Origin of the sequence: Gramella jeungdoensis (genome assembly GCF_023805255.1) — a bacterium.
GTDB classification, from domain to species: domain Bacteria; phylum Bacteroidota; class Bacteroidia; order Flavobacteriales; family Flavobacteriaceae; genus Christiangramia; species Christiangramia jeungdoensis.
This window is the reverse complement of sequence record NZ_JAMSCK010000001.1, coordinates 1-115,343: the sequence shown is the minus strand read 5'-3', so window position 1 is coordinate 115,343 and position 115,343 is coordinate 1. Positions and strand designations below refer to the sequence as shown.

Sequence of the window (115,343 nt, the reverse complement as noted above, 5' to 3'; positions counted from 1 at the left end):
CATTTTTTAGGTTAAATAAGAACTTCATCTTGCCCGCTTAAATTTTCCAGATGAAAAATCAATCCCTACATACATTCCATATCCCCGTAATGGGAATTGCCTACACCATAGACACCCCTATAAAAGTTGCCAGTTTTGGAATCACTTCAGCTCTATCTATTGTTGAAGATAATCTTATAGAGGTCATGAGAAAGGTATATTATAAAAAGAATAATGAGACTTATACTCCCATTACAACTCGTGAAAAGGATTACAGGGCAAGAAGAATCACCGATTATCTAAACCTTGTAAACAGAAATGTAAAAAAACGCCTGGAAGAACTACGCAACTCTTCCTTTGAGGCCGGCTCAGATCTAGTGAAATATTTTGAAATGTTACCAAATGAAAACGATCTGAAGAAAAAATATCTGGAGTTTATGAACGCAGAAGAACCTGAAAAGAAAAGATCAATTGAAGGTGAGCTGAGAAAGGAAGTAAAGGCCGGGGCAATTGAAGTGAATATAATGACAAAAGTTGACAGGGAAATCCAGGATAAAAGCGGCAACCCAATTCCTAATCATTCTGATGCTCTTACAGCTCTAAAGGGATACGCACAAAGCGACCTGGAAGATTCAGCCGTGATATTCTCTGCCGGAATGAATCCCAGGTTATTCAATTACCTGGAGAGTTTCAGGGAATTTGACGCTCAGGCATGGGGTAAATTCAAAAAGAGAATCGCTTTGAAGGTCAGTGATTTTCGTTCGGCCCTGATCCAGGGAAAATATCTGGCAAAAAAAGGGATCTGGGTAAGCGAATTCAGGATAGAATCCGGTCTCAACTGTGGAGGACATGCATTTGCCACCCAGGGCGTCCTTATGGGACCCATCCTGGAGGAATTCAAGGCCAGAAAAAAGGAATTACAGGAAAGTCTTTTTGAAATATATAACAAATCAGTTGCGGCGTTAGGACTGAAAAGCTTTGATAAACCTCATCCAATAAAAATCACTGCTCAGGGAGGGATTGGCACTTATGAAGAAGACCAGTTTCTCCACAATTATTACCAGGTGGATAGCACGGGATGGGGTACACCATTTTTGTTATGCCCGGAGGCAACTACTGTAGAAGATGATACTTTTAAGGTGCTTCAAAATTCCACAGATGAAGACGTGGTACTAAGTGAGAGCAGTCCATTAGGAGTAAGTTTCAATTATCTCAAAGGAACCAGTTCAGAAAAAGAAAGACTGAAGCGAATAGCCGAAAATAAGCCAGGAAGCAGCTGCCCTGAAAAATATCTAGTCTCAAACACAGAATTCACAAAAAAGCCTATATGTACAGCTTCAACGAAATATCAGGAACTAAAACTGGCACAACTGGAGTCAGCTGAGCTAACAACTGCCAGACGTGAAAAACTTAAAAAGGAGGTTCTGGAAAAAGAATGTTTATGTATTGGCTTGAGCAATGCGGCACCTTTACAATACAACGAGAAATTCGTAAAAAATCAAAAAGCAGTTACTATTTGTCCGGGCCCTAATATTGCTAATTTCACAAAAAAGGTAAGCCTCCAGGAAATGGCAGGACATATTTACGGCTGGGGAAATATCATAAACAGGAAGGACCGCCCAAATATGTTCGCCAAAGAACTGGAATTATATGTTGATTATATCAAAAAGCAGGTAACCGACATGGTTACTCCAGATCCAAAAACAGTTAAAGGATATCATAGATTTTGTGACAATCTACTGGAAGGAATCAAGTATTACAGGGAACTTTTAACGGAACATTATTTTTCCAATGCTGAACAGTTCCGCAGAATACTTTTAAACTCCGAGGGAGAAATATCCCAGTTAAAAGAACAGTTGGTCTAAGCTCTGTTTAAATCAAAAAAGAATCCATATCTGCCTTTCGGGCAGATATGGCTATTTACTTACATCCTTTCAGGAACCTCAATTCCTAAGAGTTTAAATCCAGATTTGATCACATTAGCAACCAGTTGCGATAATTGTACCCTGAAAACTTTTTCCTGCTCATCTTCCACACCAAGAATTGGTACATTTTGATAAAAGGAATTGAAGGATTTCACCAATTCATACACATAGTTGGCGATAAGTGCCGGAGAATGGTTTTCGGCAGCGAGACCAATAGTCTCTGGATAAAGCTGAAGGGTTTTGATAAGTTCCTTTTCCTTTTCGTGGAAGCCATAATCCTTGGAAAGCTCGGCTGAATAATCAAAATCGGCTTTTCTCAAGATAGACTGAATCCGGGCATAGGTATATTGGATAAACGGCCCGGTATTCCCCTGAAAATCTACCGATTCTTCAGGATTGAAAAGAATCCTTTTTCTCGGATCTACTTTCAGGATATAATATTTAAGAGCTCCAAGCCCTATTATTCGGTAGAGCTCTTCTTTTTCGGCTTCGGAATAACCGTCAAGTTTTCCGAGCTCTTCCGAAATATCTTTTGCGGTTGCCGCCATTTCTTTTATAAGATCATCGGCATCAACCACAGTACCTTCACGGCTTTTCATTTTTCCAGACGGAAGGTCCACCATTCCGTAACTAAGGTGATAAAGGGCATCGGCCCAGTCATAACCAAGCTTTTTCAGAATAAGGAACAACACCTTAAAGTGATAATCCTGCTCATTACCTACTACGTAGACCAACTGATTGATGTCAAAATCTCTGAAACGTTGTATTGCAGTCCCTATATCCTGAGTCATGTAGACCGCGGTTCCATCGCTTCTAAGAACGATCTTTTCATCAAGCCCCTCATCGCTAAGATCTATCCATACACTGCCATCTTCTTTTTTATAAAAAACACCATCTTCCAGTCCTTTTAGCACCTCATCTTTTCCCAGGAGATAGGTTTGACTTTCATAATAATTCTTATCGAAATCAACTCCCAGGGCCTTGTATGTTTTATCAAAACCATCATAAACCCACTGGTTCATGGTTTCCCAAAGCTTTACTACTTCAGGATCATTTGCCTCCCATTTCCTGAGCATCTCCTGTGCCTCAACAAAGATGGGAGCCTGAGCTTTTGCTTCATCCTCACTTTTTCCTTCTTCCTTTAGCTGTGCAATTTCCTTTTTATACTCCTGATCGAATTTCACATAATAATTTCCAACCAGTTTATCTCCTTTTAAACCTGCAGATTCAGGAGTTTCTCCATCTCCAAATTTCTGCCAGGCCACCATGGATTTACAGATATGGATACCACGATCGTTGATCACCTGAACTTTGTACACCTGGTTCCCCGCAGCTTTCAGTATCTCCGAAACCGAATATCCCAAAAGGTTATTTCTGATATGTCCCAGATGTAAAGGTTTATTTGTGTTGGGCGAAGAATATTCTACCATGATCCCGCTGGCATCAGATTGCGGCAATAGAATTCCGAAGTCCTCGCGATCTTTAACCTCATTAAAGAAGTTCACATAGTGATCGTCACTTATCACGATATTAAGAAAGCCCTGTATCACATTAAACCCGGCTACTCCCTCTACCTCTTCTTCAAGGTATTTTCCTATATTTTCAGCTAACTGGGCAGGATTCGTCTTTACCTGCTTAAGCATAGGAAAGACCACCAGGGTAATATCCCCTTCAAAATCCTTACGCGTAGGCTGAAATTCGATATTTTCAGGTTCCACTTCATAATGTTTCCTGACCGCTTCTTTTACCTTTGATGCAAGAATTTGTTCAATATTCATTTCCTATACTTTTTTTTGACGTATTTCAATTTAATAAGTGCGCAAAGATAAAAAGAAATGAAGTTTCAAAGGGCCGCCTTTGTACCCAAATCCTTATATTTAGAAAAAAAGAAATGCTGCTGAATATTTCCTATAACCGTCCCGCTGTTTCCGACAGGATAAACAAGGAAGTTGGAAAACCATTTACTCTATTTGAAAGGATTAAACTCAAAGGCACTGGTTCACCTAAACTACAGATCACTTCGGCAAGTATCGATATCCACAATTTGTTAATCCTGGATAACAATTCAAATGTTTGCAATGTGGAAATGAGGAATAACGGAATAATTGTGATGTTCCGGTCGCTGCTGGAAACCTACGCCCTGGTGATTCCATACTTCAAATTAAATCTATACAAGGGAAAGGCCGAGGAATACAGCATTTATATAGATCATTATTTCATCAAGGTAAAAGCCGACAAACCCGGAATCCATAAATTCTTTAGAAAGATCATCGACTATAAATCAGACAATGCTCCTACGCAAATAGAAGATCTTTAATAAGCTTATGAAGCTGTTTAACTAATTTCTGCGATTAAAGGCCAGTCCACCCACCAGGGAAAGTATCCCAAAAACGATCATCGCATAAGACTGAGTATTATCACCCTGTGCTTCGACCTGCAGAGGCCCTGCATCTATCGAAAATTCGGGTGTCACCAGAGTATAGATCCCATATCCAACAAGTCCTATCCCTATGATCAGAAGTACGAATTTGAGTACGTTATTCATTTAATAAAGTTTTATTAATCCAGAGTGAAAGTAGTAATTAAATTTCTAATTTGATGATTAAATCCATCGAATGCGAATTTTACTTACCGGCGCCAATGGCTATATAGGCATGAGGCTTTTACCACAATTGCTGGAACAGGGCCATGATTTGGTATGCGCGGTTCGCAACAGGAACAGGTTCACCTCCATCGATAAATTAAAGAAAAATGTTGAGATCGTTGAAATAGACTTTTTAGAAGATTCCTCGCCCCCTGAAGCCATTAAAAATATAGATGTAGCCTACTATCTTATACATTCCATGACAGCAACCACGAAAGACTTCGATAAGCAAGAAGCTCGGGCAGCTGAAAACTTTAATAAAATGATAGCTGAAACTTCGGTGAACCAGGTCATCTATCTAAGTGGAATCATCAATGAAGAAAAACTTTCAAAACATTTAAAATCGCGAAAAAGAGTTGAAGAGATCCTCTATAAAGGTGATTTCAATCTAACTGTACTTAGAGCTGCAATTATTGTTGGTTCGGGAAGTTCTTCCTTTGAAATCATTAGGGATCTCTGCGAAAAACTCCCTTTTATGATCACCCCAAAATGGGTAAATACAAGATGTCAGCCCATCGCAATAAGAGATATCATTAAATATCTAACGGGAGTGATTGGCCGGAAGGAATGCTATAATGAATCTTTCGATGTGGGAGGACCAGATATTCTCACTTACCAGGAAATGATGGAAAAGTATGCCGAAGTGAGAGGCCTGAAAATACTGATAGCAGGAGTTCCGGTAATGTCTCCAAAACTAAGCTCTTACTGGTTATATTTTGTAACCTCAACTTCATACCGATTAGCCCAGAATCTTGTTGACAGCATGTCGGTAGAAGTTATCACGAAAGATACCAGGCTTCAGGAAATGCTGAAAATAGAACCAATTCATTACAAGGAAGCCATCAAACTGGCATTCTATAAAATTGAACAAAACGAAGTGATCTCCAGCTGGAAGGATTCGCTCAGCAGCGGGCGATTCAGAAAAGAGCTCAATAAATATATTCAGATCCCAAAGTATGGATGCCTGCAGGATAAGAAATCGGTTAAAATCGAAAACCCGGATGAAGTCCTGGCTCGCATTTGGGCGATAGGCGGATTAACAGGATGGTACTATGGAAACTGGCTTTGGAAAGTTAGAGGTTACCTCGATAAGCTGGCAGGCGGCGTAGGCCTTAGACGAGGAAGAACCAATCCAAACAAAATTAATGCTGGGGACTCACTGGATTTCTGGAGGGTCTTAATGGCCGACAAACAGGAACGAAGACTATTACTATTTGCCGAAATGAAGGTGCCTGGGGAAGCCTGGCTGGAATTTAAGATAGACGAAGAGAACGTACTTCATCAAAATGCAACTTTCAGACCCAAAGGCCTGTTAGGTCGCACGTACTGGTACTCCATGTACCCATTCCATTATTTTATCTTTGAAGGAATGATCAACAGAATTGCTAAGGGCAATAAAAAGAAGTAGCTTTAAGCAAATAAGAACGGTAGCTTGAAATCAAAATTCAATATTCTTATTAAGAACCAGGTCTTTTTGACCTCTGCGATCATCTTAATACTCAGCTCCTTTTTTATCTTCTGGTTTACCGGTTTTTTCTACGACCTAATTGAAACCACATCCCTTTGGGTAAGAGAATATTTTGGAACTTTTTACCTGTGGCTGGGCCTGGGATGTGTAATATTTTTACTAATACTGGCATTCTCAAAATTCGGAAAGATAAGACTGGGGAATTCTCCACCCGAATTTGATAGACTATCATGGATAGCTATGCTTTATAGTGCGGGCATGGGAGCCGGAATTTTACTAAGAGCAGTGCAGGAACCGGTTTTTATGCTGTTGAATCCTCCCATAGAAACTGAACAAACCGCAGAAATCATTTCCCTGGAATACACATTTTACCAGTGGGGTTTTACAGCATGGGCCTTTTATGGCATTTTCGCTGTTATTATAGGTTATTCAATATTTGTGGAAAAAGCAGATGTCAGGCTAAGTTCTGGTTTCAATGAATTTCGAAAAAATAAATTTCTGCCTTCTGCAATAGATATACTTACAATCCTGACCACAGTTATTGGGCTGGTTGCAGCTATAGGATTGGGAACTACTCAGATTGAGGGAGGTTTGAGCCACCTGGAATCACGTGAACCCGGCTCTCTTTTACCCAACCTCTTTCTTGTTTTCCTCATCTGTTCCCTTGCTTTTATCTCGGCGTGGATTGGAGTACACAAGGGAATTAAAAGGATCTCCAACTGGAATATCTATATCGCATTGATCCTTATGATCTTTGTTTTTATTACCGGGGATATCTCCGGCATTTTAGGCAACTTCTTTAATTCATTTTATCATTACCTGATAGATTTTATCCCTTTAAGCCTAGCAATTGGAAAATTTGATCCGGGAATAAAATTCCTTACTGACTGGACCTATTATTACTGGGCTTTCTGGCTTGCCTGGGCCCCCTTTACCGGAATCTTCATCGCCCGTATCTCCCGGGGTCGTAGCTTAAGAGAGATGATTCTGGGCGTGCTGTTAATTCCATCTATTGGAAGCTTCTTCTGGTTTAGTGTTTTTGGGACTTCAGCTTTTGATATTATTGAAGGATTGGACAGCTATAACAATGAATTTGGAAATGTTTTCACTTCTATGTTCGTTTTCTTTGAAACGTATCCTGTTTCCATATTCACAAGTTTCACAGTAATACTCTTACTGATAAGTTTTCTGGTGACATCGGTTGATTCAGCCATCTTTGTACTTAGTATGTTCACTGATAATGGCCGGCAGGAACCTAAAAAAAAATACCGCCTTGCCTGGGCGGTACTTATACTTTTATTTTGTGAAGCCATTATCGTGCTTGGCCAGGTAAAGCCAGATTCTAACGTACTAACAGCCATGCAGAAATTTCTAATCATCACCTCCCTTCCGTTCGCATTTTTAAGCGTGATAATTATTATACTTTTCAGCCTAAAACTTTTCCGAAAAACTGGTTAAGCTTTTGGAAGGAATACTTCGGCCATCATACATCTGGCACTTCCACCTCCACAGGTCTCTATAGTCTGTATCTCAGAACTAAGAATTTCACAATGTTTTTCTATTCTGCTAACCTGATCTTGAGTAAGACTTCGATGCGCACGTGCACTCATAACCAGATATTTTTTGCCCATTCCCTGAACCTGCAACATATTACCGGCAAACTCATGCATTTGCTCTTCGGTGATGGATATTATCTCCTTTCCATCCTGTTTTAAATGCTTTATAACATTTTTTCGCTCTTTCTTGTCATCAATGGTATCCAGGCAGATCACCGCGAATTCTTCGCCCAGACACATCATCACATTGGTGTGATAAATAGCCAAGCGTTTATCTCCAACACTTTGATAAGCATTAAAGATCACAGGAGTATATTCAAAATCCTCGCAGAATTCTATAAGCAGGTCTTCATCAGCCCTTGGAGAAATTGCACAGTATGCTTTATGATTAACTCTGTCAAGGATAAGACTTCCCGTTCCTTCCAGAAAAATATCATCTTCTTCAGCTGAAGTATAATCAACGATATCGGTGATCTTGAATCCAGCTTCTTCAAGCCTTGCGAAGTATTCCAGTCGGCGCTCTTTCCTTCTGTTTTCAGCAAACATGGGATATAGAGCTATCTGACCGTCCTGATGGAACGAAACCCAGTTATTCGGAAAAATAGAATCGGGAGTGTTGTCTTCAAGAACATCATCCACCACGATCACATTCACACCTACAGATCTCAGTTTTGCGACAAATTTATCAAACTCCTTTGCGGCCAGAGCATTAATGTCATCGCCTTCCACGTCTTTCTGAAAATAGTTATTTACCGCTGTCTGCTCATTCATTCTGAAAGCAACGGGTCTAACCATCAATATAGTATCAGTAATCTGCTTCATCTTTCTTCTTTTTAATCTCTTATAAGCGGTAATGTTGAACACCTCAACAAGCCTTCCTGTTTTGCTATTTCAGCATATGGCACTTCTTCTACAGTAATTCCCTGTTCCCTTAACCAGGCGTTCAACCTGGTGAAGTTCTCTTCTGAAATTACCACATCTTCAGAAATAGAGAAAATATTAGAATTCATATCATACATTTCATCCCTGGTTATCTCATATACATTTTCCTTTCCGAAGAAATTTACAAGCCATTTGTACTCTTCTTCAATAAGAAACCCTTCTTTATAGATGATCGCCTTATTTTTCCCCACCGGCTGAAAACAACAATCCAGGTGAAGGGCGTTATCTTTAGCAACGGTATTGGACTTTTTTAAACTGAATGACACCACCTTCTTCTCTGGAAACATATTCTGAAGAGCTTCCACGGCCTGTATGTTGGTTCTGGCCGTAATAAAATCCTTATAATCCTTTCCTTTATAGGTTCCAACAAATATATAATCCCCCATCGGCATCACATCCCCTCCTTCTATATGGGCCTCTTCGGGAAGGCTAATTATATTATCAGGATCAATCTGGTCTAAAACATCATGTATAGCCTCGATCTCTTGATCCCGATCCGGTAAAATATTAGATTTTATAAATTTATCCTCTATTACAAAAGCTATATCCCTTGTAAAGATCTGATTGTAATCTTTGATCACATCAGGCCTGAATACTTTAACATCATATTTTTTAAAAACTTCGGCAACCGCTCCTATCTCCTTCACCATATCTTCTTCTTTTGGATAGGTGCCAGCCATGATATGTTCCCTGGATTTAGGGTCATAGGCTTCCTCCAGCGAAGGTACAGGCCCGTTACTTTCGGCGGTCCCCAAAACCACTGCTCTTAGCCTGGAGGTTTCATTGTTTATATGCAATTTCATTGCTTAAAATTTTGGCAAATATAGAAAAAGCTTCATACTGTGATGAAGCTTTTTATTTAGTTCATTTCAAAGAAAAACCAGGATCTATCGGCTTCCCAGAGGTTTAAATTCCCTGTGATTCTCACCGATGTAGATCTGACGTGGACGACCAATAGGTTCTTTTCTTAACCTCATCTCCCTCCACTGCGCGATCCAACCTGGAAGTCTACCTAGGGCAAACATTACCGTGAACATTTCCACTGGTATTCCAAGAGCACGGTAAATGATACCAGAATAGAAATCTACGTTTGGATAAAGTTTCCTTTTAACAAAATAATCATCTTCAAGAGCTTGTTTTTCAAGGCCTTTTGCAATATCCAACACAGGGTCTTCTACTCCAAGCTGCCCAAGCACTTCATCTGCAGACTTCTTGATGATCTTTGCACGAGGGTCAAAATTCTTATATACACGGTGGCCAAAGCCCATTAAACGGAAAGGATCTTCTTTATCTTTAGCTTTTTCCATAAACTTTGCGGTATCACCACCATCTTCTTTGATTCTTTCAAGCATTTCGATCACCGCTTGGTTAGCTCCACCGTGAAGGGGCCCCCAAAGCGCTGAAATACCTGCGGAAATCGAAGCAAATAGACCAGCATGAGAAGAACCTACCATTCTTACGGTAGAAGTTGAACAGTTCTGCTCATGATCGGCATGAAGAATCAGTAATTTATCCAATGCATCTATAACAGCTTTATCAACACTGTAGGTCCTGTTTGGTTTTTCAAACATCATCTTATGAAGGTTCTCTACATATCCTAGAGACTCATCGCCATAATTCAAAGGAAGACTGTTCTTCTTTCTCAGCGTCCAGGCCGCCAGTACAGGAAACTTACCGAGGATCTTAACGATCGCCTTATACATATCTTCTTCTGAGGAAACATCTACCGATGAAGGGTTGAACGCTATCAACGCACTTGTTAGAGAAGAAAGTACGCCCATTGGGTGGGCTGACTTTGGGAAGCCATCAAGTATCTTCTTCATCTCTTCATCTACATGAGACTGCTCCTTAATATCGTTAGTGAACTTTTCAAGCTGTTCCTTATTAGGAAGCTCTCCAAAGATCAAAAGATATGCGACTTCCAGAAAATCAGCCTTTTCAGCCAGATCTTCTATGGTATAGCCTCTATATCTTAGGACACCTTTTTCTCCGTCTAAAAATGTGATAGCACTCTCACAACTTCCAGTATTCTTATATCCGGGGTCCAACGTGATAAGCCCTGCTTCTCCACGTAATTTTTTGATATCTACCCCTATTTCATTTTCGGTTCCCACGGTAACAGGAAACTCATATTTCTTTCCGTCAAATTCGAGTGTTGCTGTTTTAGACATATTATATTATCTTCTGGTTTGGATTAATTTTTAATGATTGCTAAATTACGAAATTTACTGTTAAAATAATTTTAAGCAGAGTAACGAAATTTCAGAAATACCAGCATTTTCTTCCGTTTTCGTGAATTTTAGTTTCAGTTCACCAAAAAAGCGATGCGTGTTTTAATAAGAAATGCCTTAATATGAAAAAAATACCCGGAATACTTTAGATTATCTTATGGGAAATTGGGTGAAAATCCTTAAAATCAGCACTTATATAGTGTGATCCACCTTGTATAACTCTTTGTAATACTGATCTACAGATTTCTCCCATGTGAAACGTTGCCTTTTGGCATTGGCACATATTTTTTTCCAGGTTTTCTGATCGTTAAAGAAAAGGTCTACCGTTTCGTTGAATACCTTTACGAAATCAGATTCTTTATCTTCAATGGTTTTCCCGTCAAAGCTAAAACCTGTCTTCATGTGCTTAACCGTATCCTTTAATCCGCCGGTATGATGCACGAGGCATGGCTGACCTTTTCTCATCGCAAGCATCTGGCTAATTCCACAAGGTTCAAACTGACTTGGCATTAGGTAAAGATTCGCCTCCTGATAAAGCATATCGATAATGCTTTCAGACTGGGCATTGATAAAAATAAGGTTCTTATGATGATAACTGGCCTCTCTGAATATCACTTCATATTCCGGCGCTCCGGTTCCAAGTAAAATATATACACCATTCACCTCTGCCAGTTTTTCCATCAATTTTGGTAAAATCTCCGGATTGTGTTTGAAATAAAAGAATTTCTGTTCAGTTAACCTGGCGACGCTGGTACATATGAAATCTGGTTTATGTTCCTGAAATCTGGTAAGCTTTTCCCCTGTATGGGCCAGATAATGTGCTTTGTAATCCTTTTTCTCTTCCTGAAGCCACCTGAACAATCTTCTTATACACTGCCGAAATAATATGCCCTTTTCAACCATATTGATATTGGCATAATTTGCTCCGTTCAGGATTCCAAACAGGCGATTCTCCTTACTGGCCGTTTTAAGATCTTCTTCCAGTCCTTCACCCCCGATGAAATGAGGCGGATTACTGGGTTTCTGAATATCTTCCTGATAAGACGGGGAAACCGTATGCACAGCATCAGCAAGACGAATCCCTACAGCCATCAGATTAATACAATCAGGATATCGATAGTCGTACAATTTCTCCCGGTCATATTCTACATCCGGAAAAAAAGCATCTATAGAGGAGTAATTATTTTCAAATGGTCGTATACCCTGGATCGCGAGGTTATGAATTGAGTAAACGAAACGTATATCTTTCAGAACCTCAAATCTTTGGTGAAATTCCCGCAAAAACAACAATATACTGGTATGCCAGTCATGGAGATGAACAATATCAATCTTCTCAAAAACATTTTCCCTTATCGCCGCGGCAACCGCCGTACAAAAAAGTGAAAAAACATTAGCATCAGTGAAGAAAGGCTGGTCGGGATCATTGAAATAAATATGAGCAATATCACCAGCTTTGATATCGGGATGATGAACCACATAATGTTTAATTCCTTCAATTTCCTTTTTACCTGGCACTTCGTAGATCTCGGCACTTTGAGGTGTTCCACGAAAGACAAAATTAACTTCAGCAATCCTGGTTCCAGATAAATGTAATCTTGAATAGGCAGGAGTGATCACCGAAACACGATCACCCTTGGCGGCAATTTGTCTGGGCACATCACGTACCACGTCTCCCATCCCTCCGGCTTTACAGCGAGGGATAGCATCGTTCTCAGCAGCGACGAAAAGAAAATTAGTTTTCAAAAGTAAAGGTTGGTTGTTTTTCGGAATTTAAGGATTAAGCCCTAGCTCGCACATTTTATTTCATTAAATGATTGTTAATATAATATATATTGAAGTAAATATTAAATAAAAAAGCCCCTTCTTTAGAAGAGGCTTCTTACAAATAAAGTGAAATCCTTATTTTATTTTGAATGCCTTATCCTGTGGATAATATGCAACATCTCCCAATTCTTCCTCAATTCTTATCAATTGATTGTACTTAGCCATACGATCACTACGTGAAGCAGAACCCGTCTTAATCTGCCCGGTATTCAATGCGACAGCAAGATCGGCTATGGTATTATCTTCAGTTTCTCCAGAACGGTGAGACATTACCGAAGTATAACCAGCATTATGTGCCATGTTCACAGCAGCAATGGTTTCGGTTAATGTACCGATCTGGTTCACCTTGATCAGGATTGAATTCGCAATATTTTCTTTAATTCCTCTTCCAAGACGCTCTACGTTAGTTACAAAAAGATCGTCACCAACTAACTGCACTTTATCTCCGATCTTTTCGGTTACGGCTTTCCAACCTTCCCAATCATTTTCATCCATCCCATCTTCTATAGAGATAATTGGATATTTAGAAGCAAGTTCTGCAAGATATTCAGCCTGCTCCTCGCTAGTTCTTACTTTTCCTTTATCACCCTCAAATTTGGTGTAGTCGTATTTACCATCAACAAAGAATTCAGCTGCAGCACAGTCTAGTGCGATCATCACATCTTGTCCAGGCTTATAACCAGCTTTTTCTATTGCTTTCAAAATGGTATCAAGGGCATCCTCCGTTCCATCAAGTGTAGGTGCGAATCCACCTTCATCACCAACAGCTGTGCTAAGACCTCGATCGTGAAGTACCTTTTTAAGGTTATGGAAAATTTCAGTTCCCATCTTTAATGCGTGGGAAAAACTTTCAGCCATTACCGGCATGATCATAAATTCCTGGAACGCGATAGGCGCATCACTATGAGAACCTCCATTAATGATGTTCATCATAGGCACCGGAAGCGTATTGGCGCTTACTCCTCCTACATATCTGTAAAGAGGCATATTCAATTCATTGGCTGCTGCCTTGGCAACTGCTAAAGAAACACCAAGAATAGCATTAGCTCCAAGCTTTGATTTATTTGGAGTACCGTCAAGGTCTCTCATCGTCTGGTCTATCAGATTCTGTTCAAAAACAGAATATCCAAGCAACTTTTGTGCAATTTCGCCATTTACATTCTCAACTGCCTTTGCCACACCTTTACCCATAAAATCATCACCTCCATCACGAAGCTCTACTGCTTCATGTTCTCCAGTGGAAGCTCCTGAAGGAACTGCCGCACGTCCCATAATTCCATTTTCGGTAATTACATCAACCTCTACTGTTGGGTTTCCTCTTGAGTCAAAAATCTGACGGGCATGAATATCTAAAATAGCACTCATAATCTTTTTTTGTTAGTTAATTGAATAAGCTGCAAGATACAAAGACACCTATTAAAAAGCGAGTAAACATGGTAGTTTTAAAGCAATTATAACAGGAATTTCAATTCAAACGTTTTCGCTTTGAAAGAAATGCAAGTATTTCTTGAAAATGGAAATTATATCTGCATAAACGCAAATTCAATATGACCACCCGAAAGTTCTTTTTTTTATAAATCAAAAATGGCTACTGTGCGACCAGCCATCCTAACTGTAATCCGAATAAAGGGGTAAAATAAGAGGTAACCTCATTAAACCCTACCCCCAGTCCAAGATTGAGATTCAGCTTGAACCCACTATTATAAACTCTTTGCAAGCCCCAGGCGGGGCCAACAAATCCACCATAATCACTGGCATATTTAAGATCACCGATTAATGGATCACCACTAGTGATAGAAGCAACTCCGGCTATATAATTCGCACTGTTTTCTGAGATCTTCAGTCCTTTATCGCCCCGTTTATTAAAATTATAATAATATCGATACTGAGCTTCAAAGCCCGGAAAAAAACCGTAGGCTTCTCCTGAATAAGTAGACTTATGATAAGCAAAACCAACGCCCAGGTTCATATCAATACTTGAATTTGGAGAAACCGCCAGTTCATATTCGGCCGAAGGAGCCAGAATGTTTAAAGAAAACTGACTGTTTGTGGTTTCCTGGGAAAAACCATTACAACCCAATAAAAGTAAAATCGCAAAGAGAAAATTCTTCATTTTTATTGGATTTAAAATAATTTATATCCTAAAATTAAATTAATACTGTTGTAATTACTTCTCCATTCAATATTGTAATTGCTTTTTTCAAACTTATCTCCTTTTACGGTATTCGCTAGATATCTAACTTCAAAATCAAGCCTATCGTAAATTGCATATCCAAAGCCCGCGGCATACCCCATTGTGAAGTTTAAATTTTCCAGTACCGGATCCATATTTCTTCCAGTGTTTGCAAACTTAATCTCCGAATTAACTGGAAAATCGAGGTTAACCCCTAGGTTCGCAAATAATTTGGAGTTTTGTGATAAAAACAAATAATATCTTAAAGCAGCTAAGGTGTTTATTGAATTATAGTTGACACTAAAATCAGCTTCATAATCACCATTTAATCTTGCATCATCACTAAACGTTCGGTATGTGGGCTCTACGATCGCAGACCATTTTCGCTTATTGAAATTAAAATTATATTCCAATTCTACTCCAAATCTTAAATCTAATCCGTTATAATCCGTTCCATTGGCAATAAGCCCCTTTTCTACATCCAATGAACCCTGTCCTATACCAACTTTTACACTTAAATAAAGGTCTCCAGATTTTGACTTATCCATCTTCAGTTCATATTCTGCATTTTTACATTCATTATAGTCTATGAAAAATGTCACCAGTTCTTTCTCCTTATATCTTAGAGAAGCAATTCTATTGGAATTATTCTCACAAGAGAAGTTATTTATTAGTTGTTGCTGGAAACGATTATTAGTAGCTAATCCTCCATCAACCATATATTGTTTATAGATTAATGGTTCCACACCAGAATCATTGATTTGATAAAAGAACCTTTGAACATTATTCCTCCTAAAACTTAATAAAGAAGTTTCACCTTCAACCAAATACCTTAGAAAAACAACTTGTTCTTCAAATTCCGGCGCTCTTTGCAAGGATATTTCATTTACGTCCCTGGACGATACGTCCATTTGGACTTTAAATTTTTTAAAGTGATATGTTCCAACAGAAACCTCTCTTAATTCATTTAAAGGAATGGACCTTGAATCTGCATTACTACTTGATTTAACGGAGATTTCAGAAGGTATAAAGTTCCAGTCCACATTTTTTATTAATTCATCGACTCTTTTTCCGTTATTGAATATATAATAGCCTTGTTCATATTCAATTTGTGCGAAACCGGAAAAACAGATTAGGAAGATTGCAGCAACCAATAACTTATTCATAAATAGACTTGTTAAAAAACTGCTAAATTACATTTAATGCCGAGTAACGCAAACATATTTTATCTCTAACAGTAACAAAAAAAGCCAGGAGAAAACTCCTGGCTTTTTATTACAAATTTCAAAGGGCCTATGCCTTTGCCGACTTTATTCTATCAATGAACTCATCAAAAAGATAGCTGGCATCGTGAGGTCCCGGACTTGCTTCAGGATGATACTGCACGGAGAATACGTTTTTATGCTTCATAGCGAGTCCGCCCACTGTTCCATCATTCAAACAGATATGAGTTACCTCTACATCAGGATGAGCTTCAGTTTGCTCCTTATCTACCGAGAATCCGTGGTTTTGGGATGTGATCTCTCCTTTTCCACTCACCATATTCTTCACGGGATGGTTGATCCCTCTATGACCGTGGTGCATTTTATAAGTTTTGATTCCATTCGCTATGGCTATGATCTGGTGACCAAGGCATATTCCAAAAAGGGGATGATCGTTTTCGATGATCGTTTTGGTCACATTAATGGCACTATCCAGTGGCTGGGGATCCCCAGGACCATTTGAAAGAAAGTATCCATCTGGGTTCCATTCTTTCATCTCCTCGTATGTTGCATCGTACGGAAAAACTTTAATATATGCATCCCTTTCAGCCAGGTTGCGAAGAATGTTCTTTTTAATCCCTACATCCAAAGCTGCGATCTTATAAGTCGCATTTTCATTTCCAAAGTAGTATGGCTCCTTTGCTGAAACTTTTGAAGCCAACTCCAAACCATTCATATCAGGTACATCGGCCAGCTGCTTCTTGAGACCTTCAATATTATTAACATCGGTAGAAATGATCGCATTCATCGCACCATTTTCCCTGATGTAGGTTACAAGTGCCCGTGTATCAACATCAGAAATAGCAAAAATATTGCTTTCTTCCAGAAACTCCTCAAGGGATTTATCGGCAGCAGGACGGGACATAGTATAACTAAAGTTTTTACAAATAAGTCCGGCAATCTTAGCCTTATCTGACTCATTCTCCTCTTCATTAGTTCCATAATTCCCAATATGGGCATTGGTAGTCACCATTAACTGACCAAAATAAGAAGGATCTGTGAAAATCTCCTGGTAACCCGTCATCCCGGTATTGAAACAAACTTCCCCGGCTGCATTGCCTTCTTTGTTTCCAACTGCTTTTCCGTAGAAGATCGTCCCATCTTCCAATAAAATAATCGCTTTTCTTTTAGCCTGATATTTCATAGTTGTGTTTAATTGCTGTGGCTGTAAAATTAATTATCAATAGGGTATAAAAAAAGGATAAACTCTTAAAGCTTATCCTTTTAAAATTTAGATCGTAAAAAGAATCATATTTAATCTTCTTTTTTATCATCCTTTTTTTCTTCGGCCTTTTGCTCTTCAGCTTTAGGCTCTTCTTTTTTAGTCTCTTTTGCTGCAGCTTCTTTCGGTTGTGCAGTAGTTTCAGAATCTGAAGATTTCTTCTTACCTGCACGACGAGTAGATTTTTTCTTCTTAGGCTTATCTACACCATAAGTTTCATTGTAATCTACAAGCTCGATCATTGCCATTTCAGCGGCATCTCCAAGACGGCTACCAAGTTTGATAACTCTAGTATATCCTCCCGGACGATCTCCAACCTTAGGAGCTACTTCACGAAACAGCTCACTTACTGCTTCTTTACTACGAAGTTTGCTAAATACGATACGCCTGTTGTGAGTAGTATCTTCTTTAGATTTTGTTACTAAAGGCTCTACAAATACCTTAAGAGCTTTTGCTTTAGCAACCGTAGTATTAATACGTTTATGCTCAATTAGGGAACAAGCCATGTTTGCAAGCATAGCCCTGCGGTGTGCAGTCTTTCTACCTAAATGATTTCCTTTTTTTCCGTGTCTCATGACATTTTTTATTTCATCATCTTGCTACGACCCACTCTGGGGAGCAAATTATGACGGGATTTATATTGAACTATATACCGCGTGTTTTCGCGATCAATCTAGTCTTTATCTAATTTATATTTTGAAAGATCCATTCCAAAGTTAAGACCTTTGTTGCTTACAAGTTCCTCAAGCTCGGTAAGAGATTTTTTACCGAAGTTTCTGAACTTCATCAAGTCGTTCTTGTTATAAGAAACAAGGTCACCAAGAGTATCAACTTCAGCTGCCTTCAAACAGTTAAGAGCTCTCACTGAAAGATCAAGATCTACCAGTTTGGTCTTAAGCAATTGTCTCATGTGAAGTGATTCTTCATCATAAGTCTCAGTTTGAGCGATCTCATCAGCCTCTAGAGTGATTCTCTCATCAGAGAATAACATAAAGTGGTGGATAAGGGTTTTAGCAGCCTCGGTCAAAGCATCTTTTGGATGAATAGATCCGTCACTGATTATTTCAAATACGAGTTTTTCATAGTCAGTCTTCTGCTCCACACGATAGTTCTCGATGCTATACTTCACATTTTTGATTGGAGTATAGATAGAATCGGTGAAAATCGTACCTAAAGGAGCATTGGCTTTCTTGTTTTCTTCCGCCGGAACGTAACCTCTACCTTTTTCGATGGTAATTTCCATGTTCAGGCTCACTTTCTTATCCATATTACAGATCACCTGATCTGGATTAAGGATCTGAAATCCTGAGATGAATTTCTGGAAGTGACCGGCAGTTAGTTGCTCTTCTCCTGAAACTGAAATGGTAACCGACTCATTATCGATCTCATCTATTTGTCTCTTGAACCTGATCTGTTTCAGGTTAAGGATAATTTCAGTTACGTCTTCCACCACTCCAGCGATGGTCGAGAATTCGTGATCTACACCCTCAATACGAACCGAAGTGATCGCGAAACCTTCCAGAGAAGATAAAAGCACTCGTCTTAAAGCGTTACCAACGGTTAATCCATAGCCGGGTTCCAAAGGGCGAAATTCGAATTTCCCCTCGAAATCGGTTGAATCAATCATTATAACTTTATCGGGCTTCTGAAAATTTAGTATTGCCATATTTCGACTTCTGTGTGAATTATTATTTCGAATATAATTCGACTATAAATTGTTCGTTAATGTTTTCAGGAATCTGGACTCTTCCAGGTACTGAAACGAAAGTTCCTTCTTTCTTTTCTGAATTCCAGGAGATCCACTCGTAAACACTGCTGTTATTTGATAAAGACTCCTGAATCACAGCAAGTGATTTAGATTTTTCTCTTACGCCAACTACGTCGTTAGGCTTAAGATGATAAGATGGAATGTTAACCAATTCCCCGTTCACGGTAATGTGACGGTGTCCCACAAGCTGACGTGCAGCTCTTCTTGACGGTGCAATACCCATACGGTATACAACGTTATCTAGACGGGATTCACAAAGCTGAAGAAGCACCTCACCGGTAATACCCTGAGCACGGGTAGCTTTTTCAAACATATTGCGGAATTGACGCTCAAGGATACCATAAGTATACTTGGCTTTTTGCTTCTCCATTAACTGGATAGCATATTCTGATTTCTTTCCACGACGACGGTTGTTACCGTGCTGTCCTGGAGGATAGTTTCTTTTTTCGAAAGATTTGTCGTCTCCAAAAATAGCCTCACCAAACTTACGGGCTATTTTAGTTTTTGGACCAGTATATCTTGCCATTACTATTGTTGTTTTAGAAAGGGATTATGAATTAAGGCATTAGTCCTTCGATAATCTAATTCCTCTCCTAATTATTAAAATTGATTAAACTCTACGTCTCTTAGGTGGACGACAACCGTTGTGTGGAAGCGGAGTAATATCGATGATCTCTGTCACTTCTATACCACTGTTGTGGATAGATCTAATAGCAGATTCTCTTCCGTTTCCAGGACCTTTTACGTATACCTTTACTTTACGCAGACCAGCTTCGTGAGCTACTTTTGAAGCATCTTCAGCAGCAAGCTGCGCAGCGTAAGGAGTATTTTTCTTAGATCCTCTAAAGCCCATCTTTCCTGCAGATGACCATGCTACAACATCTCCCTTTTTATTGGTAAGGGAAATAATGATGTTGTTGAAAGAAGCAGTCACGTGAGCTTCACCGTTTGCTTCAACGGTTACTTTACGTTTCTTCTGAGTTTTAGCTTTTGGATTTGCTTTCTTTGCCATACTACTTACTATTTAGTTGCTTTTTTCTTGTTAGCAACTGTTTTTCTTCTTCCTTTTCTGGTTCTGGAGTTGTTTTTGGTTCTTTGACCTCTTAAAGGAAGTCCCGCTCTGTGACGGATTCCTCTATAGCATCCGATATCCATCAAACGCTTAATACTCATTTGAACCTCAGTACGTAATTCTCCTTCGATTGTATATTGACCTACCGCTTCACGAATGCGACCAATTTCATCATCGTCCCAGTCTGAAACTTTTTTACTTTCGTCAACTTTGGCCTGAGCAAGTATTTCCTGAGCCCTGCTTTTGCCAATTCCGAAGATATAGGTCAACGCTATAACTCCTCGCTTTTGTTTAGGTATATCAACCCCTGCAATTCTTGCCATAATTAGCCTTGTCTTTGTTTAAATCTAGGATTCTTTTTGTTAATTACGTAAAGGCGCCCTTTTCTGCGTACAATCTTGCAGTCGGCACTTCTCTTTTTTATTGATGCTCTTACTTTCATCTTATCTGTTTTTTATTCACAGGCAGGTAAATACCATTCCGTGAAATTCTAAGCCATCATAAATTTTTCAGAGTGCAAAAGTATAAAAAATTTATAAAAGCCTGAAAATTACTTTTTAGTATCTGTAAGTTATTCGAGCCTTAGTTAAATCGTAAGGACTCATTTCCAGTTTTACCTTATCACCAGGAAGCAATTTTATATAGTGCATACGCATCTTCCCGGAGATATGGGCAGTCACTACGTGACCATTCTCCAATTCTACACGAAACATCGCATTAGATAATGCTTCAATGATAGTTCCGTCTTGTTCAATTGGTGGTTGTTTTGCCATAATTAAGCTACTGCTTTTCTGTTTTTACCTGTTTTCATTAATCCGTCATAGTGTCTATTCAACAAGTAAGAATTCACCTGTTGCATAGTATCTATTGCAACTCCAACCATAATTAAAAGCGAGGTACCTCCAAAGAATAACGCCCAGTTCTGTTGTACACCCAACAGTTGTACCACGATCGCAGGGAACACTGCAATAATGGCCAGGAATACAGATCCCGGAAGCGTGATTTGAGACATAATGCGATCCAGGTATTCGGCAGTTTCGGTTCCAGGACGAATGCCAGGAATAAACCCACCGCTTCTCTTTAGATCGTCAGCCATTTTATTTGTTGGAACTGTGATCGCAGTATAGAAATATGTAAATACAATGATCAATAATGCGAACACCAGATTATACCAAAATCCGAAAATATTCTGAAATGCAGCGGTTACTCCCTGAGCCGTATCAGAATCAGAAAGTCCTGCAAGAGCTACCGGTATGAACATTATCGCCTGAGCGAAAATGATCGGCATTACTCCTGATGCATTCAGTTTTAACGGAATATATTGTCTTGATCCGAAAACATTCTTTTCATATCCGCCTGAGGCAGATCTTCTGGCATATTGAACCGGAATCTGACGCACCGCCATTACCAGCATAACTGAAGCCATAATGATAGCGAACCAGATAACTAATTCGATAAGTATCATTACAAGACCACCATTCGATTCAAATACTCTTGAAGCGAATTCCTGGATAAAGGCTTGCGGCAATGTAGCTATGATACCCACCATAATCAACAATGAAATACCGTTACCAATACCTTTATCTGTGATCTTTTCACCCAGCCACATCGCGAAAATAGTACCCGTTGTAAGGATAATCACCGATGAAACCACGAAAGTGATGTTATCACCTAACATGAAAGCTTCTGACGGCAAGGTCGCGAACAGGTTGTAAATATAACCTGGCCCCTGTACAAGAGTAATCGCAATCGTTAACCAACGTGTGATCTGGTTTATCTTCTTACGCCCACTTTCTCCTTCCTTCTGTAATTTCTGAAGGTATGGGATCGCTATCCCCATCAACTGCACCACAATAGATGCAGAGATATAAGGCATAATTCCCAAAGCAAATACTGATGCATTAGAGAATGCTCCACCCGTAAAGGCGTTAAGCAGCCCTAAAAGACCGCTATCAGTTTGAGATGCCAGGTTTGAAAGCTGAGCAGCATCGATTCCCGGCAGTACTACCTGCGCACCGAAACGATATACCAAAAGCAAACCGAGGGTAACTAAAATTCGGTTTTTTAGCTCCTCGATTTTCCAAATATTTTTAATCGTATTGATGAATTTCATTTGATTATCTATTATAAAGTAACAACTTCACCTCCGGCAGCTTCGATAGCTTCTTTCGCTGAGGCCGTAAATTTATGAACAGATACTTTCAACTTTGCCTTTAATTCACCTCTACCTAATATCTTAACAAGCTCGTTTCTTCCAGCCAGACCGTTCTCTACAAGAACATCCATATCTACTGTATCCTTAATTCTTCCTTCATCAACTAGAGTTTGAAGAGTATCAAGGTTGATTCCCTGATAAACTTTACGGTTTCTGTTGGTGAATCCAAATTTAGGAACTCGTCTTTGAAGTGGCATTTGCCCACCTTCAAAACCGATCTTCTTGGAATATCCAGAACGTGACTTGGCACCTTTATGTCCTCTGGTGGCAGTTCCTCCTTTTCCGGAACCTTCACCGCGTCCTATACGCTTGCTATTTTTCTTAACTGAACCTTCTGCAGGTTTTAAGTTACTTAAATCCATGAGAGACTTATTATTTTGATTCCTCTACAGAAACCAGGTGTTTAACTTTATTTACCATACCAAGGATGTTTGGCGTATCAGCATGCTCAACCGTTTGTCCCATTTTCTTAAGACCTAAAGCCTCAAGAATACGTTTTTGGTTCTGAGTTCGGTTGATGGCACTTTTTACTTTTGTAACTTTTATCTTTCCCATCTTATTCCTTGATTTATCCTTTAAATACTTTTTCCAGAGAAATACCTCTTTGTTTTGCAACAGTTTCAGCACTTCTTAACTGTAGTAAAGCATCAAAGGTTGCTTTTACAACATTATGAGGGTTAGAAGACCCCTGGTTCTTAGAAAGTACATCATGTACTCCTACAGATTCCAATACCGCACGAATCGCACCACCGGCAATAATCCCGGTACCGGCAGCTGCTGGAAGAAGCATTACTCTCGCTCCACCATACTTACCTTTTTGCTCGTGTGGTAAAGTCCCTTTATGCAAAGGAATTCTTACCAGATTTTTCTTAGCATCTTCTACAGCCTTGGAGATTGCGTCAGCAACTTCCTTGGATTTACCAAGTCCGTGACCCACAACTCCGTTTTCATCTCCTACTACTACAATAGCAGAGAATCCAAAGGCTCTACCTCCTTTTGTAACCTTAGTAACACGTTGTACTCCTACCAGACGGTCTTTCAATTCCAGACCTCCCGGCTTTACATGTTCTACGTTTTTATAGTCTTGATACATATTTTCTAGAATTTTAGTCCTCCTTCGCGAGCACCTTCTGCTAATGATTTAACTCTTCCGTGATACAGATAACCACCTCTGTCAAAAGAAATAGTATCTATTCCGGCTTTCTTCGCTTTTTCTGCAATGGCTTTTCCAACCAGTACAGCCTGCTCTTTCTTATCCTTAGAAGCAGAAGCGATATCTTTATCTCTTGAAGAAGCTGATGCTAAGGTTTTCCCTTCAACGTCATCGATAATCTGAGCGTAGATCTCTTTATTACTTCTAAAAACAGATAATCTAGGACGACTTTCAGTTCCAACGATATCCTTACGGATACGTCTTCTGATTTTATTTCTTCTATCTTGTTTTGACACTGCCATAACTATACTTTATTAAGCTGATTTACCTGCTTTTCTTCTCAACTGCTCTCCAACGAACTTGATACCTTTTCCTTTGTAAGGCTCAGGTTTTCTGAAAGAACGAATCTTGGCAGCAACCTGACCAACAAGTTGCTTATCGTGAGAAGTAAGTTTCACAACAGGGTTCTTACCTTTTTCTGAGACAGTCTCCACTTTAATTTCAGGAGCCAAATCTATCACAATATTATGAGAATATCCAACAGCAAGATCCAGTTTATTCCCCTGGTTGCTCGCACGGTATCCTACTCCAACCAATTCAAGTTGCTTTGTGAATCCGTTAGTTACTCCTTCAATCATATTGTTAACTAATGCACGGTAAAGACCATGCTTAGCTTTCTGGTCACTCTTCTCAGAAGAACGCTCGAAGGAAATCTCATTATCTTCGATCTTAACATCGATGTCTTTAACTTCCTGCTTAAGTTCTCCCAATTTTCCTTTTACCGTTACAATACCATCTTTGTAATCTACTGTTACGCCGTCTGGAATTGTAACTGGGCTTTTACCTATTCTTGACATTTCTTTAGTCTTTTAAGTATTAGTATACGTAACAAAGTACCTCTCCACCAACGTTCTCAGCCTTAGCCTGCTTACCTGTCATCACTCCGTGAGAAGTTGAAACGATGGCAACACCAAGCCCATTAAGAATTCTTGGGATATCGTTGGCTCCGGCATACTTACGTAGACCAGGTTTACTTATTCTCTGGATTTTCTTGATTACGGGCTCTTTAGTTAATTTATCATACTTAAGAGCGATTTTGATGGTTCCCTGAGCGGTACTGTCATCAAACTTGTAACTAAGAATGTATCCCTGATCGAATAATATCTTAGTGATCTCTTTCTTAACATTAGAAGCAGGGATCTCCACTACACGGTGATTAGCCGCGTTAGCGTTCCTGATTCTTGTTAGATAATCTGCAATAGGATCTGTATTCATTTATATTAATTTGCGGATGTGGTTTTCATCATTGAACCTTCATCCAATTTATAATTTTACCAGCTAGCTTTCTTAACTCCTGGAATTAACCCTTGATTGGCCATCTCTCTGAACATAACACGAGATATTCCAAATTGTCTCATATACCCTTTAGGTCTTCCGGTAAGTTTACAGCGATTGTGTAGACGTACAGGAGAAGAGTTTTTAGGTAATTTCTGTAGAGCCTCCCAGTCACCAGCTTCTTTAAGCTCCTGACGTTTCTTGGCGTACTTCTTTACCAGTTTTTGTCTCTTTACCTCACGGGCTTTCATTGATTCTTTAGCCATAATTAATTCTTTTTAAAAGGTAATCCTAGTTCGGTTAACAACGCTTTAGCTTCTTTATCGGTATCAGCAGTAGTAACGAAAGTGATATCCATACCAGCGATTCTGTTCACTGCATCAATATCGATCTCAGGGAAGATGATCTGCTCAGTCACCCCAAGGTTATAGTTACCTCTACCATCAAATCCGTTAGATTTGATTCCGTTAAAATCACGTACACGCGGTAAAGCGGTAGTTATCAATCTATCTAAGAATTCATACATCTTATATCCACGTAAAGTAACTTTAGCACCAATTGGCATTCCTTTACGAAGCTTAAACGATGCAACGTCTTTCTTGGAAATGGTAGCAACTGCTTTTTGACCACTAATAGCTGTTAATTCATCTATAGCGTGATCGATAAGCTTTTTATCGGCTACCGCACCACCAACGCCACGGCTGATGACGATTTTCTCAAGTTTTGGCACCTCCATTACGTTGGAGTAGCTGAATTCTTCGGTAAGCGCATTCTTCACACGCTCATCATATTCCTGTCTAAGTCTTGGTACGTATGCCATAACTAAATTACTTCATTAGATTTTTTAGAAAATCTTACTTTCTTCCCATCCTCTTCTTTGTAACCAACTCTGGTAGCCTTACCATTTTTGTCGATAAGCGCCAGGTTAGAAACATGGATAGGAGCTTCCTTCTCTTTTATACCACCTTGTGGGTTAGAAGCACTTGGCTTCTCATGCTTGGAGATCATGTTGATCCCTTCCACGATGGCTTTATTTTTGTCAAGAAATACTTTCTGAACTTTACCTTCCTGACCTTTGTGGTCTCCGGCAATTACACGAACAGTATCTCCTGATTTGATTTTAAGCTTTGTCATTTTCTTAATGTATTAAAGCACTTCAGGTGCCAATGATACAATTTTCATGAATTGCTTATCACGAAGTTCACGTGCTACAGGACCGAAAACACGAGTTCCTCTCATTTCACCCTGTGGGTTTAGAAGAACACATGCGTTATCGTCAAAACGGATATAAGATCCGTCAGGCCTACGCACTTCTTTGGTGGTACGAACAACAACAGCTGTTGATACGGCACCTTTTTTGATGTTCCCGTTTGGAGTGGCTTCTTTCACACTCACAACGATCTTATCACCAACAGATGCATACCTTTTCTTTGTACCTCCCAACACTCGGATAGCCAAAACTTCTTTGGCACCGGTGTTATCTGCTACTCTTAGTCTGGATTCTTGTTGTACCATGATTACTTCGCTCTTTCAATTATTTCTACTAATCTCCAACACTTAGATTTACTTAAAGGTCTTGTTTCCATGATCTTTACAGTATCTCCTTCGTTGCAGTCGTTATTTTCGTCGTGTGCTACGTATTTTTTCGTTTTCAAAACGAATTTTCCATACATAGGGTGTTTTACTTTTTTCACCTCAGAAACCACGATCGATTTCTGCATTTTGTTACTTGTAACAACACCTATACGCTCTTTTCTTAAATTTCTTTTTTCCATCTTTCAGCAGAATAACAATTATTGTTGTTCTCTTTTAGTTAACTCTGTAGCCAGTCTTGCGATATTCCTTCTCACAGTTCTCAACTGGATTGGGTTTTCAAGAGGCGAAACAGCGTGAGCCATTTTTAAATCTGAATAAGCTTTTCGAGACTTATCAAGCTCTTCTTGCAATTCTGCAACAGACAATTCTTTTACTTCTGATTGTTTCATAATTCAAAAATTATTCTTGATAATCTCTCGCTACAACAAATTTGGTTCTCACAGGAAGTTTCTGTGCTGCAAGGCGAAGCGCCTCTTTAGCAGTTTCCATTGGTACACCACCAATTTCAAACATGATTCTTCCTGGTTTTACTACGGCTGCCCAATATTCCACGGCACCTTTACCTTTACCCATACGAACCTCAAGAGGTTTCTTAGTGATAGGCTTATCTGGGAAAATTTTGATCCAGATAGATCCTTCTCTTTTCATATAACGGGTAGCGGCAATACGCGCTGCTTCAATCTGGCGTGCGGTAACGAAGCTGGAATCCATAGATTTGATTCCGAAAGTACCGTTAGAAAGTCTATGCCCCCTTTGAGACATTCCTTTCATACGTCCTTTTTGTTGCTTACGGTATTTTGTTCTTTTAGGTTGTAACATTTTCTTTTACTTTAAAAAATTACTTTCTACGACGGGATTTGTTTCCACGTCCGGCACCGGATTTCTTACCTTGGTTCTTAGCAAGGCCAACTAGAGGCGAAAGCTCTCTTTTTCCGTATACCTCACCTTTCATGATCCATACTTTAACTCCCAGTCTACCATAAGTAGTGTGAGCTTCAACTAAAGCATAGTCAATATCAGCCCTAAAAGTTGACAAAGGTATTCTACCATCTTTGTATGATTCTGAACGTGCCATTTCAGCACCGTTTAGACGACCGGAGATCTCAATTTTGATTCCTTCGGCGTTCATTCTCATTGCAGCCGCGATAGCCATCTTGATAGCACGACGGTAAGAGATACGATTCTCAATTTGTCTTGCAACACTTGCCGCTACAAGGTGAGCGTCAAGTTCTGGCCTCTTAATCTCAAAGATGTTAATTTGAACTTCCTTGTCGGTAATCTTTTTAAGCTCTTCCTTAAGCTTGTCTACCTCCTGGCCGCCTTTCCCGATAATGATACCAGGTCTTGCAGTGGTGATAGTAACGGTTACAAGCTTAAGCGTGCGCTCGATGATTACACGCGATACACTCGCTTTAGAAAGACGAGCATGGATGTACTTTCTAATCTTATCGTCTTCGGCTAATTTGTCGCCGTAGTCATTACCTCCGTACCAGTTGGATTCCCAACCTCTAATGATACCAAGGCGATTCCCGATTGGATTTGTTTTTTGTCCCATACTCTATCTTAGCTTTGTGTATTATTGTTTGCTCCAAGCACCAATGTTACGTGATTGGATCTTTTTCTAATTCGGTGTGCACGACCCTGTGGTGCAGGACGAAGTCTTTTCAACATACTTCCTCCATCTACACGGATCTCTTTCACGAATAATTCAGCATCTTCAAGACTTGCATCTTCGTTTTTAGCCTGCCAGTTAGCGATAGCTGAAAGCAAAAGCTTCTCTAAACGGTTTGATGCTTCTTTCTTACTGAATTTCAAAATATGAAGCGCTTTTTCTACTTTTTCACCTCTTACTAGATCTGCCATAAGGCGCATCTTTCTTGGCGAAGTAGGGCAGTTATTCAACTTAGCAAAAGCTACCTGCTGTTTGGCTTCTTTTATTTGCTCTGCTCTTTCTCTTTTACGAACTCCCATAGCTTCAATTATTTTCTACCTTTATTTTTAGCACCCGCATGCCCCCTGAAAGAACGTGTTGGTGAAAATTCTCCTAGTTTATGACCCACCATGTTTTCAGTCACATATACAGGAACAAACTGCTTCCCGTTATGCACAGCGATGGTTTGCCCCACAAAATCTGGAGTAATCATAGAAGCTCTAGACCAGGTTTTGATCACGGCTTTCTTTCCAGACTCAACATTCTGAGCCACTTTTTGCTCCAGCTTATAGTGAACGAAAGGTCCTTTTTTTAATGAACGTGCCATATCTTATTTTTTCTTTCTAGTCTTTCTTCGTTCTACAATATATTTATTACTCGCTTTCGTTCTTGAGCGGGTCTTGAATCCTTTAGCCGGAAGACCTTTTCTAGAACGTGGGTGACCTCCAGAAGCTCTACCTTCACCACCACCCATTGGGTGATCGATTGGGTTCATCGCTACCGGTCTGGTTCTTGGCCTGATACCTAACCAGCGTTTTCTACCGGCTTTACCGGAGATCAGTAGCTGGTGGTCACTGTTAGAAACAGCTCCGATAGTAGCCATACAGGTAGAAAGAATTCTTCTAATCTCACCTGAAGGCAATTTAACGGTAGCATATTTTCCTTCTCTTGCCAATAACTGAGCGAATGCACCTGCACTACGAGCCATTACAGCTCCCTGTCCAGCTCTAAGCTCAATACAAGAGATAATTGTACCAAGAGGAATGTTTGCCAATGGCATTGCATTTCCAATTTCAGGAGCCACAGCTTCGTGATTTGATACCACGTTCTGACCTACCTGAAGCCCATTCTGAGCAATAATATACCTTTTCTCACCATCCTGATAATTCAAAAGAGCGATAAAGGCCGTTCTGTTTGGATCGTATTCTATGCTAGCGACAGTAGCAGGAATCCCCTGCTTGTCACGCTTAAAATCGATAATTCGGTAACGTCTTTTGTGACCACCACCTTTGTAGCGCATGGTCATTTTACCCTGACTGTTTCTACCACCTGATTTTTTTATCGGCGCCAATAGGCTTTTCTCCGGCTTATCAGTAGTAACGGCGTCATACCCGTTAACTACTCTAAAACGCTGACCAGGTGTGATTGGTTTTAATTTTCTAACTGACATTGTTTAATCTTAAAGATTACTGTATAAATCAATTGTTTCACCTTCCGCCACCTGTACTACTGCTTTTTTATAAGCACTAGTTTTACCAGTGATCATCCCAGACTTAGTATATTTAGTCTTTCGATCTGGACGGACATTTATAGTTCGAACTTTAGTAACAGACACGCCATAAGCCGATTCGATCGCGTCTTTGATCTGAATCTTATTTGCCTTGTTACTTACCACAAAAGTGAAACGATTGTTCATCTCGCTATCTGCGGTAGCTTTTTCTGTAATAACAGGTTTAATCAAGATGCTCATAACGGTTTATTAACTTAATTTCGACTCAATTCCTTCTAAAGAACCCTCTAAAAAGACAATATTTTTAGCATTCAGAATCTTGTAAGTACTTAATTCTGAGCTATTTATAACTTCAGAGGTCTTTAAATTGCGCGACGACAAATATACGTTTTTATTTGTGTCACCCAACACTATTAAAGATTTTTTACTTTCAATTCCCAGAGCCTGAAGAACTTCGATAAAATTCTTTGTCTTTGGAGTGTCAAAAGAAAAATCTTCTACCACCATAATCGCCTTATCATTTGCCTTCATAGAAAGCGCAGATTTCCTCGCAAGACGCTTAAGGTTTTTGTTTAGTTTGAAACCATAGTTTCTTGGTCTTGGACCAAAAACACGCCCACCACCTTTGAAGATAGGAGACTTGATACTACCTGCTCTCGCAGTACCAGTACCCTTTTGTTTCTTGATCTTACGGGTACTTCCCGCGATCTCAGCTCTTTCCTTAGCCTTGTGAGTTCCCTGACGTTGGTTAGCCAGGTACTGCTTTACATCTAAGTAAACAGCATGCTCATTAGGCTCTATAGCAAAAACAGCATCAGAAAGCTTCGCTTTTCTGCCTGTTTCTTTTCCTTTAATATCTAAAACTGCTACTTCCATTACTTACTAATGATTACGTAAGAGTTCTTGTGTCCTGGCACACACCCCTTCACTACTAGAAGGTTCTTTTCTGCCACTACTTTTAAAACTCTAAGGTTTTCAACTTTAACTCTCTCACCGCCCATTCTTCCGGCCATCTTCATTCCTTTGAAAACTCTCGCAGGATAAGAAGCCGCACCAATAGAACCGGGAGCTCTTAAACGGTTGTGCTGACCGTGAGTGGCCTGCCCAACACCTCCAAAACCGTGTCTCTTTACAACACCCTGGAAACCTTTACCTTTAGATGTACCTGCGATATCCACAAATTCACCTTCTTTGAAATGCTCCACGGTAACAGAGTCACCTAATTTGTAATCTTCATTATAACCCTGGAATTCAACGACCTTACGTTTTGCAACGGTTCCCGCTTTTTTAGCGTGCCCTTCAGCAGCTTTATTTGCAGTCTTTACGTCATCGAAACCAAGTTGAAGTGCTTCATACCCGTCAACCTCTTTGGTTCTGACTTGGGTAACCACGCATGGTCCAGCTTCGATCACGGTACATGGGATGTTTTTCCCATTCTCGTCGAAGATGCTGGTCATGCCGATCTTTTTTCCTATTAACCCAGACATATTTAATTAATTATTAATTGTTTACTTATTTAAAAAACTTAGGGCTGAAAAACACACTTCAGCCCTGAATTGTATTTTTCACCGTTTTTCCTTCGCGAAACGCTCCGGACATGTTAACCGCGCACCGAAGTGCGCGGAAGTTTTTTTATCACACTTTGATCTCTACTTCAACCCCACTTGGCAATTCAAGCTTCATCAACGCATCAATCGTCTTTGAAGAAGAGCTATAGATATCCAACAGTCTCTTGTAAGAGCTCAACTGGAACTGCTCTCTGGATTTCTTGTTCACGTGAGGTGAACGAAGAACAGTAAAGATTTTTTTATTTGTTGGTAACGGAATTGGACCGGTAACAACAGCTCCCGTAGTCTTTACGGTTTTTACGATCTTCTCAGCAGATTTATCTACCAGGTTATGATCGTAAGATTTTAGTTTTATTCTGATTTTTTGACTCATTTCCTTAAGATTATTCGTTAGCTGCTCCTTTCGCTGCTGCGATCACTTCTTCAGAAATATTAGAAGGAGTTTCAGCATAGTGAGAGAATTCCATAGTTGAAGTTGCTCTACCCGATGAAAGTGTTCTTAACGTAGTTACGTAACCGAACATTTCAGAAAGCGGCACTTCAGCTTTGATTACTTTCGCTCCAGATCTATCGCTCATATTATTTACCTGACCTCTTCTTCTGTTAAGGTCACCAACAATATCACCCATGTTTTCTTCCGGAGTAACAACCTCTACTTTCATGATTGGCTCAAGGATGATAGCACCGGCTTTTTTAGCAGCAGCTTTATATCCCATTTTCGCAGCCAGTTCGAAAGATAGCTGATCGGAATCCACAGGGTGGAAAGATCCGTCTTTAAGAACTACTTTAAGAGAGTCCATGGTAAATCCTGCAAGAGGACCATTCTTCATAGCTTCTTCGAATCCTTTCTGAACAGAAGGAATAAATTCTTTAGGAATACGTCCACCTTTAATTTCATCTACGAACTGAAGACCGGTTCCTTCAAAATCCTCATCAACAGGTCCCATTTCGAAAATAATATCAGCGAACTTACCACGACCACCAGACTGTTTCTTATAAACCTCTCTGTGATCAGCAGTTTTAGTGATAGCTTCCTTATACTCTACCTGAGGCTCACCAACGTTAACTTCAACTTTAAATTCACGCTTCATACGGTCTATAATGATCTCAAGGTGAAGTTCACCCATACCAGAGATAATTGTTTGACCTGAAGCTTCATCAGTCTTAACAGTAAAAGTTGGATCCTCTTCAGCAAGTTTACCAAGAGCCATTCCCATTTTCTCAACATCAGCCTTAGTCTTAGGCTCAACAGCGATACCGATTACCGGCGCTGGGAAAGTCATAGACTCAAGTACGATTGGATGATTAAGATCTGTAAGAGTATCTCCAGTCTTAATATCCTTAAATCCTACTGCAGCCCCAATATCTCCAGCCTCGATCTTATCGATAGGCTCCTGCTTGTTAGAGTGCATCTGATAAATTCTTGAAATACGCTCTTTCTTACCTGAACGAACGTTCAACACATAAGAACCAGCTTCAAGAGTACCTGAATAAGTACGGAAGAATGCTAAACGACCAACGAAAGGATCGGTAGCAATTTTAAACGCAAGCGCTGAGAATGGAGAATCCACATTTGGCTTACGGCTTTCTTCCTCACCAGTTTCAGGGTTTTCACCTTTAATAGCATCTACATCTACAGGTGAAGGAAGGTAACGCATCACAGCGTCAAGCATAGCCTGAACACCTTTATTCTTAAATGCAGAACCACACATCATCGGGATGATAGACATGTCGATTGTTGCAGCTCTTAGCGCAGCGATGATCTCATCTTCGGTAATAGAATTCTCATCCTCGAAGAATTTCTCCATCAACGCTTCATCATATTCAGCTACAGCTTCAACAAGCTCTGCACGATACTTATCTACATCTGCCTGCAATTCCTCCGGAATATCGATAGTTTCATAGGTCATACCCATATCCTCTTCGTTCCAGATGATCGCCTTCTTAGAAATAAGATCAACCACACCTTTAAAGTCAGCCTCATCTCCGATTGGAACCTGAAGCGGTACTGGATTTCCTCCTAACATTTCTTTTACCTGACGGCAAACGTTGAAGAAATCTGCACCCTGACGGTCCATCTTATTTACGAAACCTAGACGTGGTACTCTATACTTATCTGCCTGCCTCCAAACAGTTTCAGACTGAGGCTCAACCCCGTCTACTGCAGAAAACAATGCGACAACTCCATCAAGTACACGCAATGAACGCTCTACCTCTACAGTAAAGTCAACGTGACCAGGAGTATCAATTATATTAACAATATATTCGTGATCTCTATAAGGCCAGGTACAGTGAGTAGCCGCAGAGGTAATTGTAATACCACGCTCCTGCTCCTGCTCCATCCAGTCCATAGTAGCTGCACCATCGTGCACCTCACCAATCTTATGACTGATACCTGTATAATAAAGTATACGCTCAGTTGTTGTGGTTTTACCCGCGTCAATGTGAGCCGCAATACCTATATTTCTAGTAAATTTTAAATCTCTTTGTGCCATGTTGTTTTTTTAGAATCTAAAGTGAGAGAATGCTTTGTTAGCTTCAGCCATCTTATGAGTATCTACACGTTTCTTAACCGCAGCACCTTCTTCTTTGGCAGCAGCAAGAATTTCAGCAGCAAGTTTCGCAGCCATAGACTTCTCGTTTCTTTTTCTAGAAAAACTAATAAGCCATTTCATAGCAGTAGACACCTTACGGTCTGGTCTTATCTGCATAGGGATTTGAAATGTCGCACCCCCTACACGTCTACTTCTCACTTCTACGTGAGGCATAACGTTAGAAAGAGCATCTTTCCAGATCTCCAACCCAGATTTCTCTTCGTCTTGTTTCTTTTCTTCCACGATTGCAATAGCATCATAGAAAATTTTAAAGGCAACGGATTTTTTACCATCCCACATCATCATGTTCACAAAACGTGTAACAAGCTGATCGTTAAATTTTGGATCTGGTAAAAGAGGTCTTTTTTTCGCCTGTCTTTTTCTCATTTCTTTACATTAAAAGTTTTTAATTACTTCTTAGGGCGTTTTGCACCGTATTTAGATCTACGCTGAGTTCTACCTTCAACACCGGCAGTATCAAGCGCACCACGAACAATGTGGTATCTAACACCAGGCAAATCTTTCACCCTTCCACCTCTAACCAATACTATCGAGTGCTCCTGGAGGTTGTGTCCTTCTCCCGGAATGTAGGCGTTCACCTCTTTTCCGTTAGTTAACCTAACCCTTGCTACTTTACGCATAGCCGAGTTCGGTTTCTTAGGAGTGGTAGTGTACACACGTGTACAAACTCCTCTCCTTTGAGGGCACGAATCCAAAGCAGCCGATTTACTCTTCTTGGTTATTTTGGCTCTTCCTTTTCGTACTAATTGTGAAATTGTTGGCATAATTTCCTATACACTAATTATTAATAAAATTTACTCCCCTATTTTTAAGGGTCTGCAAAGGTAGAAATAAAAAAATATTATTCAAACATGAAAAACATTATTTTTTTCCAGCTAAAGATTTCACATATAATTATTAAGGTATAACACTTCCCCTCTTTATAGAAAAACCAAAAAGGCACACTTATTTGAAACCCCTAAAACCCTAAGTATTTCATTATCAAATGAAAACGAAAAACAGGGGTTATAGGCCAAAACAAATGTTAAGAAATCATTAAGGAGTCAGTCCAATTTTAAAAAACAAATACTTGTATAATTAACTTATTATTATCACTTTTGGCGCTGGCTAATTCAAACAAATTTTAAAAATGAAAACAAAGTTTAGTAGTATTTTAACGCTATTACTGGCGTTTGTTGTGCAAATATCCTTTGCTCAACAACAAACGATTACCGGTACGGTGACCGATGAAGACGGCTTACCGCTACCAGGTGTAAATATCGTAATTAAAGGTACATCTACAGGTGTACAAACAGATTTTGATGGAAACTATTCCATTGAAGCTGAACAAGGAGAGGTATTGGTTTTTTCTTTCGTAGGACTTGAAACAGCTGAATACCCCGTTGGCTCATCAAACACAATCGATGTGGTTTTAAAGGCCGATGCCGCTCAGCTTCAGGAAGTGGTTGTTACCGCACTGGGTATCAAAAGAGATGAGAAGAAACTTACCTACGCATCCCAAAATGTTAAGTCAGATGAGCTTAACATCACTCAGGACGCTAACATCAAAAATGCTATTGCCGGTAAAGTTGCTGGTGTGCAGTTTAATGGTCAGGTAGGATCGAAACTTGGAGCGTCTGGAGGCATTCGTCTTAGAGGAGCTATTTCACTTACCGCTGATAGTGACCCTCTTTACATTGTAGACAACGTACCAGTTGACGATCCAAACGTTATCGACATGGATAACGTAGAAAGTCTTAACGTACTTAAAGGACCTGCAGCAACAGCCCTTTATGGACAGAGAGCTGAATATGGTGCTATCGTAATTACTACCAAAGGTGGTGATGCCACTAAATTAGGAGTAGAAATTACCAGCTCCCTGACTTTTGATGAAGTAGCCAGAGTAATGGACTACCAAAACGAATATGGTCAAGGATATTCAGGAGAAGGATCCTGGGCAACATTTGACTTCGATGGCGGAGGTGTTGCCGGAGCGGCATACCCTTCTGAATGGCAGATATTTGACGGAGCCCGTTATAACACTGAGCCTTATGCTGATGAGAGCTGGGGTCCAAGATTTGACGGCGAATCTTATGTACCATGGTACGCATGGTTCCCTGACAGCCCTTACTTTGGTCAAACTGCTACATGGGAAGCTCAACCAGACAACGTTCGTGACTTCTACAACACAGGTGTGACTGCTAAAAATGGTTTCAACCTAACAGGAGGAGGAGAAAACTACAGAGGAAGACTTTCTTTTACCAACCTTAATCAGGAAGGTATCATCCCAGCCTCTAAACTTAACAAGAACTTCATCAGTGCGAAATTTGATATTGACGTAACTGAAAAACTAAATCTTGGAACTTCTATCAACTACACTACCGAGAAAATCCAGGGTGAATTTGCCGATGGATATGGAAACAACCTTTCAGGTTCTTTCAACTCATGGTTTGGTAGAGATGTTAGTACAGACAAACTAAGAGAGCTTCGAGGACTTTCAACTCCTCAGGGATATGCCACTACCTGGAACTGGTGGGGACCAGACTATTACGCTTATGGTGTAGCTACTGGCGCAAGAAACAACGGTTTCCAAATGCCAGTATTCTGGTTCAACCCATATTTCTGGACAGACAACTACCAGAATAATAATAGAGAAACTAATCTAATCGGGAACTTAAATGCTACCTATAACTTCAATGATAATTTAAATCTTGAGGTTAGAGCAGCAAGGAGACAAACAGAGTTCAGAAACGAAAACTTCATTCCATTTGATGTAGAATACTCAAGTGCTCATGACCTTTACGTTTCTTATGTAAACAGCTTCGGAAGAACAAAAAGTTCATTTAAAGAAGACAACTATACAGGTATCCTAAGATACAATAATGAGTATGGAAAATTTGATGTAGACGCTCTTGTTGGAGGTCAGATTAGAATTGAAAATTATGATAGATTGGGAGCAAGTATGAGCTCTACCAATTTCTCAAGTGGTGGTTTGATCATTCCTGATGTTTACACTTTTGCAAACTCGAGAGAGCAGGTTATTCCGGACTCATACCTTTGGGAAAAGCAGGTGAATAGCCTTTACGGAAACTTATCCTTAGGTTATGACGATATGCTATTCCTTGACGGATCACTTCGTAAGGATTATAGTTCATCCCTATTCCCAGATAACAACGGATATCTTTACCCATCTATTGGTACAAGTTTCATATTTAGTGAACTTACCAATAATGCATGGCTTTCTTTTGGTAAGATTCGTGCTAGCTGGGCACAGTTAGGTTCAGACGTTAGCGCTCTTGCCCTTAACCCTGTATATCCATTAAATGACTATACTTACAATGGTAACGCTTTGATGTACAACCAGTCAAGATTGGTTGACCCTAGCATCCAACCTGCACTTAACAGCTCCTTTGAAGTTGGTCTTGATGTAAGATTCTTCAATAACAGACTTAGGCTTAACGCAACTTATTATAACGAAGAGCGTAAAGATGATATCGTACCTGTAAGTTTATCTAATGGTACAGGTTACAGTTCATACCTTACTAACGCTGGTGTTACTACCAGAGATGGTATCGAGCTAGTATTAAATGTTGCGCCATTCAGATCAGAAGATTTCGCATGGGACATCACGTTTAACTTCGCTGACAACAATACAATTGTTGAAGAGCTACCAGGTGACCTTCAAAGTCTTCAGGCTCCAGGAGGAACTTCAGCATTTAGCTTCGTTTCTATGTATCACCAGTTAAATGGAGAATGGGGTCAGATTAGAGGTGCCGGAATCAGAAGAACTGATGACGGAACGCCAGTAGTTACCGAAGGTGGTCTTTTTGTAGTAGATCAAAACCAATTCTTTGGATCTATTCTTCCAGATTTCACCGGAGGTGTTCTTAACCAGATTCGTTACAAAGACTTCAGGTTAGCAGCTTCTATAGATTTCCAAAAAGGAGGTAAATTCTTCTCTCTTTCTGAGAACTGGGGATCTTATTCAGGTCTTACTGCAGAAACTGCCGGACTTAATGACAGAGGAAACCCTCAGAGGGATCCTGTTGAAGACGGTGGTGGTGTACACGTAGTAGGTGTTACCACTGATGGTGCTCCTGTTGACACATATGTAGACGCTTTAACTTATCACGGTCAGTATTACTCTAACCGTTTAGCAGAGCCATTCATCCATGATGCCAGCTATGTTAAATTAAGAGATATTAGCTTAAGCTATACTTTTGATGGTGATTTAGTAAACAATGTATTTGACAGCGCTACTCTAGGAGTAGTTGGTAGAAACCTATGGTTGATCTCTGTTGCTGATGATAACGTACACAGCTGGGATCCATCTGAGTTACCTAATGCTTATGGAGAAAATGGTGGTTTACCAAGTACCAGAAGTTATGGTGTTAACTTAAGGTTGAATTTCTAATCAGAAAAAATATTATAAATGAAAAAGTATAGTTTAATAGCAATTCTTTTCGCAGCGATAATTGGATTTACATCCTGCGAAAATAACGACTTCGGTGACACGAATAAGAATGTCAACGGAGCTCAGGATCCGAACCCTGCTGCACTTATGACAGGGGCGATGATGAGATATGCAACGCTAACTGGTAGAGATTATTTAACCAGACCTGCTTTATATGTTCAGTATCAGTCTCAAACTCAGTATACAGATGAGCAGAGATATAACGAATCACCAGCAAGCTGGAGTGGTTATTATGTGCAAACTCTTTCTAACCTAAGTCTTATCAAAGAGATTTACTCACAAGAAGGAGAATTAAGCCCAGCTCTTGTAGCACAGGGATCAGCTAACAACCAGATTGGTGTAGCTACTATTTATAGCACTGTAATCTGGAAAAGATTAACTGACACATTTGGACCAGTTCCTTTTGAAGCATATTTTACAGATGATTTAACTCCTGCATACTCAACTCAGGAAACCATTTACAAGACTTTAATTGAAGATCTTAAAATGGCTAGAGATATGATCGCTCCTGAAGAGAATCATCCAACAGGTGATATTATATATGGTGGAGATGTAACAAAATGGAGAAAATTTGCCAATTCTATGATTATGGCAATGAGTATTCAACTTTCTGAAGTTGCTCCTGGTTATGCTTCAGCTGAATTTGCTTCTGCTCTGAACAATGAATTTGGAGTAATTGAAGAAGTTGACGAAGAGGCTTGGTTTGACTACCAAAACACTCCAGGATTTGAAAACCCATGGACTGCTCTTCGTAAAGCAGATTATGCAAACTCTAAAACCATTACTGATGCATTAATGGGTAATTCAACCGATGATGATCTTTCTGATCCAGATGCATCTCACAACCCAACAAGCAACACTACCTATGATTCTAGATTAGAGATTTTCTCTAATGATGCTACTGCTGATGGTCTTGAATATGGTAGAGCGAGTAATCCAGATGGAGCTAGTGCAGTTAAACTTAACGAAACTTATATCTGGAGAGAGGAAGCTCCCCTACCAATCATGACTTCTGCCTACACCTACCTTAACAGAGCCGAAGCTGCCGAATTAGGATGGACATCAGAAGACGCAGGAGAAATGCTTGAAAAGGGTATTATCCAGTCTTACGAATCTATGACATTCTACTGGGGTATGGCCGATTATTTAAGCAACGACGAAACTGTTGACATCACTGACGATGCAGCAGCTTATGCGGCAGCGAGATTGGCTGATGCAGCCGATGCTGGAATGCTTCAGGTAATTGGTGAAGAAAAATGGGTAACATTATTCCCTAATGGATTTGACGCATGGAGCGAGTGGAGAAGGACCGGATTCCCAGCACTTCAGCCTGCTCCTGCTGCATTCAACGCGGGTACTATCCCTACTCGTTTAGTATATCCAAATAGTGAAGGTGGTCTAAACACTGAGAACTATCAGGAAGCAGTTAATCAATTATCTCCATCAACAGATAACAACACTTCCACTTTCTGGTGGGATGTTAATTAATGGGATACCATATTGATATTATAAAAGCCACCCAAATGGGTGGCTTTTTTTTTATTCTATATTTACCCTAAGACTTTTCTTAAAACAATTTCCTCCATAAGCCAACATCGAAGGAATATAAATTCCATACCCAACACCCGTTTCTGATAAAATATCCTTACATAAAGACGTTTTTTAACATTATTTTTATTGACGGTTAACATTTTTTTGGCAAATTTGGGACGACTAATTCAAATAAACTTAACATGAAACGAAAATTACCCAGCATTTTTACGCTATTTTTTGTTTTCATTGTGCAAGTAATCTTTGCACAACAGCAAACAATAACGGGAACGGTAACAGATGAGTCCGGTTTACCTCTCCCAGGTGTAAATATTGTTATTAAAGGGACTTCAACGGGTGTTCAAACCGATTTTGACGGGAATTACACTATTGAGGCCAACCAAGGAGATGTTTTAGTATATTCTTTTGTAGGCCTCCAAACAACCGAGTTTACGGTTGGAGACAACGATAGAATCGATGTCACTATGTCTCCTGACTCAGCACAGTTAGAAGAAGTAATTGTAACTGCCCAGGGAATTAAGAGAGAACAAAAAGCCTTGGGGTATGCAGTAAGTAAAGTGGATGCAGAACAGATTAACCAAAAGACTGAAGGAGACATTGGTAGGATTCTTCAGGGTAAAGCTGCGGGTGTTAACATTACGGCTACTAATGGTGTATCAGGTTCTGGTACTAATTTCATCATTCGTGGTTACTCGTCAATTTCAGGAAGTAACCAGCCTTTGTTCGTCGTAGATGGTGTACCATTCGATGGAGGAGCCAACGAGCAAACTGCATTCTTTGATGGGGTAACAGAATCCTCACGTTTCTTAGATCTGGACCCTAACAATATCGAAGACGTTCAGGTTTTAAAAGGTCTTAGTGCAACCGTACTTTACGGAGAAAGAGGACGTAATGGTGTGGTTTTAATCACGACCAAAAATTCTGCTGAAGGTGTTACCAATAAGAAAATGGAAATCAGTGTTTCTCAATCATTGTTTTTCTCTGAACCACACCTTCCCGATTATACTGAAGAATATGCGGGTGGATTTCACCAAAGTTTCGGATTCTTCTTTAGTAGTTGGGGTTCAAAATATGGCCAGGACATAAGCAACAACAGTTTATTTAGAGGTATCGCTGAAGATGGCACTACCTTAATTGCTCATCCATTTTCAAATATTTCAGATCAGAGTTTAGTACAAGGCTTTCCTGAATTAGTAGAATCAGATTACCGTCTTCAACCTTATAATAGTGTTGAAAAATTCTTTAGAACAGGTGTGGCTTCAACTACATCTTTGAATGTTTCCGGAGGAACAGATAATGCTAATTTCAATTTGAACTATGGTTATCTTGATGATAGAGGTTTTACCCCAGGAAACACTTTAAGAAGAAACAATTTTGGTTTAGGTGGTAACGCCAAACTGAGCAACAACTTCAGTGTAAATGGAACTATTAACTATTCTAATACAGATTATCAAACACCACCAATCGCGGCTTCTGCTGGTAGTGGTACTATTGGGGATGGTGCTTCTGTATTTGGTGATGTTATGTACACCCCTTCAAGTGTTGACTTAATGGGAATGCCATTCCAAACACCAGATGGAAGAAGTATTTATTATAGAGCTGGTAATGATATTCAAAACCCAAGGTGGACTGTAGCTAATTCAAAAACTACTCAAAACACCGAAAGGATCTTTGGTTCAGCAAATATCATGTATACCTTAAATGACAATCTTAACCTTTCTTATACTGCTGGTCTTGACACTTATACAGAGTTTAGCACTTATGGGCAGAATAAAGGTGGTGTAGATGGAGAAGTTCTAGGTATCTACAGAACCGTACAGTCAAAAAACAAAATATTCAACAACAATTTACAATTAATAGGAGATTACGAGCTTTCTTCAGATTTTGACTTCAATTTCGTAGTTGGAGGTACAACACGTAGAGACACCTTTGAAAGAGACGGTCTTGAAAGTGTTGAACAACTAGCCTTCGGAGTTCTTGAACATTACAACTTCGTTACCGCCTCTTCCGTAAATAGTTTTACTGGAAATAATATCGCATTCTTTTCCGAAGAAAACCAATTAGGGGTTTATGGAGATGCCACACTGGGTTACCAGAATTTTGCTTATCTGAACGTTGCCGCACGTAACGACTGGAGTTCAACTTTAGAAAAAGCTAACTATTCTTTATTCTATCCTGCGGCCAGTTTATCATTTATTCCAACTTCAGCTTTTGATGGCTTAAGATCTGACGCTATAAACTATTTAAAACTTAGAGTAGGTTATGGTTCTTCAGCTGGTTTCCCATCTCCTTATGGAACTAGGAATTCATTAGCATTAACGGCTAGAGCTTTCGTTGATGGAGATAATGTGGTTACAGGAAATTCTGTATCAAACAGACTTGGAAATCCAAACTTGAAACCAGAAACTGTTAGCGAATTTGAAGTAGGTATGGATTCCAGGTTATTTGACAATAGGCTTAATTTCAACGTAAGTGTATTCAAAAAAGAGTCTAAAGATCTTATTACCGATCAAAACCTTGATCCTGCAACAGGATTTACCGTGACCAGGATCAATGCTGGTAAGATGGAAAACCAGGGGATCGAAGTAGATTTAAATATGGCGTTAATAAGAACTGACGATATTAACTGGAATATTGGTGGTAACTTTTATGCGGATGAACCTATGGTAACAGAACTTCCGGAAGGAACAGAGCAAATTGCCTTAACTTCTTCTATTGGTGGCAGACCTGCCAACTATGCGGTTGAAGGTGAACCTTATGGAGTATTAAGAGGTTCGGCTATCGCAAGAGATGACAATGGCAACCGTATTGTAGGTAGTGATGGTTATTACCTGGAAGCAACAGGGCTTAAGATCTTAGGTGATCCTAATCCAGACTGGACCACAACAGGTAATACAAACTTCAGTTATAAAGGGATAAACTTCAGCGCCAGTGTACAATACCGTCACGGAGGAGATATTTTCTCTCAAACCGCCGGTGCTACTGAAGGTCGTGGAGTTGTAGAAGTTCCAGTAGACAGGGAAGATACTTTCGTACTTCCAGGAGTTTTGGCTGATGGTTCTCCGAACAATATACAGATCACTGCTACAGATCTTTATTTTAACAATAAAGGTTTCGGGCCTAATGAATTGCAGATTTATGATGGTTCGACCCTAAGGTTAGCTGAAGTGACTCTAGGTTACAGCTTCCCAAAGAGGTTATTGGAAAAGACCCCTTTTGGTAGTTTCGCTATTAACTTAACCGGAACTAATCTTTGGTATAGAGCATTCAATTTCCCTGAAGCGATCAATTTCGATACGAACACTCTTAGTACAGGTGTTGGTAATGGACAAGGTATAGATTATATAACCGGACCAAGTGCCAGAAGAATGGGATTCAGTGTTAAAGCCACCTTTTAATCAGAAAAAATTTGACTATGTATAAACACATTAAAAATTCAGTTATAAAGGTCTTCGCGATGGCCATTGTACTTTTAGGTGCAAATTCTTGCGAGACCACAGAATTGGAGATCCTGGAAAACCCTAATGCGCTGGCTCCAGGAAACGCCGATGTAGACTTTTACCTAAATAGCATGCAGGTAGATCTTGCTTCTTACTTTGAATCTATAACAGAGGAAGGTATGGAAGTCACCAGGATGTTACATATGTTCGGACCAATCTACTCGAATGCATATCAGGCAGATCAGTTTGACACGCCTTATTCTATTGCTTATGCAGATATAATTGCAGACGCGAGAGCCATAAGAGAACGGGCAGAAGAACAGGAATTATACACGCATCTTGGAATTTCCAAGATCATCGAAGCTTATGTGATGATTTCTCTCGTAGACTATTTTGGACCTGTTCCCTATACAGAAGCTATTGACGGTGTTAACTTCCAGAATCCAAATGTTACACCAGGAGCAGAGATATATACTGCAATGGAGGCCTTACTTGATGAAGCTATTGCTGATCTTGAAAAAGAAGAAGCTTTCCTTCCTACAGACGATCTTTATTATGATGGTGATGAGGATAACTGGATAGCATTCGCAAATACATTGAAATTGAAAATGTACGTTCAAACAAGACTGGTTGATAATAGCGTGACTTCAAAAATTAACGATATTGTAGCTAGTGGAAATTATATTGATGATTCAAGTAAAGACTTTGAATTCAGATATTCAACAACATTCTCAAATCCAGACAGTCGCCATCCAATATTTGGCAGAAATTTTGACGTGGCAGCTGATGTTACAGATTACATGTCTAACTCTTATATGTATTATATGGCATTCGAGAAATCTAACCGAGATCCTCGAACCAGATACTACTTCTATCGTCAAAGTCTGACAATGACAACAAATGAACAGGAAGCGGAATGTATTAATGAAGAAGCTCCTTCTCATTACAACCTCGACCTGTATCCATTCTGTTATGCAGCCAATTTCAATGGAACTCAGGATCCAACCGCTGGTTTCTGGGGTAGAGATCATGGTGATCCTGATGGAATCCCACCAGATGGAGGTAAAAGAACAACCTGGGGAGTTTATCCTGTAGGTGGTAAATTTGATGATAGTTCAGGAGAACCTATTCCAGGAAGATCAATAGGACTTATGGGAGCTGGGATTTCTCCAATAATGTTAGCTTCCTTTTCAGATTTCATGTTGGCTGAAGCCGCTTTAACCATGGGTGTTACAGGTGATGCTAAAACCTACCTTGAAAATGGAATGAGAAAATCTATTGAAAAAGTGATTGATTTTGGTGCTCCCGCAGCGAATGAAGCGCTTGTTCCATCAGATGATGATATCGATGCTTATGTAAACGAAGTGCTGGCAGATTATGATGCCGCCTCCAGCGAAGATGAAAAATTAAACATCATCGTTAAGCAATACTTTATTGCACTATTTGGTAACGGTGTAGAAGCATACAATACTTACAGAAGAACCTGTAAGCCAATGAACCTGCAACCTACCCTAATAACTCCAAATGATGGATTTATCAGATCATTCCTTTATCCTAATGAATTAGTAGAACAAAACATTAATGTAGACCAGAAAGCAGATCATACTCAGCCTGTGTTCTGGGATACTAGTTCTTGTTCTGAGTAATTCTAAAAAAAATAGAAAGATGAAAAAATTACAATATTTAATATTAGCATTTCTAACCATTTCACTGGTAGGATGCCAAGATGAAGATAAAATCGCTCTTCAGGTTGAAAATGTTGAAACGGGAGCATTTTTAAGAACCCTTGAACTTCAGTCTGGAGTTTATGATCTCTTTAATATAGGGACATCAGAATTCGCTGTGGTCCTGGAAGAAAGTGATGCATCCGATGGAGCTGAGCTTGAATCAATGGATGTATATGTTAGTTACAGTGATGCAGATGGTGATGATGATGTAAGCGAAGTATTAGTTAAGAACGTTCCCGCTTCTGAATTTACAGAAGGTGAATCCGGGCTTCCTAATTATACACTTATAGTAACTGCTCCAGAAGCTTTGAGTGCTTTGGGAGTAACCGAAGATGAATTAGCTCCAGGAGACCAGTTCCAGTTTAGATTGGCAGTTAATACAACTAACGGACAGACCTTTACGAATACAAATAGTGGTGGAAACCTTAGTGGACTATTCTTTAGGTCCCCTTTTCGTTATAATGTAACTGTAGGTTGTCCTTTACCGGAAGGAACATTTACCGGGGACTATAAGGTAACCCTTGTAGAAGGTTCTGCTGCTTTTGGTAGATTCATGGAAGATGGTGCTACTGTTAGCTTAACAGCTACTAGTCGAACCGTAAGATCTGCAAACTTTACTTATTTACCAGATATAGGTGGCTTTGGAGAATCACTTGATTTTGAATTTGTTTGTACTGATGTTGGAGTCATTAGAAACAATACCGGATTAGCCTGTACGGCTGGTGGAATAACCTGGGCACAGGGATCTGAGTCGCCTGCAGCTTTTGACATAGAGGACGATTCTTCTTTTACTTTAAGATTTACAGATTTTGTTGAAGATGGAGGCTGTGGAGTTTCCCCTTATCCAGTAGAACTATTGTTCGAAAAAATTTAATGTTAAATTAAATTAGCCAAAAAACTTCACAGATACACCTCCTTCGGGAGGTGTATTTTTTTAATAAGATATGTACATTTGCGCCATGCAGGAAACTACCAGAATTTTTGGAATAAGAGCAGTTATTGAAGCTATTGAAAGTGGAAAGTCAATCGAAAAGATCTTCATTCAGAAAGGCCTGTCAGGCCACCTTTTCCAGGAATTGAACAGGCATCTTAAAGAAGGTGACTATAACACCTCCTATGTACCCGTAGAAAAACTGAACAAGCTTAGCAAAGGTAATCACCAGGGTGTGGTCGCAAACATTTCGCCGGTAAGCTTTATAAGCCTGGACAAACTTGTAGAGCAAGCTCAGAATGAGCCCCCCGTCCCACTCTTCCTTTTACTTGATGGTCTTACCGATGTAAGAAACTTCGGTGCCATCATAAGAACTGCAGAATGCTGTGGTGTTTCAGGGATTATCATCCAGGAAAAAGGCTCTGCTCCAATAAATGCCGACGCGGTAAAAACTTCTGCCGGAGCGGTATTCAAAGTACCCATTTGTAAAGTGAATCATATTCTCGATGCAGTCTTTCATTTGCAGACCTACGATATTTCGGTGATCGCTGCAACAGAAAAAACCGAAGATGTAATTTACGATCTTGACCTTAAAAAACCTGTTGCTATTGTAATGGGGAACGAAGCTAAGGGTGTCTCTAATTCAATATTAAAGTCAGTAAACCATAAGGCTAAATTGCCTATGCTGGGAAGTATCGCTTCCCTGAATGTTTCAGTAGCTTGTGGAGCATTTCTATACGAGGCAGTAAGGCAAAGGCTCTAATCTTTCTCTGGGCCTTCTTTATAGATGTATCGATATTCCATTTCATCTTCCTCCTCATCATCATCTTCCGGAAGTTTTTCAATAAAATTTCCGTCTTCATCAAAATGCTTCATAAAAGGATCATCTTCTTCAGAATAATCGGGTTGCTCCCAGGCATATTTTGGAGGTTCAGCTATATTTTTCCTGAAGATGAGTGCAAGCCCCAAACCGCTTAACAATCCAGATAAATGACCTTCCCAGGAAATCGTTGGATCGATTGGTGTCACATACCAAACCAAGCCTCCATAAATAAATACGACTATCAGGGAAAGAGCGACCAGCCTGTAATACTTCGAGAAAATTCCTTTAAAGAATAAAAATGACGCAAGAAGGTATATGATCCCACTGGCTCCAATGTGATTTGAAGGCCTCCCTATAAGCCAGGTAAGCAAGCCTGTAGAAATGAGTCCAATTAACAACACCTTCCAGCTAATAGGCCGGTAGAAATAAAATAAGGCCAATGATAAAATAAACAATGGGATGGTATTATTGAACAGGTGCTCAATATCCGAATGAATAAAAGGAGAGAAAATAATGCCTCTCAAGCCAATAATCTCTCCGGGCCGTACCCCAAAGCTGTTAAAACTAACTCCAAACCGAACCTCTACCCAAAATACTATCCAAATTAAAAGCACAAATAATAAGGGGTAGCCTATGGTTCCGGTAGTAAAAACAAATGGTGTGGAAGCTTTCAAATTCTCTTCAATTTTAATTAATATTACAAAAAAGCATCCAAACTTGAAGGGATGTAAAACTGTCATTTAAAATACCTCTATGAATCAACCTCTGGCTGAAAGACTTCGCCCGAAAACTTTGGATGACTATCTTAGTCAGCAACATCTTATTGGACAGAATGGAGCTTTAAGACAGCAGATCAAGCAGGGAATGATTCCATCCATGATCTTCTGGGGTCCACCGGGAGTAGGCAAAACAACTTTAGCTAATATAATCGCCAATGAATCCGGCAGGCCTTTTTACACCTTAAGTGCCATAAGCAGTGGGGTCAAAGATGTTAGAGAGGTAATAGAAAAAGCTAAAAAAGGTGAAGGCCTTTTCACTACCAAAAATCCAATACTCTTTATAGATGAGATCCACCGTTTTAGTAAGTCCCAACAAGATTCCTTATTAGGCGCGGTTGAAAAGGGCTGGGTAACACTGATTGGAGCGACTACTGAAAACCCAAGTTTTGAGGTTATTTCAGCATTGCTTTCCAGGTGTCAGGTCTATATCTTGAAACCCTTTTCAAAAGAAGATCTTATCGCATTGCTAGAACGGGCAATGAAAGAGGATAAAATTATTTCTGCCAAAAATGTAAAACTTAAAGAAACTGAAGCCCTTTTAAGGCTTAGTGGCGGAGATGCCCGTAAACTGCTTAATATTTTTGAACTGGTAGTGACTTCAGAAGAAGAAAATACAGAGATCACTAATGATCTTGTGCTTTCAAAGGTTCAGCAGAACACGGTTCTATATGACAAAGCAGGGGAACAACACTACGACATAATTTCAGCATTTATCAAATCCATTCGAGGAAGTGATCCTAATGCAGCGGTTTACTGGCTGGCGAGAATGATCGAGGGTGGTGAAGATGTAAAATTTATCGCTAGAAGGCTTCTTATCCTAGCCAGTGAGGATATAGGAAATGCGAATCCAACCGCATTGGTAATAGCTAATAATTGCTTCCAGGCAGTTAATACTATTGGATATCCTGAATCGAGGATCATTCTGAGCCAGTGTGTCACCTACCTGGCTACCTCCCCAAAAAGCAATGCTTCGTATATGGCAATTAATGAAGCCCAGAGCCTGGTTAAGAAGACAGGCAATCTATCAGTTCCATTAGCTATCAGAAATGCCCCAACTAAACTTATGAAAGACATTGGTTACGGTAAAGATTACCAGTATGCCCACAATTATGAAAATAATTTCGTGGAAGCTGAATTTATGCCAGATGAAATTAAGAACACCACGCTCTATAATCCCGGCAACAACCAAAGAGAAAATGCCCAGAGGGAATTCCTCAGAAAAAGATGGAAAAAGAAATACGGTTATTAATCAACCAATTCATATTTGACCAAAACCTTCTTATTTTCCTGCCGACTGAAATATTCCACGATAAGATTATCTTGAGAATCAAAGTAAGCAATACCCTGATTGGTGAGAGAATTATAGATAAAACTTTTCCCTCCTTCAGTTTCTATTAAAATGGCGATAGGCTCAGAAGCATTTTCCTGATACAAACCGTAGCCTTCCTCTGTTTCGTTTAAAGAATATATTTTTCCAGCGTAGCGATATCTATTCACTCCTTCTTCGGATTCATAAGATTCTGTATCCTCTTCTAGAATTATTTCAGATTCTTCTTCGATAATTTCCTGAATATCTTCTTCCACCTCCTCTTCAGCTTCAGGCTCTTCTTCAATTTCAACCTGCTTTGGCTGCGGAATATTAGCCGAAATACTGGCACTTGAGTCGTACAGATAATCCAGTTTTTTTATAGACTCAAAGGCCTCCCTCAATGCTTCCTGAAAAGCTACCTCAAAATCCTTCTCTCTACTCCTTCCCTCTTTAGAGGTAAACACCACATTGCCGTAGCAATCCTCAAGTTTAAGGACCAGCTTTGTTACAAAGATCCCCGAATTATTTTCAAGCTTAGTAGTTATACCAAGGCAGGGATTCTGTTTCAGGTCGGCTGGTTTATCCTCAGTTTTCATTAAAGTATTAAATCCTTCCTTTTCAAAGAGGAATTTCGTCATTGAATTAAGTCTGTACTGATCTACCTCTCCAGTAAACTCATATGTTTCAGGAATTAAAATATATTTATACTGATTCAGACTCTGTCCTGCTGAAATAAATATCACCCCGAAAGTAAAAAGGGCTGTAAGTAATTTTCTCATAAATCCTTAAAAATAAATTGCATCCCAAATTGCAGGGAAGCACTGTTTGCTTTTGCTAAGTTAGTATAACCAATAATATCATTTGCTGCAAGATAGATATTAAAATTCTTAAACCGGGAAGACACCATTAATCCAAGTTTCGTTAAACTGTAATCGTCTACCCCATAAGCGAGCCTGAAACGTAAATTATCAGTTACCTTCCGGTCCCAGTAAGCCGTCACTCCATAGGTAGGTCCTTTACTTCTATTGACTCCCGAGACCAGCATCCCGAAAAGGTTCATATACCTGGGTTTTTTACTGATCAAATAATCACAGGGAAGAATGGATTTACCGGTTCCAAACTCAAAAGAGGCATTGAATTTAAGCGGCCTCCAGGTATTATACTCCTCATAGGTTGTTTCCTCCTTTAAATTCGCATCCAACTGTTCCTCAAAAACTTCCCAGTAAGGAATGGTAGCCTGGTTATTATTAAGTTCGGGGAATAAGGGTTCCAGGCCATTCGTTTCATAAGAACCAAAATAACGGTAATTCTCTACATCTTTCTGATGAAACATCAATCCAAGATCCTGAATGGAAGCATTTATCGCAAACTGTTCGGTAATTCTATAATTAAAACCAATGTCTACACCCACACCAACATTCTGCCCGAAAAAGGAACGACTTAAAAGTTCTGCCACTGCCTGATCCACAGTCATACTTTCCTGTTCCTTTAAAGAAGCATAACCCGAAGTATTTACAACCACATCCAGACCATCAACTTCATGCCTGTAGAAATTTGGACCATTAGGAGTTTCAATAGTCCTGAAAGCACCATCATTCTGGGTACTTTCAGCGTTAAAAATACCCGAGTACAATTTAAACCTGGCTCCAACCGAGAGTTTCGGATCTACTTTATAATTAAATCCTACATGGTACGTGGTAAGTACCTCTCCGGTAAAATTTGCATCCGAAAATTTGAAATCCTTCCCAATGTAATCGGCATTACCTTCAAAGGCAAGTAGAGCCGGATCCTTTGGGAAATAAGCAAATACATCTAGCTCCTGGTAAACTCCCGCAGAGATGTAGCCCCTCGCCCCTATCTTCCAGCCAAAAGAGAGTATCTCCAACTGTTCATTGATTGAAAAATAATCCCCTGAAGTAATTCTATTCATTACATTCTGCACACGCTGATTCACATTGGGATTCTCATCGCTAAAAACATCATAGGTAGTAACACCCGTGGAACCCGCAAAGACATGTATCTGCGAAAAGAAGGGAACCCCAATATGCTTTGTAAAATCTATTCTAGTGCCCGGATTTTGAAGTAAAGCCTGAGGAAGATCATCTACATTATACAGCAAAGGCCTGTTTTGGCTATAACCTATTACCGAAGCAAAAATGAATAAGATCAGGATCCTTTTACCCATACTAAAATTCAAATTTGAACAGACCTTTTGAAGAAAAGTCAAGTTCTCCTTTGATATCTTTTCCACCACCCGGCATTTCAAGCTCTACAACCATTAGAATGGATCTTCTCACCTTTTCGATATTACCCCCTTCCATAACATGTAGTGTATCAACTACTGAGAGTGAATCGGTCGAGCCCGCCGGGATATCATAATTAACACTAAATTGTTCCCTTCCCGCTTTATTTAAAAAGCGGATTTTACTTTTTATGTCGTTCGGAAAGCTATTTTCGTGCCGAAATCTAAATTCTGCATACATTAAACCATCCTGAATATAATCATCATCCAGAAATTCCAGCCTTACAGTGTCCCGAATAACCGGCGAAAAAGCATTCGTTTCAGAATCAAGAAAATCATTTTCATTAAGCTGATAAAAGAGTAAGTCGACTTCGAGATCGGGTGCAAGTTTTATATCCTGAGCCTGCTCAAAGTCCACATCCTTAAAGCAGGAAGTAAGAATCAGGCTTAAACCGATCGCAATAAATGGTATGATGCGCGACTTTAAAGGAAACATAAAGGCTTTCTTTGCCCAACGAAAATACCTATTCTTTATTGTTATAAATAATTAAGAAGCTCTTTTAACTTTTGGATCTGAATAAACTGATTTTGAGCATCTTGATCTTCTGATCGCAGATAGATAGCATGTAAACCGAATTGAGAAGCACCAACTATATCAGCCTCAAGATTATCACCTATCATCACCGATTTTTGTGGTAATGCTCCGCTTTTTTGCAAAGCCTTTTCAAATATCTGTGGATGCGGTTTTTTGACTCCTGCCTCTTCGGAAGTAGTTATTGTTTGAAAAAAGTCAAAAATACCAGAGTTGACCATTTTTCTCTGCTGTACCTCCTCAAAGCCATTAGTGATTATATGAAGTTTATAAGTATTTCTTAAGTGATCTAGCACCTCCATACTTCCTTCAAGAAGGTGATTGTTATTGGGCAAATATTCAATATAATCATCTGCAAGCAGATTGATCGTGGCATCACAGGTTTCAAACCTTAGAGAGTCAAAACTTTCCTTTAATCGTCCATATCTCAAACTTTCTTTGGTAACCGAGTTATTCCTGTATAATTCCCAGTATTTGAAGTTTATTGGCTTATAGACTGCCAGAAAATCATCGACATCGATTTCTATATTCTGCTTTTTGAATATTTCTCTGAAAGCAAGGGCGGAATTACGGTCAAAATCCCAGAGGGTATGATCCAGATCAAAAAAAACATGTTCAATATCAGTCAATTTCATGAATTTGTTTTAAAAAGGAATAATATAGGTCTTTGTCTGAATATCGGGAAAAATCGTGATTTTTAAAAACACCCCTGAAAATTCCACCTACCGCCTTAACTTCCATAAGCATACGGTTTAGGTCATCACGTAATTTGGTCTTAGACATTGTTTCAACCACCGAGGAGTGGAACGCATATGGATGAACCTTTAAAGGAGTGGTAACCTCCATATTTATATCATAAAAAAGATATGGGGTGCACGTCCCAGCCCTAAAACCAGGCACATCTGGGTATCCCATTGAATGATCATTATTTATTTCAAGTTCAATAAGATCGTTATAATTATCGGGAAGTCGAAGGTTAAATTTTGAATTCATCGCGTGCTCAACAGGGCTATGTACAATTTCCTCCATTCTAAGTTTTTCTTTGCGCAGACTCTTTATCTCCTCCATTGCATAATATCCCATCAACAGGCCTACCTTGGCATAGTCGGCAACCGATTTGATCACTGCCCTGTGAGGAATACGATTATGACTAATATTACGGTCATGTATAGAAAAGTCACTCAACTGGAACATGAAAAGCATAAAGATTTTATGCTGCTTGATAAGATCAATAAGATCCTCAAAAATATCAAAAGGATCATCTTTTAACCTTGCCCAGACCTGAAGCCGGTCTGCCACTCTTCCAATATTTAGACTAACAAGGTCCAGGAGCATCCCAATAAAACTGCGCAGAAAACCTTTGTTCTTGAAAATGAAGGTATTTTCAGAAGTGATTATGGTTCCGGCCTTAAATTTCCTTTCCCCGAACTCCAGTTTTGGAAATCGCTCCAGCAATATCTCCCCAAACTTTTGCGCCCAGATATCGACTACCGGTTTATGCAAAAAACTCTCCTGGGATGCCAGGCTTTCGCTGGCAGGGAACCTGCCCGCTTCATCCTTAACGTGTGGCAGATATTCCTCATATCGACTCAACAAATAAAAAGAAGCCGCAAAAATATCAAAAGGAAGATCACTTGCTTCAGGCAGTTGAAAAAAACAGATCGTATCATCCCATGGCTGCACCTTAATTTCCAGTTCTGAAAAGCCCTGTTCCATTAGAAGGTCCACCTTTTGAATAAAGAACTCATTACCCATAGCCTGACGACCATATGAAAGTTTAGCACCATCATGAGCGATGAACTCCTCTATCTTGGAAGTAAATTTAATTGGAATCCCAAGAAGATGTGTACAAATATGTTTGAACACATACATTATTCTGGGTGTGACTTTCTGAGTATAAATTAATAACATTCAAAAGTTGACTTATAGCATACCTTCATCTGCAAAGCTAAGGTAGGACTTTTCAGTTACAATAATATGATCAAGAACTTTGATGTCCAGACTTTCCGCGGCGGTTTTCAGCTTTTTGGTTAGTTGCTTATCAGCTTCACTGGCCTTTAAATTACCTGAAGGATGGTTATGAACAAGAATGATTGAGACCGCACCCAACTCCAAAGCCTTTTTAAGGGTGATTCTCACATCAACCAAAGTCCCTGTGATCCCTCCTTTACTTATCTGAAATTGTTCGATAATCTTATTGCTGTTATTGAGATAGATTATCCAGAATTCTTCATGGGGTAATTCTCCAATAATGGGTAACATGATCTCATAAACCGAGTGACTGGAAGTAATTTTCTTCTGCTCGAGGGCTTCTTCTAGCCTGCGCCGCCTTCCCAACTCTAATGCTGCTACTACAGCAACTGCCTTGGCAGGACCAATACCTTTGAATTTGCAAAGCTGATTTATCGAAAGCTTTCCCAACTCATTGAGATTATTACGCACGGATGAGAGAATCCTTTTGCTCAGCTCTACGGCACTTTCATTTTTGCTACCTGAACCGAGAAGAATGGCTATTAATTCAGAATCACTCAAACTGGCTTTCCCCTTTTGAAGAAGCTTCTCCCTGGGCCGGTCATCCTCAGCCCATTTCTTTATACTCAGATTGATTTTATCATTATTCATCTTAAGTTAAAGATAAACAATGGATTGAAATCTTTAGAAAAACAATTGAAAATCAAAAAACTAAATAAGCGCCTTAAGTTCATCCATATCCAAACCTCCATAATTACCGCTACTCATCATAAGCAGAACTGAATCTTTAAGGGAAAGTTTTTGCAATTCCTCTTTAAAAGATTCTGAAGTCGTGAAAACTTTAAGCCCGTGTTTATTGAACGCCGTTCTTATTTGTTCTATTGACACAGGTTCCAGCTTTTTAAGCGCCATGGCGTCTGGTGAATAAAATACCAAAGCCTCATCTGCAGGCTCTAGGCTATTTCTATATTCCTTTAAAAATTCTGAATTCAGGCTGCTGTACGTGTGTAGTTCAAGACAGGTGACCAGTTTATTATCTGGATACTGCTCCCTTACCGCAGCCGTACTTGCAGCAACTTTTGATGGACTATGGGCGAAGTCCTTGAAGATTATAGCCGAATCCGTTTCAGCAATTTTTTCAAGACGTTTGGAAGCTCCACTAAATGTCGCAATAGCTTCATAAAAATCATCCTCATCAATACCCATATGCTGGCAGATCCATTTTGCCCCTGCCAGATTGTTAAGATTATGCTTTCCGAATATTTCCAGGGGGAGTTCTCCTTCTGGCACATCAAGAATTGTTGAATCTGCATCCAAATGGTAATCTGGAGTATGATAAGGATGTTTTCTGATTGGATTTTCAGATTCTTCAGCCAGTCTCTTTACTTCCTCATCTTCCTCATTGTAGACAAGTATTCCGCCATTTACAATTGAATCTATAAACACTTTGAATTGCTCTACATAATTTTCATAAGTTGGGAACACATTGATATGATCCCATGCGATTCCGCTTAGAAGAGCAATATTTGGCTGATATAGGTGAAATTTCGGCCTTCTGTCTATAGCTGATGAAAGATACTCATCCCCCTCGATCACGATAAAATCATTCTCATCGGTCAGATGGACGGGATTTTCAAGTCCCGTCACTGAAGCCCCTACCATATAGTCAATCTCCTTTTCATGATAATTCATCACGTGAAGGATCATAGAAGTAATTGTGGTTTTCCCATGTGAACCACCAATGACCACCCGGGTTTTGTCTTTTGATTGTTCAAACAAAAATTCGGGATATGAATAGATTTTTAAACCAAGTTCCTGAGCTTTGATCAATTCAGGATTATCAGCTTTAGCGTGCATCCCAAGAATGACTGCATCCAGTTCTTCAGTTATATATTGTTCATTCCAACCTATATTCTCGGGGAGTAAGCCATATTTAGCAAGTTTTGATCTGGAAGGTTCAAAAATCGCGTCATCGCTTCCTGTTATCTCATGATCTTTTTGCTTTAAAGCGATTGCCAGACTATGCATGGCACTTCCACCAATGGAAATAAAATGGATCTTCATGGAAATATTTTGTGCAAATATAAGATTTTGGGATAGCCTGAAGTGGGATTACAGCCTTTGAATTTTTTGTTTTTCGGCAAGAGCTTTTTCAAAATCAGGATCTATCTCAAGCGATTTTTCAATATGCGCTAAAGCCGCCTGGCGATTATTTTGAGCTCTTTCTATTTGGGCCAGCCTGAGATAGGCCCAGGCAGGCGTTTTGAGGTCTTTATACCCATAATTTTCGATATACTCTTCTAAAAACTTTTTTCCTTCTTCAAGCTGAATTTCATATATAGCTGCCGCTTCTCCCAATTCATATTTCAGATAATTTCTTGTAAGCAAATCTGGATTTTTCACCGCCACTCTGATAGCCTCATTGTATTTATTTTTTGCCAGTTCACGATACTTGTCAATTTTATAGATGTAAGCGTCAGCCAGAAGTGCATCAACCTGGTTCAAACGATCCAGATCTGAGGCATAACTTTCGGCGATTGTTTTACTACCTCCAATAAAGCCGGGAATTTGCATATAAAACTCCACAAGAGCTCTTCTCGCCTCTTTGTGAGTTGGATCAAGTTCAGCCGCCTTCTTCAAATATTTCTTAATATCTCCCAATAGGATTGCAGCCTGAAATTTAGATCCATAATAAGCTTTCATCCCTAAGGCTCCACCTAATTTGAAGTTATACATAGCATTTTCAGGATCCTTTTCTACCAGAGATTCATAATAATTGATGGCCTCATCCCAATTTTTATTAAAACTTGCGATATCTCCTAGAAATTCTATAGCTTCAGGTTCATTTTTATGCTCCTGAAATATTTTTTTAGCTTCATCGATTTCTCCATTGTTCAGCTTCCTTTCCCCGTCAACTATACTGGTTTGAGCGAATGACATACCTACAAAGAGGTAAAATAAACCGATGAGGTGCTTAAAGTTTGTTAACATAGATAAAATTTTCTTAAATTTAGTGCAACCAAGACCCTGTTTACCAATATAATTGGGTTAATATGCTAATAATTGTTAAGATGTTACTTAAAACAACTCGGCATATTAAAAATTATTTTAATATTTGTGCAACTTTTAATGAGTTTTAACCTAATACTAATTGAAATTAACACCTAGCCTATGCAAAATTTTACTTTGAGGTCTAAGGGGAGAATCTTTTACCTCCTTGCCTCATTTTTTCTTATCGGAACCTTGTCCTCTTTTGGGCAGGACTGCGCTACAGTGGCAGATGATGATGCCGGGACTCCTGGCAATCAGCAAACCTACTGCTACTTACAGACAATTCAAGATCTTATAGAAGATGGCACCAGTGGTGGTACGAATACTGCGATCTACGAAACGTCTGATACAGTAAATGATACCAACCCTATCCCTTCAGATGAACTTCTAACTGATGGTGTAACCTATTTTGTGGGAAGTACAACAGAAGATTGTGATAGAGTAGCCGTTGATATTACTGTAAATGCCGCTCCTACACCAATGAATACCGTAACCGACAGTCGAGACGATTTTACATTATCGCCTTGTGTTTCTTCTGGATTTACAGTAGCAGAACTGGAAGACTTATTTAATCCTGAGAATGTAGATTATCAAATCGAAGTTTACGATAGTGAATTTGGAACAACAGCCCTTGCTGGCACTGTGGAGCTAACGCCAGGTGAAAGCTACTTTGTAGGACAGGTTTCCACTGTTTTAGGAAATTGTCCTTCTACCAGAGCTGCTGTTGGATATGATCCAATTGAAGCCCCGGGCCCTACTGCTGACGCAATTCAAATTGTGTGTGAAGGAGCTACTGTAGCTGATCTTACAGCATCAGGAACCGAACCAAATACGCAAGCTATAAGATGGTATAGAAACAGGAATTCGAATACCCCACTTGCAGATAATACCGTTTTAATTAATGGCGAAGATTATTTTGCCGGTCAGGTTGTAAATGACCGAAATGATCCTTTCCCTCCATGTGAAACTCCAATCGCAGACAGGACTCAAGTGATAGTTCAAATAGATGATATTGATGCAGGAAGTGATAACAGTGAGACTGCATGCCAATCGGAAATTGAAAACAGAATTTCGGGAGGTGAATCACCCAGAGATATTTTCTTGAGCTTAACGGATAATGGGGTTCCAACTGATGGCACTTTTGATCCTACAATAGAGGAACTGGTTAATATGTATAATTTAGATCCAACTCAAACTTTTACAACAGAATACACTATAACTTCCGAAAATGGATGTCAAGATTCTGCGCTACTAACTTTAACCGTTGTTGAGGATCCAAATGCAGGATCTGATATAAACGAGACAGTATGTAGTTCAGACCTCGAAGACCCATCAGATCTTGCCTCAAGGTTCAGCGGGTATCTTTCTGATGGTCGCGATACTGATGGATCATTTGACCCAGATCCAAGTGCAGTTTATGCTCAATATCAATCAGATTTGAGTTCCGGTTTATTACCTCAAACATATGTAGTTATATACGAGGTAGATAATGGAACTTGTACAGATGAAGCTACTATAAGTCTTACAGTCAATCCTTCTCCAGATGCTGGTGAAGACGGAAATGCAAATTTAAATTCCACAGATGCTCCTGTAAATTTATTTGATTATCTTAATGGAACACCTGATATGGGAGGAACCTGGAGTCCAGTTAACCCAGATGGAAGTTTCGATCCTTCAACAGATGCTCCAGGTGATTATACCTATACAGTTACTAATTCTTACGGTTGTTCAGATTCTGCAGTTGTTACAGTAACTGTGGATTCCGATTGCACAGGGACAGAAGCTGGTAGTGATGGCCTAGGTATCCTTTGCGAAGATGAAGTTGAGACACTTTTTCCTTCTTTGAACGAAGTTAGAAAATATTATCTGAGTCTAACTGACCCGGGAGTACCAGGCAATGGCACTTTTGATCCAACCATCCAGGAAATGGTAGACATGTACAACGCTGATGCTGATGGCCTTGGAGATTTCACAACAACATATACTGTTACGGTAGATGGATGTACTGATTCTACCGAACTTACCGCTAGGGTAATTGCTAGAGAAGAAGCAAACGCTGGAAGTGATATTACACTGGAGTTCTGTACAGGTGATGCTGATCAGAATCTTTATGACTTTATATCAGATGGAGCCCAAATGGATGGAATATTTGCAGGATACCCTGATGGAATTTTTAGCCCATCAACTGAGGGCACTGGTACTTTTTCTATAACATATACTGTAGATGATTCAACTTCCTGTATACTTGAAGGGGATAGTGATTCGGCTACATTCACAATTACCGTAAATGAAGGTGATGCAAACGCAGGAGAAAATGGAATTGTAGAAATTGCTGAAGATGCTGACCCTATAAACCTCTTCGATTATCTTGGAGGAACTCCTGACACTGGAGGAATGTGGGATCCAGGAGACGGAACTTTTGATCCTTCCACTGATTCTGCCGGTACATTTACTTACACTGTAACAGATGGTGATTGTTCCGATTCAGCTACAGTAACCGTAAGTATTTCTTCCGACCCAGATTGTACAGGTGCAGAAGCCGGGGCTGATAATATTGGTGTCTTATGTGAGGATGAAGTTGACACAATATTCCCTGATAATGCCAGCGTTAGATCATTTTTTATAAACTTGTTAGAAGAAGGCGTACCCGCTAACGGCACCTTTGATCCAACCATCCAGCAAATGATAGACATGTACAACGCTGATGCTGATGGCCTTGGAGATTTCACAACAACATATACTGTTACGGTAGATGGATGTACTGATTCTACCGAACTTACCGCTAGGGTAATTGCTAGAGAAGAAGCAAACGCTGGAAGTGATATTACACTGGAGTTCTGTACAGGTGATGCTGATCAGAATCTTTATGACTTTATATCAGATGGAGCCCAAATGGATGGAATATTTGCAGGATACCCTGATGGAATTTTTAGCCCATCAACTGAGGGCACTGGTACTTTTTCTATAACATATACTGTAGATGATTCAACTTCCTGTATACTTGAAGGGGATAGTGATTCGGCTACATTCACAATTACCGTAAATGAAGGTGATGCAAACGCAGGAGAAAATGGAATTGTAGAAATTGCTGAAGATGCTGACCCTATAAACCTCTTCGATTATCTTGGAGGAACTCCTGACACTGGAGGAATGTGGGATCCAGGAGACGGAACTTTTGATCCTTCCACTGATTCTGCCGGTACATTTACTTACACTGTAACAGATGGTGATTGTTCCGATTCAGCTACAGTAACCGTAAGTATTTCTTCCGACCCAGATTGTACAGATGGACCTAACGCTGGAGCTGATCAAACTATAGAAGTATGTGGACTTGAGGTAGAAGATTTGTTTCCAGATAATGCCAGTGTTAGAAAATTTTATTTAGACCTTTTAGAAGAAGGTGTTCCAACCAACGGCACTTTTTCTCCTACAATTCAACAAATTATAAATCAATTTCAAGCAGACGTGGATGGCCTTGGAGATTTCTCCACCACCTATACTATTACAGATGGGGAATGCTCAGATTCAGTCACGTTAACTGCTTCCGTGTTCCCTGCAGACGAAATGGTTATTGGCAGTATCACAGACCAAAGCGTTTGCCAAAATGATGATGCCTTCGACCTATTCACTTTACTTCCTGATGGAGCGGATGCTAGCGGAAGCTTTGAAGGATATGAAGACGGGATGTTCGATCCTGCTGTTCAGGGTGAAGGTTCTTTTGATATCACCTATTCAGTAAGAGATGTTGAAAATTGTGCTGCTGGTGAAGCTAGTTTTACTGTAACAGTAACCGATGCCGCTTTTGCCGGAACAGATATGGATCTTAGCGTTTGTATGAATGCTGGAGTTCAGAACTTGTTCGATTTCCTTTCAGCTGATGCCGATATGGATGGTGAATTTACCTTAAATGGTGATGTAATTGCTGATGGAATGATGGATCCTGCTACTTTTGATGCTGGTGATTACGAAGTTACTTATACTGTAACAGCAATTAATGATTGTGGGGATGATACTGCTACATTCAATATAACTGTTCAGGAGACTCCTGCCGCACCAGATGTAGCTACCTCAATTTCTTACTGTGCGATCCAGTCACCTACCGGTGCTGATCTTATGGCAGAAGATGACAGTCTTACTTTCTATACAGATGAGGATCTTTCTATGATGCTAACTGCAGAAGAAGAACTGGTTGCCGGAACTTATTACGCAACACAAACAAACGATGCAGGTTGCGAATCGGATGCTACTGCAATTGAAGTAAGCATTTCAGATCCAGGAACGCCAACTATCGACGATGCTAATCCAAGCTTCTGCGAGTATGATGATCCAACGATCGAAGATCTTAACGAAGCAGTTGATCAGACATCAAATGTTACCTGGTATAGCTCTGAAGATGGAACCGAACCATTGAGCACAGGAACTGCACTGCAGGACGGTGTTACATATTACGCTTCTCTTTACGATCCTGAGACCGATTGTGACAGTTCTGAGCGACTTGCTGTAACTGTAACTATTGAAGATTGTCCACTATTGTTCCCTGAAGGTATATCACCTAATGGCGATGGTATGAACGACACCTTCGATATTGAAAACATAGAAAGAGAATATCCTAATTATACTATTGAAATCTACAACCGTTGGGGAGATGTAGTATACAAAGGGAACGCCAACACTCCAGATTGGGATGGCTCGACCAACCAGTCAGGTTCTTTAGGCGATGACGTTCTACCTGTTGGAGTTTACTTCTACCTCCTCGATTACAACGACGGGGTTACTGCTCCAAGAAAAGGAAAAGTATACTTAAGTAGATAATAAAAGGATAAACACGAGAAAGTAATGAAAAAAATAATCACAAAATATCTAATATTCGCAGGCATTATCCTTTTCTCTATAAAAGGTATGTCTCAACAAGATCCGCTTTTCACTCAGTATATGTACAACATGAGTGTAATTAACCCAGCCTATGCTACCGACGATCCTGGTATGCTGGATTTGGGAGCAATCTACAGAGCTCAATGGGTAGATGTTGAAGGTGCACCACGTACCTTCAACTTCTTCGCCCACACTCCTGTTAGTGAACGAGTAGAATTAGGTCTAACCGTTGTACACGATGAAATTGGAGGCTGGGTAAAGGAAAATAACATAACTGCAGATTTCGCTTATGTGATTCCCGCCAGTGAGACCACTAAATTATCATTTGGTGCCAAAGCTGGATTAACAACCTGGGACGCCAACCTAAGTGGTATAGACCTTAATGATCCTAACGACCCGGCTTTTGAGAATCAAAATGAGATTTTTCCTGTATTCGGAGTTGGTGCATTCTGGTTTGGAGATAAACACTATTTAGGTGTTTCTGCCCCTAACCTATTCACATCAAAACATATCGAGAATAGTTCAGGGCTTCAGGATCTTGGAGCCGAAGAAGTACACTACTTCGCGACTGGAGGATATGTTTTTGGAATTAGTGACAACTTTAAACTTAAGCCTTCATTTATGGCGAGAGGTGTTAAGGGATCACCACTTTCAGTAGATGTAAATGCCAATGTACTTCTTTACGACCGTTTAGAAGCAGGTGTTGGATACAGATTTGACGAAAGCATCACCGGCCTGATTAATTTCAGAATTACTCCTGCTTTAAGAATAGGTTATGCTTATGATTATCCAACCTACGATTTAAGTGACGAGGGATCACATGAGATCATGCTATTATTTGATCTTGATCTATTTGGACTTAAAAAAGGATATGACAAATCACCAAGATTCTTCTAAAACCCGACTAACATGAAAAAAATATATAGTACACTTTTAATAATTTCTATAAGCATTACCGCCTTCGCCCAGAAGTCGGATATAAGGGATGGAAATAAATTTTTCGCCCAGGCAGCTTATATTGATGCCGCTGATGCTTATGAGAACGTAAACGATAAGTCTCAGGAAGTTCTTCAGAATTTAGGAGACTCCTACTTCTATACGAACCAGATGCAAAATGCAGCTGAAGTATACGAGTTATTATTCCTTAGACATTCAGGTAATGTTGAACCTGAATATCAGTTCAGATATGCGCACGCTCTTATGGCGGTGGGCAATTATGTGAAGGCTGATGAGTATATGAACCAGGTAACTGGAGAAAACTGGAATCATGGAGAATTCGCTGAAACACTTGATACACTTGTTCCTCACAAATTCAAATATGACCAGGTGATGAACAACCAGTCTTCTTCAGACTTTGGAATAGCTTTCTATGGAGACAGAGTGGCTTTTGCTTCTACAAGGAACCAGGAGCGTCCAATCTATCCATGGAACAAGCTTCCTACTTTAGACCTTTACAGTGCAGAAATGACAGATGAAGGTGAGATGACTGATATTGTCCTTTTCTCTGATGCGATCAATACCGATCAGCACGAAAGTTCAGCTACATTCAGCCAGGATGGAAATGTTATGTTCTTTGACAGGACCAACGAGGACAGAGTTAAGAATGAGGAAGATGTTCGGGTTGCTCATATTAGTCTTTACCGTGCCGAGAAGGTAGACGGTGAATGGACTAACATCGAGAAACTACCTTTCAGTAGTGAAGAATATTCTGTTGAACACCCTAGTTTAAGTGCAGATGGATCAAAACTTTATTTTGCCAGTGACATGCCGGGCGGAAGTGGTTCATTTGACCTTTACGTTGTAGATGTTAACGAGGATGGAACTTATGGTTCTCCTCAGAACCTTGGTCCTGGAGTGAACACTCCTCACAGGGAGCAATTCCCTTTCATCAGCGAAGAAGATATTCTTTATTTCGCATCTGATGGACACCAGGGATTCGGAAACCTTGATATCTACAGAACCGAAGGTGACTTTTCAGAAGCTGAGAACCTTGGTGCATCTATCAACAGCGGACATGATGATTTCGCATTCGTGATCAAAGAAGGTGATGAAGAAGGTTTCTTCGCTTCAAATAGAAGAGGCACAGATAACCTTTATCAGTTTGTAAGAGAAGAGAACGAGATTATCGAAGCTCCTACTGTAACTGATGAAACAAGTGGTCAGGATATCATTCCTATCGATGGAAGCAAGATCTACTTCGATTTTGACAAGGCTACTATTAAGCCTGAATCTGAGCCGGTACTTGATTCTGTTGTGACTTATATGAACGATTATCCAAATATCAAAGTAAAAGTGGAATCTCATGCTGATGCGAGAGGTACCGATAAATACAACATGGATCTTTCTGAAAGAAGAGCAGCTTCTACAGTTGAATACCTTGTAGAACATGGTATAGACAGAAGTAGATTAACTTCTGAAGGATTTGGTGAAAGCAGACCTGTAAATGACTGTACTGAACCAACAGGATGTACAGAAGAGCAGTATGCTAAGAACCGTAGAAGTACCTTCGTTGTATCGAATAATGGTTCATCTATGGACACTGATGATATGGAAGAAGGTTCAGAAATGGAAAATGAGGAAGAAAACTAAGTTTTCTAACCGATACTAACTAACCAATCAAAAAGTGAAAGCCCCACGTAAAACGTGGGGCTTTTCTATTACGCTTATTTGTTAATTCTATTTCTTTGGAGGATAACCCTCCAGGGCCTTTTCAACTATCTTATCAAACCTTTCCTGGCGTTCTTGTGGATCAGCATTAATATTGAACGGACTCTCAACAACAGCTTGCCAGATCAGCGTATCCTTTTCAACGTCAATAAAATCAAAGGTTAACTTCATATAAGTATCCATCTGGCCCACAGGAATTCCTCCGGAAACACCTACGCCAACATTTCCACCACCTCCTCCAATGCCTACTCCAACACGGCTTCGGTTATCCTGCTCAAATCTTTCAGTATAGACATTTACATAGATTCCGGGATCTTGAGATTCAGAGAAACCTTTTACCTGCATTTCCTTTTTCAGGCTTTCAATAAGACGTCCCTCATCCAGCTGACTTAAACCGGATTGAAATTCAGGAAATAGGGCATAGTTTGAGTAATTAGAAAAGTTAACCTGCTGGTCATAGTCATATACTGCCCGCGGGGAATTACAGGCAGTTAAAAGCAATAAAAAGAAAGAATATTTAAGTAGTCGCATAACTGATTTTTACTAAAATTACGCAAAATCAGTTCCAGACTTAAGTGCTTTAACAGGAATTAAACAGGCTCCTTATTTAGCATTTGCCATAATTTATCCTTTAATTCAGTAAGACCATTCTGTGCGACAGACGAAATAAACAAATAGGGCTGATTTAGATTCTCATCCAGCTCCTGGGTTAATTCCTCTTTTAATTCTGCATCCAGAAGATCGCTTTTAGAAATAGCGATTAACCGATCCTTATCCATTAATTCAGGATTGTATCTCCTCAATTCGTCCAGAAGGATCTCATACTGCTTTTTGATGTCTGGAGCGTCTGCTGGGATCAAAAACAGTAAGGTAGAGTTTCTTTCAATATGCCTGAGAAATCGATGACCTAGCCCCTTTCCTTCGGCAGCACCTTCAATTATACCAGGAATATCTGCAATCACAAATGTTTTAAAATCCCTATACTTAACGATCCCAAGATTAGGCTTAAGTGTAGTAAATTCATAATCGGCGATCTTGGGTTTGGCGGCTGTAATAACCGAAAGCAAGGTCGATTTGCCTGCGTTTGGAAAGCCTACAAGACCCACATCGGCCAGAACTTTTAGCTCCAGAGTTATATCGATCTGCTGGCCGTCAATTCCTGGTTGAGCATAGCGAGGAGTCTGATTAGTGGAACTTTTAAAATGCCAGTTGCCACGACCACCCATACCTCCTTCGGCTACTATGAACTCCTGACCGTCTTCAGTAATTTCCTTGATTATCTTATTGGTTTCAGAATCCCTTATCACGGTTCCAAGAGGAACTTCTACATAAGCATCAGAGCCATCGGCCCCGGTGCTTCTTTGTTTTCCACCATCTCCACCGTGCTCGGCTTTAACGTGCCTTTGAAACTTTAAATGGTATAATGTCCAGAGATTTTTGTTTCCCTTCACGATAACGTGGCCTCCACGGCCACCATCCCCGCCATCAGGACCTCCTTTAGCTATATATTTTTCACGGTGGAGATGAGCAGAACCCTTCCCTCCTTTTCCGGAAAAAACATGCATTTTTACATAGTCAACAAAATTCCCTTCAGTCATTCTATCTTATTTCATTAGCTTATCGATCACAATGCTCAAACGCTCTGTGATCTCTTCAATACTTCCTACTCCATCAACCCCAAAGTACCTGTCCTGCTTCTGATAATAATTCTTCAGAATTGCAGTTTCATTATAGTACACTTTAATTCGATTTCTTATCACAGCCTCATCGGCGTCATCAGGTCTTCCCGAAGTTTTTCCTCTTTCAAGCAAACGCTCCACCAGAATATTATCTTCAACTTCCAAAGCTATCATTGCATGAACCTTAGTTCCTTTTGATTCCAAAAAATCACTTAAAGCATCAGCCTGAGCTTCTGTACGTGGGAATCCGTCAAAGATAAAGCCATTAGCATCCTCATTCTTCTCCACTTCGGCTTTCAGCATATTTATCGTAACCTCATCCGGTACCAGCTGACCTTTGTCGATATAAGATTTAGCGCTAAGGCCAAGTTCCGTTTGATTCTTGATATTGTACCGGAATACATCTCCTGTTGAAATATGCACAAGGTTATACTTATCTTTAAGAATTGTCGCCTGGGTTCCCTTGCCTGCACCCGGAGGCCCAAACAATACTAGATTTGTCATTTTGTTTTCTTTGCGTTTATATACTTGAGTGAGGTTACGACCAAGACCGTCGTAATCCAGCCCGAAACCTACGATAAATTTATTTGGTATCTCCATCCCAACATAATCTACAGGAATGGACTTTTTATATGCTTCCGGTTTATAGAAAAGGGTAACCACTTTATAATCCTCCACCTCAGCCTGTTTTAAAATCTGATCAATCTCCACCAATGTATTTCCTGTATCTACTATATCTTCCAACAGGATCACATTTCTTCCTTTAAGGTCCTGATTCAGCCCAAGAAGGGTTTTAACCTTCCCGGTACTTTCAGTCCCCTCATAAGATCCTAATTTAACAAAGCTGATCTCACAATCCCCCTCAAACCTTTTAACAACTTCAGAAGCAAACATAAAAGAACCATTGAGAACACCAAGAAACAAAGGCCTTTTATCACCGTAATCCTTGTTAAGTTCTGCCGAAATTCTCTCTATTGTTTTAGTGATTTCCCCTTCTGAAATAAAAGGTTCAAATTCAAGATCATGCAGTTTTATCAAAATTCTCAGATTTAAAGTGGCAAAGATAAGGAATCTCGATAAGCCCGGCAGCCCGATTTCTTACCGAATATGCATTGCAGGAATTACGAATAGGTTATTTTTGCGAAAAGCCTATTGAAATTATGGTAAATTATTTTTCTTCAGACTTTAAACTTGGAATTCTCGGGGGAGGTCAACTCGGGAAAATGATGCTGTACGAAACCAGAAAATACGATATCCAAACCCGTGTTTTGGATCCCAGTGCAGAAGCACCCTGCAAGATTGCATGCAACTATTTTGAACAGGGCGATCTTATGGATTACGACACAGTGCTCAATTTTGGAAGAAAAGCCGATGTGGTTACTTTTGAGATCGAAGGTGTAAATGTAGATGCACTTAAACAACTAGAGTCTGAAGGAATCAAAACTTATCCTTCTGCAGCGACACTGGAAAAAATCCAGAATAAAGCAATTCAGAAGAGATTTTACAGGGAACAAAATCTACCTACCGCCGAATTTGAGGTTTTTGATTCTGTCAAAGATCTGAAAAAGGCAGTCGATGAGAAAAATATAAGCATTCCTTTCGTCTGGAAAAGTGCTACAGGAGGTTATGACGGGAAAGGGGTTTCTGTGATCAAAAAACAGGAGGATCTTGAGGATTTATCTGATGGAGAGTGCATCGCTGAAAAACTGATCCCTTTTAAAAATGAGCTTGCCGTTATAGTAGCTAGGAATCCTTCAGGAGAGAAGAAAACCTATCCAGTAGTGGAGATGGAATTTCATCCCACGGCAAACCAGGTGGAATACGTGATTTGCCCGGCAAGAATAGATGAAAAGGTAGCCGAAAAAGCTAGAAAAACAGCAGAAATGGTTTCCGAAGCTTTTCAGCATGTAGGCTTACTGGCTGTTGAAATGTTTCAGACAGAAGACGATGAAATATTGATAAATGAAGTAGCACCAAGACCTCATAACAGTGGTCATTATAGCATTGAGGCTTCCTACACCAACCAGTTTGAGCAACATGTACGTGCTATTCTCGATCTACCTCTCGGCAATACAGATAGTCAAGTAGGCGGGATTATGGTAAATTTGGTGGGCGCCGAAGGTCATGAAGGTAATGTAGTGTATGAAAATATTGAGGAGATCATGAAGATGGAAGGCGTTACTCCTCATATTTATGGCAAGAAGATCACCAGGCCATTCAGGAAAATGGGCCATGTGACCATTGCCAATAAAGATCTGGCAGAAGCAAGAAAGATTGCTGAAAAAGTAAAGAACAGTATACGAGTAATAAGCGATAATAAATAAAGGAATGGGAAAAGTAGCAGTAATAATGGGCAGCACCAGTGACATGCCCGTAATGCAGGAAGCTATAGATATTTTAAAAGGCTTTGATATTGAAGTTGAAGTGGATATCGTTTCTGCACACCGAACACCGGAAAAACTTTTTGAATTCAGTAAAACAGCCCATGAAAAAGACATCCAGGTGATCATTGCTGGAGCCGGCGGCGCAGCTCATCTACCAGGAATGGTGGCATCTATGTCTCCCCTACCAGTTATTGGGGTTCCGGTAAAATCAAGAAATTCCATAGACGGCTGGGATTCTGTACTTTCAATCCTTCAAATGCCAGGAGGAGTACCTGTAGCTACCGTAGCACTTGACGGAGCTAAAAATGCCGGCATCCTGGCTGCACAGATTATTGGCTCTTCAGACAAGTGTGTTCTGGATAAGATCCTGGTCTATAAAGAAGGCCTTAAAGAAAAAGTAATAGAAGGCGCCAAGTCTCTCAAAAAATAAAATTAGAAAGGCCGCTAAAGCGGCCTTTCAAGTAGTTTTAATCTGCATTATTATTTATTAACCATTCTAAATATAAAACCAGAACTTGTAAACTACTATGCGAATTTTAAGTTAATTCTTTTTTGATTAAAAGCTAAATTAGTAAAAAAACTTAAAATGTCGCTTTTGCGTTAAATAAAATTATCGAAAACGTTAATCCAGTATTACTAAATGAAATCTCAAAATATATTACTAACAGAATTTGATTATGCTCCATTTTCTATAATAAAGACTGAAGATTATAAACCGGCTATTTTAGAAGCTGTGGAGTTAGCGAAGAAGGAAATAAATGAAATTGTTGATTCTGAAGAGAAACCAACTTTTGAGAATACAATAGAAGCTTTGGAATATTCCGGCCAAAAACTGGATAGAGTTACCAGTATCTTTTTCAATATAAATTCGGCTGAAACCAATAAGGAAATTCAGAAGATCGCCCAGGAAGTCTCTCCGGTGCTTTCAGAATTCAAGAACGATGTTATACTGAACAAAGGTCTTTTTGAAAGGATCAAAAGCGTTTTTGAGGAAAAAAATTCTCTGGATCTTAATAAGGAACAAGAGACACTTTTAGAAAAGAAATACAAGGCTTTCACAAGAAACGGGGCTAATCTGCCTGAAGAAAAACAAAAAGATCTTAGAAAAATAGACAAGGAACTCTCGAAACTGAAACTAAAATTTGGGGAGAATGTTCTTGCCGAGACCAACAGATATGAACTTCTCGTTACAGATGAAGCGAGACTGACCGGTCTTCCAGAAAGTTTTAAGGACGAAGCCAGATCTGTGGCAAAAGAGAAAGATAAGGAGGGTTGGATATTCACCCTTGAATACCCGAGTTATCTCCCTTTTATGAAATACGCCGAAGACAGGGAGTTGAGAAAAGAACTCGCCCTTGCATTTGGCTCTCGCGGATTTCATAATGATGAACTGGACAACCAGGAAAATGTATTGAAAATTGCCAAATTAAGATATCAGAGAGCAAAACTCCTCGGCTTTGAATCTCACGCTCATTTTGTGCTTGAAGAAAGAATGGCCGAAACACCTGAAAAAGTTGATTCCTTTCTAAATGAAATGCTTGAAAAAGCTAAACCTGCAGCCGAGAGAGAATTCAAAGAACTGGAGAATTTTGCTAAAAATCTTGACGAAATTGACCAGCTTCAGAAGTGGGATGCCGCCTATTATGGTGAAAAACTCAAACAGAAATTATTTGACCTGGATGATGAAAAGTTGAAGCCATATTTCAAACTGGAGAATGTGATTGAAGGAGTCTTCACTGTGGCACAAAAACTTTATGGTCTCAATTTTAAAGAAGTTCATGATATCGACAAATATCATCCTGACGTTAAGACCTCTCAGGTAACCGATGAAACTGGCGAAAGCGTAGCCTTATTTTATGCCGATTTCCACCCACGTCCAGGAAAAAGGGATGGCGCTTGGATGACCATTTACAAGCAACAGTATGTTCAGAACGGTAAAAATGAAAGGCCTCATATTTCAATAGTCTGCAATTTCACCAAACCAACACAAAAAGAGCCTTCTCTTCTCACATTTAATGAGGTCACAACCCTATTCCATGAGTTTGGACATGCTTTACATGGAATGCTGGCAAACACGACTTACCCAAGCCTGTCAGGAGCTAATGTATACTGGGATTTTGTTGAATTGCCCAGCCAGGTATTGGAGAACTGGTGCTATGAGAAAGAATCGCTTCAGCTTTTCGCCAAGCATTATAAGACCGGAGAGGCAATCCCACAGGAATATATTGACAAAATAAAGAAATCGGCCAACTTCCTTGAAGGAATCGCAACACTGAGACAATTAAGTTTCGGAATGCTGGATTTAAGCTGGCATGCTGTGGACCCTTCAAAAGTTAAAGATGTTAAGCAACACGAAATAAAGGCTTTTGAACCTACAAAACTGTATCCCGATGTTGGTTCAAACTGTATGAGCACTGCTTTCTCCCATATTTTTCAGGGAGGATATTCAGCCGGATACTATTCCTATAAATGGGCCGAAGTGCTGGATGCTGATACTTTTGAATATTTTACTGAACATGGCATCTTTAGTAAGGATATTGCTGATAAATTCAGGGAAAACATACTTTCCAAAGGCGGCACAGAGCATCCAATGGAACTCTATAAGCGTTTTCGCGGAAAAGAACCAAAGCCAGATGCACTTCTGAGAAGGGCCGGATTGATCTCAAAATAAGTATCAACACTAGGCAGATCAGTAAATCTTATCTTTTCTATAACTTTTGATAGCCTTTCTTTTGCTAATTTTGAGTAGAACCGAAGAGATCTAGATCATGCCAGCCAACGAACTCGATCCAAATAAGTGGGTCGACAAATATTCGGATTACCTGTTCAATTACACGATTGTTCGCGTTAACGATCGTGAGGTAGCCAATGACCTGATTTCAGAAACTTTTCTTGCCGCCCTTAAATCGGCTAAATATTTTAAAGGGGATGCAAGCGAACGCACCTGGCTTATTTCTATATTAAAAAGAAAAATCATAGATTACTATCGTAAGATAAATTCACGAAAAGGAAAGGCCGAAGTCAAGATCAACTATTCCGATGACTACAATGAAGGTGAATGGCTGGAAGAACAGGTACCTGACCAGTTTGACCGCACTGCTGAAGATGAAATGGAAAATAATGAGTTGGGACTGGCAATCCTTGAATGCCTGGACAGCATTAATGAGAAGCATGCGGCAATTTTTAAAAGAAAGACGATTGATGGTGCAGACACTGAAGCGATCTGTAATGAATTTAATATCACCCCGTCTAACCTTTGGGTTATTATCCATAGAGCCCGAACTGCCCTGGCAGCCTGTTTGGAAAAAAATTGGTTCTAATTATGAGTAGGATGAGTAAACTTTTTTTTATAGATTGTTCCGAGGCGGCCGAGTGCTGCAATAAGTCACAATACAAGGAAGCCAAGCCCCTTGAGAAAATGAAGCTTCTTATCCACCTTACCTTTTGCCGGGCCTGTCGTAAATTTTCATCCAAAAACTCCAAGCTCTCCGAAGCCATCAAAAAATCCAAACTCCAAACCTGCCCCGAAGAACAAAAAAAAGCCTGGCGCGAACAGATCAAAAGGGAATTTGCGGAAGATAATGTGTAAAGATCCAGTACACACATAAGTAAAATACAGGCACTGCCTCTACCCAGAACGAACAATAATATTTTTTCTGATCAACTTTAGCTCTCCATAATAGTATTCCGCTCAAAAGAAGAATTAAGATCAAGGCCAGGAATTCATTAGACTGAAATGAGCTTTGGAGAAGTTCTGCAAAAAATATAATTAAGATCAAAACCAGACCAAAAACTTTGGCCATAAACACACCCAGCCTTTGAGGGATGGTCCCAAGGCTCTCATCATCGTATTTGAGGTCTCTTATTTCAAACGGAAGAGTTAGAACAATTACCAGCATCATCCGCTGAATAAAATCAACAAGAATTTCAGTCCCCAAATACCTTTCAGCTTTGATCAATGGAAGCAATACCGTACATCCTGCCCAAACTACTGCAATAATAAAAATCTTGAGTCCCGGAAGACTTCTTAAATTCTTTTTCCCGCCTAAAAATGGAACGGCGTAGAACAAAGTAAAAAGCCCTAAGACACCCGTAGCAATGAGGACTCTCCATTCCATCTGGAAGGTAAAATAGATGAGGGCTATAAAACAGAGTAAAGAAAATATCTGTATAAACCTTAGATTCCTGGCAAGACTAAGATGATACAATTTTGCAATCCCGGCATATTTTACAAAGTTGTAGCCGGTTATTGAAGCAAAAAAGATGAAGTATAACAGTTGTTTATCAATCTCCAGCCCGTATTGAAAAAAAGTTATAAGGCTAAAAGCAACCACAGCAAGAGAGACGTGAATGCTGCTGTTTATATAGAGTTCAAAAGCATTTTTTAAATACTTCATCCAGCTAAATTACGCATTATATCACTTTATAAGACAGGGCTCCAAAATCTTAACAACTGTATGTAGTTAATCTGTAAAAAATTAGTCTGAAATTATGTATTTTCGCAGCACAAAAAACACAACTAAATATTTTAATGAGAACAGATTCCTTCGCATTACGTCATATAGGTCCTAAGGAAGAAAATCTACAGGAAATGCTGGACACTATAGGCGTCGAGTCTATAGAGCAATTGATTTACGAAACCATTCCAGACGATATTCGTCTTCATAAACCTCTGGACCTTCCCAGGGCAATGAGCGAAAACCAGTATGCCGAGCATATTAAGAAGCTTTCTGAAAAGAACAGGGTTTTCAAAACATATATAGGTTTAGGCTACCATCAGGCGATCTTACCTGCGGTAATACAAAGGAATATCCTGGAAAATCCAGGTTGGTACACTGCCTATACTCCATATCAGGCCGAAATTGCACAGGGTCGTTTAGAAGCTCTATTGAATTTTCAGACCATGGTTAGTGATCTTACCGGAATGGAGATAGCAAATGCTTCCCTGCTTGACGAATCTACCGCAGCTGCTGAAGCAATGGCTCTTTTACATGCCGTTCGTGACAGAAAGCAGAAGAAAGACGATGTGAATAAGTTCTTTGTTTCTCAGCAGGTTCTTCCTCAAACCATTTCCCTTATGGAAACCAGAGCTAATTTCCTCGGAATTGATATGGTGGTAGGAGATCATGAAGAATTTGATTTTTCTGAAGAATATTTTGGTGCGTTAGTTCAGTATCCAGGCAAATTCGGGCAGGTTTATGACTATGCCAGTTTTGTAGATAACTGTAAGAACGCAAATATTAAAACCGCAGTTGCTGCTGATATTTTAAGTCTCGTTAAGCTTCAGGCTCCGGGAGAACTGGGAGTTGACGTAGTGGTAGGAACCACTCAAAGATTTGGGATCCCTCTTGGATATGGAGGGCCACACGCGGCTTATTTCGCCACTAAAGAGGAATACAAGCGTAACCTTCCCGGCAGAATCATTGGAGTTACCAAAGACCTGGATGGGAATAATGCACTTAGAATGGCTCTTCAAACAAGAGAGCAACATATAAAAAGAGATAAGGCCACCTCTAATATTTGTACAGCACAGGTATTGCTTGCGGTAATGGCCGGAATGTATGCGGTATACCACGGCCCTAAAGGCCTTGAATATATTGCGAACATAGTTCACGCTTCAGCCGTTGGCCTGGAAGACAAATTAAAGGAACTTGGATTTGAACAATTGAACTCGGCTTATTTTGACACTCTTCACGTAAAGGCAGACGCTAAAAAACTAAAAGAGATCGCCGAGAGAAATGAGATCAACTTTTACTATCCAGATTCGGAAAGCGCCTGTATATCGATAAACGAAACCACTACTACCGATGATCTGAATGCGATTGTTGCCGTATTCACAGAATTAGCCGGAAAGGATAAAACAGTAATTAATGAGCTTCCAACAAGAAGCGCCATCCCTCAGGAACTCCAAAGAAAAACCGAATTCCTAACGCATGATGTTTTCAATCTTTATCATTCAGAAACTGAATTGATGCGTTATATCAAAAAACTGGAGCGCAAAGACCTTTCATTGAACCATTCCATGATCTCATTAGGATCATGTACTATGAAATTGAACGCTGCTTCAGAAATGCTTCCATTAAGTAATCCTCAGTGGGGGAATCTACATCCTTTTGTACCTGTAGAGCAGGCTGAAGGTTATCAGATCGTTCTTAAAGAACTCGAGCATCAGCTTACTGAAATTACAGGCTTCGCTGCTACATCTCTTCAGCCAAATTCAGGAGCCCAGGGAGAGTATGCCGGATTAATGGTGATAAGAGCATACCATGAGGCAAATGGAGAAGGCCATAGAAATGTTTGCCTGATCCCTTCTTCTGCACACGGAACCAATCCAGCTTCAGCAGTGATGGCAGGTATGAAGGTTGTTGTCACCAAAGCTTCCGAGAACGGAAATATAGATGTTGACGATCTTAGGGAAAAAGCCATAAAATATAAGGATAATCTTGCAGCACTGATGGTCACTTATCCATCTACTCACGGTGTATTTGAATCGGCTATCCGCGAGATCACAAATATAATTCATGAAAATGGAGGCCAGGTTTATATGGACGGTGCCAACATGAACGCCCAGGTTGGATTGACCAATCCTGGTAGAATTGGTGCCGACGTTTGTCATTTGAACCTGCATAAGACCTTCGCCATTCCTCACGGAGGTGGTGGACCAGGAGTCGGACCTATTTGTGTTGCAGAACAGCTGAAACCTTTCCTTCCCGGTAACCCGGTTATCAAGACTGGCGGAGAAAAGGCTATTGGAGCTATTTCATCTGCACCATGGGGATCTGCTCTTGTTTGTCTTATTTCTTACGGATACATAAAGATGCTGGGAACCGGCGGACTTCAGAAAGCTACTGAATATGCCATACTGAATGCTAATTATATTAAAGAAAGACTGAAGGAACACTATAAAACGCTTTATTCCGGTGAAAGAGGCCGTGCTGCTCACGAAATGATCGTTGACTGCCGCCCTTTCAAAGAAAAAGGCATTGAAGTTACAGATATCGCAAAAAGGCTTATAGATTATGGCTTCCACGCTCCTACCGTATCATTCCCGGTGGCTGGAACCATTATGATCGAGCCTACCGAAAGCGAAAGCAAGGCTGAACTGGATCGCTTTTGCGATGCTCTTATCTCGATTCGCCATGAGATAGATGAAGTTTCAGCAGATGATGCGAACAACGTATTGAAAAATGCTCCGCATACAATTCATATGCTTACTTCAGATGAATGGAAACTACCTTATTCAAGGGAAAAAGCAGCCTATCCGTTAAGCCATCTTCATGAAAACAAATTCTGGCCAAGTGTTAGAAGAGTTGATGAAGCCTTTGGAGACAGAAACCTTATGTGTACCTGTCCTCCTACCGAAGAATATGCTGAAGTATAACAAGTTATTTTGAACATTAGAAAAAGGCCTGTTAATCACAGGTCTTTTTTATGTCCTAATTTTTTGGGATTTAGAGGGAATTTTATGACTAATTAATTAAATTGTGAACCCAAGGAAATAAGAGCCACATGAACTGTAAAATTACCGGAACGGGAAGTTATATCCCTAATGTAGTAACCACAAATGCTGATTTTGACAAACATGAGTTTTTTAATGCTGACGGAAGCACCTTCCCTCATGACAATGAAACGACAATTAGAAAATTTAAGGCGATCACGGGTATAGAAGAAAGAAGATACCTGGACGAAAACCTTAACACTTCAGATATTGCCGTTATAGCCAGCCAAAAAGCAATTGAAAGTTCTGGAATTGATCCCGAAACTCTTGATTATATAATTGTAGCTCATAACTATGGAGACGTGAAGAGTAAATCTATCCAGAGTGACACTGTTCCCAGCCTTGCTACCAGAGTTAAATCACATTTAAGGATCAAGAATCCCAAATGTGTGGGATATGATGTTCTTTTCGGGTGTCCCGGATGGATTGAAGGTATGATACAGGCCCAGGCATTCATTAAAGCAGGGATGGCTAAAAAATGTCTGGTTATTGGCGCAGAGGCTTTATCCCGGGTTGTGGACAAACATGATCGTGATTCAATGATCTTTTCCGATGGCGCAGGAGCGGTAATACTGGAGGCATCTGATGATGAAGGCGGGATACTATCTCATGAATCGGCGACCTATTCGTTTCAGGAAGCTGAATATATCTACTTCGGAAAATCAAATCACTCTGAAGCTCCTGAGGACATCAGATACATTAAAATGCACGGACGAAAGATCTATGAATTTGCCCTTGTAAATGTTCCAAAGGCTATGAAGATATGCCTGGAAAGCAGTGGAAAGTCAATCAAAGATTTGAAGAAGATCTTTATACACCAGGCCAATGAAAAGATGGATCAGGCCATTATAGACCGATTTTATAAACTTCACGGAACCACTCCTCCCAAAGATGTTATGCCAATGACCATACATGAACTGGGAAACAGCAGTGTTGCTACCGTTCCTACTCTATTTGATCTCGTTTTGCGAGGAAAGATCAAAGATCAGAATCTAAAGAAAGGCGATACTATTATGTTTGCAAGTGTAGGAGCTGGAATGAACATAAACGCGATCACTTATCAGGTCTAAAATGTACGAAAAGAACTTTCCAAAAAAGCGATATCAAAAAACACTGAAATTTTTAAAAGAATCAGTTCCCCCACCGGCCAGAGTTCTGGACCTGGGAGTAAAAAACCCCTTCACTTATATAATGAAAGAAGAGGGATATAATGTCCAGAATACAACGGGTGAAGATCTTGACGATGATTTTACTGCCGTGCAGAACGAGGAATTCGATCTGGTGACAGCTTTTGAAATATTTGAACACCTCGTAGCTCCTTATAATATATTGAAAGAAATAAGGGCTGATAAACTCATAGCCAGTGTACCTCTTAAATTATGGTTCTCCCCTGCTTACCGAAGTAAAAATGATGAATGGGACCGCCATTATCACGAGTTTGAAGACTGGCAGTTTGACTGGTTACTGGAAAAAAGCGGTTGGGAAATAAAGCAAAGAATCAAATGGGCTAACCCGGTAAATAAGCTTGGAATAAGGCCGGTTCTAAGAAAATTCACGCCAAGATACTATGCCGTTTATGCCGAAAGAAAATAGCCCTTCTATCCCCAAAACCATATCTTAGCATTTCAAGAGAATTTTCATTTACATTGAGAATCTATATCATAATACCCGCGCATAATGAAGGTGACTTTATTGGGAAGGCACTCGAGTCCCTTACCCGGCAAAGTCTTTTGCCAGACCGGATCGTGGTGGTGGATGACGGATCTACTGATAATACCTCAGCCGTTGTAGAAGAATATGTAAGAGAACATTCATTTATTCAATTGATAAAGAATGACTCTTCTACCGAGCATGCCCCGGGTAGCAAGGTGATAAATGCCTTTTATAAGGGATATTATGAGCTAGACGATGATTTTGATGTTATATGCAAATTCGACGCCGACCTTATTTTTCCGGAAAACTATCTGAAAAGTATCGCTTCCTATTTTGAGAATGATCCGCAGGCTGGAATGGTTGGTGGTTTCTGCAGTATACAAAGAAAAAATAAATGGGTTCCTGAGAATCTCACAGGAAAAGATCATATCAGGGGAGCATTAAAAGCCTATCGCAAACATTGCTTTATTCAGATTGGCGAAATTAAGCCTGCGATGGGCTGGGATACGGCAGATGAATTACTGGCAAGATTTCACGGATGGAAAGTTATTACCGATGAATCATTATTGGTAAAACATCTTCGGCCCACCGGAATGAATTATTTCGAACACTCCGGCCGTAAACAGGGAGAGGCCTTTTATCGGTTAAGATATGGAACAATTCTTAGCCTTATTGCCTCAGCCAAACTTGCGGCCATGAAAATGAATCCCTTCGCTTTTCTCCACTACATGGCAGGATATTTTAAAGCTAAAAACAAAAAACGACCTTTTCTTGTATCAGAAGAAGAAGGTCGCTTTATTCGAAAACTTCGCTGGGCGAATATCAGAAAGAAGTTCGCCTGAAAATTATTTTTCCAGTAATTCTGTTAATGGTCTACCGGTTGCTGCATTAGGGAAAGAAATCCCTAAAAATGATGAGATGGTAGGTGCTATATCGGGAATTGTTGAAGGCTCATAAGTACTCCCTTTTTTAATTCCTTTTCCGAAGAAAATAAGAGGAACATGCGTATCATACGAAAAGCCTGAGCCATGAGTGGTTCCTTTCTCAGGAAAAACTATATATCCGGGATCGAGCACAAATACTACATCCCCACTGCGCTTCTGGTTATACCCCTTTTGGATGAGATATCCAATTCCATTAGTATAAGTACCTGTTTCAAGTTGCTCCCTGGTGTAAACCCGCGAAATATTTTGTTGCTGAAGAAGGTAATGAGCTATACTTTCCTGCACTTCATCAGTTTCAAGTTCTGCCTGCTCTAAAACCTTATAATCCAGAAATACCTGGGTATTTGAGACATTCTGAATAAGATTATCTACCTGAAACTCCTCCTTTACATATGCTTCAATCATTTCTTTTGCTGTCAGATCATCGAAATAGCCCGCTGGAATTCTGCTCGTTTTAAGATAAGAAGGGACATCCACGGCTCCATGATCGGCAGTTAGAAATACAGTGTATTCGCCTTCTCCCACTTTTTGATCCAAATATTTCAGAAAGTCTGCCAATGCCAGATCCAGTCTTAAATAAGTATCCTCAACCTCTTTTGAATTCACCCCGAATTTATGACCTACATAATCGGTGCTTGAGAAACTCAGCGTAAGAACATCGGTTATATCATCCTCTCCCAGGGCTTCCCCATCAATGGCTGCCTTCGCAAATTCTGCAGTAAGATCATTTCCAAAAGGAGTAGATTTAATTACATCAAAACCTCCATTCTTTGAAGCTAATTGCGGAAGATCATACGGGAAAGTTGCCGTTTCATTTCCCATAAAACCCAACTCGTAATTATTCTCATCTGCCCCGCTTTCTTTATAAGTTTCAATATCCTTTAAAGTATTCCAGATTTTCAAAAAAGACTGAGCCTTTCCTGAACTATTGAAATCTTTCACCCATTGCGGTAGATCATCCATATAAAAGGTACTTGTGATCCATTTAGCTTCATCTCTTCCATGAAACCAGTAAGCAGCATTTGCAGTATGTCCTGCAGGCAGAATTGCTCCACGGTCTTTTAAAGCGACACCAATTGTTTTACCGCGCATTTGAGTATGCAAACGATTCTCATCGCCAAAGGTAGTAGACATCATTCTTTGAGGAGACATTTTACCAGCCGGATCATCTGTCCCAACCGGCTCTACCGAATCGTCTGAAGCGCAATAAACCGTCTTATCTTCAAATTTATTGAACCAGCTATTACTTATTATCCCATGGGAAGCCGGAGTAGTTCCGGTAAACACCGATGCATGCCCAGGCCCCGTATAGGTAGGGATATAATTAAAATGATTGTTTTTAAAAACAAAACCATCGTTGACCAGCCTTTTAAAACCACTATCGCTAAACTGATCCCAAAAGCGGGTGAGGTAATCATATCGCATCTGGTCTACCACAATTCCAACTACCAGTTTAGGTCCATTTTCCTTAATCTGTGCTTTTGAATTAAAAAATGCAAGGAGCATTATAAAAACCAAAAAATACCGTTTCATTAATCTAGAATTTATTTAACAGCACCAAAAATACTAAACTTGAAACGCTAAACTTTAATTAAGCGTTAAATACTTTCGAATGAAATTTTAGTATTTTAGCTTTTCAAAATTCAATTAATGACCTACCTGCACTCCATTGGGGAATATTTTTTAATGCTTAAAGGAGTTTTTGGCCGGATGACCAAAAGTTCGGTTCTCCGGAGTCTTATCCTCAAAGAAATTAATGATTTGATAATGGGGTCTATGGGGATAGTTGCTTTTCTGTCATTCTTCATTGGAGCTGTTGTAGCTATTCAAACAGCACTCAACCTAACCAATCCGTTGATCCCTAAAACCCTTGTAGCATATGCCGCAAGACAATCGGTAATACTTGAATTCGCACCTACTTTTATCTCCATTATCATGGCGGGAAAAGTTGGTTCTTTTATTACCTCCAGTATAGGTTCCATGCGCGTTACAGAACAGATCGACGCCCTGGAAGTAATGGGAATAAACTCGAAGAACTATCTTATCTTCCCGAAAATCATAGCTATGCTAACCTACCCTTTTGTGATTGCAATTTCGATGTTCCTGGGGATAACCGGCGCCTATTTTGCAGCTGTTGTGGGAGGCTTTGTTACGTCAGACCAGTTTATAACCGGCCTGCAGGATGAATTTATACCATTTCACCTAACCTACGCTTTTATAAAAACTTTTTTATTTGCTTTTATACTTGCAACGGTACCTGCATATCATGGATATTATATGAAAGGAGGAGCCCTCGAGGTTGGTGAAGCTGCCACAACTTCTTTCGTATGGACCAGTGTGGTCCTTATTGTAACTAACTATCTTGTTACACAACTTTTATTAAGCTAACGAATGATTGAAGTAAAGAATTTATATAAAGGATTTAACGGACAGCAGGTGCTTAACGGGATAGACTATACCTTTGAAAGAGGCAAGACCAATCTTATCATAGGGCAGTCCGGTTCTGGGAAAAGTGTATTTCTAAAGTGCATGCTAGGGCTTTTCAAACCAGACAAAGGCACCATTGTTTATGATGGTAAACCCTATTCTTCCTTTTCAGATGAAGAACAAAGAGAGCTTAGAAAAGAGATGGGGATGTTATTCCAGGGAGGAGCATTGTTTGACTCTATGAATGTTGAACAGAATGTGATGTTTCCTTTAAAAATGTTTACTAAACAACATAAAAAGGAAATGTTGAAACGGGTACATGAGGTTCTTGAAAGGGTAAATCTTGATGGAACCGGGGATAAAATGCCTTCAGAGATTAGCGGCGGGATGCAGAAAAGGGTCGCTATTGCCAGAGCCATTGTAAATAAGCCTAAATATTTATTCTGTGATGAGCCAAACTCGGGCCTGGATCCTAAAACGGCGACCGTAATTGATAATCTTATCCAGGAGCTAACTCACGAAAATGATATTACCACTGTACTTATCACACATGACATGAACTCTGTTCTTGAAATAGGTGAGCGAATTGCGTTTCTTAAAGATGGCGTTCTTGCCTGGAAAGGCACTAAAGATGAGATCTTTAAAACAGAGGACGAAGCTGTAACCGATTTTGTTTATTCCTCAAACCTATTTCAGCAGGTGCGTGAGGCCCAGCAAAAAGAGAAATAAAGGCTATCTAACATTTTTTATTGCCAGGGTATCCAACTTTAACCTTACCTTCATCCAGCTTGCAAATTTCTCCTGCTGCTGAGCGAGCTCAGAGTTTCTTATGTCAGAATTCCAGGTTACGGTGAATGTAGGAATAGTATCTACCTTCTCAAAATTGGTAGTTATTAGATTGGAATAACCTATTTCTTCAATATTATCATAATTGATCTTTGCCTCCCTGCTTAGATCGGCAAAGGAAAAAGCATCACCCCGGTATTTTGCCAGCTCGGTTTCAAGTAGTTCAATTCTTTTATCCTTATTCTCGAGTACTTCCTGGTTTTTCACATACAGATCTTCCAGAATTCCACTTCTTAGTTCAGTAGACAGCTGATTTATATCCTGGGTTTGATTCGTCCCCTGATGCACAATCAACTGGGCTTCTTTCAGGGCTTCTATCTCACCCATACGTTGTTCCCAGGTTTCAATGGTGCCCTGTGGCACCTGATTCCCTATAAGATAAACTTCAAGCGTTCTTGTTTTATATTCTTTTGTAGCTTTAATAGTTTCCGCTCCGGTATACTGTACAGTCTCATTAAAGAACTCATCTGCCTTGCTTTCAAAAACTTGCTGTCTTAGTAAATTAACAAACAGGATCACACTTGGGATCATAACTATAATAGCAATTGTCGAGGCTACCTGGGCTATCTTCCGCCGTTTTCTACTATTCGCATACCTTACTAATGGAAAACCAAGCAGTTTGGCTACCACAAAGGTTGAAAGGGCAATAAAAACAGCATTAATCGAAAAAAGATATATCGCTCCCAGGGCAAATTGCCATTTCCCATTGGCCAGACCATATCCTACCGTACACAAAGGCGGCATAAGGGCCGTAGCAATTGCAACCCCTAGTATAACACTGGCGATTGTTCCCTTTTTTGTTTTAGCAACTATAAGGGCCAGACCACCAAAAATTGCGACCAGAACATCCAGAATTGTAGGATAAGTCCTCGCAACCAGCTCTGGCGTTTCGTTCTTAACAGGAGAGATAAAGAAATATACGGTCGCTGTTAAAACACTTAACCCAACCATGATCCCCAGGTTAACAAACGACCTTCTGAGGGTATCAACATCGTTAATGGCAACAGCCATCCCCACGCCAACGATAGGACCCATTAAGGGAGAGATAAGCATCGCACCAATTACAACAGCCGTACTACTTACATTAAGACCAATGGAGGCCACAAATATTGAAAATATAAGGATCCAGGCGTTATGACCTTTAAACGATATATCCTTCTGAACAGCTTCCAGGGTAGATTCCCTGTCGGTATCGGTTCTTATATCCAGTAACCGACTAAAGAAACTTCTTGCCCGGTCACGCATTTGCTTGGCATCCTCTGCCATGATCTCGCGGTCAGAATTAGCATTCTGGCTATTCTCCTTATTATTTGTATCTGTCATTTTTTAACCTAATTCATCGCCAAACTCCTTCATCACCGATTCCCTGAGTTCTTTAATCTCCTGTTCTTCTGATTTTGGCACAATCATCAAAACATCTTTATCTTCAACTATGATATAATCTGAAAGGCCACGAATGGCCACGATCTTTTGATTGTAACTTGAAATGATATTATCGCTGGCATCCTTACTGTGCAACCGCGCATTGATAAGAGTATTACCTTTATCATCTGAAGGAAGCTCACTCTGAACGGAAGACCAGGTACCCAGATCGCTCCATTTAAAATCCACAGGGATCACATAAACTGAATCTGCTTTCTCCATGATCCCATAATCGATGGAGATATTACTGGCCCGGTGGTAATTCTTTTCAAGAAAGTCATTTTCCCCGTTCGTATTCCATAACTTTTCACCTTTTTCAAAAATACCATACATTTCTGGCATATACTTTTTGAAATTTTCAATTATGAATCTCGCACTCCAGATAAATATTCCCGCATTCCAGGCATAATTCCCTGCCTCCAAAAACTTCCCCGCCTTTTTAAGACTGGGTTTTTCCGTAAATTCCTCTACCTTCTTAATTTGACTTTCTTCTGACTTATCATATTTAATATACCCATAACCTGTATTAGGATAAGTTGGTTCAATCCCTAATGTGATAAGCCGATCTTCCTTTTCTACTCCATCAAATGCCAGCTGAACTGTCTCTAGAAACGCTTCCTCATCCTTGATCCAGTGATCACTGGGCGCTACAAGAGTAAGTGCATCCGGATTCTTATTATAGATCTTTAAAGCTCCAAGCAGTATACTGGGCGCCGTATTCCTCATCTCCGGTTCAGGAACTATCTGGTAATCCTTAATGTGAGGCACCTGCTCCTTAATCATATCTACGTACTTCTTATTGGTAAGCACATAGATGTTCTCTGAAGGAATAAGCCGGGAAAGTCGGTTAAAGGTTGTTTGAAAAAGGGTCTCACCTACTCCAAGGATATCTATGAACTGCTTGGGATTGGAAGCCTTACTCGAGGGCCAAAACCTCGATCCTACTCCGCCAGCCATAATAATTGCATAATAGTTATCCTTCTTGGTTCCTAACATACTTTCAAATCTTTAATAAGTGCACTTCAGCATTTGGCTGAAAAAGATAAATTTTACCTGTGTCCACTTCCAGACACTCATAACGCTTAACTTTCCTGGGACCTTTTTTAAAGGTTTTCCCGTTGTGTATCCTGAACAGGCTCCCAAAGGGAATCTCAAAAATATAGTTTTTATCATTATCAGGATCGAAAGTCTTTAATGCGACCGATAATTTAGCATCGGTATCACTGCTGGCCCGGGGATTCCTGAAATGATTGGCGATCACCGGAAGCAGGGAATTAGGAAATATCTCAGGCCTGATGAAGGGTAACATCAAACTCCTAAAACAGTGTTTCCATTCATCACCATGAGGTTTTATATTCCTCCCATATTTCTCAAATGCGATCAAATGGGCAATCTCATGAACCGTAGTGATGAGAAATCTATATTTGTTAAGATTAGCATTGATTGTGATCTGTTGTGAACCATCAGCCATCCTCCGATAATCTCCGTGGCGGGTTACCCGTTCATTCACAATCTTAAGATGAACACCATTCATCTTTATAAGTTCAGAGACGGGCTCTACAGCATTTACCGGTAAATATTTTTTCAGGATATCCTTCATTCGTCAGGGAGTACTGTTAGATACCTGCATGATCTTTCCGTTATAATATTTATGGCCTTTTATGCTGAAATCAACAATATACTCAGCCATTTCCTTCGCTGTCACCGGAGCTTTATACCCCGGGAAAGCTTCTTCCAGCATTTCGGTCTGAACCGCTCCCAGAGCAAGCGCATTAAATGAAGGACCGGTCTCTTTATATTCCTCAGCCAGTAATTCAGTGAGCGTAAGCAAAGCACCTTTACTCGAACTATATGCAGCCAGCCCAGGAAACTTCATACTTCCCTGAATCCCTCCCATACTGCTGATATTCAGCACATGAGAATCTTTATTCATAAAGCGCAGAAATTTTCGAGTAATCGTAGCCACCCCAAATACATTCACTTCATATACGGCTCTAAAATCATCAGACCTGGTTTCGGAAAAAGGCTTATTTAAAAGAGCTCCCGCATTATTTATCAGGATATCTACTCTGGAATCCCAGTTGTCCTCAATAAAACTTTCAGCCCTTATGTGGCTATCCTCATCGGTGATATCAAAAGAAAAAGAGCTTACATTTTTCAGATCTTTTTCAACCACAGGCTTCTTATTTCGGGAGAGAGCAAGGACATTATACCCCATCTCTGAAAAAATGGAAACCATCTCAAGGCCTATTCCTCGGCTCGTCCCTGTAATTACAACATTCTTCATTAATCTGTCAGTTTTATTTCCTTTCCTTCAGTATCTGCCATTTTAAATAGACCTGGTAATAGACTGTCTATTAACCGGGCCATATGTTCAAAATCCATAAATTCTGCTTCATCATCTACATGATGATAATAAGGATAGTTTGTAAAATCGAAAGTACATATTGTTTGAGAAGGCACCTTAAATTCCTGATAGAAAGGATAATTATCACTTCTTTTAAAGAGATTCAGCTGCTTTGCCTGGGGCAAAAACCCAAGTACCTGCTTTCCGCCTGAATATTCATTAAACTTCTCTGCGAGATTTGAATTTTCATAACCGGTGATATAAGCCATATAATCTTTAGCTTTCATAGGCACGCCTATCATCTCCAGGTTTATCATAGCATAAAGATCAAGACCTTCTTTCTTCAGCTTCTTAGCTAAGTGCTCCGAGCCTTTCAAACCTTTTTCCTCTCCCGAGAAAAGCACGAACATGACACTTCTCTTGTTTTCTTTAAGTACCCCGAAATATTTGGCGAGTTCTATCACCCCAACTGTTCCAGAAGCATTATCGTTAGCTCCATTGGCGATCTCATCCCCACCAACCGGTTTGCCTTTCCCGATATGATCATAATGAGCTCCTATGACTATATATTCATCTTTTAATTCCTCATCTATTCCCTCAGCCACCCCAACTATATTAAAGGCATGTAGATCACCTATCATAAAACTGTCACGATAAGTTTCAAAATGGGGTCTGAGCCCAAATTCATTGAATTTGCTCTCAATGAATTCCGCGGCCAAATCGATTTCACTGGAACCTGTATTACGGCCAGCCAGTTCATCTGAAGCGAGATACTCCATGGCTTCTTTAACCTCTGAGGCTGAAATTTCAATTTCTGTATTTTCAGAAGTCTGGGCAAAAGCTGAAGTGGATGAAAGGATCATCGTAGAAAGACCGGCTATAGCCAGTAAAAAAAGATTTTTTCTCATACTGCTAAAGATAAAAAAATCCCGCGATTAAGCGGGATTCAAAATATTTATTAGACTCCTGGGTTATGCCAGCATAGTTACCGGATTCTCAAGATAAGTCTTTAATGTTTGTAAGAAAGCTGCTCCTGTTGCCCCATCTACTGTTCTATGGTCACAGGCTAGTGTAAGCTTCATCGTATTCCCAACTACGATCTCCCCATTTCTAACCACAGGTTTTTCTACGATAGTACCCACAGAAAGAATAGCCGAGTTAGGCTGGTTAATGATACTTGTAAACTCAACGATTCCAAACATTCCAAGGTTAGACACGGTAAAGGTACTGCCTTCCATATCGCTTGGCTGGATCTTTTTGTTACGAGCCTTACCTGCAAGGTCTTTTACATTACTTCCTATTTGTGTGAGTGACATCTGATCGGCAAATTTCAGAACCGGAACTACCAGCCCTTCGTCAACTGCAACTGCTACACCCATATGGATATGCTTTGCGAACTTCATGGTATCACCGGTCCACTGGCTGTTAACCTGCGGATGTTTTCTTAATGCCATAGCTGAAGCCTTTATCACCATATCGTTGAAAGAAACCTTAACATCTGGCATTTCATTGATATGCTTACGGGAAGCCATCGCATTCGCCATATCCACTTCTATTGTAAGATAATAATGCGGTGCCGTAAATTTAGATTCACCTAAACGCTTGGCAATGGTCTTACGCATTTGCGAATTCTTGCGCTCTTCAAAGCTTTCTTCTCCTGCAGGAACATATGGCTGTGCCGCTGCTGTAGTTTCAGCCGCTGCATCCTTCTTCGCTTCAGCAGGTTTTTCAGCTCCTTTAAAGTCCTCGATATCTTTCTTTACAATTCGTCCGTTCTCACCAGAACCTTTGACATCGGCAAGGTTTATACCCTTGTCCTCTGCCATTTTCTTAGCAAGCGGAGAAGCAAATATTCTTCCTCCATCTTTTCCTTCAGCCTTTGATGAAGTATCCTTAGCTTCCTCTGGTTTTTCCTTTTTCTCTTCTTTCGGAGCAGACTTCTTAGCTTTTTTAGCTCCGCCGGAAGTATCAATTTTAGAAACATCTGTTCCTTCAGGGCCGATGATTGCAAGCAGACTATCTACTTTGGCCGTTTCTCCTTCCTGAATCCCTATCTTCAAAAGGGTTCCTTCGTAGAAAGATTCGAATTCCATAGTAGCCTTATCGGTCTCGATCTCGGCAAGAATGTCTCCCTCTTCAACCTTATCACCTTCCTGTTTAAGCCAGGAGGCAACAGTTCCTTCTTCCATGGTATCACTCAGGCGAGGCATATTTATGATCTCTACTCCTTCAGGGATCTCTCCTTCATCTTCATCACTTTCCCCATCAGAGCCAGAATCTTCTTTTGATTCTTCCTTCTTGGATTCTTCTTCTTTATCCTCTTTCTTGTCAGAAGTTTCATCAGCACCACCATCAAGCAGCCCAGAAATATCTTCTCCTTCTTCTCCTATTATAGCCAGAAGAGCGTCTACAGGAGCGGTATCCCCTTCCTCTATTCCAATATGAAGCAAGGTTCCGTCATAAAAGGACTCAAATTCCATTGTAGCCTTGTCGGTCTCGATCTCAGCTAAAATATCACCTTCTTCTACCTTATCTCCTTTTTGTTTAAGCCACTTTGCAACGGTACCTTCTTCCATGGTATCGCTCAAACGCGGCATTTTGATAACTTCTGCCATAGTCTAATCTAATTTATGTGCTAGGAAAGGATAATCCTCCTGTTCGTAAACCACATCGTACATTACGCTTTTATCAGGGAAATCTGACTCGTCTGCGAATTTCTCGCATTCAGAAACCCTGTCTTTAACGCGTTTATTTATCTCTTTAATCTCTTTTTCTGAAGCGTATTTTTTGTCTTTAATAATATCAAGCACCTGTGTAATTGGATCCAGTTTCTGATATTCTGCCACTTCATCCTTAGTTCTGTATTTTTGAGCATCACTCATAGAGTGACCTCTGTAACGGTACGTTTTCAGCTCAAGGAAAGTAGGCCCGTCACCTTTTCTGGCTCTTTTTATTGCTTCATCAAGAGCTTCTGCAACTTTTACAGGATTCATGGCATCTACAGGTCCGCATGGCATTTCATAACCATTACCTAATTTCCATATCTCCGTATCCTTTGAAGTACGTGCTACTGAAGTACCCATCGCATAACCGTTATTTTCAACACAGAAAACAACCGGAAGATTCCAGTTTACAGCCATATTCAGGGTTTCATGTAAAGATCCCTGTCTTACAGCTCCATCTCCCATAAAGGTCAATGTCACTGAATCTCTTTTATGATATTTATCTGCGAAAGCAAGCCCGGCACCAAGAGGAATCTGCCCTCCTACAATTCCGTGACCTCCGTAAAACCTTTGTTCCTTAGCAAAGATGTGCATAGAACCACCAAGTCCCATCGAAGTTCCTGTCTTCTTACCGTAAAGCTCTGCCATCACTTTCTTAGGATCCACTCCCATTCCGATAGGCTGAACGTGATTACGATAAGCTGTGATCATACGGTCTTTCTCAAGATCCATCGCATGCAGTGCTCCCGCTAAAATGGCTTCCTGCCCGTTATATAAATGTAAAAATCCTCTAACTTTCTGTTGAATATAAACCTGCGCAAGTTTATCTTCAAATTTGCGCCAGAACAACATCTCCTCGTACCACTTCAAATAGGTGGCTTTTGTTATTTTCTTCATTTAAAATCTATATTTTAAGGCCAGACAGATTGGTTTTGCCAAGCGGATAACAAAAATACTATTTTCAGTAAGAAACGAAAACAGTTTTAAGGCAAAAAAATTACGAAAACCTTATAGACAGGAATTATCAAAAACCAACGGTAACAAATCTTTAACTGAATCTGCCTTTACAACTTTACCCGTCTCTCCGGTAAAATAGACTTCCATAGGCTCATCCTGTTTCACCTCGTACTCCACTAATGCCTGCCTGCAGGCTCCACATGGAGGTACAGGTGAAACCACCTGATGTCTCATGGATTTCGCGGTAACCACAAGCTTTAAAACGGGTACATCGGGATACTTCGCTCCCGCAGCATAAACAGCCGTCCTTTCAGCACAAAGACCTGAAGGATAAGAAGCGTTTTCCTGGTTACTACCAATAACCACCTCATTATTCTCAAGAAGCAAAGCTGCTCCTACCTTAAAACTGGAATATGGTGCATAGGCAGATTCCCTTGCCTCAATAGCAGCCTGTAGTAATTCCTGAACATCCTGAGGAAGCTCTTCCGGTGATTCGTATACCTCAAGCCGGGAAGTAATGGTAAGTGGCTTCATAAAATTTTATTGGGAAGACAAGTTAAAAGAAACCTACGCGGTTTCAAACCGTGATAAGATAGTTTTAAGAATTGAACAGTAATTAATTATTGAAACTGTCACCAAAATTGAAACTTAAGCCAAATCTCAGGGTACCCTCAAGCGGACTTGGCACCGATGACGTTGAAAAAAGATAAGAGGCATCAATAATTATGGATTCATAAGCAAAACCAGCTCCTAAAGAGAAGAATCTTCGGAATCCTTTTTCCTCACTTTCATTAAAGTAACCTGCTCTAAGTGCAAATTTTTCCTGGTACCAGTACTCTGCACCAAGGGCAAGAGTAAATTCTTTCAGTTCTTCCGAAAATCCATCAGGAGCATCCCCAAAAGATTTAAAGATCCCTTCAATAGAACCAATTTCATTATACTGCTCATCATCCTCGGCATCAATATCCCCATCCCCGTCAAAATCCTGAGGGGTAGGAACAAGTAATTTATTGAATTCGATATAAGTCCCAAGACGATTGTCAATATCAAATATAAAGTCGAACCCTGCACCACCTTTCAGATTGGTTGGAATAAAGTTCTCCTGGCCAGCATCATCATATTTCATTTTAGGGCCAATATTGGCAATATTAGCACCTACACGCCACATACCATCAAAGCCGCTAAAAGTCAACTGTCTACTTTGATAGAATGCCGCGACATCCACACCAAAGGTAGAGGCTGCTCCCAGATCTTCATTATCCTGAAGACCAAGATCTGATCTTAAATACCTTCCTGCCACAGCCATGGAAAATGTTTCGCTTAGCTTTAAGGAATAGGAAAGATCGAATGTAAGTTCATTGGGGTTTACCAGAATAGGCGTTTCTTCAAAACTACCGCGAGTCTCTATGGAACCCAGGCTAAAATACCTTAAACTTCCGGCTACAGCACTCCTATCGTCAAGTTTATGAAAGTAATTAAGGCTTCCTAAAAAGATATCGTTCACAATTTCGCTGAGGTAGGGAGTATATGAAACGGCGATCCCATTTTCCCTTGTCGCAAACGCATACTTTGCGGGATTCCATTGCTGAGAAAAGATATCCTGAGAAGTGGCTACTCCCTGGTCTCCCATTCCGGCAGCCCTGGCATCAGCAGCTACTAATAAAAAAGGAACAGCTGTAGTGATAACTCTATCTCGTTGCTCCTGTGCAAACATTGAGAAATCGGCAAAAATTATTGCCCCTATCAGTAAGATGGTAATTTTTTTCATTATAGCAGTTAATGATAAACAAATATATAGTAATATTCCTGTTAAGAAAGAACCAATTAATGAAAAAGCTTCCTTAAGAGAATAAACTCAATAAATTTCAGATTGTAACGATGCTAGGAGTTAATGAATATAACTCAAAAAAAAGGAATTTATTGCAAGTCCCTGACGAGGGGTTAAAATATTCGATAAAATTTAAAAATGCACACACAATTTCCTGAGAATCCCATCGTTTAACATTGTTTGAGCATCAAAAATATAAAAGCCTAATACTTAACTCGATATAAATTTATCTTAGGTTGTAGCATATCAGACAGTTATACAATATTTTACTGTTTTAGAATTAATAAAATAATCTTGTACATTTAGCGTTAATTAGTATATTGCAAGGCCTAAATTTCTATCATAAAGAAGGAAATAATATGAAATTGAATGTAGCTTTAAGAGCCGTTATTGCTGTTGTTTGTGGCGTTAGCTTACTAAGCTGTAATAAATCTAACAATTACAAAAACACTTCCCGCGCAACCGGATGGGACATAAATTCGGATGAAGGCGGATTCCAGTATAATACAGATTACAAAGAACAGGAGGCTGCTCCCGGACTAGTATTTGTGGAAGGAGGAACCTATACTATGGGACGTGTTCAGGACGACCCAATGCATGACTGGAACAATACTCCAACCCAGCAGCACGTGCAATCCTTTTATATGGATGAGACCGAAGTTACCAACAAGATGTATCTGGAATATCTTGACTGGTTAAGAAGAGTTTTCCCTCCAAGTGAAGAAAATTATAAGAATATCTATAATGGCGCTCTGCCAGATACCCTCGTTTGGAGAAACAGACTGGGTTATAATGAAACCATGGTGACCAATTACCTTCGCCACCCCGCATATGCAGAATATCCGGTGGTAGGTGTAAGCTGGATCCAGGCCGTTGAATTCAGCAAATGGAGAACCGACCGTGTGAATGAATACAGACTTGAAGAGGAAGGATTTATCAAAGAAGGTGCTCACCTCACAGATGTAAATGCTTCTTCCACATTTAATACCGAAACTTATATCCACACCCCTAGTAAAGCTTATGGCGGAAATACCGAAATAAGTCAGGGTGGAGACGAAGCTCAGGACAGACTTAACGAAACCAATGAGGCGGGAGATCCGGTAAAAAAGGTTTATCCTGGTCGTGAAAGTGGTTTAATATATCCTGAATACAGATTACCTACCGAAGCGGAATGGGAATATGCAGCTCTTGGACTTACCGGAATAAGAAACTATAACATTTACCGCGGAAGAAAGAAATACCCATGGGATGGACAATACACCAGAAATGGCGATGTCAAGAAAATGGGAGACCAGTTAGCCAACTTCAAACAGGGAGATGGTGATTATGGCGGAATTGCCGGATGGAGCGATGATGGTGCGGATATCACTGCTGAAGTAAAATCTTACGAACCCAACGACTTTGGACTTTACGATATGGCTGGAAACGTTGCCGAATGGGTAGCTGATGTTTACCGACCAATCGTAGATGACGAATTCAACGATTTCAACTATTATCGTGGTAACGTTTATACTAAACATGCGATAAGCGAAGACGGAACCGTAAAAGTTGTTGGCACTGAAGATATCGTTTATGACACTCTGAGTAACGGAAAACTTGTAGCAAGAAACCTTCCCGGAGAGATCGCCCAGGTACCGGTTACAGAAGAGGACACATACATGAGAACCAACTTCACTGAAAGTGATCAGAGAGATTTTCGTGATGGAGACAAAAGTTCCAGCCGATACTATCAGCCTTTCCAGGAAGTGGACGATCCATCAAAAAGGATGTACAACTCTCCTACCTACGATAATTTCACCTACAGCGATAGTAGTGCGAATGCAAAACTTGAAGAACGTGGTTATGACAAGGAAAAAAGAACCACTCTTATAAGTGACGAAGTTAGAGTATATAAAGGTGGTAGCTGGAGAGACAGAGCCTATTGGCTTGACCCTGCACAACGCCGTTATTTCCCTCAGGATATGGCAACCGATTATATCGGATTTAGAAATGCGATGTCCAGAGTTGGCTCCAAGTCTTTAGAAAAGAACAAAACTGCCAGAAGCAATTAGAAAAAGGCATAGTATAAAATAAACTTAAAGCCCTAACTTGTTTAGGGCTTTTTTTATAGTTTTATTTCATGAATTCAGCCCGACTCCATCAGCGCTTTCTTCTTTGTACAGGCGCAGACACCGATACAAGAAAAATCAGAAAAGACAGCATGTTCTTTGCTCTTAAAGGAGAGAATTTCAATGGCAATGAATTTGCCGCAGAGGCTCTTGAAAAAGGAGCTCGTTATGCTGTAGTGGATGATAAGAAGTATGCCCAAAACAAAGAGGAATATATTGTTGTAAAGGATGTTCTGGAAGCTTTACAGAAACTGGCCATCTTCCACAGGAACTATCTTGGACTGCCAATCCTTGCGATCACAGGAAGCAACGGAAAGACAACTACGAAAGAGCTGGTACATACTGTTCTCTCAAGAAAATTCAGAACTGTAGCTACAAAAGGCAATCTCAATAATCATATTGGAGTACCGCTTACCCTTCTTTCCATGGACGATCAAACCGAATTTGGGATTGTTGAAATGGGCGCTAATCACCTTTTAGAAATAGAATTCCTTTGTAGTATAGCCAATCCCGACTATGGCTACATTACCAATTTCGGCAAGGCCCATCTGGAAGGCTTTGGAAGCCTGGAAGGGGTTGTACAGGGAAAAACTGAGCTTTACAAACATCTGCAGCAAAATCATAAGCTGATATTCCTGAATCTGGATGATGAAATTCAGATGAAACATCACAATTACAGTCATACTTTCACTTTTGGGGAAAGCCGGCTCGCCGATGTAAAATTGAAATATCAGTCGGGCTTACCTAATGCCCAACTCGAATACAATAAAACCGAATTTAAAAGCAAGCTTACGGGAAGTTATAATGCTAAAAATATGGCAGCGGCATTATGTATAGGACTTTATTTTAAAGTGGAATTCAACGAAATACAAAAGGCGATAGAAGAGTATTCTCCCCAGAACAACCGTTCCCAGGTAATCGAAAGCGGAAGTAACGTTATTATCATGGATGCCTATAACGCAAATCCCACGAGCATGCATGCCGCACTTCAGAACTTTAAAGAACTAAAGACCTCAAAGCAGAAAATTGTCATTTTAGGAGATATGTTCGAGCTTGGCAGTGCTGCCACAACAGAGCATCAGGTGATAGCCAATTTCATTGAGAACAGTGATTTTTCAGAAACCTATTTACTGGGTGAAAATTTCAGAAATACCAATACCAGTAGCGATTTCATATTTAAATTTAAAAGTATGGAAAGCCTGAAAGAACATCTTCAGGACAGTGACTTTCAGAATTGCTATTTTCTCGTGAAAGGCTCCAGAGGAATGGCCCTCGAAAGAGCATTAGATTCGATCACAAAAGAAAACTAAACTCTCTATTATCTCTGAGGAATTGAAGAACGGCTTATTAGCTCCATCATATTCCCTTCAGGATCCTTTACCAGGAGCAGATCTTCACCCAGTTCATCATCTCTGAAGATCCTTCCGGCATTAACACCTCTTTCCAGCAAACACTGCTTCAAAACTAAAAGATCTGCATTGGTATAAACACCAAATTTTAGCAAACCATCCCACTCTTCATTTTGGGCTCCCGGCCTGAATTGCTTCCTTTCTATAAGTTTATTCCTGAATAAAATCTCCAACACAAATTTATCCTTGCGCAGTATGATGCCGCTTGAGTTACCATTAGCTGAAGTAAATTCCTTTACCTGTTCCATTCCGAAGTTCTGCCTATACCAGTTTGCAAGGTCACTATCCTTAGATGTAGTGATCGCTATAAAACCCGATTCAAACTCAAGTTTACTGAAACAGTTCTGGCTTTTCTTATTTGGAATTTGCGAAAAGCAAATAAACCCGATAACAAGAAAGATCAGGCTGACAAAGTATTTTCTATTCATGGATATATGAAGCACCGTTGGATTTAGGCCTCTGTTTGCAAAAATATCAATTATCCCGTATTCTGTGCTTAATTCATCGGCCTTCGGCAAATATTCAGTTTAGAATCAACTGTCTTTTATTTCCATTGCAACCAAAGGATATTATCCTCATCCATTCTAAGCTCTGTCCCCAAGGCCTCACCTTCCCTGGTTAAAGCCTTTTTAAGCCACGCAGCCTGCTCTTTACCTGCCTGTTTAAGACTGAACTTCATTATCTCCATAGGAATCATTTTAAGAGAGGTCAAATGCCCATTTTCTGTATTGATCTCCGGAAAATACATAAGGCTTAATTCAGGACGATACTCATCATGCCCCCTGATACCCTCATAATCATTTATAAAGTCCCCGGCGCCATAAATGATGAGTTTGCTATTATAAACTTCCATCCCTAAGGGATGATGTGACGAATGTCCAAAGATCATATCCACTTCGGCCTGATCTATCAGCGCATGCGCAAATTCACGATGTTCTTCCGGAACCTTATAGCCCCAGTTTCCACCCCAGTGGATAGAAAAAACCACCAGATCTCCAGACTGTTTATAAGACTGGATATTCTTTTTAATCTCCTCCAGCTCCTCATCTCCAAAAGCTCCAAGGTAATTTAGCCCAGACTCACTCTTACCTGCAGCCCAGGAGGACGGTATCCCACTATTCCAGGCACCATAAGAGAATACCAGGATCCTGCTTCCTGCTTTTTGAAAAAGTGAAGGTTTACTTGCCATCTTTTCATTTTCACCTGCTCCCGAAAATTCAATTCCAGTTTCTTTGAGACTACGTATGGTTTCCTCCATACCCGGCCGGCTCCAGTCCAGCATATGATTATTAGCAAGGCTAACATAACCTATTCCTGCTGCAGTTAAAAGCTCTACATTTTTGGGGTGCATTCGGTAATGGATCCCTTTACGGGGCCAGGGTTCATCGTAAGTTGTGATACTGGTCTCCAGATTTACCAGTTTAAAATCGGGTTTTTCTCTCTGCCATATATCCATTGCATCTCCCCAGATATATTCATAGGAAACCGGAGTCTCAATATCGCCATTCTCCCTTTCTGCGATTTGCAGGTAGCGGCGGGCATCCTTTACATAAGCCTCATAAAGTATGGGAGGCACCGAATAAGGCAGTGCCTGATCGATACCCCGACCTACCATCACATCCCCCGCAAGGAATAGTTTTACAGTATTATCATTTTCAGGACCAGATGGCTTCATCTTTTCTTTTGTGTTTTTAGAAAAAGAAAATATCAGGACTAAAAGGAATAATACTCCAGGAATCTTTGCAACATATCTAATCATCACGCTTTTCCAATCTTCCCTAAAGTTAAAAAATACAAGAAAGCTTACGAAATAAACTCACATCCTTATCAAGTTAATCTACAGGATCAGGAGAGAACAGAGAAATGCATGCTAATTAATCCCTACCGAATCGTAGACCAAGACTTTCTTCCATAATGGCGACGCCTCTTCAATAAAAGCAAGATGAGCCTCTTCTTCCTGGTATTTATCCTGAATCTCTTTGGAAGGAAAACTAAGTATAAGTGAGTAAGTATAGGAGTTATCCACTACTTCCCTGGGAGTCTGCGCAGGGATACCAATAAAATTGGTTTGTGCATATTTACTGTTTCTCAGGAATTTCTTCAGAGAAGCCTCAAAAGCTTTCCTGTCTTTGGTGCTATCCGGGTTCTTTAGCCAGAAATATACCACATGACTGAAGTTTTTATCGAATTCAACTTTCTTCTCCTGCCCGAAGACTGATGAAGTAGTCGTGAGAAGAAACACAATAAACAGGGACATAAAAAATCTTTTCATAAGAACATTTTTATTACCATAAGTTACAATAATTATCTTTTCCGCTATGAATAAAAAACCCTGCAAGTTCAGACCTTGCAGGGTTTCATAAGATATTCTCGTGAGTGATACTGGATTCGAACCAGTGACCCCTACCCTGTCAAGGTAGTGCTCTGAACCAACTGAGCTAATCACTCTTTAGAGATAGCAAATATATTAATTGCCGGTAAAAGTTTACACTATTTCCCGTCTTATTATACAACTAGTAAAATACAAACAGACCACTATTAGAGTGGCCTGTTTTTAAGCTATCCTAAAAAAAATTAGTTTTGCATGATCTCAGCAGATTGCATTTGACCGTTAAGGGTTACTTGCAAAATATAAATTCCCTGTTGAGACAGATTACCATCACTGATCAATTCATTCCCGGACACAATAAACTGAAGTCCGGTTTGGCCTCCTTGCATATCGAAAACCAATGCCTCTACAGAATTAATATCCACCGGTTCTGAAAAGCCAATTTTAAAATACTCAGTAAACGGATTAGGATACACTGTAGCTACAATATTACCTTTGAATTTCAGTGAGGTCGGATTGCTTTTACTATCTACCACCTCAACATCTACCATAGTAGAGGAGAAATTCCCAGAAGCATCAGAAACAATAAATTCAACTGTATATTCTCCAGGAAAACTAAAACTGGACTGATCTACTGCAAATTGAAGGTTTCCACAATTATCGGTGGAACCATCATTAATATCGTTTGGATCCAAGTCAACAGAAGCGCCTCCATCCAGATCTAAAGTGATGGATCTAAGGCCGGAGACTTCAGGCGCAATCTCATCCACCACCGTAACAATGGCAGGCATATTATTTACACCAACATTTCCAGATTCATCTGTTACGATTAGATTAACATCATTCTCGCCCAGGTTATCGCAACTGAATTGTGCTATGTCCAGTTCAAAAATCAGGTTTTTAGGGTCAGTTACATTATCATAAGAACCATTATTGATATCTGCCGGGGTGATCTCTGCAAATCCGTACCTGTCTAAGTAAACTGTGATATTTTGGGTAAGGACTACAGGTGCTTCGCAATCGCCGGTAGCTGTATAATCGGTACTATCATCTTTGGACCATCCTGCCGGAATACTCGCTGCATCATCTACCCCTATACAATTAAGAAGGTTTCCTGTAGCGTTCATCTTGCTTAATGCGTTATTATTCCCATTTCGTAGATCAAGGCTCTCCAATTGATTATTACTAACATCCAGGGAAGTAATAACTCCAAAATCGCTGAAATTGAGAGACTGGAAATCGTTCCCCGAAATATCCAGATCCTTCAGATTAGTAAGGTCTGCAAAATTCAATACAGAAAGATTATTATTGGCGGCATTGAGACTGGTCATGATCTTCCCGTTACTAATGAATAACTCGTTCAATGCATTTCCTGAAACATTCAGACTAACAAGATTCACATTTTCCTGAAGGTTGATCTCTGTCAGTACATTACTACTCATATCGAGTTCTGTAAGATTCACAAAAGCCTCTATTCCTGTTGCATCGGTGATTTCATTTCCATTTACATTTAATAAGGTCACTGCTTCAGCATCAGAAAGTAAAATATTTCCTGTAAGACCATTCGTATCATAATCTTTAAGGGCTTGCTCGAATGCCGGATCTGGAATGATCACTACTTCTTCGGCCTGTTTACAGTTAAGGCTTAATTGAACCCCCAGGTCCATTTCCCAATTATCATGAGGCATAGTCCCATCTGCCGGATCGTCTACCGAAATACAGGTAAGAAGATTTCCTGTTGCATTCATTTTTCCTAGAATGCTGTTATTTCCATTTCTAAGATCCAGTTCTTCCATTCCATTATTCCTAACCTGCAACTGTTTCAGCTGCGCATTTCCGGTAAGATTCAACTTTGTGATCGCATTATTATTAAGAAAAAGATTCTGAAGATTAAGGTTATTATTTCCATTAAAATTGCCGAGTACATTGTCATTAAGTAACAACCATTCAAGATTTGGATATGCCGCACCGTTAAAGTTGCTTAATCCGGTAGCCGACAAATTCATTGATCTGAGTGAAGGATTACCATCAGCTCCTGTTATAAGATCGAAGCCTGGATTATTATAGGCATCCAGTCGTTCCAGGACAGTTAGGTTTGTAATATCTAACTGAGGCAGTTGGTTGGTTTGGCAACGAACTTCTATTAAAGCAGTATTTGCACTTAGATCAAGATCTGTAAGCTGATTATACTGAGCAAATAAGTATTTAAGATTGATGTTAGCTGAAAGATCCAAACTCATTAATTCATTACTTGCAATAAAAAGGTTCCAAAGATTCGAATTGGCAGAAAGATCTATCGAAGTAATTCCGGTGTTATGAATAAACAATTCTTCCAATAATGGATTACTGGAAACATCAATTCCTGACGTCATGTTATTCCTCATGATACCAAATCGTTTGAGGTTTGGAAGCATAGAAACATCTACAGAGTTCAGCTGGTTATCATTCAGGAACAATTCCTCAAGCTGAGTATTAGCCGAAAGATCAACCTGCGTTAATGCAGCATAGGCCGCCTGCAAGTTTTTTAGATTAATAAAGGCTTCTATTCCCGTAAGATCAGCGATTTGGCCAGGCACATTGCTAAGCTGCTGATTCGCAAAATTTGAACTATCGAAATGAGGGTTATTCAGATTCAGGTCGGTAACTGCTTTAGCCTCGCTTTTCAGCAACCAGGTATTAATCACTCCGTCACTGTCGATCCCTAGATCAATAAGGGATTGCTCAAAATTAGCATCAGGAATACTAACATATTCTGGTTTTGTAGCACAATCAATAGAATAAATTGTGTGTTTATCTTTGGCCCATTCGGCCGGGACATTTTCTACCATTCCGGGATCAACTTGGATACAAGTCAAATCAATATTCCCCGTAGCACTAAAATTTTTGATCAAGTCATTATTCCCATTTTGAATATTCAAATTATTTAGCCTGTTATTCCCTAGCCCAACAGAATTCAAATTGGGATTGGCCGTCAAATCAACCGATGTTAACAGGTTATTATTCAAATTCAGGGTTTCTAATTTATCTGATTCAGGAATAATAATTGATTCTAACTTATTGTCAGATATCCATATTTGCGAAGCCTCAGTATTACTGCTTAGGTCGATAGACGACAGTTGGTTATTAAAAAGGTTAATCCAAAATAATTTTGGATTATTAGAAAGGTCAATTTCTGCTAGATTAGTATAGCCAATTTGCAGGTGAGTCAGATTGATATTTTTTGATACATCTATTGATTCAATTTCAGAACCTGCGAGTAATAGGATCTGCAAATTGGCATTAACACTTAAATCAATGGTTGAGAATTTATTGTACCCAGCAAACAGGTATAACAGGTTGGGATTTCCCGATAAATCCAGTTGATGAATTTCGTTCTGATTAATGTACAAATAAGACAAATTAGCAAATTCTTCAATTCCAGTTAAATCCTGAATCTTGCCGTTCACATTTGGCAATTCCTGATTATTTGCAGGATTATTCAGGTTAAGGATTGTGACGATCTCAACATCGGCTTTTAGAACGGAAGTATTTACAACTCCATCGCTATCTATTCCTAGATCGATCAAAGCTTGCTCGAAATTGGCATCAGGCACATAGATAAAGTCTCCACAATCTTCACTGAAACCTTTCCCAGAATCTAACATCGCCTGGGAAATATTACCATCGGCGTTAATACAGTCAAGTTGTGGAGTATTCCCTACTTCAAATACATTCAAATTCATATTATTACCATTTCTCAAATCTAGAGAAGATAGAAATGCATTATCATATGCATATAAAGTATGAATAGGTTGATTGGAAAGATCCAGGCTGCTTAAATTATTTCCATTACACTGGAGATCCTCCAGTAAAGTATTGCTTGTTAAATTTAATTTACTTATCCCATTATTCCTTACGGATAAAATTTTAAGTGATGTATTATTGGAAACATCAATATCCTCTATTTTATTATTATGCATCCATAATTCCTGTAAATGGAAATTTTGAGAAACGTTTAATTCTGTTAATTGGTTCCAAGAACACCACAGCACTTTCAATTTAGTGTTATTTGATACATTTAAGCTAGTAATATCCCTGTTAGCCTGCAGGTATAAATATTCTAAATTAGACAGGTTATCCAAATTTATTGTTCCAGAAAGTCTGCTTCTACCAACATCGAGGGTGACAAGTTTGGTGTTTTTTGAAAGATCAAGGAATCGTAGATTACTACAATCCCTTAAATATAAGTTTATGAGTAAACTGTTATTTTCTAAATTAACTATGCCAACATCATTATTACTGGCATTGAGTTCCGATAAATTGATAAATGCTTCAATACCGGTTAAATCCTGAATTTTAGCATATACACTTGGTAAGTCTTGATTATTAATAGGATCGCTAATATTCAATGTTCTAACAGTCTCTGCATCACTTCTTAGAATAGATGTATTTACCACTCCGTCACTATCGATTCCCAGATCTATGAGGGCCTGCTCGAAATTTGGATCGGGAATATTGACAAAATCGCCACAGTCTTCGTTGAAGCTTTTACCAGAATCTATCATCGCCTGGGAAATATCAGCATCGGCATTGATACAGGTAAGATTAGGTGTATTGCCAGCGTAGAATTGAGTGACGTTAATATTATTTCCATTCCTTAAATCTAAACTTGAGAGGTTTGGGTTTGCGCCTATAAAAATATCTGTCAATAACGGATTATTAGATAAATCCAAATTATTTATTAAACCTTGGTTTAAAATAAGAAGTTCTAGCTTCGGATTACTGGAAACATCTAGTTTGGTTAATTCATTGAGTTGAAGAATTAAATCTTTTAACTCCGGACTATTGGATACATTTATTTCAGAAACACGTGTAAGAGGAGCAGAAACAACAACCAGCTTTGTATTGTTTGACAGGTCAAGTACACCTAACTGGTTGTTTATTCCACCACAGTACAGATTAATTAATTCAGTATTGCCCGAAAGGTCAATAGAAGTAAGTAGATTATCATTACATCTTAAGGTATGGATATTAACAAATGCCTCAATACCTGTGAGATCAGAAATTCCTTTATCAGCAACCTCTAACGTGCCTGAAAAAGCCTCTGCATCACTTCTTGAGATACTTTGGTTTATTATTCCGTCACTGTCAATATTTAAGTCAATTAAAGCCTGCTCAAAATTAGGATCGGGAATATTCACATAACTTGAGGATACTTTATATTCATAAGTATCAAAATTGATTGAAATATTATATTGGCCCGCAGTCACCGGAATATTGGCTCCATTCCGATCAAGAATACCATCGAGAATCCTATTCTCCCATTCTCCATCTCCATAATTAAAAGCCCAGTCATTATTTAACCTGAATTTAATTTCTCCATTATTAAGTTCAGTGGAAATATGCCAGGTATTGGTTTGCTCATCATATACCATTGGAATATCTGGTCCGTCCCAGCTATGTGGTGTAGCGCTACCAACTACTCCCCACGCAACTTCAGGAATATAGGTACTGCAGTCTGCATTATAAACGGCGTGGGAATCTTTCTGCCAGTTACCAGGAACATTTCCAAGGGTAGCTTCATCGACCTGTATACAGAAAAGATTCGGGTTTGAATCAGCATTAAAGGCAAGAGTACTCCATTCAGGAGGCATAAAGTTTGAATTGTTTCCATTAGCTATATTCAGGCTGTTTAATCGGTTATCTGCACAATAGGCCATGGTAAGATTTGTATTCGCCGATAAATCCAGATTGGTAATTCTATTTGTTTGGACAATTAGTTCTTTTAGTTGAATATTATTACTTAAATCCAGCTCTGAAATTTGGTTGTTATATAAGTGCAGATTTACCAGTTCTGGATTGTTGGATACATTGATCGTTTGTATTTCGGATTCATTCGCATATATATATTGGAGTTTAGGATTTGAACTAAAATCCAGATTACTTATCTGGTTATTATTGCAATTAATTCCATTCAAATTAACAAAAGCTTCGATGCCTGTAAGGTCTGAAATACCGTAACCATTGCCTGAATTACTAAGTTCTAACCATGTGGTAACTGCTGCGTCAACCTCCAAAATCCTTTGATTAATTATCCCGTCACTGTCTATACCCTGCTCAATAAGGGCCTGTTCGAAATTAGCATCCGGGATATAAACAGTTGGTAGATTTGTACAATCAGCCGAAAAGACTATTCCAGGATTGGCAATCCAGTCTGTACGGGTTGTATTTTCCATATCGCGGTCTACCTGAATACATCTAAGATTTTCATTACCTCGTGCATCCAGAGTAAACTCACTCCATTCCGGCAAAATCATCCCAGCATTATTCCCATTGGCAATATTTAAGGAACTTAGATTATTGGAATTACAGAAAACAAAATTTAGGTTTGGGTTATTGGACAAATTCAGACTAGAAAGATTATTGACATTCAAATCTACCTCTTCAAGTAATGGATTATTAGTAAAATCTATTTCTGACAGAGTGCTTCCCCAAACAAGAAACGACCTTAGAGAAGGTGCATTAGTAACGTCCAGTGCGTTAATGGAATTTCCGCCCGCGTGAAAATTAACCAGATCAGGATGTGACCCCAGACTAACCTCAGATAAATTATTTTCACTTATATAAATGTCTACCAGCGCAGAACTACCGGTTAAATTTAACGTCGTTAACTGGTTTTTACTTACAGACAAATGCTTTAATTGATCATTGGCAGGAATCAATAAACTACTAAGATTATTTTCATAAGCATATAATTCAGATAATGCAGTATTACTGGTTAAATCCAGGCTGGTTATTTGATTTCTGGCTACAGACAGATGAACCAGGTTTGAATTTGAAGAAACATCCAGACTCGTCAATTGATTATCCCATGCTCTTAAGAATTTAAGGTTAGAAAAAGCCCAAAGGCCTTCTAAACTTGAAATGTTTCTGTTTGGCACATCAAGTACTTCAATATTCTTAACGTCATTTGTAAGAACACCTCCATTAATTATTCCATCACTATCTATTCCCAAATCAATTAGTGCCTGCTCGAAATTTGGGTCTTGGATATTTACTTCTCCGATTTTGAGATTACTTACTCCCGAAAGCCAATTTCCAATCCAAAGATTATCATTGCTATCTGATATAATAGCTCTAACTCCTCCCTCAATCAAACCATCTTCAGAGTCAAAATTTGTCCAATTTGAACCATCGTACCTGGTTACCCCTGCATTATGTCCAAACCAAATATTCCCAAAATTATCCAGGTGAATAGCTCTGACTTGTGTGTTTGAAATTCCATCTGAAGTATCGTAAACTGTCCAGGTACTACCGTCAAATCTTGATATGCCACCCTCCCGATCATAACCTCCAAACCACAGATCATTTTTATCGTCCTGTATTATTGCATAAACCTGATCATCTCCTAAACCATTTGACATATCATAGTTCGTCCAGGTAGATCCATCAAATTTTAAGGCTCCATTACCGGTTGTTCCAAACCACAAATCTCCATTATTAGTTTCCAGAATAACACTTACATTCAATAATGAAGGATTGGTAGATATGTCATAATTTGTCCAATTAGAACCATCAAATTTTGAAACTCCATTATTTGTTCCAAACCACATATTCCCAATTGAATCCTGATCAATTGAATAGACATAATCACCTACAAGACCATCGGCAGATGTATAGTTTGTAAAATTGGTTCCATCCCATTTTGAGATTCCTGTAGTTGTTCCAATCCAGATATTGGATGATCTATCCTCGAATACTACTCTTACTTTATCTCCCACTAGCCCGTCTGCAGTGGAAATTGTTTGCCAGGTAGTACCATCAAATTTTCCTAGGCCAGAAGCACCCTCATCTGAAGTCCATGAACCGAACCATAAATCTTGATTTTGATCCTGTATAATAGTATAAATCCCACCAGTTATAAGTCCGTCCTCCGGAAAGTAATTTTCTACGCTTTGACCATATGTAATGTATAAACTGAGAATAAAAAAAAGTGGTAATAGTAATCTTATCAAATTGGAAAGAAAAAGAAATAGGTCTTTCCCTGCGCGGGTAATAGTTTTCATAAGGTATAGTATTGGTTAGTTTATATTAGCCTAATTTAGATAAGCCGGCTATAGAACCAAGACTATAGGGAGCCAGTTCCTTTAAAGTAGATTTGGGAGGTTTTTTCTTCGCGAGAAACCTGAATATAGGAACACTTAGGATACACGAAAAATTACATTGGTAAAACTATCAGTAATATATATTAACCACAATACCATTTTAGTGGTATTTTAAATTATTCACAAAGTAAATACCCTTTGAAATATTTTATTCAATTAAAATCCATTTTTTGTAGATAAAAATTAAATAAAACCCATAAAGTTTAATATTACTTCAAAAGAAAAAGTTGATCAGTCATTCCGTAAGACAGTTAGGAACGAGTTGGGTAAAAACCTATTATAAGTTTTCCAGAGAATATTATTCTTACTTGTTCTCAGAACATGCTCTTAAATATTCAATTTACCCCTATTCCTTATAAACTTTGGGAGATAATTTTCTGTAAAAGCAGGGAATTAAGATAGCTTGCCATCCGGTTAGAGTGGAATAAAAAAAGGCCTCCATTCCTGGAAGCCTTTTTTAAATTCTGTGGGCGCGAAGGGATTCGAACCCCTGACCCCTTGGGTGTAAACCAAGTGCTCTGAACCAACTGAGCTACGCGCCCTTGCGTGATTGCGGATGCAAATATAGACTACATTTTCAATTACACAAAACAATTCCAGAAAAAAATAAGGTTATTTTTTCCTTCTTTAAACTCCAATAAAAAAGAGGCAACCTAAACGACTGAAAATCAAATTAAATTTCAATTTTTGGCTAAAACAAATTTAACATTGAAGCAATAATATTACCTCTATTGATTTCTTTGAACGCCCTTTAGACTGCCTCCTAAAACCTATTGGTTTTGTTTTTGTAACTCAGGAATACTGCGATACACATAATCGGCATGTTTCCCGGTGAAGTTTTTCCCCATTTCCTTCATAAATGTTTCTCTTTCTGCTTCATCTTTCCAGGTCTCTGCGACCAGCTTATCATTTTCATCAAAAAATTCTTCTATATCAGCAAGCTTCTCGAATACGAAGACTTCACTCATTTCGCGGCTATTGGCTCCCCAAAGATGACGATGGGTATAATATCCTTTCAATTTGGAATTCTTGCTTGTAACTTTTTCATGAAATTCTCTGAATTTGCCAGGAGACCCCTGTCCATTCATGGCAAGATCACTACTTCTTACATAATAAATCAAAGGCTTATCTGTTTTTTCCTTAATCGGGATGTAATAATTCATGGACTGATAGATCTCATCACTGTGTTGCGGACTGTAATAGGAGTTCTGCTTCTGAAGGAAAGCCTGTCTTTTCTTTTCGTCTGGCCAGGCTTCCTGGATAAGCTTCTGATTAACTTCATTAGCTTTTTCGATATCGCCCCAGTTCTCATAAACAGTTACGAATACAATTTCTGAATTATCAGGCGTAAAATAATGTGTGTACACCCCGGCATCCATAATGAGGTCATTCTTATTGATCACCTTATCGAAATACTCCTTTTCGGTAGCTAACCAGTCTGAATAATCTGTTTCCGGATCATCATTCCAGTGGGCCATTGTCATAGTGATGTACACGGGTTTAAATTGTTGAGTCTGTTGCTGATTGGACTCCTGACTGAAGGCATTAGCACTTAATACAAAAACCAGTACGAATGCAAGTAGTTTTGCAGTTGTTTTCATTTTTTAGTTGGATTTTTTAGTTAATAAAAATCATAGCTAAAAAGTCAACTCATAATGTAGCTTGGGAAATAGCAAGTAATAAAGCAAAGTACAATCAGGGGGAGATCGAAAGCGCCTCTTTTACAGAGGGTTATAAAGATAATCGTTTTTTTGAATTTAGGAAATTTTAACAGGTTTTTAATTTATAAAACCTCTGCAACCGTAAAATTACTACCGCCTACGAAGATAAGGTCTTCATCCAGGGCAACTTCTTCTGCTGCTAAAAAAGCGTCGTGAACAGAGGGATACACGCGCCCTTCAAGCCCAAATTTTGCAGCTTCCTGTTGTAAAACTTTTGCATCCAGACCTCTTGGCACATTGGGTTTAGCAAAATAAAAATTAGCTTCCTTAGAAAGGAGAGGCAGTACTTTAGTCAGGTCTTTATCGTTTACTACACCCAGAACCATATGCAAATGCTGAAAATCCTCCTTTGCCAGTTGTTTCATTACAAGCTTGAGTCCTTCAGCATTGTGAGCCGTATCGCAGATCACTTTAGGCTTTTCTCTAATCACATCCCATCTACCCTGCAAACCGGTATGTAACTTCACATTATTTAACCCGTTTATAATGGCTTCTTCAGAAACACTCCACCCCTGCTCTTTCAATAGCTTTAAGGAGGTGAGGACTGTCTTTAGATTCTTCTTCTGATATTCTCCCTTAAGATCGGTATGATACTTTGCAAATTTAAACTCCTGGGCGAAGTACAGATCAGCTTTCATTTTTTTTGAGGTTTCCTCAAAAACAGGAGTGGTCTCCTTTTGCTTCTCTCCAATTACCACAGGTATTCCTTCTTTGATGATACCTGCCTTTTCCCCGGCTATCTGCCTGAGGTTATCACCCAAATAGGCGGTATGGTCAAGCCCGATATTAGTGATCACCGAAAGTTCCGGTTTGATGATATTGGTAGAATCAAGACGGCCTCCCATTCCTACTTCAATGATGGCAATATCCACTTTTTCTTTTGCAAAGTAGTCAAAAGCCATTCCCACGGTCATTTCAAAAAAACTCAACCTGTTAAATCCAAGAAAGGTCTGATTTTCTTCAATAAAAGACACAACATTTTCCTGTGGAATAACCGCACCGTTTATTCGAATCCTTTCTCTAAAATCTTTAAGATGCGGAGAAGTATAAAGCCCTGTCTTATACCCGGCTGCCTGAAATACAGATGCCAGCATATGGCTCACCGAACCTTTTCCGTTGGTACCGGCAACATGTATGCTTTTAAATTTGTTTTCAGGATGCTCGAGATGCTCTGCGAGTTTATAAGTATTGGTAAGATCTTTTTTAAAGGCATCTTTCCCTATACGCTGAAACATGGGCAACTGTTGAAACATCCATTCAACAGTTTCTTTATAAGATTTCACTTATTCGGTAAGTTTGAAATTGTATATAATAGTTCCTACCTGTCTTGAAGGAGCCTTAGAATCGCTATTGAACCTGGTAGCCATTGCAGCCCTCCTTGCAGGATCGGTCAGGCAGGCGGCATTATTGGTTGTACCTTTTACACCGGGAGTGGCATTAATAACCCTTCCTTCTCTGTTCACTTCAATACGAACCACCACAATACCCGATTCATTACAATCCTGAACAAACTTTTCCTTATTCAGGGCTTTTCTACCTCCAAGCCGGTAATTACCGTCGCCATCGAGACCAGCTCCCTGGCCGTAGTACGAACTTGCTTTGGGGTCACCATCTGGGCTACCCTTATCTCCTGCTACATTATCATTCCCTTCACCTCCGGTGGCCGTTCCCGATTTTTCAGGCCCATTGAGTATACTGCTTAAAGCATCGTTGGTAGATTTATCCGGTTTTGGATCGGGTTTTTTTACAGGTTTTGGATCTTCTTTAGGAGGTTCAGGCTGTTTTGTTTCAACGGGAGTTGGCTCCTTTTTCTTTTTTTCAATAACCGGGGCTTCTTCTATTTCCTGAGTTACCACTTCTTTTTCGATCACCGGTTCAGATTTTACCGGCTGGGCAGTGCTCTGTTTAGGAGCAGATTTTACAGGCTCCCTGGGCTGCTCATTTCCTGAGCCTACTTCAGAAGTTCCAAAATTGATTGCAATTCCGCTCTCTGGTGGCGGATCAAGATAGGTAAGGCCGAAAAAGATCAAAAGAAGTATCAGTATCACATGTATTACAACCGTGATAGTAAAAGACTTCTTCTCATGTTTAGTTTCCAGCATCGCCATTATTACTCGGGTTTTACTGCCAGTACAATTTTGTATTTGTTCCTATTGGCAATATCCATCACATTTACCGCTTTTTCAATTGGCACTCCTTCTTCAGCCCTCAATATAATAGTCGGATTTTCCTCTCCTGCCAAACGGCTTTTCAGAGTACTTTCCAAAGCGCTATTACTTACTCTTTCACTATTAATATAAAACTGAAGATCCTTGGTAATACTTACCGAAAGGGTTTGCTTGGTAGTAGTCTTTCCCTTCGCTTTTGGAAGTATAAGATCCAAAGCCTCCGGAGTGATCACCGGTGAGGTTAACATAAAAAAGATGAGCAGCAGGAATACCACATCTGTCATCGAGCTCATGCTAAACTCCGGACTTATTTTATTTCTTCCTCTTAAATTCATATTAAGCGGGTTCGTTTAGAAGATCAAGGAAATCAACCGCGGTTGCTTCCATTTGATGAACCATTTTATCGGTTTTTACAACCAGGTGGTTATAACCTATATAAGCTATAATACCCACTATCAAACCAGCAACGGTAGTAGTCATCGCGGTATAAATACCTTCAGCCAGCGCTCCCATCTGAGCCTGACCACTACTTGTAGCCAGTTCATGGAATGCAAGCACCATACCAATTACGGTTCCAAGGAAACCAATCATAGGTGCTGCACCGGCAATAGTTGCGAGAATACTCACATTCTTTTCGAGTTTATATACCTCTAACCGGCCGGCATTTTCTATAGCCGTATTGATATCTTCTAAAGGGCTTCCTATCCTTGAAATTCCTTTTTCGGTAAGCCTGGCCACGGGGGAATCACTCTGGGCACATCTTATCTTGGCAGATTCGATATTGCCGTTAAGAACGCTATCCTTGATCTGAAGCATAAAGTTCTTATCTATCCTCCCGGCTGCCTTTATAGCGAAGAGTCTTTCAAAATAGATATAGACTGCGGCAAATAACAGAATAAAAAGGATGATTATGATAATCTGACCACCAAGACCACCGCTAAACATCAGTTCAAATAATGACAGGGTCTTCTCCTCTACGACCGGCTCTGCTGCCTGTGCAGCATCAGCCAGTTCGTCCTGCTGAATAAAGTTAAGCATATGTTTTAAATAGGTTTTTTAATGTAACGTGCTAATGTGATTTTAATTGTAAACCAAATTTAAATAATCAGCAGGACGCTTATGGCAATATTTCAAGAATGTTTACACAAACTTTTAAACAAGTTGTTTCAGAGCTACCTCAAAAGCAGTTTTACTTATGTTCGTTTTACTGCTATTATTGTCAAAAGTATTCTGGATTGCATTTTTAATCGTCATGGAAGTATCGTTGAAGATAGCTTCATCTGTCATTTGTACCCGTCTTTCCATAAAGTAAGCGAACACCCTTGCCATTCCACAGTTGGAGATAAAATCAGGAATAAGGCTTACACGTTCATCGGTATACTCCATAATCGGGCCGAAGAAAATCTCCTTATCTGCAAAAGGAACATTTGCACCACAGGAAACAACCTCAAGTTTACGATCTATAAGACTAGTGATCTGGTCTTTTGAAATAAGACGGGAAGCAGCACATGGTGCAAAGATCTCTGCATCCAGTTTCCACACCTTTTCATTAATATCATCAAAAGGAATAATATCCTTATGGCTAAGGGTATTCCCTTTTTTATGAAGGAACATCTCTTTAATCTCCTCAAAACTGAAACCTTCTTCGTTGATGAGTCCACCGGCGCGATCAATAATTCCAACAACCTTCACTCCCATCTGTGCCAGATAATATGCAGCTGAAGAACCAACATTTCCGAAGCCCTGAACAATTGCTCTTTTCCCTTCAATATCACCGCCATAGATACGATAATAATGATGAACAGCTTCAGCAACACCATAACCGGTGATCATATCGGCTACCGTGTATTTACGAGTGATATCAGGAGAGAAATTAGTGTTTTCCAAAACCTTTATCACTCCTTGTCTTAACTGACCAATCCGGTTGATCTTGTCGGCTTCGGTAGGTTTAAAATGTCCGTTAAAAACCCCTTCCTGAGGATGCCATACACCACAGTCTTCGGTGATAGGGATCACTTCATTTATTTCATCTACATTCAGATCTCCTCCCGTTCCATAATAACTTTTCAATAGTGGAGAAACGGCTTTATACCAGCGTTCCAGAACTCCTTTTTTACGAGGATCGGCCGGATCGAAATTGATACCAGATTTGGCACCACCAATCGGAGGGCCTGAAACGGTAAACTTCACCTCCATAGTTTTGGCAAGAGAGAGCACCTCATTCATATCCAGTCCCTGTCTCATTCGGGTACCCCCTCCGGCAGCTCCGCCACGAAGAGAATTTATCACAGCCCAGCCTTCAGCTTCTGTCTCAGAATCCTTCCAATTGAAAACAATTTCGGGTTCTTTATTCTCGTATAATTTGAGTAATTCTTTCATTTTTGGAATATTTTGCAGCAAATATAAAAAACTAAGCAGGCTATATTCCGAATTTGATAAAATTTTCAGGGTTCATAGATGCGGCCTGAAGAATGATCAATTCTTGCCCCGGTAACCGAATGAAGAACATTGATCTCACCTCTTAATTTAAGAACCCCCAAAAGGGCAAAGATCAATGCCTCCTTGAAATCTATCAATTGCTTTTCAGGAACTATAAAATCACACTTAGATCTTGACTTTATCTCCTCGATGAGGAATGTATTGAAAGTTCCTCCCCCAGTAAGCAAAACCTTTGAATCGGGGTCATCATCCAGGCAATTGGCTATCTGCTTCGCGACATGAACGGTATATGTTCTCACAATATTAGGAATCTCTTCGGTGTTATTTTCAATTAGGGGAATTACCTCGCAATTCACCCATTCAATCCCAAGAGATTTTGGCGGATCTTTTTTATAATATTTAAGGGAATCCAGTTTCTCCAGTAATTCTTCGTCAAGCTCCCCTGCCCTGGCCAGTTTTCCGTCTTCGTCATAATCTTTTTCCAGTTTACGCATAAAGTAATTTAAAACAGTGTTCACGGGACATATATCATAAGCTATCCTCTGTGATTCATTTTCCAGGGAAACATTGGCGAAACCACCCAGGTTGATGCAGTATTTATACTCATTAAAAAGCAATCTGTCGCCTATTGGCACTAATGGCGCACCCTCACCACCAAGCTCCACATCCTGTACGCGGAAATCACATACAACCGGGGCTTCGATAAGTTTCGCAAGTTTCGGGCGGTTCCCTATTTGAAATGTTACACCCTGATTGGGCCTGTGTTTTACCGTATGCCCGTGGCTGCATACAGCATCAATAAGATCAATATCATATTTCTTGATGAAACGTTTTATAACATCTGCAAGGTAAATGGTATACTCGTTATCAAGTTTATTGAGCTCGGCAGGATCAAGGTTAATGGCTCCTTCCAGCTTTTTCTGCCATTCACGGGTATAGGGAAAGGTTTCTGAAGCAATGATCTTAAAATCGGTCTTCTCTTCAAAACTGATCTCTGTAAGTACAAGATCAACTCCATCAAGAGAGGTGCCAGACATTACACCGATCAATCTATAGTTCGTTTTTTTCATATTCGTAAAAATAATCAATATCAATTGAAAAATAGGTATCAAAAAGCTATCTTTGGCGTCCAAAAATTAGTTTTTTACAAATTTCTTTTCAGATGGATTTTACACTTACCGAAGAACATATAATGATACGCGATGCGGCCCGGGACTTTGCGAAGACCGAATTATTACCGGGAGTAATCGAAAGAGATGAAAAACAGGAATTTCCGAAGGAGCTTATCAAGAAGATGGGAGATCTTGGTTTTCTTGGTATGATGGCATCGCCGGAATACGGTGGGGGCGGAATGGATACAGTATCCTACGTTCTGGCTATGGAGGAACTCTCTAAGGTTGACGCATCGGCTTCTGTTATGGTATCTGTAAACAATTCCCTGGTTTGCTGGGGGCTTGACACGTTTGGAACTGAAGAGCAAAAGGAAAAATATCTGGCTAAGCTTACTACCGGCGAGAAACTTGGAGCTTTTTGTTTATCTGAACCTGAAGCAGGAAGTGATGCCACTTCTCAGCGAACCACCGCGATAGACAAAGGAGATCACTACATACTTAACGGAACCAAAAACTGGATCACCAACGGTAATTCAGCAGATTTTTACCTGGTTATCGCTCAAACGGATAAAGAGAAAAAACATAAGGGAATCAATGCTTTTATAGTTGAAAAAGGCTGGGAAGGTTTTGAAGTTGGCCCTAAGGAACAAAAACTGGGAATAAGAGGAAGCGACACACATTCACTGAATTTCAATGATGTAAAGGTTCCTAAAGAGAACAGGATTGGAGAGGACGGATTTGGATTCAAATTCGCAATGAAAACACTTTCGGGAGGAAGAATCGGGATCGCTGCCCAGGCTTTAGGAATTGCTTCGGGCGCTTATGAGCTTGCTAAAACTTACTCAAAACAAAGAAAGGCTTTTGGAACAGAGATCTGCAACCACCAGGCGATCGCCTTTAAACTTGCCGATATGCATACACAAATTGAAGCAGCAAGACACCTGGTTATGAAGGCGGCATGGGATAAGGATCAGGGGCAGAATTATGACCTATCCGGAGCCATGGCCAAGCTTCACGCTTCTCAAACCGCGATGGATGTAACTGTAGAAGCGGTACAGGTTCACGGAGGAAACGGCTATGTTAAAGAGTATCACGTAGAAAGGCTAATGCGAGATGCCAAAATCACACAGATCTACGAAGGAACCTCTGAAATTCAGAAGATCGTTATTTCCAGGAGTATTCTTAAGGATTAATTTTTTTTACTCCTATTAAAAATAAAAAAGAGCAGCCAAACGGCTGCTCTTTCCTTTTTGGTTGGTTAGTAAATCAATTTCCCGAAACTATTTTCGAGGTAAATATCTCCCGGTCTGTGGTCATTCTAACAATGTAAATCTGACCAGACCTGGTCTTGAAGTCCACACTGAAACTAGAGATCGAATCTGAATTCACTGCCGTATCGGTATAGGTTGCCAGCAACCTTCCGTTAAGATCAAATATTTGAATGCTTACATCAGACGTATAATCGAACAGGTAGCCGATATTCAACTCACTGGTGAATGGATTCGGTGCTACTGTGAATAGGGGTTCTGAGGATTCAGTAAGACTTGAACTTGTCAAGGACGAAGTCTCCGCAGTTTTGGATAAAGCTCCATTAAAGTCTATACATGACTGCATCACACTGAACCTCCTGTTTAAAGTATAATTAACCGGAACAGCTTCACTCCTAACTTCTGTGATTAATTCAGTATTCTCACTAGTACAAATATCAACATGGCCAATTACGTAGAAGTCTCCATTCACATCGATATTCTCAATCGTATAATCAGTTACGTATCCTATGTTTCCATTCGGATTCTGAGGATATTGGCCTGGTGCAACGGTATACTCATAGTTATTGCCTTTCTTTTTATATGGTAAAGGTTCGCATCCTACATAGAGATGAACTGAACTCATTGCGTAACCAGGATCAGCAATAAACTGCACATCAATTGTTCCATCTTCATTATCAATTATATTAACTGCTCCTACTAAGGTACCTTTGGTTATATCACATTGTCCTGCACCTGCATAAAGATCTAATGTGTAGTCTCCTGCTTCTGAATAGTAATTTGTCCAACCCCATCTGGAATCATTAGGGATTAAATCAGGGTAATTATCAAAACAAATACCGGTTTCACTATCATAAGCGAATGCTGTTTCGCATTCTATACATTGAGGTTCTAATAACGTCACTTCCACACTACCAAATTCACAGCCATTATCACTATCTGCGGTAATAAAGTAAGCTCCAGCTTCCAGCCCAGTAAAACCTCCTGAAGGATATTTTACATCATCATAGCTTGCAAGAGCTACTCCTTGAGTATAAACAGTGTAATTCAAATCACCTAATGCTGCTGCATTACTAATCTCAATAGTACCCAGGAATGTTGCACAATCTGGCTGGGTTACGTCAGGAGTGAGGGTAACAACAGTATCCTGAGGTTTGTTTATATTAACTGTAAATTCATCGCTTAAACAACCATCTTCAGTATATTTCACCTCGAAAGTATAGGAACCAGGTTGAAGTAAAACAACCCCGGTGTAAAGTGTCCAACTGGTAAATACGGCTTCAGGATCATTTGCATCTTTATACCTGTAATAGAACTGAGTGATCTCAGGATCGGCATACGAAAAAGCCGCAGAACCATCTCCTCCAATACAATCAGCTAACTGAGTTTGGATTTGTGGTGCAACCGGCAAGGGATCGATTACAATAGTAACCTCTGCATTATCCGGTTCACAAGTAGAGTTTTGGTCATCAGGTTCAACTGTATAAACAAAAGTATAAGTTCCTGGCGCCACTTCAGAAAAATCTAAATTAGTACCATCGCCTATTGTTAAACCGCTCAAAATTGAGCTTGTTTCTTCCCAATCTCCTCCTGAGTCTGGACTTCCATTTAGAAGATCGATTAGGTTTATAGAGCTTTTCGACTCATCACCATAACAAAATTGATCGTTCCCATTTTCCCCTGCATCAGGATCATCATAGAAATTGATCACCACTGTATCGGAAGCTTCATCACAAGGACCATCAGGATCATCGGTGGTAAGGGTTAAAGTCACTGTACCACTGCTAAGATCATTCGAACCAGGCGTGTATACCGCATTA

General features: G+C 39.7%; 105 protein-coding genes and 2 tRNA genes. 28 read left to right on the top strand and 79 right to left on the bottom strand.

Features of this window, described 5'->3' with window-relative positions:
• The first annotated feature begins 50 nt into the window (after positions 1-50).
• Positions 51-1,844, top strand: coding sequence for a hypothetical protein (locus NE848_RS00535; RefSeq protein ID WP_252110265.1), 1,794 nt, complete (start codon positions 51-53; stop codon positions 1,842-1,844).
• Between the two features lie 59 nt (positions 1,845-1,903).
• On the opposite strand, the gene argS is transcribed toward NE848_RS00535, so the two are convergent.
• Positions 1,904-3,682, bottom strand: a complete 1,779-nt coding sequence (gene argS / locus NE848_RS00530) for an arginine--tRNA ligase (RefSeq protein ID WP_252110264.1) — start codon at positions 3,680-3,682, stop codon at positions 1,904-1,906.
• A gap of 113 nt (positions 3,683-3,795) precedes the next feature.
• Between argS and NE848_RS00525 the strand changes: the two genes are divergently transcribed.
• Positions 3,796-4,221: a hypothetical protein gene (locus tag NE848_RS00525; RefSeq protein WP_252110263.1), complete on the top strand. Its 426-nt coding sequence runs from the start codon at positions 3,796-3,798 to the stop codon at positions 4,219-4,221.
• A 21-nt stretch (positions 4,222-4,242) separates the two neighbouring features.
• On the opposite strand, the gene NE848_RS00520 is transcribed toward NE848_RS00525, so the two are convergent.
• The gene (locus NE848_RS00520) at positions 4,243-4,449 is read right to left on the bottom strand and encodes a hypothetical protein (RefSeq protein ID WP_252110262.1); all 207 of its coding nucleotides are present in this window, start codon (positions 4,447-4,449) and stop codon (positions 4,243-4,245) included.
• Between the two features lie 70 nt (positions 4,450-4,519).
• On the opposite strand from NE848_RS00520, the gene NE848_RS00515 reads away from it, so the two are divergent.
• Positions 4,520-5,956 carry an SDR family oxidoreductase gene (locus tag NE848_RS00515; RefSeq protein WP_252110261.1) on the top strand — a complete coding sequence of 479 codons (1,437 nt, stop codon included), beginning with the start codon at positions 4,520-4,522 and terminating at the stop codon, positions 5,954-5,956.
• 24 nt (positions 5,957-5,980) lie between these two features.
• Entirely contained in the window at positions 5,981-7,474 is a 1,494-nt protein-coding gene (locus NE848_RS00510) for a BCCT family transporter (RefSeq protein ID WP_252110260.1), read from the top strand.
• Here the strand turns inward: NE848_RS00510 and ctlX are convergent.
• The 40 genes from ctlX to rpsL all read right to left on the bottom strand — a co-directional run bounded on the left by ctlX (position 7,471) and on the right by rpsL (position 34,473).
• Positions 7,471-8,394, bottom strand: a complete 924-nt coding sequence (ctlX, locus tag NE848_RS00505; protein WP_252110259.1) for a citrulline utilization hydrolase CtlX — start codon at positions 8,392-8,394, stop codon at positions 7,471-7,473. The two genes, NE848_RS00510 and ctlX, sit on opposite strands and share 4 nt — an antisense overlap.
• Positions 8,395-8,405: 11 nt before the next feature.
• Positions 8,406-9,317 carry a dimethylarginine dimethylaminohydrolase family protein gene (locus NE848_RS00500; RefSeq protein WP_252110258.1) on the bottom strand — a complete coding sequence of 304 codons (912 nt, stop codon included), beginning with the start codon at positions 9,315-9,317 and terminating at the stop codon, positions 8,406-8,408.
• Positions 9,318-9,401: 84 nt separating this feature from the next.
• Entirely contained in the window at positions 9,402-10,685 is a 1,284-nt protein-coding gene (locus NE848_RS00495) for a citrate synthase (protein WP_252110257.1), read from the bottom strand.
• 252 nt (positions 10,686-10,937) lie between these two features.
• Positions 10,938-12,488, bottom strand: a complete 1,551-nt coding sequence (locus tag NE848_RS00490) for a glycogen synthase (protein WP_252110256.1) — start codon at positions 12,486-12,488, stop codon at positions 10,938-10,940.
• A gap of 156 nt (positions 12,489-12,644) precedes the next feature.
• The gene (eno, locus tag NE848_RS00485; RefSeq protein WP_252110255.1) at positions 12,645-13,934 is read right to left on the bottom strand and encodes a phosphopyruvate hydratase; all 1,290 of its coding nucleotides are present in this window, start codon (positions 13,932-13,934) and stop codon (positions 12,645-12,647) included.
• A gap of 223 nt (positions 13,935-14,157) precedes the next feature.
• Entirely contained in the window at positions 14,158-14,682 is a 525-nt protein-coding gene (locus NE848_RS00480) for a hypothetical protein (RefSeq protein ID WP_252110254.1), read from the bottom strand.
• An 11-nt stretch (positions 14,683-14,693) separates the two neighbouring features.
• Positions 14,694-15,908: an outer membrane beta-barrel protein gene (locus NE848_RS00475; RefSeq protein ID WP_252110253.1), complete on the bottom strand. Its 1,215-nt coding sequence runs from the start codon at positions 15,906-15,908 to the stop codon at positions 14,694-14,696.
• A gap of 127 nt (positions 15,909-16,035) precedes the next feature.
• Entirely contained in the window at positions 16,036-17,148 is a 1,113-nt protein-coding gene (gene carA, locus NE848_RS00470; protein WP_252110252.1) for a glutamine-hydrolyzing carbamoyl-phosphate synthase small subunit, read from the bottom strand.
• Positions 17,149-17,258: 110 nt separating this feature from the next.
• Entirely contained in the window at positions 17,259-17,801 is a 543-nt protein-coding gene (rplQ, locus tag NE848_RS00465) for a 50S ribosomal protein L17 (RefSeq protein WP_252110251.1), read from the bottom strand.
• 98 nt (positions 17,802-17,899) lie between these two features.
• On the bottom strand, positions 17,900-18,892 hold the full coding sequence (locus tag NE848_RS00460) for a DNA-directed RNA polymerase subunit alpha (protein ID WP_240095292.1): 993 nt from the start codon (positions 18,890-18,892) through the stop codon (positions 17,900-17,902).
• A 22-nt stretch (positions 18,893-18,914) separates the two neighbouring features.
• A complete protein-coding gene (gene rpsD / locus NE848_RS00455) occupies positions 18,915-19,520 on the bottom strand; it encodes a 30S ribosomal protein S4 (protein ID WP_252110250.1) in 606 nt (201 codons plus the stop codon).
• An 84-nt stretch (positions 19,521-19,604) separates the two neighbouring features.
• Positions 19,605-20,006: a 30S ribosomal protein S11 gene (gene rpsK, locus NE848_RS00450; protein WP_252110249.1), complete on the bottom strand. Its 402-nt coding sequence runs from the start codon at positions 20,004-20,006 to the stop codon at positions 19,605-19,607.
• Positions 20,007-20,014: 8 nt separating this feature from the next.
• Entirely contained in the window at positions 20,015-20,389 is a 375-nt protein-coding gene (gene rpsM / locus NE848_RS00445; protein WP_252110248.1) for a 30S ribosomal protein S13, read from the bottom strand.
• Between the two features lie 2 nt (positions 20,390-20,391).
• On the bottom strand, positions 20,392-20,508 hold the full coding sequence (gene ykgO, locus NE848_RS00440; protein WP_010519235.1) for a type B 50S ribosomal protein L36: 117 nt from the start codon (positions 20,506-20,508) through the stop codon (positions 20,392-20,394).
• Between the two features lie 115 nt (positions 20,509-20,623).
• Positions 20,624-20,839, bottom strand: coding sequence for a translation initiation factor IF-1 (gene infA, locus NE848_RS00435; RefSeq protein ID WP_072553873.1), 216 nt, complete (start codon positions 20,837-20,839; stop codon positions 20,624-20,626).
• A gap of 2 nt (positions 20,840-20,841) precedes the next feature.
• Positions 20,842-22,179 carry a preprotein translocase subunit SecY gene (gene secY / locus NE848_RS00430; protein WP_252110247.1) on the bottom strand — a complete coding sequence of 446 codons (1,338 nt, stop codon included), beginning with the start codon at positions 22,177-22,179 and terminating at the stop codon, positions 20,842-20,844.
• Positions 22,180-22,190: 11 nt separating this feature from the next.
• Positions 22,191-22,643, bottom strand: a complete 453-nt coding sequence (gene rplO / locus NE848_RS00425; RefSeq protein WP_252110246.1) for a 50S ribosomal protein L15 — start codon at positions 22,641-22,643, stop codon at positions 22,191-22,193.
• A gap of 10 nt (positions 22,644-22,653) precedes the next feature.
• Positions 22,654-22,836 (bottom strand): 50S ribosomal protein L30, encoded by a 183-nt coding sequence (rpmD, locus tag NE848_RS00420; protein ID WP_252110245.1) that lies wholly within the window; start codon positions 22,834-22,836, stop codon positions 22,654-22,656.
• 13 nt (positions 22,837-22,849) lie between these two features.
• Positions 22,850-23,374: a 30S ribosomal protein S5 gene (rpsE, locus tag NE848_RS00415; protein ID WP_252110244.1), complete on the bottom strand. Its 525-nt coding sequence runs from the start codon at positions 23,372-23,374 to the stop codon at positions 22,850-22,852.
• A gap of 5 nt (positions 23,375-23,379) precedes the next feature.
• Entirely contained in the window at positions 23,380-23,736 is a 357-nt protein-coding gene (rplR, locus tag NE848_RS00410; RefSeq protein ID WP_241552375.1) for a 50S ribosomal protein L18, read from the bottom strand.
• A gap of 12 nt (positions 23,737-23,748) precedes the next feature.
• Positions 23,749-24,291, bottom strand: a complete 543-nt coding sequence (rplF, locus tag NE848_RS00405) for a 50S ribosomal protein L6 (protein WP_252110243.1) — start codon at positions 24,289-24,291, stop codon at positions 23,749-23,751.
• Positions 24,292-24,310: 19 nt separating this feature from the next.
• On the bottom strand, positions 24,311-24,709 hold the full coding sequence (gene rpsH, locus NE848_RS00400) for a 30S ribosomal protein S8 (RefSeq protein ID WP_252110242.1): 399 nt from the start codon (positions 24,707-24,709) through the stop codon (positions 24,311-24,313).
• 56 nt (positions 24,710-24,765) lie between these two features.
• Positions 24,766-25,035, bottom strand: coding sequence for a 30S ribosomal protein S14 (gene rpsN / locus NE848_RS00395; RefSeq protein ID WP_131397714.1), 270 nt, complete (start codon positions 25,033-25,035; stop codon positions 24,766-24,768).
• Positions 25,036-25,037: 2 nt separating this feature from the next.
• Positions 25,038-25,589 (bottom strand): 50S ribosomal protein L5, encoded by a 552-nt coding sequence (gene rplE / locus NE848_RS00390; protein WP_252110241.1) that lies wholly within the window; start codon positions 25,587-25,589, stop codon positions 25,038-25,040.
• 2 nt (positions 25,590-25,591) lie between these two features.
• Positions 25,592-25,903: a 50S ribosomal protein L24 gene (gene rplX / locus NE848_RS00385; RefSeq protein WP_252110240.1), complete on the bottom strand. Its 312-nt coding sequence runs from the start codon at positions 25,901-25,903 to the stop codon at positions 25,592-25,594.
• A gap of 12 nt (positions 25,904-25,915) precedes the next feature.
• Positions 25,916-26,284 carry a 50S ribosomal protein L14 gene (gene rplN, locus NE848_RS00380; RefSeq protein ID WP_252110239.1) on the bottom strand — a complete coding sequence of 123 codons (369 nt, stop codon included), beginning with the start codon at positions 26,282-26,284 and terminating at the stop codon, positions 25,916-25,918.
• Positions 26,285-26,286: 2 nt separating this feature from the next.
• The gene (gene rpsQ, locus NE848_RS00375; RefSeq protein ID WP_083643378.1) at positions 26,287-26,544 is read right to left on the bottom strand and encodes a 30S ribosomal protein S17; all 258 of its coding nucleotides are present in this window, start codon (positions 26,542-26,544) and stop codon (positions 26,287-26,289) included.
• An 18-nt stretch (positions 26,545-26,562) separates the two neighbouring features.
• Positions 26,563-26,754: a 50S ribosomal protein L29 gene (rpmC, locus tag NE848_RS00370; protein ID WP_252110238.1), complete on the bottom strand. Its 192-nt coding sequence runs from the start codon at positions 26,752-26,754 to the stop codon at positions 26,563-26,565.
• Positions 26,755-26,764: 10 nt separating this feature from the next.
• A complete protein-coding gene (rplP, locus tag NE848_RS00365) occupies positions 26,765-27,184 on the bottom strand; it encodes a 50S ribosomal protein L16 (RefSeq protein ID WP_252110237.1) in 420 nt (139 codons plus the stop codon).
• 19 nt (positions 27,185-27,203) lie between these two features.
• On the bottom strand, positions 27,204-27,920 hold the full coding sequence (gene rpsC / locus NE848_RS00360; RefSeq protein ID WP_131397702.1) for a 30S ribosomal protein S3: 717 nt from the start codon (positions 27,918-27,920) through the stop codon (positions 27,204-27,206).
• 8 nt (positions 27,921-27,928) lie between these two features.
• On the bottom strand, positions 27,929-28,336 hold the full coding sequence (gene rplV / locus NE848_RS00355) for a 50S ribosomal protein L22 (protein ID WP_252110236.1): 408 nt from the start codon (positions 28,334-28,336) through the stop codon (positions 27,929-27,931).
• 8 nt (positions 28,337-28,344) lie between these two features.
• Complete coding sequence (rpsS, locus tag NE848_RS00350) at positions 28,345-28,623, bottom strand: 30S ribosomal protein S19 (protein WP_011710692.1); 279 nt, start codon at positions 28,621-28,623, stop codon at positions 28,345-28,347.
• A 3-nt stretch (positions 28,624-28,626) separates the two neighbouring features.
• Positions 28,627-29,466 (bottom strand): 50S ribosomal protein L2, encoded by an 840-nt coding sequence (gene rplB, locus NE848_RS00345; protein ID WP_131397700.1) that lies wholly within the window; start codon positions 29,464-29,466, stop codon positions 28,627-28,629.
• Between the two features lie 9 nt (positions 29,467-29,475).
• On the bottom strand, positions 29,476-29,766 hold the full coding sequence (gene rplW, locus NE848_RS00340; RefSeq protein WP_131397698.1) for a 50S ribosomal protein L23: 291 nt from the start codon (positions 29,764-29,766) through the stop codon (positions 29,476-29,478).
• 9 nt (positions 29,767-29,775) lie between these two features.
• Positions 29,776-30,402, bottom strand: a complete 627-nt coding sequence (rplD, locus tag NE848_RS00335) for a 50S ribosomal protein L4 (RefSeq protein ID WP_252110235.1) — start codon at positions 30,400-30,402, stop codon at positions 29,776-29,778.
• Positions 30,402-31,013: a 50S ribosomal protein L3 gene (gene rplC / locus NE848_RS00330; protein WP_131397694.1), complete on the bottom strand. Its 612-nt coding sequence runs from the start codon at positions 31,011-31,013 to the stop codon at positions 30,402-30,404. The genes rplD and rplC overlap by 1 nt, the downstream gene beginning before the upstream one ends.
• Before the next feature lie 148 nt (positions 31,014-31,161).
• Positions 31,162-31,467, bottom strand: a complete 306-nt coding sequence (gene rpsJ / locus NE848_RS00325; protein ID WP_026915146.1) for a 30S ribosomal protein S10 — start codon at positions 31,465-31,467, stop codon at positions 31,162-31,164.
• Positions 31,468-31,477: 10 nt separating this feature from the next.
• Positions 31,478-33,589 (bottom strand): elongation factor G, encoded by a 2,112-nt coding sequence (fusA, locus tag NE848_RS00320; protein ID WP_252110234.1) that lies wholly within the window; start codon positions 33,587-33,589, stop codon positions 31,478-31,480.
• Positions 33,590-33,598: 9 nt separating this feature from the next.
• A complete protein-coding gene (rpsG, locus tag NE848_RS00315) occupies positions 33,599-34,075 on the bottom strand; it encodes a 30S ribosomal protein S7 (protein ID WP_252110233.1) in 477 nt (158 codons plus the stop codon).
• Positions 34,076-34,098: 23 nt separating this feature from the next.
• Complete coding sequence (gene rpsL, locus NE848_RS00310) at positions 34,099-34,473, bottom strand: 30S ribosomal protein S12 (protein WP_010230128.1); 375 nt, start codon at positions 34,471-34,473, stop codon at positions 34,099-34,101.
• A gap of 365 nt (positions 34,474-34,838) precedes the next feature.
• Between rpsL and NE848_RS00305 the strand changes: the two genes are divergently transcribed.
• The 6 genes from NE848_RS00305 (at position 34,839) to rlmB (ending at position 46,574) form a co-directional block, all read left to right on the top strand.
• Positions 34,839-38,102 carry a SusC/RagA family TonB-linked outer membrane protein gene (locus NE848_RS00305; protein WP_252110232.1) on the top strand — a complete coding sequence of 1,088 codons (3,264 nt, stop codon included), beginning with the start codon at positions 34,839-34,841 and terminating at the stop codon, positions 38,100-38,102.
• Between the two features lie 18 nt (positions 38,103-38,120).
• Complete coding sequence (locus tag NE848_RS00300; RefSeq protein ID WP_252110231.1) at positions 38,121-39,650, top strand: SusD/RagB family nutrient-binding outer membrane lipoprotein; 1,530 nt, start codon at positions 38,121-38,123, stop codon at positions 39,648-39,650.
• 245 nt (positions 39,651-39,895) lie between these two features.
• On the top strand, positions 39,896-43,111 hold the full coding sequence (locus NE848_RS00295; RefSeq protein WP_252110230.1) for a SusC/RagA family TonB-linked outer membrane protein: 3,216 nt from the start codon (positions 39,896-39,898) through the stop codon (positions 43,109-43,111).
• Between the two features lie 17 nt (positions 43,112-43,128).
• Positions 43,129-44,799, top strand: a complete 1,671-nt coding sequence (locus NE848_RS00290; RefSeq protein WP_252110229.1) for a SusD/RagB family nutrient-binding outer membrane lipoprotein — start codon at positions 43,129-43,131, stop codon at positions 44,797-44,799.
• 19 nt (positions 44,800-44,818) lie between these two features.
• Complete coding sequence (locus NE848_RS00285; protein WP_252110228.1) at positions 44,819-45,754, top strand: hypothetical protein; 936 nt, start codon at positions 44,819-44,821, stop codon at positions 45,752-45,754.
• Between the two features lie 85 nt (positions 45,755-45,839).
• Positions 45,840-46,574, top strand: coding sequence for a 23S rRNA (guanosine(2251)-2'-O)-methyltransferase RlmB (rlmB, locus tag NE848_RS00280; RefSeq protein WP_252110950.1), 735 nt, complete (start codon positions 45,840-45,842; stop codon positions 46,572-46,574).
• Here the strand turns inward: rlmB and NE848_RS00275 are convergent.
• A complete protein-coding gene (locus NE848_RS00275) occupies positions 46,571-47,308 on the bottom strand; it encodes a rhomboid family intramembrane serine protease (RefSeq protein ID WP_252110227.1) in 738 nt (245 codons plus the stop codon). The two genes, rlmB and NE848_RS00275, sit on opposite strands and share 4 nt — an antisense overlap.
• A gap of 79 nt (positions 47,309-47,387) precedes the next feature.
• Between NE848_RS00275 and NE848_RS00270 the strand changes: the two genes are divergently transcribed.
• Positions 47,388-48,662: a replication-associated recombination protein A gene (locus tag NE848_RS00270; RefSeq protein WP_252110226.1), complete on the top strand. Its 1,275-nt coding sequence runs from the start codon at positions 47,388-47,390 to the stop codon at positions 48,660-48,662.
• On the opposite strand, the gene NE848_RS00265 is transcribed toward NE848_RS00270, so the two are convergent.
• The 8 genes from NE848_RS00265 to NE848_RS00230 are packed head-to-tail and all read right to left on the bottom strand — an operon-like array spanning position 48,659 to position 56,518.
• A complete protein-coding gene (locus tag NE848_RS00265; protein ID WP_252110225.1) occupies positions 48,659-49,501 on the bottom strand; it encodes a hypothetical protein in 843 nt (280 codons plus the stop codon). The two genes, NE848_RS00270 and NE848_RS00265, sit on opposite strands and share 4 nt — an antisense overlap.
• The gene (locus NE848_RS00260; protein WP_252110224.1) at positions 49,498-50,907 is read right to left on the bottom strand and encodes a DUF5723 family protein; all 1,410 of its coding nucleotides are present in this window, start codon (positions 50,905-50,907) and stop codon (positions 49,498-49,500) included. Before NE848_RS00260 ends, NE848_RS00265 begins: the two co-directional genes overlap by 4 nt.
• 1 nt (position 50,908) lies before the next feature.
• The gene (locus tag NE848_RS00255; RefSeq protein WP_252110223.1) at positions 50,909-51,460 is read right to left on the bottom strand and encodes a hypothetical protein; all 552 of its coding nucleotides are present in this window, start codon (positions 51,458-51,460) and stop codon (positions 50,909-50,911) included.
• 41 nt (positions 51,461-51,501) lie between these two features.
• The gene (locus tag NE848_RS00250) at positions 51,502-52,191 is read right to left on the bottom strand and encodes a YjjG family noncanonical pyrimidine nucleotidase (RefSeq protein ID WP_252110222.1); all 690 of its coding nucleotides are present in this window, start codon (positions 52,189-52,191) and stop codon (positions 51,502-51,504) included.
• Positions 52,178-53,467, bottom strand: a complete 1,290-nt coding sequence (locus NE848_RS00245; protein ID WP_252110221.1) for a polysaccharide deacetylase family protein — start codon at positions 53,465-53,467, stop codon at positions 52,178-52,180. The genes NE848_RS00250 and NE848_RS00245 overlap by 14 nt, the downstream gene beginning before the upstream one ends.
• A gap of 12 nt (positions 53,468-53,479) precedes the next feature.
• Positions 53,480-54,178, bottom strand: a complete 699-nt coding sequence (radC, locus tag NE848_RS00240) for a RadC family protein (protein ID WP_252110220.1) — start codon at positions 54,176-54,178, stop codon at positions 53,480-53,482.
• 60 nt (positions 54,179-54,238) lie between these two features.
• Positions 54,239-55,591 (bottom strand): UDP-N-acetylmuramate--L-alanine ligase, encoded by a 1,353-nt coding sequence (locus NE848_RS00235; protein ID WP_252110219.1) that lies wholly within the window; start codon positions 55,589-55,591, stop codon positions 54,239-54,241.
• A 48-nt stretch (positions 55,592-55,639) separates the two neighbouring features.
• Entirely contained in the window at positions 55,640-56,518 is an 879-nt protein-coding gene (locus NE848_RS00230; RefSeq protein ID WP_252110218.1) for a tetratricopeptide repeat protein, read from the bottom strand.
• A gap of 180 nt (positions 56,519-56,698) precedes the next feature.
• On the opposite strand from NE848_RS00230, the gene NE848_RS00225 reads away from it, so the two are divergent.
• Genes NE848_RS00225 through NE848_RS00215 form a run of 3 tightly spaced genes read left to right on the top strand, consistent with a single transcriptional unit; the run spans position 56,699 to position 64,039 of the window.
• Positions 56,699-61,390 (top strand): T9SS type B sorting domain-containing protein, encoded by a 4,692-nt coding sequence (locus NE848_RS00225; protein ID WP_252110217.1) that lies wholly within the window; start codon positions 56,699-56,701, stop codon positions 61,388-61,390.
• A 24-nt stretch (positions 61,391-61,414) separates the two neighbouring features.
• Positions 61,415-62,347, top strand: coding sequence for a PorP/SprF family type IX secretion system membrane protein (locus tag NE848_RS00220; protein WP_252110216.1), 933 nt, complete (start codon positions 61,415-61,417; stop codon positions 62,345-62,347).
• A gap of 12 nt (positions 62,348-62,359) precedes the next feature.
• Positions 62,360-64,039: an OmpA family protein gene (locus NE848_RS00215; RefSeq protein WP_252110215.1), complete on the top strand. Its 1,680-nt coding sequence runs from the start codon at positions 62,360-62,362 to the stop codon at positions 64,037-64,039.
• Positions 64,040-64,126: 87 nt separating this feature from the next.
• Here NE848_RS00215 and NE848_RS00210 read toward each other — a convergent pair whose 3' ends face one another.
• Genes NE848_RS00210 through NE848_RS00200 form a run of 3 tightly spaced genes read right to left on the bottom strand, consistent with a single transcriptional unit; the run spans position 64,127 to position 66,834 of the window.
• On the bottom strand, positions 64,127-64,648 hold the full coding sequence (locus NE848_RS00210) for a DUF4136 domain-containing protein (RefSeq protein ID WP_252110214.1): 522 nt from the start codon (positions 64,646-64,648) through the stop codon (positions 64,127-64,129).
• A gap of 59 nt (positions 64,649-64,707) precedes the next feature.
• Complete coding sequence (gene obgE, locus NE848_RS00205) at positions 64,708-65,715, bottom strand: GTPase ObgE (RefSeq protein WP_252110213.1); 1,008 nt, start codon at positions 65,713-65,715, stop codon at positions 64,708-64,710.
• 6 nt (positions 65,716-65,721) lie between these two features.
• A complete protein-coding gene (locus NE848_RS00200) occupies positions 65,722-66,834 on the bottom strand; it encodes an adenylate kinase (protein WP_252110212.1) in 1,113 nt (370 codons plus the stop codon).
• Positions 66,835-66,956: 122 nt separating this feature from the next.
• Here NE848_RS00200 and NE848_RS00195 point away from each other — a divergent pair, with 122 nt between their 5' ends.
• The 5 genes from NE848_RS00195 (at position 66,957) to NE848_RS00175 (ending at position 71,769) form a co-directional block, all read left to right on the top strand.
• Positions 66,957-68,120 (top strand): 5-(carboxyamino)imidazole ribonucleotide synthase, encoded by a 1,164-nt coding sequence (locus tag NE848_RS00195; protein WP_252110211.1) that lies wholly within the window; start codon positions 66,957-66,959, stop codon positions 68,118-68,120.
• Positions 68,121-68,124: 4 nt separating this feature from the next.
• Complete coding sequence (gene purE / locus NE848_RS00190) at positions 68,125-68,610, top strand: 5-(carboxyamino)imidazole ribonucleotide mutase (RefSeq protein WP_252110210.1); 486 nt, start codon at positions 68,125-68,127, stop codon at positions 68,608-68,610.
• A 210-nt stretch (positions 68,611-68,820) separates the two neighbouring features.
• Complete coding sequence (locus NE848_RS00185) at positions 68,821-70,851, top strand: M3 family metallopeptidase (RefSeq protein ID WP_252110209.1); 2,031 nt, start codon at positions 68,821-68,823, stop codon at positions 70,849-70,851.
• Between the two features lie 97 nt (positions 70,852-70,948).
• Positions 70,949-71,500, top strand: a complete 552-nt coding sequence (locus NE848_RS00180; protein WP_252110208.1) for a sigma-70 family RNA polymerase sigma factor — start codon at positions 70,949-70,951, stop codon at positions 71,498-71,500.
• A gap of 11 nt (positions 71,501-71,511) precedes the next feature.
• Positions 71,512-71,769, top strand: coding sequence for a hypothetical protein (locus NE848_RS00175; RefSeq protein WP_252110207.1), 258 nt, complete (start codon positions 71,512-71,514; stop codon positions 71,767-71,769).
• Here NE848_RS00175 and NE848_RS00170 read toward each other — a convergent pair.
• Entirely contained in the window at positions 71,738-72,577 is an 840-nt protein-coding gene (locus NE848_RS00170) for a UbiA prenyltransferase family protein (protein ID WP_252110206.1), read from the bottom strand. The genes NE848_RS00175 and NE848_RS00170 overlap by 32 nt on opposite strands.
• 134 nt (positions 72,578-72,711) lie before the next feature.
• On the opposite strand from NE848_RS00170, the gene gcvP reads away from it, so the two are divergent.
• From gcvP to NE848_RS00150, 4 genes are all read left to right on the top strand, one after another.
• Positions 72,712-75,561 (top strand): aminomethyl-transferring glycine dehydrogenase, encoded by a 2,850-nt coding sequence (gene gcvP, locus NE848_RS00165; protein ID WP_252110205.1) that lies wholly within the window; start codon positions 72,712-72,714, stop codon positions 75,559-75,561.
• A 128-nt stretch (positions 75,562-75,689) separates the two neighbouring features.
• Entirely contained in the window at positions 75,690-76,748 is a 1,059-nt protein-coding gene (locus NE848_RS00160; RefSeq protein ID WP_252110204.1) for a 3-oxoacyl-ACP synthase III family protein, read from the top strand.
• A 1-nt stretch (position 76,749) separates the two neighbouring features.
• Positions 76,750-77,271, top strand: coding sequence for a class I SAM-dependent methyltransferase (locus tag NE848_RS00155; RefSeq protein ID WP_252110203.1), 522 nt, complete (start codon positions 76,750-76,752; stop codon positions 77,269-77,271).
• 53 nt (positions 77,272-77,324) lie between these two features.
• Positions 77,325-78,173, top strand: coding sequence for a glycosyltransferase family 2 protein (locus NE848_RS00150; RefSeq protein ID WP_252110202.1), 849 nt, complete (start codon positions 77,325-77,327; stop codon positions 78,171-78,173).
• Positions 78,174-78,176: 3 nt separating this feature from the next.
• Here NE848_RS00150 and pafA read toward each other — a convergent pair whose 3' ends face one another.
• A complete protein-coding gene (gene pafA / locus NE848_RS00145; RefSeq protein ID WP_252110201.1) occupies positions 78,177-79,808 on the bottom strand; it encodes an alkaline phosphatase PafA in 1,632 nt (543 codons plus the stop codon).
• A 117-nt stretch (positions 79,809-79,925) separates the two neighbouring features.
• Here pafA and NE848_RS00140 point away from each other — a divergent pair, with 117 nt between their 5' ends.
• Together NE848_RS00140 and NE848_RS00135 are read left to right on the top strand one after the other, a co-directional pair.
• On the top strand, positions 79,926-80,663 hold the full coding sequence (locus NE848_RS00140) for an MlaE family ABC transporter permease (protein WP_252110200.1): 738 nt from the start codon (positions 79,926-79,928) through the stop codon (positions 80,661-80,663).
• 3 nt (positions 80,664-80,666) lie between these two features.
• Positions 80,667-81,431, top strand: a complete 765-nt coding sequence (locus NE848_RS00135; protein WP_252110199.1) for an ABC transporter ATP-binding protein — start codon at positions 80,667-80,669, stop codon at positions 81,429-81,431.
• Positions 81,432-81,434: 3 nt separating this feature from the next.
• Here NE848_RS00135 and NE848_RS00130 read toward each other — a convergent pair whose 3' ends face one another.
• From NE848_RS00130 to porV, 9 genes are all read right to left on the bottom strand, one after another.
• A complete protein-coding gene (locus NE848_RS00130) occupies positions 81,435-82,871 on the bottom strand; it encodes a DUF389 domain-containing protein (RefSeq protein ID WP_252110198.1) in 1,437 nt (478 codons plus the stop codon).
• A gap of 3 nt (positions 82,872-82,874) precedes the next feature.
• The gene (locus NE848_RS00125; RefSeq protein WP_252110197.1) at positions 82,875-83,966 is read right to left on the bottom strand and encodes a mannose-1-phosphate guanylyltransferase; all 1,092 of its coding nucleotides are present in this window, start codon (positions 83,964-83,966) and stop codon (positions 82,875-82,877) included.
• A 4-nt stretch (positions 83,967-83,970) separates the two neighbouring features.
• Positions 83,971-84,570: a SprT-like domain-containing protein gene (locus tag NE848_RS00120; protein WP_252110196.1), complete on the bottom strand. Its 600-nt coding sequence runs from the start codon at positions 84,568-84,570 to the stop codon at positions 83,971-83,973.
• Positions 84,571-84,573: 3 nt separating this feature from the next.
• A complete protein-coding gene (locus NE848_RS00115) occupies positions 84,574-85,257 on the bottom strand; it encodes an SDR family NAD(P)-dependent oxidoreductase (RefSeq protein WP_252110195.1) in 684 nt (227 codons plus the stop codon).
• Positions 85,257-86,225, bottom strand: coding sequence for a M28 family metallopeptidase (locus NE848_RS00110; protein WP_252110194.1), 969 nt, complete (start codon positions 86,223-86,225; stop codon positions 85,257-85,259). Before NE848_RS00110 ends, NE848_RS00115 begins: the two co-directional genes overlap by 1 nt.
• Positions 86,226-86,288: 63 nt before the next feature.
• Positions 86,289-87,932, bottom strand: coding sequence for a pyruvate dehydrogenase complex dihydrolipoamide acetyltransferase (locus NE848_RS00105; RefSeq protein WP_252110193.1), 1,644 nt, complete (start codon positions 87,930-87,932; stop codon positions 86,289-86,291).
• A 3-nt stretch (positions 87,933-87,935) separates the two neighbouring features.
• Positions 87,936-88,937, bottom strand: a complete 1,002-nt coding sequence (gene pdhA / locus NE848_RS00100; protein WP_252110192.1) for a pyruvate dehydrogenase (acetyl-transferring) E1 component subunit alpha — start codon at positions 88,935-88,937, stop codon at positions 87,936-87,938.
• Between the two features lie 111 nt (positions 88,938-89,048).
• Complete coding sequence (gene cdd, locus NE848_RS00095; protein ID WP_252110191.1) at positions 89,049-89,531, bottom strand: cytidine deaminase; 483 nt, start codon at positions 89,529-89,531, stop codon at positions 89,049-89,051.
• 82 nt (positions 89,532-89,613) lie between these two features.
• The gene (gene porV / locus NE848_RS00090; protein ID WP_252110190.1) at positions 89,614-90,765 is read right to left on the bottom strand and encodes a type IX secretion system outer membrane channel protein PorV; all 1,152 of its coding nucleotides are present in this window, start codon (positions 90,763-90,765) and stop codon (positions 89,614-89,616) included.
• Between the two features lie 419 nt (positions 90,766-91,184).
• Here porV and gldJ point away from each other — a divergent pair, with 419 nt between their 5' ends.
• Together gldJ and NE848_RS00080 are read left to right on the top strand one after the other, a co-directional pair.
• On the top strand, positions 91,185-92,876 hold the full coding sequence (gldJ, locus tag NE848_RS00085; RefSeq protein WP_252110189.1) for a gliding motility lipoprotein GldJ: 1,692 nt from the start codon (positions 91,185-91,187) through the stop codon (positions 92,874-92,876).
• 68 nt (positions 92,877-92,944) lie between these two features.
• Entirely contained in the window at positions 92,945-94,243 is a 1,299-nt protein-coding gene (locus NE848_RS00080) for a UDP-N-acetylmuramoyl-tripeptide--D-alanyl-D-alanine ligase (protein WP_252110188.1), read from the top strand.
• Positions 94,244-94,251: 8 nt separating this feature from the next.
• On the opposite strand, the gene NE848_RS00075 is transcribed toward NE848_RS00080, so the two are convergent.
• The 13 genes from NE848_RS00075 to NE848_RS00015 all read right to left on the bottom strand — a co-directional run bounded on the left by NE848_RS00075 (position 94,252) and on the right by NE848_RS00015 (position 112,213).
• Positions 94,252-94,860 carry a VOC family protein gene (locus tag NE848_RS00075; protein WP_252110187.1) on the bottom strand — a complete coding sequence of 203 codons (609 nt, stop codon included), beginning with the start codon at positions 94,858-94,860 and terminating at the stop codon, positions 94,252-94,254.
• A 26-nt stretch (positions 94,861-94,886) separates the two neighbouring features.
• Positions 94,887-96,017 (bottom strand): CapA family protein, encoded by a 1,131-nt coding sequence (locus tag NE848_RS00070; protein ID WP_252110186.1) that lies wholly within the window; start codon positions 96,015-96,017, stop codon positions 94,887-94,889.
• A 195-nt stretch (positions 96,018-96,212) separates the two neighbouring features.
• On the bottom strand, positions 96,213-96,614 hold the full coding sequence (locus NE848_RS00065) for a Dabb family protein (protein ID WP_252110185.1): 402 nt from the start codon (positions 96,612-96,614) through the stop codon (positions 96,213-96,215).
• A 101-nt stretch (positions 96,615-96,715) separates the two neighbouring features.
• Positions 96,716-96,790, bottom strand: a tRNA-Val gene (locus NE848_RS00060).
• A 126-nt stretch (positions 96,791-96,916) separates the two neighbouring features.
• Positions 96,917-104,716 (bottom strand): two-component regulator propeller domain-containing protein, encoded by a 7,800-nt coding sequence (locus NE848_RS00055; RefSeq protein WP_252110184.1) that lies wholly within the window; start codon positions 104,714-104,716, stop codon positions 96,917-96,919.
• A 566-nt stretch (positions 104,717-105,282) separates the two neighbouring features.
• Positions 105,283-105,357 (bottom strand) — tRNA-Val (locus tag NE848_RS00050).
• Positions 105,358-105,585: 228 nt separating this feature from the next.
• Positions 105,586-106,416 carry a hypothetical protein gene (locus NE848_RS00045; protein ID WP_252110183.1) on the bottom strand — a complete coding sequence of 277 codons (831 nt, stop codon included), beginning with the start codon at positions 106,414-106,416 and terminating at the stop codon, positions 105,586-105,588.
• A 182-nt stretch (positions 106,417-106,598) separates the two neighbouring features.
• Entirely contained in the window at positions 106,599-107,819 is a 1,221-nt protein-coding gene (locus NE848_RS00040; protein WP_252110182.1) for a bifunctional folylpolyglutamate synthase/dihydrofolate synthase, read from the bottom strand.
• Positions 107,820-108,644 carry an energy transducer TonB gene (locus NE848_RS00035; protein ID WP_252110181.1) on the bottom strand — a complete coding sequence of 275 codons (825 nt, stop codon included), beginning with the start codon at positions 108,642-108,644 and terminating at the stop codon, positions 107,820-107,822.
• Between the two features lie 2 nt (positions 108,645-108,646).
• Positions 108,647-109,039, bottom strand: a complete 393-nt coding sequence (locus tag NE848_RS00030) for an ExbD/TolR family protein (RefSeq protein WP_131397575.1) — start codon at positions 109,037-109,039, stop codon at positions 108,647-108,649.
• A 1-nt stretch (position 109,040) separates the two neighbouring features.
• Positions 109,041-109,742, bottom strand: a complete 702-nt coding sequence (locus tag NE848_RS00025) for a MotA/TolQ/ExbB proton channel family protein (RefSeq protein ID WP_252110180.1) — start codon at positions 109,740-109,742, stop codon at positions 109,041-109,043.
• 114 nt (positions 109,743-109,856) lie between these two features.
• The gene (locus tag NE848_RS00020) at positions 109,857-111,083 is read right to left on the bottom strand and encodes a Glu/Leu/Phe/Val dehydrogenase dimerization domain-containing protein (RefSeq protein ID WP_252110179.1); all 1,227 of its coding nucleotides are present in this window, start codon (positions 111,081-111,083) and stop codon (positions 109,857-109,859) included.
• 65 nt (positions 111,084-111,148) lie between these two features.
• Positions 111,149-112,213 (bottom strand): anhydro-N-acetylmuramic acid kinase, encoded by a 1,065-nt coding sequence (locus NE848_RS00015; protein ID WP_252110178.1) that lies wholly within the window; start codon positions 112,211-112,213, stop codon positions 111,149-111,151.
• Between the two features lie 92 nt (positions 112,214-112,305).
• Here NE848_RS00015 and NE848_RS00010 point away from each other — a divergent pair, with 92 nt between their 5' ends.
• Complete coding sequence (locus NE848_RS00010) at positions 112,306-113,448, top strand: acyl-CoA dehydrogenase (RefSeq protein ID WP_252110177.1); 1,143 nt, start codon at positions 112,306-112,308, stop codon at positions 113,446-113,448.
• A 73-nt stretch (positions 113,449-113,521) separates the two neighbouring features.
• Here NE848_RS00010 and NE848_RS00005 read toward each other — a convergent pair.
• The coding region (locus NE848_RS00005) for a T9SS type A sorting domain-containing protein (protein WP_252110176.1) at positions 113,522-115,343 on the bottom strand (1,822 nt) is incomplete at its 5' end.

Coding starts and splice junctions, on each gene's coding strand:
- NE848_RS00535 (WP_252110265.1), top strand. CDS start 51: ATGAAAAATCAATCCCTACATACATTCCATATCCCCGTAATGGGAATT.
- argS (WP_252110264.1), bottom strand. CDS start 3,682: ATGAATATTGAACAAATTCTTGCATCAAAGGTAAAAGAAGCGGTCAGG.
- NE848_RS00525 (WP_252110263.1), top strand. CDS start 3,796: ATGCTGCTGAATATTTCCTATAACCGTCCCGCTGTTTCCGACAGGATA.
- NE848_RS00520 (WP_252110262.1), bottom strand. CDS start 4,449: ATGAATAACGTACTCAAATTCGTACTTCTGATCATAGGGATAGGACTT.
- NE848_RS00515 (WP_252110261.1), top strand. CDS start 4,520: ATGCGAATTTTACTTACCGGCGCCAATGGCTATATAGGCATGAGGCTT.
- ctlX (WP_252110259.1), bottom strand. CDS start 8,394: ATGAAGCAGATTACTGATACTATATTGATGGTTAGACCCGTTGCTTTC.
- NE848_RS00500 (WP_252110258.1), bottom strand. CDS start 9,317: ATGAAATTGCATATAAACAATGAAACCTCCAGGCTAAGAGCAGTGGTT.
- NE848_RS00495 (WP_252110257.1), bottom strand. CDS start 10,685: ATGTCTAAAACAGCAACACTCGAATTTGACGGAAAGAAATATGAGTTT.
- eno (WP_252110255.1), bottom strand. CDS start 13,934: ATGAGTGCTATTTTAGATATTCATGCCCGTCAGATTTTTGACTCAAGA.
- NE848_RS00480 (WP_252110254.1), bottom strand. CDS start 14,682: ATGAAGAATTTTCTCTTTGCGATTTTACTTTTATTGGGTTGTAATGGT.
- NE848_RS00475 (WP_252110253.1), bottom strand. CDS start 15,908: ATGAATAAGTTATTGGTTGCTGCAATCTTCCTAATCTGTTTTTCCGGT.
- carA (WP_252110252.1), bottom strand. CDS start 17,148: ATGAAATATCAGGCTAAAAGAAAAGCGATTATTTTATTGGAAGATGGG.
- rplQ (WP_252110251.1), bottom strand. CDS start 17,801: ATGAGACACGGAAAAAAAGGAAATCATTTAGGTAGAAAGACTGCACAC.
- NE848_RS00460 (WP_240095292.1), bottom strand. CDS start 18,892: ATGGCAATACTAAATTTTCAGAAGCCCGATAAAGTTATAATGATTGAT.
- rpsD (WP_252110250.1), bottom strand. CDS start 19,520: ATGGCAAGATATACTGGTCCAAAAACTAAAATAGCCCGTAAGTTTGGT.
- rpsK (WP_252110249.1), bottom strand. CDS start 20,006: ATGGCAAAGAAAGCAAATCCAAAAGCTAAAACTCAGAAGAAACGTAAA.
- rpsM (WP_252110248.1), bottom strand. CDS start 20,389: ATGGCAAGAATTGCAGGGGTTGATATACCTAAACAAAAGCGAGGAGTT.
- ykgO (WP_010519235.1), bottom strand. CDS start 20,508: ATGAAAGTAAGAGCATCAATAAAAAAGAGAAGTGCCGACTGCAAGATT.
- infA (WP_072553873.1), bottom strand. CDS start 20,839: ATGGCAAAACAACCACCAATTGAACAAGACGGAACTATCATTGAAGCA.
- secY (WP_252110247.1), bottom strand. CDS start 22,179: ATGAAATTCATCAATACGATTAAAAATATTTGGAAAATCGAGGAGCTA.
- rplO (WP_252110246.1), bottom strand. CDS start 22,643: ATGGATTTAAGTAACTTAAAACCTGCAGAAGGTTCAGTTAAGAAAAAT.
- rpmD (WP_252110245.1), bottom strand. CDS start 22,836: ATGGGAAAGATAAAAGTTACAAAAGTAAAAAGTGCCATCAACCGAACT.
- rpsE (WP_252110244.1), bottom strand. CDS start 23,374: ATGTATCAAGACTATAAAAACGTAGAACATGTAAAGCCGGGAGGTCTG.
- rplR (WP_241552375.1), bottom strand. CDS start 23,736: ATGGCAGTGTCAAAACAAGATAGAAGAAATAAAATCAGAAGACGTATC.
- rplF (WP_252110243.1), bottom strand. CDS start 24,291: ATGTCAAGAATAGGTAAAAGCCCAGTTACAATTCCAGACGGCGTAACA.
- rpsH (WP_252110242.1), bottom strand. CDS start 24,709: ATGAATACAGATCCTATTGCAGATTATCTAACAAGAATCAGGAACGCT.
- rpsN (WP_131397714.1), bottom strand. CDS start 25,035: ATGGCTAAAGAATCAATGAAAGCCCGTGAGGTAAAGAGACAAAAACTG.
- rplE (WP_252110241.1), bottom strand. CDS start 25,589: ATGGCATACGTACCAAGACTTAGACAGGAATATGATGAGCGTGTGAAG.
- rplX (WP_252110240.1), bottom strand. CDS start 25,903: ATGACAAAGCTTAAAATCAAATCAGGAGATACTGTTCGTGTAATTGCC.
- rplN (WP_252110239.1), bottom strand. CDS start 26,284: ATGGTACAACAAGAATCCAGACTAAGAGTAGCAGATAACACCGGTGCC.
- rpsQ (WP_083643378.1), bottom strand. CDS start 26,544: ATGGAAAAAAGAAATTTAAGAAAAGAGCGTATAGGTGTTGTTACAAGT.
- rpmC (WP_252110238.1), bottom strand. CDS start 26,754: ATGAAACAATCAGAAGTAAAAGAATTGTCTGTTGCAGAATTGCAAGAA.
- rplP (WP_252110237.1), bottom strand. CDS start 27,184: ATGTTACAACCTAAAAGAACAAAATACCGTAAGCAACAAAAAGGACGT.
- rpsC (WP_131397702.1), bottom strand. CDS start 27,920: ATGGGACAAAAAACAAATCCAATCGGGAATCGCCTTGGTATCATTAGA.
- rplV (WP_252110236.1), bottom strand. CDS start 28,336: ATGGGAGTTCGTAAAAGAGAAAGAGCAGAGCAAATAAAAGAAGCCAAA.
- rpsS (WP_011710692.1), bottom strand. CDS start 28,623: ATGGCACGTTCATTAAAAAAAGGACCTTTCGTTCACTATAAGCTGGAG.
- rplB (WP_131397700.1), bottom strand. CDS start 29,466: ATGTCAGTTAGAAAATTAAAACCAATCACACCTGGTCAGCGTTTTAGA.
- rplW (WP_131397698.1), bottom strand. CDS start 29,766: ATGAGCATCTTGATTAAACCTGTTATTACAGAAAAAGCTACCGCAGAT.
- rplD (WP_252110235.1), bottom strand. CDS start 30,402: ATGGAAGTAGCAGTTTTAGATATTAAAGGAAAAGAAACAGGCAGAAAA.
- rplC (WP_131397694.1), bottom strand. CDS start 31,013: ATGTCTGGGTTAATAGGAAAAAAGATCGGCATGACCAGCATCTTCGAC.
- rpsJ (WP_026915146.1), bottom strand. CDS start 31,467: ATGAGTCAAAAAATCAGAATAAAACTAAAATCTTACGATCATAACCTG.
- fusA (WP_252110234.1), bottom strand. CDS start 33,589: ATGGCACAAAGAGATTTAAAATTTACTAGAAATATAGGTATTGCGGCT.
- rpsG (WP_252110233.1), bottom strand. CDS start 34,075: ATGAGAAAAAGACAGGCGAAAAAAAGACCTCTTTTACCAGATCCAAAA.
- rpsL (WP_010230128.1), bottom strand. CDS start 34,473: ATGCCAACAATTTCACAATTAGTACGAAAAGGAAGAGCCAAAATAACC.
- NE848_RS00305 (WP_252110232.1), top strand. CDS start 34,839: ATGAAAACAAAGTTTAGTAGTATTTTAACGCTATTACTGGCGTTTGTT.
- NE848_RS00300 (WP_252110231.1), top strand. CDS start 38,121: ATGAAAAAGTATAGTTTAATAGCAATTCTTTTCGCAGCGATAATTGGA.
- NE848_RS00295 (WP_252110230.1), top strand. CDS start 39,896: ATGAAACGAAAATTACCCAGCATTTTTACGCTATTTTTTGTTTTCATT.
- NE848_RS00290 (WP_252110229.1), top strand. CDS start 43,129: ATGTATAAACACATTAAAAATTCAGTTATAAAGGTCTTCGCGATGGCC.
- NE848_RS00285 (WP_252110228.1), top strand. CDS start 44,819: ATGAAAAAATTACAATATTTAATATTAGCATTTCTAACCATTTCACTG.
- rlmB (WP_252110950.1), top strand. CDS start 45,840: ATGCAGGAAACTACCAGAATTTTTGGAATAAGAGCAGTTATTGAAGCT.
- NE848_RS00270 (WP_252110226.1), top strand. CDS start 47,388: ATGAATCAACCTCTGGCTGAAAGACTTCGCCCGAAAACTTTGGATGAC.
- NE848_RS00265 (WP_252110225.1), bottom strand. CDS start 49,501: ATGAGAAAATTACTTACAGCCCTTTTTACTTTCGGGGTGATATTTATT.
- NE848_RS00260 (WP_252110224.1), bottom strand. CDS start 50,907: ATGGGTAAAAGGATCCTGATCTTATTCATTTTTGCTTCGGTAATAGGT.
- NE848_RS00255 (WP_252110223.1), bottom strand. CDS start 51,460: ATGTTTCCTTTAAAGTCGCGCATCATACCATTTATTGCGATCGGTTTA.
- NE848_RS00250 (WP_252110222.1), bottom strand. CDS start 52,191: ATGAAATTGACTGATATTGAACATGTTTTTTTTGATCTGGATCATACC.
- NE848_RS00245 (WP_252110221.1), bottom strand. CDS start 53,467: ATGTTATTAATTTATACTCAGAAAGTCACACCCAGAATAATGTATGTG.
- radC (WP_252110220.1), bottom strand. CDS start 54,178: ATGAATAATGATAAAATCAATCTGAGTATAAAGAAATGGGCTGAGGAT.
- NE848_RS00235 (WP_252110219.1), bottom strand. CDS start 55,591: ATGAAGATCCATTTTATTTCCATTGGTGGAAGTGCCATGCATAGTCTG.
- NE848_RS00230 (WP_252110218.1), bottom strand. CDS start 56,518: ATGTTAACAAACTTTAAGCACCTCATCGGTTTATTTTACCTCTTTGTA.
- NE848_RS00225 (WP_252110217.1), top strand. CDS start 56,699: ATGCAAAATTTTACTTTGAGGTCTAAGGGGAGAATCTTTTACCTCCTT.
- NE848_RS00220 (WP_252110216.1), top strand. CDS start 61,415: ATGAAAAAAATAATCACAAAATATCTAATATTCGCAGGCATTATCCTT.
- NE848_RS00215 (WP_252110215.1), top strand. CDS start 62,360: ATGAAAAAAATATATAGTACACTTTTAATAATTTCTATAAGCATTACC.
- NE848_RS00210 (WP_252110214.1), bottom strand. CDS start 64,648: ATGCGACTACTTAAATATTCTTTCTTTTTATTGCTTTTAACTGCCTGT.
- obgE (WP_252110213.1), bottom strand. CDS start 65,715: ATGACTGAAGGGAATTTTGTTGACTATGTAAAAATGCATGTTTTTTCC.
- NE848_RS00195 (WP_252110211.1), top strand. CDS start 66,957: ATGGTAAATTATTTTTCTTCAGACTTTAAACTTGGAATTCTCGGGGGA.
- purE (WP_252110210.1), top strand. CDS start 68,125: ATGGGAAAAGTAGCAGTAATAATGGGCAGCACCAGTGACATGCCCGTA.
- NE848_RS00185 (WP_252110209.1), top strand. CDS start 68,821: ATGAAATCTCAAAATATATTACTAACAGAATTTGATTATGCTCCATTT.
- NE848_RS00180 (WP_252110208.1), top strand. CDS start 70,949: ATGCCAGCCAACGAACTCGATCCAAATAAGTGGGTCGACAAATATTCG.
- NE848_RS00175 (WP_252110207.1), top strand. CDS start 71,512: ATGAGTAAACTTTTTTTTATAGATTGTTCCGAGGCGGCCGAGTGCTGC.
- NE848_RS00170 (WP_252110206.1), bottom strand. CDS start 72,577: ATGAAGTATTTAAAAAATGCTTTTGAACTCTATATAAACAGCAGCATT.
- gcvP (WP_252110205.1), top strand. CDS start 72,712: ATGAGAACAGATTCCTTCGCATTACGTCATATAGGTCCTAAGGAAGAA.
- NE848_RS00160 (WP_252110204.1), top strand. CDS start 75,690: ATGAACTGTAAAATTACCGGAACGGGAAGTTATATCCCTAATGTAGTA.
- NE848_RS00155 (WP_252110203.1), top strand. CDS start 76,750: ATGTACGAAAAGAACTTTCCAAAAAAGCGATATCAAAAAACACTGAAA.
- pafA (WP_252110201.1), bottom strand. CDS start 79,808: ATGAAACGGTATTTTTTGGTTTTTATAATGCTCCTTGCATTTTTTAAT.
- NE848_RS00140 (WP_252110200.1), top strand. CDS start 79,926: ATGACCTACCTGCACTCCATTGGGGAATATTTTTTAATGCTTAAAGGA.
- NE848_RS00135 (WP_252110199.1), top strand. CDS start 80,667: ATGATTGAAGTAAAGAATTTATATAAAGGATTTAACGGACAGCAGGTG.
- NE848_RS00130 (WP_252110198.1), bottom strand. CDS start 82,871: ATGACAGATACAAATAATAAGGAGAATAGCCAGAATGCTAATTCTGAC.
- NE848_RS00125 (WP_252110197.1), bottom strand. CDS start 83,966: ATGTTAGGAACCAAGAAGGATAACTATTATGCAATTATTATGGCTGGC.
- NE848_RS00120 (WP_252110196.1), bottom strand. CDS start 84,570: ATGAAGGATATCCTGAAAAAATATTTACCGGTAAATGCTGTAGAGCCC.
- NE848_RS00115 (WP_252110195.1), bottom strand. CDS start 85,257: ATGAAGAATGTTGTAATTACAGGGACGAGCCGAGGAATAGGCCTTGAG.
- NE848_RS00110 (WP_252110194.1), bottom strand. CDS start 86,225: ATGAGAAAAAATCTTTTTTTACTGGCTATAGCCGGTCTTTCTACGATG.
- NE848_RS00105 (WP_252110193.1), bottom strand. CDS start 87,932: ATGGCAGAAGTTATCAAAATGCCGCGTTTGAGCGATACCATGGAAGAA.
- pdhA (WP_252110192.1), bottom strand. CDS start 88,937: ATGAAGAAAATAACAAAAGCCACCTATTTGAAGTGGTACGAGGAGATG.
- cdd (WP_252110191.1), bottom strand. CDS start 89,531: ATGAAGCCACTTACCATTACTTCCCGGCTTGAGGTATACGAATCACCG.
- porV (WP_252110190.1), bottom strand. CDS start 90,765: ATGAAAAAAATTACCATCTTACTGATAGGGGCAATAATTTTTGCCGAT.
- gldJ (WP_252110189.1), top strand. CDS start 91,185: ATGAAATTGAATGTAGCTTTAAGAGCCGTTATTGCTGTTGTTTGTGGC.
- NE848_RS00080 (WP_252110188.1), top strand. CDS start 92,945: ATGAATTCAGCCCGACTCCATCAGCGCTTTCTTCTTTGTACAGGCGCA.
- NE848_RS00070 (WP_252110186.1), bottom strand. CDS start 96,017: ATGAAGCCATCTGGTCCTGAAAATGATAATACTGTAAAACTATTCCTT.
- NE848_RS00065 (WP_252110185.1), bottom strand. CDS start 96,614: ATGAAAAGATTTTTTATGTCCCTGTTTATTGTGTTTCTTCTCACGACT.
- NE848_RS00055 (WP_252110184.1), bottom strand. CDS start 104,716: ATGAAAACTATTACCCGCGCAGGGAAAGACCTATTTCTTTTTCTTTCC.
- NE848_RS00045 (WP_252110183.1), bottom strand. CDS start 106,416: ATGAAAACAACTGCAAAACTACTTGCATTCGTACTGGTTTTTGTATTA.
- NE848_RS00035 (WP_252110181.1), bottom strand. CDS start 108,644: ATGGCGATGCTGGAAACTAAACATGAGAAGAAGTCTTTTACTATCACG.
- NE848_RS00030 (WP_131397575.1), bottom strand. CDS start 109,039: ATGAATTTAAGAGGAAGAAATAAAATAAGTCCGGAGTTTAGCATGAGC.
- NE848_RS00025 (WP_252110180.1), bottom strand. CDS start 109,742: ATGCTTAACTTTATTCAGCAGGACGAACTGGCTGATGCTGCACAGGCA.
- NE848_RS00020 (WP_252110179.1), bottom strand. CDS start 111,083: ATGAAAGAATTACTCAAATTATACGAGAATAAAGAACCCGAAATTGTT.
- NE848_RS00015 (WP_252110178.1), bottom strand. CDS start 112,213: ATGAAAAAAACGAACTATAGATTGATCGGTGTAATGTCTGGCACCTCT.
- NE848_RS00010 (WP_252110177.1), top strand. CDS start 112,306: ATGGATTTTACACTTACCGAAGAACATATAATGATACGCGATGCGGCC.